The organism is Bradyrhizobium sp. (assembly GCF_030646015.1).
Classification (GTDB): domain Bacteria; phylum Pseudomonadota; class Alphaproteobacteria; order Rhizobiales; family Xanthobacteraceae; genus Bradyrhizobium.
This window is the reverse complement of record NZ_JAUSLT010000101.1, coordinates 1-115,034: the sequence shown is the minus strand read 5'-3', so window position 1 is coordinate 115,034 and position 115,034 is coordinate 1. Positions and strand designations below refer to the sequence as shown.

105 protein-coding genes, 1 tRNA gene, 2 pseudogenes and 1 CRISPR repeat array (1 of these 109 running past the window's edge) are annotated in these 115,034 nt (G+C 60.6%); of the genes and pseudogenes, 54 read left to right on the top strand and 54 right to left on the bottom strand.

Annotation, left to right across the window (positions count from 1 at the left end):
- Nucleotides 1-758, bottom strand: partial view of an ABC transporter ATP-binding protein gene (locus Q7T45_RS16645; protein ID WP_304872039.1) — the 5' portion only. It extends 37 nt beyond the left edge of the window; the window shows 758 of its 795 coding nt (coding positions 1-758); it begins with the start codon at nt 756-758; its stop codon lies beyond the left edge, outside the window.
- A gap of 154 nt (nt 759-912) precedes the next feature.
- Between Q7T45_RS16645 and Q7T45_RS16640 the strand changes: the two genes are divergently transcribed.
- A complete protein-coding gene (locus Q7T45_RS16640) occupies nt 913-2,268 on the top strand; it encodes an ActS/PrrB/RegB family redox-sensitive histidine kinase (protein ID WP_304872038.1) in 1,356 nt (451 codons plus the stop codon).
- Between the two features lie 113 nt (nt 2,269-2,381).
- The gene (locus Q7T45_RS16635) at nt 2,382-2,936 is read left to right on the top strand and encodes an ActR/PrrA/RegA family redox response regulator transcription factor (RefSeq protein ID WP_304872037.1); all 555 of its coding nucleotides are present in this window, start codon (nt 2,382-2,384) and stop codon (nt 2,934-2,936) included.
- 58 nt (nt 2,937-2,994) lie between these two features.
- On the opposite strand, the gene Q7T45_RS16630 is transcribed toward Q7T45_RS16635, so the two are convergent.
- Nucleotides 2,995-3,123: a hypothetical protein gene (locus tag Q7T45_RS16630; RefSeq protein WP_304872036.1), complete on the bottom strand. Its 129-nt coding sequence runs from the start codon at nt 3,121-3,123 to the stop codon at nt 2,995-2,997.
- An 88-nt stretch (nt 3,124-3,211) separates the two neighbouring features.
- Here Q7T45_RS16630 and Q7T45_RS16625 point away from each other — a divergent pair, with 88 nt between their 5' ends.
- The 4 genes from Q7T45_RS16625 (at nt 3,212) to Q7T45_RS16610 (ending at nt 5,874) form a co-directional block, all read left to right on the top strand.
- Nucleotides 3,212-3,571, top strand: coding sequence for a hypothetical protein (locus Q7T45_RS16625; RefSeq protein WP_304872035.1), 360 nt, complete (start codon nt 3,212-3,214; stop codon nt 3,569-3,571).
- A gap of 97 nt (nt 3,572-3,668) precedes the next feature.
- Nucleotides 3,669-3,944 carry a hypothetical protein gene (locus Q7T45_RS16620; protein ID WP_304872034.1) on the top strand — a complete coding sequence of 92 codons (276 nt, stop codon included), beginning with the start codon at nt 3,669-3,671 and terminating at the stop codon, nt 3,942-3,944.
- Between the two features lie 26 nt (nt 3,945-3,970).
- Entirely contained in the window at nt 3,971-5,104 is a 1,134-nt protein-coding gene (locus Q7T45_RS16615; protein ID WP_304872033.1) for an ABC transporter permease, read from the top strand.
- Nucleotides 5,101-5,874, top strand: coding sequence for an ABC transporter ATP-binding protein (locus Q7T45_RS16610; RefSeq protein ID WP_304872032.1), 774 nt, complete (start codon nt 5,101-5,103; stop codon nt 5,872-5,874). Before Q7T45_RS16615 ends, Q7T45_RS16610 begins: the two co-directional genes overlap by 4 nt.
- 390 nt (nt 5,875-6,264) lie before the next feature.
- On the opposite strand, the gene Q7T45_RS16605 is transcribed toward Q7T45_RS16610, so the two are convergent.
- The 3 genes from Q7T45_RS16605 to Q7T45_RS16595 all read right to left on the bottom strand — a co-directional run bounded on the left by Q7T45_RS16605 (nt 6,265) and on the right by Q7T45_RS16595 (nt 9,078).
- The gene (locus tag Q7T45_RS16605; RefSeq protein ID WP_304872031.1) at nt 6,265-7,302 is read right to left on the bottom strand and encodes a sensor histidine kinase; all 1,038 of its coding nucleotides are present in this window, start codon (nt 7,300-7,302) and stop codon (nt 6,265-6,267) included.
- Nucleotides 7,303-7,444: 142 nt separating this feature from the next.
- A complete protein-coding gene (locus tag Q7T45_RS16600) occupies nt 7,445-7,882 on the bottom strand; it encodes a hypothetical protein (protein ID WP_304872030.1) in 438 nt (145 codons plus the stop codon).
- A gap of 341 nt (nt 7,883-8,223) precedes the next feature.
- Nucleotides 8,224-9,078 carry a L,D-transpeptidase gene (locus Q7T45_RS16595; protein ID WP_304872029.1) on the bottom strand — a complete coding sequence of 285 codons (855 nt, stop codon included), beginning with the start codon at nt 9,076-9,078 and terminating at the stop codon, nt 8,224-8,226.
- A gap of 307 nt (nt 9,079-9,385) precedes the next feature.
- On the opposite strand from Q7T45_RS16595, the gene Q7T45_RS16590 reads away from it, so the two are divergent.
- Nucleotides 9,386-9,829, top strand: a complete 444-nt coding sequence (locus Q7T45_RS16590; protein WP_304872028.1) for a CBS domain-containing protein — start codon at nt 9,386-9,388, stop codon at nt 9,827-9,829.
- A 289-nt stretch (nt 9,830-10,118) separates the two neighbouring features.
- On the opposite strand, the gene Q7T45_RS16585 is transcribed toward Q7T45_RS16590, so the two are convergent.
- Complete coding sequence (locus Q7T45_RS16585; RefSeq protein ID WP_304872027.1) at nt 10,119-10,562, bottom strand: TspO/MBR family protein; 444 nt, start codon at nt 10,560-10,562, stop codon at nt 10,119-10,121.
- Between the two features lie 17 nt (nt 10,563-10,579).
- Nucleotides 10,580-10,759: a hypothetical protein gene (locus tag Q7T45_RS16580; RefSeq protein WP_304872026.1), complete on the bottom strand. Its 180-nt coding sequence runs from the start codon at nt 10,757-10,759 to the stop codon at nt 10,580-10,582.
- A gap of 256 nt (nt 10,760-11,015) precedes the next feature.
- On the opposite strand from Q7T45_RS16580, the gene Q7T45_RS16575 reads away from it, so the two are divergent.
- Nucleotides 11,016-11,480, top strand: a complete 465-nt coding sequence (locus tag Q7T45_RS16575) for a fasciclin domain-containing protein (protein ID WP_304872057.1) — start codon at nt 11,016-11,018, stop codon at nt 11,478-11,480.
- 207 nt (nt 11,481-11,687) lie between these two features.
- Here Q7T45_RS16575 and Q7T45_RS16570 read toward each other — a convergent pair whose 3' ends face one another.
- Together Q7T45_RS16570 and Q7T45_RS16565 are read right to left on the bottom strand one after the other, a co-directional pair.
- Complete coding sequence (locus Q7T45_RS16570; RefSeq protein ID WP_304872025.1) at nt 11,688-12,884, bottom strand: MFS transporter; 1,197 nt, start codon at nt 12,882-12,884, stop codon at nt 11,688-11,690.
- Between the two features lie 89 nt (nt 12,885-12,973).
- A complete protein-coding gene (locus tag Q7T45_RS16565) occupies nt 12,974-13,234 on the bottom strand; it encodes a DUF2934 domain-containing protein (protein WP_304872024.1) in 261 nt (86 codons plus the stop codon).
- 267 nt (nt 13,235-13,501) lie between these two features.
- Here Q7T45_RS16565 and Q7T45_RS16560 point away from each other — a divergent pair, with 267 nt between their 5' ends.
- A complete protein-coding gene (locus Q7T45_RS16560; protein WP_304872023.1) occupies nt 13,502-13,693 on the top strand; it encodes a hypothetical protein in 192 nt (63 codons plus the stop codon).
- Nucleotides 13,694-14,296: 603 nt separating this feature from the next.
- Here Q7T45_RS16560 and Q7T45_RS16555 read toward each other — a convergent pair.
- On the bottom strand, nt 14,297-14,779 hold the full coding sequence (locus tag Q7T45_RS16555; protein ID WP_304872022.1) for a hypothetical protein: 483 nt from the start codon (nt 14,777-14,779) through the stop codon (nt 14,297-14,299).
- A gap of 383 nt (nt 14,780-15,162) precedes the next feature.
- On the opposite strand from Q7T45_RS16555, the gene Q7T45_RS16550 reads away from it, so the two are divergent.
- Both Q7T45_RS16550 and Q7T45_RS16545 read left to right on the top strand, forming a co-directional pair.
- Nucleotides 15,163-15,840: a nitroreductase gene (locus tag Q7T45_RS16550; RefSeq protein WP_304872021.1), complete on the top strand. Its 678-nt coding sequence runs from the start codon at nt 15,163-15,165 to the stop codon at nt 15,838-15,840.
- A gap of 451 nt (nt 15,841-16,291) precedes the next feature.
- On the top strand, nt 16,292-17,275 hold the full coding sequence (locus Q7T45_RS16545; protein WP_304872020.1) for a tripartite tricarboxylate transporter substrate binding protein: 984 nt from the start codon (nt 16,292-16,294) through the stop codon (nt 17,273-17,275).
- A gap of 178 nt (nt 17,276-17,453) precedes the next feature.
- On the opposite strand, the gene Q7T45_RS16540 is transcribed toward Q7T45_RS16545, so the two are convergent.
- Together Q7T45_RS16540 and Q7T45_RS16535 are read right to left on the bottom strand one after the other, a co-directional pair.
- On the bottom strand, nt 17,454-18,356 hold the full coding sequence (locus tag Q7T45_RS16540) for an NAD(P)-dependent oxidoreductase (RefSeq protein WP_304872019.1): 903 nt from the start codon (nt 18,354-18,356) through the stop codon (nt 17,454-17,456).
- Between the two features lie 153 nt (nt 18,357-18,509).
- Nucleotides 18,510-18,995, bottom strand: a complete 486-nt coding sequence (locus Q7T45_RS16535; RefSeq protein ID WP_304872018.1) for an MmcB family DNA repair protein — start codon at nt 18,993-18,995, stop codon at nt 18,510-18,512.
- Nucleotides 18,996-19,154: 159 nt separating this feature from the next.
- Here Q7T45_RS16535 and Q7T45_RS16530 point away from each other — a divergent pair, with 159 nt between their 5' ends.
- The 3 genes from Q7T45_RS16530 (at nt 19,155) to Q7T45_RS16520 (ending at nt 22,510) form a co-directional block, all read left to right on the top strand.
- Nucleotides 19,155-20,273: a vWA domain-containing protein gene (locus tag Q7T45_RS16530; protein ID WP_304872017.1), complete on the top strand. Its 1,119-nt coding sequence runs from the start codon at nt 19,155-19,157 to the stop codon at nt 20,271-20,273.
- A 235-nt stretch (nt 20,274-20,508) separates the two neighbouring features.
- The gene (gene lpxD, locus Q7T45_RS16525; RefSeq protein WP_304872016.1) at nt 20,509-21,576 is read left to right on the top strand and encodes a UDP-3-O-(3-hydroxymyristoyl)glucosamine N-acyltransferase; all 1,068 of its coding nucleotides are present in this window, start codon (nt 20,509-20,511) and stop codon (nt 21,574-21,576) included.
- Nucleotides 21,577-21,823: 247 nt separating this feature from the next.
- Nucleotides 21,824-22,510 carry an MBL fold metallo-hydrolase gene (locus Q7T45_RS16520; RefSeq protein WP_304872015.1) on the top strand — a complete coding sequence of 229 codons (687 nt, stop codon included), beginning with the start codon at nt 21,824-21,826 and terminating at the stop codon, nt 22,508-22,510.
- Between the two features lie 12 nt (nt 22,511-22,522).
- Here Q7T45_RS16520 and Q7T45_RS16515 read toward each other — a convergent pair whose 3' ends face one another.
- The 5 genes from Q7T45_RS16515 to Q7T45_RS16495 all read right to left on the bottom strand — a co-directional run bounded on the left by Q7T45_RS16515 (nt 22,523) and on the right by Q7T45_RS16495 (nt 29,001).
- Complete coding sequence (locus tag Q7T45_RS16515) at nt 22,523-23,797, bottom strand: caspase family protein (RefSeq protein WP_304872013.1); 1,275 nt, start codon at nt 23,795-23,797, stop codon at nt 22,523-22,525.
- Between the two features lie 116 nt (nt 23,798-23,913).
- Nucleotides 23,914-26,403: a PAS domain-containing protein gene (locus Q7T45_RS16510; protein ID WP_304872012.1), complete on the bottom strand. Its 2,490-nt coding sequence runs from the start codon at nt 26,401-26,403 to the stop codon at nt 23,914-23,916.
- A 166-nt stretch (nt 26,404-26,569) separates the two neighbouring features.
- Nucleotides 26,570-27,790, bottom strand: a complete 1,221-nt coding sequence (locus Q7T45_RS16505; protein WP_304872011.1) for a PHB depolymerase family esterase — start codon at nt 27,788-27,790, stop codon at nt 26,570-26,572.
- Between the two features lie 159 nt (nt 27,791-27,949).
- Entirely contained in the window at nt 27,950-28,132 is a 183-nt protein-coding gene (locus tag Q7T45_RS16500) for a transporter substrate-binding domain-containing protein (protein WP_304872009.1), read from the bottom strand.
- 167 nt (nt 28,133-28,299) lie between these two features.
- Nucleotides 28,300-29,001 carry a VOC family protein gene (locus Q7T45_RS16495; RefSeq protein WP_304872008.1) on the bottom strand — a complete coding sequence of 234 codons (702 nt, stop codon included), beginning with the start codon at nt 28,999-29,001 and terminating at the stop codon, nt 28,300-28,302.
- A gap of 171 nt (nt 29,002-29,172) precedes the next feature.
- Between Q7T45_RS16495 and Q7T45_RS16490 the strand changes: the two genes are divergently transcribed.
- Together Q7T45_RS16490 and Q7T45_RS16485 are read left to right on the top strand one after the other, a co-directional pair.
- Nucleotides 29,173-30,414 carry an LLM class flavin-dependent oxidoreductase gene (locus Q7T45_RS16490; RefSeq protein ID WP_304872007.1) on the top strand — a complete coding sequence of 414 codons (1,242 nt, stop codon included), beginning with the start codon at nt 29,173-29,175 and terminating at the stop codon, nt 30,412-30,414.
- 113 nt (nt 30,415-30,527) lie between these two features.
- Complete coding sequence (locus tag Q7T45_RS16485; protein ID WP_304872006.1) at nt 30,528-31,901, top strand: cytochrome P450; 1,374 nt, start codon at nt 30,528-30,530, stop codon at nt 31,899-31,901.
- Between the two features lie 135 nt (nt 31,902-32,036).
- Here Q7T45_RS16485 and Q7T45_RS16480 read toward each other — a convergent pair whose 3' ends face one another.
- The 3 genes from Q7T45_RS16480 to Q7T45_RS16470 all read right to left on the bottom strand — a co-directional run bounded on the left by Q7T45_RS16480 (nt 32,037) and on the right by Q7T45_RS16470 (nt 34,587).
- Nucleotides 32,037-33,062, bottom strand: coding sequence for an adenylate/guanylate cyclase domain-containing protein (locus tag Q7T45_RS16480; protein WP_304872005.1), 1,026 nt, complete (start codon nt 33,060-33,062; stop codon nt 32,037-32,039).
- Between the two features lie 65 nt (nt 33,063-33,127).
- Entirely contained in the window at nt 33,128-33,631 is a 504-nt protein-coding gene (locus tag Q7T45_RS16475; protein WP_304872004.1) for a cupin domain-containing protein, read from the bottom strand.
- Nucleotides 33,632-33,741: 110 nt separating this feature from the next.
- Nucleotides 33,742-34,587 carry an SDR family NAD(P)-dependent oxidoreductase gene (locus Q7T45_RS16470; RefSeq protein ID WP_304872003.1) on the bottom strand — a complete coding sequence of 282 codons (846 nt, stop codon included), beginning with the start codon at nt 34,585-34,587 and terminating at the stop codon, nt 33,742-33,744.
- Between the two features lie 188 nt (nt 34,588-34,775).
- On the opposite strand from Q7T45_RS16470, the gene Q7T45_RS16465 reads away from it, so the two are divergent.
- From Q7T45_RS16465 to Q7T45_RS16420, 10 genes are all read left to right on the top strand, one after another.
- Entirely contained in the window at nt 34,776-35,738 is a 963-nt protein-coding gene (locus tag Q7T45_RS16465) for an HWE histidine kinase domain-containing protein (RefSeq protein ID WP_304872002.1), read from the top strand.
- Nucleotides 35,739-36,025: 287 nt separating this feature from the next.
- On the top strand, nt 36,026-37,708 hold the full coding sequence (locus Q7T45_RS16460) for a bifunctional diguanylate cyclase/phosphodiesterase (protein ID WP_304872001.1): 1,683 nt from the start codon (nt 36,026-36,028) through the stop codon (nt 37,706-37,708).
- Between the two features lie 175 nt (nt 37,709-37,883).
- A complete protein-coding gene (locus Q7T45_RS16455) occupies nt 37,884-39,932 on the top strand; it encodes an acyl CoA:acetate/3-ketoacid CoA transferase (RefSeq protein WP_304872000.1) in 2,049 nt (682 codons plus the stop codon).
- A 114-nt stretch (nt 39,933-40,046) separates the two neighbouring features.
- Nucleotides 40,047-41,231 carry a substrate-binding domain-containing protein gene (locus tag Q7T45_RS16450; RefSeq protein WP_304871999.1) on the top strand — a complete coding sequence of 395 codons (1,185 nt, stop codon included), beginning with the start codon at nt 40,047-40,049 and terminating at the stop codon, nt 41,229-41,231.
- A gap of 170 nt (nt 41,232-41,401) precedes the next feature.
- Nucleotides 41,402-42,166: an ABC transporter ATP-binding protein gene (locus Q7T45_RS16445; protein ID WP_304871998.1), complete on the top strand. Its 765-nt coding sequence runs from the start codon at nt 41,402-41,404 to the stop codon at nt 42,164-42,166.
- Entirely contained in the window at nt 42,163-42,885 is a 723-nt protein-coding gene (locus Q7T45_RS16440; RefSeq protein ID WP_304871997.1) for an ABC transporter ATP-binding protein, read from the top strand. Before Q7T45_RS16445 ends, Q7T45_RS16440 begins: the two co-directional genes overlap by 4 nt.
- Entirely contained in the window at nt 42,882-43,892 is a 1,011-nt protein-coding gene (locus Q7T45_RS16435; RefSeq protein ID WP_304871996.1) for a branched-chain amino acid ABC transporter permease, read from the top strand. The genes Q7T45_RS16440 and Q7T45_RS16435 overlap by 4 nt, the downstream gene beginning before the upstream one ends.
- On the top strand, nt 43,889-44,959 hold the full coding sequence (locus tag Q7T45_RS16430) for a branched-chain amino acid ABC transporter permease (RefSeq protein ID WP_304871995.1): 1,071 nt from the start codon (nt 43,889-43,891) through the stop codon (nt 44,957-44,959). The genes Q7T45_RS16435 and Q7T45_RS16430 overlap by 4 nt, the downstream gene beginning before the upstream one ends.
- A gap of 119 nt (nt 44,960-45,078) precedes the next feature.
- A complete protein-coding gene (locus Q7T45_RS16425; protein ID WP_370691294.1) occupies nt 45,079-48,195 on the top strand; it encodes an EAL domain-containing protein in 3,117 nt (1,038 codons plus the stop codon).
- 96 nt (nt 48,196-48,291) lie between these two features.
- The gene (locus Q7T45_RS16420; protein ID WP_304871994.1) at nt 48,292-49,329 is read left to right on the top strand and encodes a diguanylate cyclase; all 1,038 of its coding nucleotides are present in this window, start codon (nt 48,292-48,294) and stop codon (nt 49,327-49,329) included.
- Nucleotides 49,330-49,384: 55 nt separating this feature from the next.
- Here Q7T45_RS16420 and Q7T45_RS16415 read toward each other — a convergent pair whose 3' ends face one another.
- From Q7T45_RS16415 to Q7T45_RS16405, 3 genes are all read right to left on the bottom strand, one after another.
- Nucleotides 49,385-49,948, bottom strand: coding sequence for a cytochrome b/b6 domain-containing protein (locus tag Q7T45_RS16415; protein WP_304871993.1), 564 nt, complete (start codon nt 49,946-49,948; stop codon nt 49,385-49,387).
- A gap of 10 nt (nt 49,949-49,958) precedes the next feature.
- Nucleotides 49,959-50,231: a PepSY domain-containing protein gene (locus Q7T45_RS16410; protein ID WP_304871992.1), complete on the bottom strand. Its 273-nt coding sequence runs from the start codon at nt 50,229-50,231 to the stop codon at nt 49,959-49,961.
- Nucleotides 50,232-50,370: 139 nt separating this feature from the next.
- Nucleotides 50,371-50,643, bottom strand: a complete 273-nt coding sequence (locus tag Q7T45_RS16405; RefSeq protein WP_304871991.1) for a hypothetical protein — start codon at nt 50,641-50,643, stop codon at nt 50,371-50,373.
- Nucleotides 50,644-50,814: 171 nt separating this feature from the next.
- Here Q7T45_RS16405 and Q7T45_RS16400 point away from each other — a divergent pair, with 171 nt between their 5' ends.
- Genes Q7T45_RS16400 through Q7T45_RS16390 form a run of 3 tightly spaced genes read left to right on the top strand, consistent with a single transcriptional unit; the run spans nt 50,815 to nt 53,134 of the window.
- Nucleotides 50,815-51,108, top strand: a complete 294-nt coding sequence (locus Q7T45_RS16400) for a PepSY domain-containing protein (protein WP_370691293.1) — start codon at nt 50,815-50,817, stop codon at nt 51,106-51,108.
- The gene (locus Q7T45_RS16395; RefSeq protein WP_304743781.1) at nt 51,108-51,773 is read left to right on the top strand and encodes a response regulator transcription factor; all 666 of its coding nucleotides are present in this window, start codon (nt 51,108-51,110) and stop codon (nt 51,771-51,773) included. The genes Q7T45_RS16400 and Q7T45_RS16395 overlap by 1 nt, the downstream gene beginning before the upstream one ends.
- Nucleotides 51,770-53,134 (top strand): HAMP domain-containing sensor histidine kinase, encoded by a 1,365-nt coding sequence (locus Q7T45_RS16390; RefSeq protein WP_304871990.1) that lies wholly within the window; start codon nt 51,770-51,772, stop codon nt 53,132-53,134. The genes Q7T45_RS16395 and Q7T45_RS16390 overlap by 4 nt, the downstream gene beginning before the upstream one ends.
- A gap of 38 nt (nt 53,135-53,172) precedes the next feature.
- On the opposite strand, the gene Q7T45_RS16385 is transcribed toward Q7T45_RS16390, so the two are convergent.
- A complete protein-coding gene (locus tag Q7T45_RS16385; protein ID WP_304871989.1) occupies nt 53,173-53,538 on the bottom strand; it encodes a hypothetical protein in 366 nt (121 codons plus the stop codon).
- Between the two features lie 169 nt (nt 53,539-53,707).
- Here Q7T45_RS16385 and Q7T45_RS16380 point away from each other — a divergent pair, with 169 nt between their 5' ends.
- Nucleotides 53,708-54,193 (top strand): RidA family protein, encoded by a 486-nt coding sequence (locus Q7T45_RS16380; protein WP_304871988.1) that lies wholly within the window; start codon nt 53,708-53,710, stop codon nt 54,191-54,193.
- Between the two features lie 77 nt (nt 54,194-54,270).
- Nucleotides 54,271-54,675 (top strand): YccF domain-containing protein, encoded by a 405-nt coding sequence (locus Q7T45_RS16375; RefSeq protein WP_304871987.1) that lies wholly within the window; start codon nt 54,271-54,273, stop codon nt 54,673-54,675.
- Here the strand turns inward: Q7T45_RS16375 and Q7T45_RS16370 are convergent.
- The 7 genes from Q7T45_RS16370 to Q7T45_RS16345 all read right to left on the bottom strand — a co-directional run bounded on the left by Q7T45_RS16370 (nt 54,672) and on the right by Q7T45_RS16345 (nt 60,501).
- The gene (locus Q7T45_RS16370) at nt 54,672-54,959 is read right to left on the bottom strand and encodes a hypothetical protein (RefSeq protein ID WP_304871986.1); all 288 of its coding nucleotides are present in this window, start codon (nt 54,957-54,959) and stop codon (nt 54,672-54,674) included. The two genes, Q7T45_RS16375 and Q7T45_RS16370, sit on opposite strands and share 4 nt — an antisense overlap.
- Before the next feature lie 136 nt (nt 54,960-55,095).
- Nucleotides 55,096-56,175 carry an LLM class flavin-dependent oxidoreductase gene (locus tag Q7T45_RS16365; RefSeq protein WP_304871985.1) on the bottom strand — a complete coding sequence of 360 codons (1,080 nt, stop codon included), beginning with the start codon at nt 56,173-56,175 and terminating at the stop codon, nt 55,096-55,098.
- A 126-nt stretch (nt 56,176-56,301) separates the two neighbouring features.
- Entirely contained in the window at nt 56,302-57,213 is a 912-nt protein-coding gene (locus Q7T45_RS16360; protein ID WP_370691292.1) for a YeeE/YedE family protein, read from the bottom strand.
- Between the two features lie 6 nt (nt 57,214-57,219).
- Nucleotides 57,220-57,390 (bottom strand): hypothetical protein, encoded by a 171-nt coding sequence (locus Q7T45_RS29045; protein WP_370691291.1) that lies wholly within the window; start codon nt 57,388-57,390, stop codon nt 57,220-57,222.
- Nucleotides 57,391-57,531: 141 nt separating this feature from the next.
- Nucleotides 57,532-58,842, bottom strand: a complete 1,311-nt coding sequence (locus tag Q7T45_RS16355; RefSeq protein WP_304872054.1) for a TRAP transporter large permease — start codon at nt 58,840-58,842, stop codon at nt 57,532-57,534.
- A gap of 26 nt (nt 58,843-58,868) precedes the next feature.
- A complete protein-coding gene (locus Q7T45_RS16350; RefSeq protein WP_304871984.1) occupies nt 58,869-59,417 on the bottom strand; it encodes a TRAP transporter small permease in 549 nt (182 codons plus the stop codon).
- 76 nt (nt 59,418-59,493) lie between these two features.
- Complete coding sequence (locus Q7T45_RS16345) at nt 59,494-60,501, bottom strand: TRAP transporter substrate-binding protein (protein WP_304871983.1); 1,008 nt, start codon at nt 60,499-60,501, stop codon at nt 59,494-59,496.
- A 221-nt stretch (nt 60,502-60,722) separates the two neighbouring features.
- On the opposite strand from Q7T45_RS16345, the gene Q7T45_RS16340 reads away from it, so the two are divergent.
- Nucleotides 60,723-61,406: a GntR family transcriptional regulator gene (locus tag Q7T45_RS16340; RefSeq protein WP_304871981.1), complete on the top strand. Its 684-nt coding sequence runs from the start codon at nt 60,723-60,725 to the stop codon at nt 61,404-61,406.
- A gap of 21 nt (nt 61,407-61,427) precedes the next feature.
- Here Q7T45_RS16340 and Q7T45_RS16335 read toward each other — a convergent pair whose 3' ends face one another.
- Nucleotides 61,428-63,287 carry a patatin-like phospholipase family protein gene (locus Q7T45_RS16335; protein ID WP_304871980.1) on the bottom strand — a complete coding sequence of 620 codons (1,860 nt, stop codon included), beginning with the start codon at nt 63,285-63,287 and terminating at the stop codon, nt 61,428-61,430.
- A gap of 253 nt (nt 63,288-63,540) precedes the next feature.
- Nucleotides 63,541-64,014 (bottom strand): universal stress protein, encoded by a 474-nt coding sequence (locus tag Q7T45_RS16330; RefSeq protein WP_304871978.1) that lies wholly within the window; start codon nt 64,012-64,014, stop codon nt 63,541-63,543.
- A 712-nt stretch (nt 64,015-64,726) separates the two neighbouring features.
- Between Q7T45_RS16330 and Q7T45_RS16325 the strand changes: the two genes are divergently transcribed.
- Nucleotides 64,727-65,119, top strand: coding sequence for a hypothetical protein (locus Q7T45_RS16325; protein WP_304871976.1), 393 nt, complete (start codon nt 64,727-64,729; stop codon nt 65,117-65,119).
- A gap of 139 nt (nt 65,120-65,258) precedes the next feature.
- Entirely contained in the window at nt 65,259-66,182 is a 924-nt protein-coding gene (locus Q7T45_RS16320; protein WP_304871974.1) for an HNH endonuclease, read from the top strand.
- 51 nt (nt 66,183-66,233) lie between these two features.
- Here Q7T45_RS16320 and Q7T45_RS16315 read toward each other — a convergent pair whose 3' ends face one another.
- On the bottom strand, nt 66,234-66,557 hold the full coding sequence (locus tag Q7T45_RS16315; RefSeq protein WP_304871972.1) for a hypothetical protein: 324 nt from the start codon (nt 66,555-66,557) through the stop codon (nt 66,234-66,236).
- 97 nt (nt 66,558-66,654) lie between these two features.
- Here Q7T45_RS16315 and Q7T45_RS16310 point away from each other — a divergent pair, with 97 nt between their 5' ends.
- The 4 genes from Q7T45_RS16310 (at nt 66,655) to Q7T45_RS16295 (ending at nt 71,182) form a co-directional block, all read left to right on the top strand.
- The gene (locus Q7T45_RS16310; RefSeq protein ID WP_370691290.1) at nt 66,655-68,262 is read left to right on the top strand and encodes a recombinase family protein; all 1,608 of its coding nucleotides are present in this window, start codon (nt 66,655-66,657) and stop codon (nt 68,260-68,262) included.
- Complete coding sequence (locus Q7T45_RS16305) at nt 68,259-69,176, top strand: plasmid partitioning protein RepB C-terminal domain-containing protein (protein WP_304871971.1); 918 nt, start codon at nt 68,259-68,261, stop codon at nt 69,174-69,176. Before Q7T45_RS16310 ends, Q7T45_RS16305 begins: the two co-directional genes overlap by 4 nt.
- Entirely contained in the window at nt 69,173-70,081 is a 909-nt protein-coding gene (locus tag Q7T45_RS16300; protein WP_304871970.1) for a plasmid partitioning protein RepB C-terminal domain-containing protein, read from the top strand. The genes Q7T45_RS16305 and Q7T45_RS16300 overlap by 4 nt, the downstream gene beginning before the upstream one ends.
- A 339-nt stretch (nt 70,082-70,420) precedes the next feature.
- The gene (locus Q7T45_RS16295; protein WP_304871969.1) at nt 70,421-71,182 is read left to right on the top strand and encodes an exonuclease domain-containing protein; all 762 of its coding nucleotides are present in this window, start codon (nt 70,421-70,423) and stop codon (nt 71,180-71,182) included.
- 609 nt (nt 71,183-71,791) lie between these two features.
- Here Q7T45_RS16295 and Q7T45_RS16290 read toward each other — a convergent pair.
- Nucleotides 71,792-72,106: a hypothetical protein gene (locus Q7T45_RS16290; RefSeq protein WP_304872052.1), complete on the bottom strand. Its 315-nt coding sequence runs from the start codon at nt 72,104-72,106 to the stop codon at nt 71,792-71,794.
- Nucleotides 72,107-72,340: 234 nt separating this feature from the next.
- On the opposite strand from Q7T45_RS16290, the gene Q7T45_RS16285 reads away from it, so the two are divergent.
- Together Q7T45_RS16285 and Q7T45_RS16280 are read left to right on the top strand one after the other, a co-directional pair.
- Nucleotides 72,341-75,049 (top strand): EAL domain-containing protein, encoded by a 2,709-nt coding sequence (locus Q7T45_RS16285; protein ID WP_304871968.1) that lies wholly within the window; start codon nt 72,341-72,343, stop codon nt 75,047-75,049.
- 453 nt (nt 75,050-75,502) lie between these two features.
- The gene (locus tag Q7T45_RS16280) at nt 75,503-76,801 is read left to right on the top strand and encodes an adenylate/guanylate cyclase domain-containing protein (RefSeq protein WP_304871967.1); all 1,299 of its coding nucleotides are present in this window, start codon (nt 75,503-75,505) and stop codon (nt 76,799-76,801) included.
- Between the two features lie 318 nt (nt 76,802-77,119).
- Here the strand turns inward: Q7T45_RS16280 and Q7T45_RS29040 are convergent, their stop codons facing one another.
- Complete coding sequence (locus Q7T45_RS29040) at nt 77,120-77,662, bottom strand: restriction endonuclease (protein WP_370691289.1); 543 nt, start codon at nt 77,660-77,662, stop codon at nt 77,120-77,122.
- Nucleotides 77,663-77,811: 149 nt separating this feature from the next.
- Complete coding sequence (locus tag Q7T45_RS16275) at nt 77,812-79,896, bottom strand: AAA family ATPase (protein ID WP_304871966.1); 2,085 nt, start codon at nt 79,894-79,896, stop codon at nt 77,812-77,814.
- A gap of 265 nt (nt 79,897-80,161) precedes the next feature.
- Between Q7T45_RS16275 and Q7T45_RS16270 the strand changes: the two genes are divergently transcribed.
- The gene (locus tag Q7T45_RS16270; RefSeq protein WP_304871965.1) at nt 80,162-81,154 is read left to right on the top strand and encodes a site-specific integrase; all 993 of its coding nucleotides are present in this window, start codon (nt 80,162-80,164) and stop codon (nt 81,152-81,154) included.
- Nucleotides 81,155-81,559: 405 nt separating this feature from the next.
- A complete protein-coding gene (locus tag Q7T45_RS16265) occupies nt 81,560-82,882 on the top strand; it encodes a hypothetical protein (protein ID WP_304871964.1) in 1,323 nt (440 codons plus the stop codon).
- Between the two features lie 1,619 nt (nt 82,883-84,501).
- On the opposite strand, the gene Q7T45_RS16260 is transcribed toward Q7T45_RS16265, so the two are convergent.
- Nucleotides 84,502-85,419: a glutathione S-transferase family protein gene (locus Q7T45_RS16260; protein ID WP_304871963.1), complete on the bottom strand. Its 918-nt coding sequence runs from the start codon at nt 85,417-85,419 to the stop codon at nt 84,502-84,504.
- Between the two features lie 276 nt (nt 85,420-85,695).
- On the opposite strand from Q7T45_RS16260, the gene Q7T45_RS16255 reads away from it, so the two are divergent.
- From Q7T45_RS16255 to Q7T45_RS16240, 4 genes are all read left to right on the top strand, one after another.
- Nucleotides 85,696-86,658: an HNH endonuclease gene (locus tag Q7T45_RS16255; protein ID WP_304871962.1), complete on the top strand. Its 963-nt coding sequence runs from the start codon at nt 85,696-85,698 to the stop codon at nt 86,656-86,658.
- Between the two features lie 69 nt (nt 86,659-86,727).
- Nucleotides 86,728-87,681: a DUF5655 domain-containing protein gene (locus tag Q7T45_RS16250; protein WP_304871961.1), complete on the top strand. Its 954-nt coding sequence runs from the start codon at nt 86,728-86,730 to the stop codon at nt 87,679-87,681.
- A gap of 598 nt (nt 87,682-88,279) precedes the next feature.
- Nucleotides 88,280-89,266: a GGDEF domain-containing protein gene (locus tag Q7T45_RS16245; RefSeq protein WP_304872051.1), complete on the top strand. Its 987-nt coding sequence runs from the start codon at nt 88,280-88,282 to the stop codon at nt 89,264-89,266.
- Between the two features lie 1,250 nt (nt 89,267-90,516).
- Nucleotides 90,517-90,879 (top strand): hypothetical protein, encoded by a 363-nt coding sequence (locus Q7T45_RS16240; protein WP_304871960.1) that lies wholly within the window; start codon nt 90,517-90,519, stop codon nt 90,877-90,879.
- A gap of 603 nt (nt 90,880-91,482) precedes the next feature.
- Here the strand turns inward: Q7T45_RS16240 and Q7T45_RS16235 are convergent.
- Both Q7T45_RS16235 and Q7T45_RS16230 read right to left on the bottom strand, forming a co-directional pair.
- Entirely contained in the window at nt 91,483-92,823 is a 1,341-nt protein-coding gene (locus Q7T45_RS16235) for a caspase family protein (RefSeq protein ID WP_304871959.1), read from the bottom strand.
- A gap of 847 nt (nt 92,824-93,670) precedes the next feature.
- Nucleotides 93,671-93,931, bottom strand: a complete 261-nt coding sequence (locus tag Q7T45_RS16230; RefSeq protein WP_304871958.1) for a hypothetical protein — start codon at nt 93,929-93,931, stop codon at nt 93,671-93,673.
- A gap of 1,019 nt (nt 93,932-94,950) precedes the next feature.
- On the opposite strand from Q7T45_RS16230, the gene Q7T45_RS16220 reads away from it, so the two are divergent.
- The 3 genes from Q7T45_RS16220 to Q7T45_RS16210 all read left to right on the top strand — a co-directional run bounded on the left by Q7T45_RS16220 (nt 94,951) and on the right by Q7T45_RS16210 (nt 98,733).
- Nucleotides 94,951-96,195, top strand: coding sequence for a trans-acting enoyl reductase family protein (locus tag Q7T45_RS16220; RefSeq protein WP_304871956.1), 1,245 nt, complete (start codon nt 94,951-94,953; stop codon nt 96,193-96,195).
- Between the two features lie 744 nt (nt 96,196-96,939).
- Nucleotides 96,940-98,376 carry a caspase family protein gene (locus tag Q7T45_RS16215; RefSeq protein ID WP_304871955.1) on the top strand — a complete coding sequence of 479 codons (1,437 nt, stop codon included), beginning with the start codon at nt 96,940-96,942 and terminating at the stop codon, nt 98,374-98,376.
- A 280-nt stretch (nt 98,377-98,656) separates the two neighbouring features.
- A tRNA-Arg gene (locus Q7T45_RS16210) sits at nt 98,657-98,733 on the top strand.
- A 165-nt stretch (nt 98,734-98,898) separates the two neighbouring features.
- Nucleotides 98,899-99,523: direct repeats of the CRISPR family, unit length 32 nt; unit sequence GTTTCGATCCACGCCCCCGTGAAGGAGGCGAC.
- A gap of 184 nt (nt 99,524-99,707) precedes the next feature.
- Here the strand turns inward: Q7T45_RS16210 and cas2 are convergent.
- From cas2 to Q7T45_RS16165, 9 genes are all read right to left on the bottom strand, one after another.
- Nucleotides 99,708-99,998, bottom strand: coding sequence for a CRISPR-associated endonuclease Cas2 (cas2, locus tag Q7T45_RS16205; protein ID WP_304872050.1), 291 nt, complete (start codon nt 99,996-99,998; stop codon nt 99,708-99,710).
- 33 nt (nt 99,999-100,031) lie between these two features.
- Nucleotides 100,032-101,066 (bottom strand): type I-C CRISPR-associated endonuclease Cas1c, encoded by a 1,035-nt coding sequence (gene cas1c / locus Q7T45_RS16200; protein WP_304871954.1) that lies wholly within the window; start codon nt 101,064-101,066, stop codon nt 100,032-100,034.
- Complete coding sequence (gene cas4, locus Q7T45_RS16195; RefSeq protein WP_304871953.1) at nt 101,063-101,707, bottom strand: CRISPR-associated protein Cas4; 645 nt, start codon at nt 101,705-101,707, stop codon at nt 101,063-101,065. The genes cas1c and cas4 overlap by 4 nt, the downstream gene beginning before the upstream one ends.
- A 15-nt stretch (nt 101,708-101,722) precedes the next feature.
- The gene (gene cas7c / locus Q7T45_RS16190; RefSeq protein WP_304871952.1) at nt 101,723-102,676 is read right to left on the bottom strand and encodes a type I-C CRISPR-associated protein Cas7/Csd2; all 954 of its coding nucleotides are present in this window, start codon (nt 102,674-102,676) and stop codon (nt 101,723-101,725) included.
- Nucleotides 102,676-104,430 carry a type I-C CRISPR-associated protein Cas8c/Csd1 gene (cas8c, locus tag Q7T45_RS16185; protein WP_304871951.1) on the bottom strand — a complete coding sequence of 585 codons (1,755 nt, stop codon included), beginning with the start codon at nt 104,428-104,430 and terminating at the stop codon, nt 102,676-102,678. Before cas8c ends, cas7c begins: the two co-directional genes overlap by 1 nt.
- Entirely contained in the window at nt 104,427-105,092 is a 666-nt protein-coding gene (gene cas5c, locus Q7T45_RS16180; protein ID WP_304871950.1) for a type I-C CRISPR-associated protein Cas5c, read from the bottom strand. The genes cas8c and cas5c overlap by 4 nt, the downstream gene beginning before the upstream one ends.
- A 138-nt stretch (nt 105,093-105,230) precedes the next feature.
- Complete coding sequence (cas3, locus tag Q7T45_RS16175) at nt 105,231-107,486, bottom strand: CRISPR-associated helicase Cas3' (RefSeq protein ID WP_304871949.1); 2,256 nt, start codon at nt 107,484-107,486, stop codon at nt 105,231-105,233.
- A 107-nt stretch (nt 107,487-107,593) separates the two neighbouring features.
- A complete protein-coding gene (locus Q7T45_RS16170) occupies nt 107,594-107,731 on the bottom strand; it encodes a helix-turn-helix domain-containing protein (RefSeq protein WP_304871948.1) in 138 nt (45 codons plus the stop codon).
- Complete coding sequence (locus Q7T45_RS16165) at nt 107,728-107,823, bottom strand: recombinase family protein (protein WP_304872049.1); 96 nt, start codon at nt 107,821-107,823, stop codon at nt 107,728-107,730. Before Q7T45_RS16165 ends, Q7T45_RS16170 begins: the two co-directional genes overlap by 4 nt.
- A gap of 508 nt (nt 107,824-108,331) precedes the next feature.
- On the opposite strand from Q7T45_RS16165, the pseudogene Q7T45_RS16160 reads away from it, so the two are divergent.
- The 5 genes and pseudogenes from Q7T45_RS16160 to Q7T45_RS16140 all read left to right on the top strand — a co-directional run.
- A pseudogene (locus tag Q7T45_RS16160) lies at nt 108,332-109,069 on the top strand (transposase); the annotation flags it as partial.
- A 198-nt stretch (nt 109,070-109,267) separates the two neighbouring features.
- Nucleotides 109,268-109,681, top strand: a complete 414-nt coding sequence (locus Q7T45_RS16155) for a hypothetical protein (protein WP_304871947.1) — start codon at nt 109,268-109,270, stop codon at nt 109,679-109,681.
- Entirely contained in the window at nt 109,678-109,947 is a 270-nt protein-coding gene (locus Q7T45_RS16150; protein WP_304871946.1) for a TIGR02391 family protein, read from the top strand. Before Q7T45_RS16155 ends, Q7T45_RS16150 begins: the two co-directional genes overlap by 4 nt.
- Nucleotides 109,948-109,953: 6 nt before the next feature.
- Nucleotides 109,954-110,617: pseudogene (locus Q7T45_RS16145) on the top strand (SOS response-associated peptidase).
- A 26-nt stretch (nt 110,618-110,643) separates the two neighbouring features.
- Entirely contained in the window at nt 110,644-110,985 is a 342-nt protein-coding gene (locus Q7T45_RS16140) for a hypothetical protein (RefSeq protein ID WP_304871945.1), read from the top strand.
- 20 nt (nt 110,986-111,005) lie between these two features.
- Here the strand turns inward: Q7T45_RS16140 and Q7T45_RS16135 are convergent, their stop codons facing one another.
- The 5 genes from Q7T45_RS16135 to Q7T45_RS16115 all read right to left on the bottom strand — a co-directional run bounded on the left by Q7T45_RS16135 (nt 111,006) and on the right by Q7T45_RS16115 (nt 114,767).
- Nucleotides 111,006-111,758, bottom strand: coding sequence for a DUF5131 family protein (locus tag Q7T45_RS16135; protein WP_304872048.1), 753 nt, complete (start codon nt 111,756-111,758; stop codon nt 111,006-111,008).
- A complete protein-coding gene (gene tcmP / locus Q7T45_RS16130; protein WP_304871944.1) occupies nt 111,758-112,591 on the bottom strand; it encodes a three-Cys-motif partner protein TcmP in 834 nt (277 codons plus the stop codon). The genes Q7T45_RS16135 and tcmP overlap by 1 nt, the downstream gene beginning before the upstream one ends.
- A gap of 185 nt (nt 112,592-112,776) precedes the next feature.
- Nucleotides 112,777-113,157: a hypothetical protein gene (locus Q7T45_RS16125; RefSeq protein WP_304871943.1), complete on the bottom strand. Its 381-nt coding sequence runs from the start codon at nt 113,155-113,157 to the stop codon at nt 112,777-112,779.
- Nucleotides 113,158-113,529: 372 nt separating this feature from the next.
- Nucleotides 113,530-114,228 (bottom strand): Crp/Fnr family transcriptional regulator, encoded by a 699-nt coding sequence (locus tag Q7T45_RS16120; RefSeq protein WP_304871942.1) that lies wholly within the window; start codon nt 114,226-114,228, stop codon nt 113,530-113,532.
- Between the two features lie 383 nt (nt 114,229-114,611).
- Nucleotides 114,612-114,767: a hypothetical protein gene (locus Q7T45_RS16115; RefSeq protein ID WP_304871941.1), complete on the bottom strand. Its 156-nt coding sequence runs from the start codon at nt 114,765-114,767 to the stop codon at nt 114,612-114,614.
- Nucleotides 114,768-115,034 lie beyond the last annotated feature (267 nt).

Here is a 115,034-nt window from a genome sequence, read left to right as displayed (position 1 = left end):
TCGAGAAACACTTCCTCCAGCGTGGTGCGGTTGTAGCGGGTCATGATGTTGTCGGGGCTGTCGTCGTCCTCGATGCGGCCCTGCTTCATGATGATGACGCGGTCGCACAAGCGTTCGACCTCCAGCATGTTGTGCGAGGCCAGCAGGATGGTCGCGCCATGGGTCTTTCGGTAGGTCAGCAAATGCTGCCGGATCCAGTCGGCGGTGTCGGGGTCGAGCGACGCCGTCGGCTCGTCCAGCAGCAACAGCTCGGGCTGGTTGATAAGCGCCTTCGCCAGCGCCACGCGGGTCTTCTGACCGGCGGAGAGCTTGCCGTTGGCGCGATCGAGGAAATCGCCGAGATCGAGATCGGCGGCGAGCTCATCGATGCGCTGGCGCAAATTCTCGACGGCATAGAGCCGGCCGAAGATGGTGAGGTTCTGCCGCACCGTGAGCCGCATCGGCATGTCGACATAGGGGCTTTCGAAATTCATCCGCCCCAGCACCTCGGCGCTTTGCTCGGGCATCGCACAGCCCAGCACCTGGATCTTTCCTGAGGTCGGCAGCACCAGCCCCATGATCATGGCGATGGTGGTGGTCTTGCCGGCGCCGTTGCCGCCGAGCAGTCCGGTAATGCTGCCGCGCGCAATGGCAAACGAGACGCCGTCGACGGCGCGGGTGGTCTTGTAGACCTTTACCAGCTGCGCGACCTCGATCGCCGCGGATCCGGCTGGATCGGTCGCGGGCAATGAAGGCGTGAGGGGGCCGTTACTGACCATGCGGAGCGTTCTCTGGGCCATTGCCGGGACAAGCGCAAGACGGCCGCAACGCCCCAAAAACCAAAAAGGTCGAAAACAACCCCATGCGCAGAAAGGAACCCGTTGGACTGACTGGCGATTTGTGGTCGGGCTTTGGCGCGGCTAAGGTCTTGGGATGACCGACGTCGCAGCCTCCGATTTTCGCCATCCGCGCGACTATGTCCGTCTGGACACCATCCTGCGGCTGCGCTGGCTCGCCGTGCTGGGCCAGCTCGCCGCCATTTTCATCGTGGCGCAGGGGCTCGAATTCGACCTCCCGGTGATTCCCTGCCTCACGGTCGTCGGCCTGTCCGCGCTGCTCAATCTGGTGCTGCAGATCGCCTTCAACCCGATGCAGCGGCTGCAGCCGGTCTATGCCGCCGGATTGCTGGCGCTCAATATCGTGGAACTGGCGGCGTTGCTGTTCCTGACCGGCGGCCTGCAGAACCCGTTTTCGTTTCTGTTCCTGGCCCCGGTGCTGATCTCGGCGACCGCGCTGCCGATCCGGCTGACCATCGCGCTCGGCGCCCTCGCGGTGGCCTGCGCCTCGGCGCTGGTGTTCTTCCATCTGCCGCTGCCGTGGGAGGGCGAAGAGCCCATGGAGCTGCCGCAGATCTATCTGTTCGGGGTCTGGCTCTCGATCCTGCTCGCGATCGGCGTCACCAGCCTGTATGCGATCCAGGTCACCGAGGACACAAGAAAACTTTCCGACGCGCTGGCCGCCACCGAACTGGTGCTGACGAGGGAGCAGCATCTGACCCAGCTCGACGGCCTCGCCGCCGCCGCCGCGCACGAGCTCGGCACGCCGCTGGCGACCATCTTCCTGATCTCGCGCGAGCTGGAGAAGACCGTCGCCAGCGATAGTCCGATCGCCTCGGACCTGAAAACCCTGCGCGAGCAGACCCAGCGCTGCCGCGACATCCTGGGCAAGATCACGCAGCTGTCGTCGACAGGCGCACCGTTCGACCGCATGCCGCTGTCGACGCTGATCGAGGAGGTGGTGGCGCCACATCGCGATTTCGGCGTCGCCATCAAGGTCCGGATCGCGGTGGCCGGCGCCCGCGAGCCGGTCGGCACCCGCAACCCGGCGATCCTCTACGGGGTCGGCAACATCCTGGAAAACGCCGTCGACTTCGCGCGTAAAACAGTGGAGGTGAACGCGTGGTGGAACAACGAGACGGTCGAGATCGTGATTTCCGACGACGGACCGGGGTTCGCGCCCGAGATCCTGAAGCGGATCGGCGAACCCTATCTGTCGCGCCGGCGCGGCACCGAAGATCCCCAGGCCGGACGCCGGGGCCTCGGACTCGGGGTATTCATCGCCCGCACGCTGCTGGAACGCACCGGCGCCAGGGTCTCGTTCCGCAACCGGACCTTTCCGGATCATGGCGCGGTGGTCCAGATCGCCTGGCCCCGCAGCCGCTTCGAGGAAACCCAAAACCAATTATCAGACGAACTGTCAGACGAAATATCAGATGAACCAGCGACTTAGGGCCGCACCGCAGCAATGCGATGGCCTGTTAAATCGATCTGAAGCGGCCTTGGCAGCGTTGGGTTGCCGCGCCATATGATGGTAGTGTTCGCCACAACGGGGATAACAGCACCTTGAACGCCACCGCCGAATTGACTGACCAGGCCGACCGCTCGCTCCTGATCGTGGAAGACGACAAGCCGTTCCTGGAGCGGCTGTCGCGCGCCATGGAAACCCGCGGCTTCACCGTGACCTCCTGTGACAGTGTAGCGGAGGGCCTCGCGCAGATCGGCAAGGCCGCCCCCGCCTTCGCGGTGGTGGATCTGCGGCTCGGCGACGGCAACGGCCTGGACGTGGTGTCGGCGCTGAAGCGCAAGCGCCCGGACGCCCGCGCCATCGTGCTGACCGGCTACGGCAACATCGCCACCGCCGTCACCGCGGTGAAGATGGGCGCGGTGGATTATCTGTCGAAACCCGCCGACGCCGACGACGTCGTCGCGGCGCTGCTGGCAAGCGGCACCGAGAAATCCGAGCTGCCGCACAATCCGATGTCGGCCGACCGCGTGCGCTGGGAACACATCCAGCGCATCTACGAGATGTGCAACCGCAACGTCTCGGAGACCGCGCGCCGGCTGAATATGCATCGGCGGACGCTGCAGCGGATTCTGGCGAAGCGCGCGCCGCGGTAGCGCGCGGTCTCTCTTTTATTTTCAAACATCGCTCGTCAGCAAGATGAAAAGGGCCGCCTTAGTTGGCGGTCTCGCCCACGCCCAGCGTCAGGGACGGCGCGATATCGAACCGCGTGTCGTTGACGGTGTGAACGGAGCCTGCCTCACGAAAGCCGACATCGGCATCCGATGACGCTGTGGCGGACAAACTTGATTTGTATCAACCCTCCCGAAACGAAACCGCGCGAAAAGGCAGTCGCGCTTCGTCGTTGACGACTGTCCTCAATGGAACTGTCATGAAAAAATATCTCGTCGCGATCCTGGCAGGTCTTGTTTGCGTGCTGTTGGCGGTCGATGCCGAGGCTCGCTCGTTTGACGGCCAGTGGAACATTACGTTTGTTACGCAAAGCGGAGATTGCAATCCGACTTATAACTTCTCCCTCAGCATCGAGAACGGCATGATAACGTCGCCTAACGCGGAAACCTTCAGGGGCAATGTCACGAGTTCGGGAGCAGTTCGCGCGTCCGTTGCCGTGCAGGAAAAACGCGCATCCGGGTCCGGCAAGCTGACCGGCGTTGTCGGCCGAGGGACCTGGTCTGGCTGGTCCGGAGAGCAACGCTGCGCGGGATCCTGGACAGCGCAGCGGAGTTGGTAGTCAACCTGGTCGGCCCGTGCCGCGCCCGCGGGGCACTGCTTGCACGCGGGCATGGTCTGCGGGCACCAGATGAAGAGCAATCCGGGAAGGAACAACGATGAAACCCGCAGCGTTGCAGCGCGTTCAGTGGATCATCATTCTGGCTTCAATCGGTGCCGTGACATTGCCGGCATCGGGTAATGCCTATACCGAGGAACAGCAGCGACTTTGCAATGACGATGCGATGCGGCTGTGCGGCGAGTTCGTTCCGGATGTTGACCGGATTACGGCGTGCATGCACAGGCAACGAGCGTTGCTGAGCAAAGAATGTAAATCGGTATTTGGACGGCGCCATTTCCCGGTCCAGCGCGGACCGGACAGGCGTCAACAATAGAACTCACGCAACCCTGGCTCCTAAATATGTCGCTCGTTCTTACGCTGGCCATGCGAAATCTTTTCCAGGACCGGCTTCGCTTTGTCGCCTCGCTCATGGGCATCGTGTTCTCGGTGGTGCTGGTGATGGTGCAGATGGGCCTTTACTTCGGCTTCAGCGCCATGATCACGACCGTGATCGATCATACCAAGACCGATCTATGGATCGTTTCGAAGGGAACGAAATACTTCGAAGATCTCTCGCTTCTCAACACCGGGACGAAAGAGCGCCTCCTGAAGATCGAAGGAGTGTCCGAAGTCGCTGCAGGGGTGGCTGGATTTTCCGCCTGGCGCCTGCCGGATGGAGTCATGACTTCGGTATTCATCATCGGAACGGACCTGGCCTCCGGCGGATTGTCTCCCTGGAATGTCGTGGAAGGGACGGCCCAGAGTCTGATTACTCCCCGAACAGTGGTGATCGATCGGTCCTATTACGATCGGCTCGGTGCGTCCGGCGTCGGCACAACCGCTCAAATTCGCGGCCTGCCGGTAACGGTAGGTGCGGTCACGGACGGCATTCGTTCTTTCACGACGACGCCCTATGTATTCTCCGGTCTTCGCGATGCCTGGGCCTTCACCGGATTGCCGACGAATTTTGCCAGCCATTTCTTGGTCCGGCTGAAGCCGGAAGCCAATATCGAGCGGACCCGTCAGAGTATTCTTTCGAGCATTTCGGGCATTCAGGCGCTTACTCCGGATCAGTTCAGCGAACAAAGCCGGTCGTTCTGGCTTTTCCGGACGGGAGCCGGCGCAGCACTCGTCGCAGGCGCACTGCTCGGGGTTATAGTCGGAACTGTCATCGTCGCACAAACGCTCTATTCCAGCACGAAAGACCACCTCTACGAGTTCGCCACGTTGCGCGCGATGGGCGCCTCGAACAGCTATATCTATCAGGTCATTATCTGTCAGGCGCTGGTCAATGCCGTCATCGGATTCGGCATTGCCGCGCTGATCGGAAGCGGCGTCGTTCATTTCACGGCGAAGAGCGCGCTTCAGGTGGTGATTACGCCTGTTTTGATAGTCGAGTTGTTCGTTCTCACGATCGTCATGTGCATCGTTTCGGCGATGACCGCGATTTATCGCGTCGTCCGCGTCGATCCCGCGATTGTGCTGACCCGATGACCGAGTCCGTCATAGAGGCTGCGAATGTCGGCAAGAGCTTTGGCGACGGCCCGGCATCGGTGCAGGCGCTGAAGGATGTCAACCTGACACTCAACGGCGGTGAACTGACGGTGTTGATGGGGCCGTCCGGCAGCGGCAAGACGACCCTGCTGTCGATTCTTGGCTGCATGCTTGCGCCTACCGTCGGCACCGTCCGGATTTGCGGCACCACCACCAGCGGGGCGCGGCCCGAGCAACTCGCGAAGATCCGGCGGCAGCATATCGGTTTCGTGTTCCAATCCTATCATCTGTTCTCCACGTTGACGTCCGCCGAAAATGTTCTGTTGGCCCTCGACGTGCGCGGCGAGCGCGGGCCCAAGGCAATGGCAAAGACCAGGGACGTGCTGGCGAGCGTCGGGCTGGCATCCAAACTGGAGTCTTTCCCCCGCCAACTCAGCGGCGGCGAGCAACAGCGGGTCGCGATCGCGCGAGCCATCGTGGCGGAGCCTTCCGCCATCCTCGCCGATGAGCCGACTGCCGCGCTGGACGCCGCCAACGGGCAGGCGACGATGGCGATCCTCTCTGCGATCGCCAAGGAGCGAGGCCGGGCCGTTCTGGTGGTGACTCACGATCCGCGGCTTTTCGGATTTGCCGACCGAATTGTCTACATCGAGGACGGCGCGCTCAGGCGTGAAGCGTCCACGAGTTTAGGCCCAGCCGATACGCAGCGGGGTGACCCATCCCAATGGAATGCTTCCTCAAAAGCGATTTCGAGTTCGAGTAGCCAATAGCTCGCACTACTACGAGGGCGAGCTTCCGCTTCTGGGGCACTTCTCGGACATCACCCGCTGCCGCATGGGCGGCAAAGTATCCGCGCGGATGTGAGCTGGTTCATGAAATTGGCGGGATTACGCTTCGCTAATCCGCCTACGGCCCTGCGAATGTCGCGTCGCCTTGACAATCAAGTCGAGTGACGCCGTTCGCGCGCTCGTGATGTCCGACGATGCCAGCTGACCGGACATCGATTGGCATGCCAAAAGCGACGCGAATGACCCAAAGCTGACATCAGCCAATTTTTGGCAAGTTTTGCCGCCAAGTCGCACACCATCAGACGAGAACCTGTTCAACGCGACGCTGTGCATTGTTTTCGGTGAGTCACAATACGAATACTTGTGCCACATCTACTCCAGCGTTCGGAACACGAATGAATATGTGAGCCCGTTGCGGGTGACCACGCGGACTCGAGCCCCAATTTGTTTGGCCAGCGACCTAATAAGTGTTGTGCCGATGCCTCGCGATTTAACGGGTTCTGCGAGGCCTCGACCATTATCTGAAATGGTAAGTATGCCTTGGTCGCCACGCCTGCGGAACCGGATCACAATCCGCCCCGCTTCACCGGGCAAAAATGCATACTTGGCTGCGTTCGTCACAACCTCATTGACGATGAGGCCGAGCGGGACTGCCAGGTCGATGTGCAACTCGGCTGCCTGTAGCTCACGGACTATGGCAATTTTTCTTTCAGCAAGGAGGGACAGTTCAAGACTGGCGCAGATATCTTCGAGGTAGGATTCTATGTTGATCCGATCGAACACATCCTTGCGGTACAAGTGCTCATGCAGGAACGCGATGGTGTGTACGCGCTCGATGGCACGCTCAAAATCCTGCTTGGCACCCGGGTCTTTCTGCCGCGCTCCCTTCAGCCTCAGCAGCGAAATGATCATGCTTAAATGATTTTTCGTACGGTGGCTCAGTTCTCTGAGAAGCAAAGTCTGTTTCTCAAGTAGTTTGTCGCGCTCTTCCTCGATACGACGCCGATCGGTTACGTCAAGGCAAGCGCCAAGCATGTAGGCAGGATTCCCCTCTGCATCTCGAATGAGAGCGCTTCTGTCATAAATCCAGCACACGGAATTTCCGACCACGGCACGAAACTGGTAGTCGGCGTCTGTGCCCTTCTCGATGCAAGCACTGATTGCCGCCCAAACTGCAGCGCGATCGTCGGGGTGCACAAGAGCAAGAAATTCTTCGGAATTCGTGGGGGCATCTCTTCGCTTAATGCCGTACACATCGCACAGGGCGTCGTCCCATTCTACGATGTTGGTGGCTACGTTCCAACGCCAGGTGCCCGCTCGGGAAGCCTTCAGTGCAGCGACGAGCCGTTCGTGTTCGGCTTCCGCAAAATCAACCGAGTCGGGAGGCGGGAATTGTAAAGGCTCGCGCAAGATCGGCTTTCTTGACGGGGAATCCCCCGGATGACACCCAAACTTGCGTGAATATTGACGCTTTTTCTACCTTCCTGCAAGATCGACGAGGTGCGAACCGCTGCCAAATGCTCACCCGCTGTCTGCCACCGATGTCTATGCGTCATGCCCGCACTGCACTGAGAATTGCGTCGGCATTATCGTTGGAAATACCAGCAAAATCGCCACGGAGAGCTTTGAGTGCTTGCCGCTCTTGCTCTATCTCAGAGGCCGTTCGGAAGCCCATACGTCGAAGGATAGGCACCGGCGGACACCATCCTTGGATAGCGTGTTGGAATAGAAATGCCGTCACCATCGCTGGCAGAAGGAGCCACCTCTTATCGCCTGTGGCTCCCAGGACGACGCCTGTGAAGGCGAGCGCAGAGGCATTGCACTCGATGGCCCTCTCAATGTCCCATTCTTCATCAAGCTGGCGGAGCCGAGAACGGATATCGTTCTTATGCTGTTGATAATATCGGACTCGCGCATCTGTTTCGTCGCGGATTTTCTTGTTGATTTCGGCGTCGGTATTGGCGGGTACGCGATTTCGGGTGTCCTGCATCGGATTTGCCTCCAAATTGCAAAACGACCAACAAGGCGGTTGGTTCCCGGCTCTTTTTGGGTGTCGCCCGATGCAATTAGAATCGACGCCCGCGCGAGTAGAGGTCGCCTAGGGCTCATTTCCGTGTTTGGCACTTTTCGGACGTCGCGCCATCTGCCGCGCATGTCCGAGCTTAGCCGACAAGCGGACATCGTTACTTGTCGCCAGCCCGCGTATCCGCATCGCCAAGGTCGAGCGCGTAGGGCGGGTTAGCGCAGCGTAACCCGCCGATGCACGAAGACTGGATGGCGGATTACGCTTCGCTAATCCGCCCTACAGCCCTAAAGCCCTACGGCCCTGAGTTACTTGACCTCGGCGATCTTCGGTCCAGGTGAAAGCATCTGTGCGTTAGTTGCCGAGGGCCGGTTCGACGGCAATGCCGGGTCCGGCGATCGGAAAGCGGCGTCGGGCGGTGCTCCCTGGGATGGTCGACGGGCAGCGGGTGCCGGAAGCACGATCACTTTGGCTCCGACTTTCACCCGTTCATAGAGGTCCGCGACGTCGTCATTGGTCAGCCGGATACAGCCGGAGGAAACCCGCTTCCCGATCGTATCCGGCTTGTTGGTGCCGTGAATTCTATACTCGGTTTCGCCCAGATACATCGCGCGCGCGCCGAGCGGATTGCCGGGACCGCCTGCCATGAACCGCGGCAGATAAGGCTGACGCGAGACCATCTCCGCAGGCGGATGCCAATCCGGCCATTCTGCCTTGCGGGCCACGGTCTGCTCACCGGACCATGTGAAACCTTCGCGGCCGACACCGATGCCGTAGCGCATCGCCTGCCTGTCGTTCAGAACGAAATAAAGGAATGTGTTGCCGGTATCGATGATCAGGGTGCCCGGAGTCTGGCGGCTGGCATAGTCAACCACCTGCCGCACAAGGGCTCCGGGACCCTCAGCGGCCTTTGGCGGTTCGACCAGAGGCGCCGGGGCCGGAATCGGAGCCGGGGCCGATGCATGAACCGGAGGCGCCACATAAACCGGGGTTGACGACGCCCGGGCCTGGGGCGCGGACGGCTTCCGTACCGGTTGCACGCTCCCCGGGCGAGACAACAAACCGTATCCCAATGCGGCGACGGCGATGACGCCAACTGCAACTCTCGCGGCCATGGGCAGCGCGAAGGCCTCCGCCTTTCCACGTTTGGCCCGCTTACTCATGTCTTTCCCCAGGTCACCATGCCCAGAAGAAGTAACCAGCAAAATTTAAGAAACTTCGTGCCCGGACTGGAACTGTTAGCGGTGGTTAACGCCGAACCCTTGTTCGGCAACATGGCGGATTACGCGTCGCTCATCCGCCCTGCGGTCCTGAGCAAGGCTACGCCGTCGAGCGGTGAAAATCCCGCTGTCGGGATCGGTGGCAGGCTTCGCCGGCGACATCGGCGCCGTGCTGACAAGGCAGAATATTTGGACTAACCTCAATGCGGGCCATCAAGACGAGGCAGGACAGGTCCACGAGAGAGGATCGATGAGCACAGTCAAGAGCGCTCTCGCCCAGAAGAGTGGCGACCTGATCCATGTTCGTTCCGGCGACATGGTCGTCGAAGCCCTGCGCCAGATGCGCGACAACCGGGTCCGGGCGGTGCTGGTCATCGACGACGACGTGCTGGTCGGTATCGTGACCCAGGGTGACTGCGCCATCAAGGTGCTGCTGCCCGGGCTCGATGCGAAGCAGACGCCGGTAAGGCAGGTGATGACGGGCAACCCGGTGACGGTCACGCCGGACGATCGGCTGGAAGGCTGCATGGCAATGATGGCTGCGCGCGGTTTTCGTCATCTGCCAGTGCTGGACGCGGGCAAGGTCGTGGGCGTGATCTCGATCGGAGACGTCGTCAAGGACATCATCCGGGACTTGGAGCACAATTTGGGCGACCTGACGGGCTACATCATGAGGGACGGCCCCGGGGGCTGACAGACGAGGCGCGGTGCGGTCGCCCCGTCCGCGATCCTGCGGCGCCCCTTGTTCTCATACAATTGAAAAACGCTCGCCGCGATCGCCGCTTCACCGTCGTCCGATGCCACCGCCTGGCCAAGTGACCTTCTGCGAAATGACCGCTTGTGGCAGATTGCGTCAGCACGTAGGGCGGGTTAGCGCAGCGTAACCCGCCAATGCACGAAGACCGGATGGCGGATTACGCTTCGCTAATCCGCCCTACGGCCTGAACCACGACGATGTGGTCGTTCGCGCGGGCATGGAACGTTCAATTCAGCTTCACGATCGCCAGATTGAGCATCGAGGCGAAGCCGATCCAGGCGGCGTAAGGAAGGAATAGAGCCGATGAAATCCCGTCTCTTTTCCATTGCCACGCGATGAACGCGAGAATCGCCGCGAACAGCAACAGGATGGTCGCGAGAGCGGCGCCGGGCCAATGCGCCGAAAAGAACGTCGGCGGCCAAAGGAAGTTGAGTCCCATCTGAACGAACCACAATCGCATGGCCGTTCCGCGGCGATCGAAATTCCACGTCCGCCACCCGGCGATCGCGATCAGCACGTAGATCACCGCCCAGACCGGCGCAAAGATCCAGTTCGGCGGATTGAACCATGGCTTGTTGAGGCCGGCGTACCATGCATCGGGCATGTTCAAATAGCCGAGCGTGAAGCCGGTTCCGACCACACCAACGACGAAGACGGCCAGCCCGGTCATTCCAGAAGTCGTTGGCTTCATGATGTGCCTACCAAATGGTCCACCCCGATATGGCCGCCGTAGCCGCAACACGCGGCGAGTACAGAATCCCGGAGCGCGTCTGTCGCCGTCTGCCAGTCATACCGCAATGAATCGCGTGTGTCGGTTCGATCGAGCGTGCCGTTGGCAGCAGCTTCGAGTTCAATGCTCGCCATCATCGGTTCTTCCAACCTCGATCCGTAAAACTCCAGAAGTGAAACGTCATTCGCGGCGCGGTGGATCACCGTTCGAGAGAGTTATCAAAAAAATCGTGTCGGTGTGATCCGGTTCGTATCGGGCGTCGTTTCCTGAGCGATGACGGTTGGCCAGGCTCTCCTGCTCGAGGGGGCGACCCAGCCGTAGCACCTGCAAATATGATATGAAATGGAGAACATGATGAATTCCGCAATTCGTTCCACCGCTGCCGGCTTCGCGATGCTCACGGCGTTGCTCGCTCCGACCCTGGCCAAGGCGGCTGACATCGTCGATACAGCTGTTGCGGCAGGCTCGTTCAATACGTTGGTCGCGGCAGTAAAGGCCGCAGGCCTGGTGGCCACGCTCAAGAGCAAGGGCCCGTATACCGTTTTTGCGCCGAATGACGCCGCCTTCGCCAAGCTTCCGCCCGGCACGGTCGAATCCCTGCTCAAGAACAAGGCCAAGCTCGCAACGATCCTGAAATACCACGTGGTGCCGGGCCGGGTGAAAGCCGCTGACATCGCCGGCAAGTCGCTGAAGGTCAAGACCGCGGCCGGGCTGCCGGTGAATGTCGACGGTACAATGGGCGTGAAGGTCAACAACGCCAACGTCATTCAGCCCGACATCGAGGCATCGAACGGTGTCATTCACGTCATTGACACGGTGCTGCTGCCTCCGACGCGAGCCAGCAAGGGCCATCATTAAGGCTTGTGGGATTTGAAGGTGGCCCGGCCTGGTGGCCGGGCCCAAGACACGCACCCCTTGTCGTTCGTCGCTTTCGCCGGCATGCACGGCTTCACTAACAGCCCGTAGGGCGGGTTAGCGCAGCGTAACCCGCCGATGCACGAAGGTTGGATGGCGGATTACGCTGCGCTAATCCGCCCTACGGCACTGCGACCCGTCGCTTCACCGTCAAATCTCCTTCCACCAACGCCAGGTCGCCGCCAGCGCCAGCAGGCCGAGCGCGCCGGTCACGGCCACGGCATTGTGGGAGCCGATGCGGTCCGCGAGCCAGCCCAGCCACAGGAAGCCGATTGGGCCGGTGCCGATGCAGACGGTCAGGATTCCGAGGATGCGCGAGCGCATGTGCAGTGGCGCGGCAAGATAGACCAGCGTGGCCTGCATCGTCGCAAAGCCGGCACCGCCAAACCCCGTCACGATCAATGCCACGCCTGCCAGTACAGGACTTTGCACCAGCGCGAAAATCACCACCGTGATCAGGTAGCAGACGACGCCGCCGAGATAGGCCCGGCCGTACCATTTCGGGGTCAGCCACAACCCCACCAGCAGCGCGCCCACGAAGGCGCCGATTCCATCCATGGCCGCCAGGATGCCGACGCCTTCCGGGCCCAGATGCAGACGGTCGCGCCCGATGACGGGAATCATGCTGGTAAAGGGCCACGCGAAGATATTGTAGATCACCGTCACGACCAGCACGCCGATGAGCCGCTTGTCGGTGCGGACCAGAGCGAGCCCCTCGGCGATCCGCGCCAGCACGGCCTCGGAGCCCGCGATGCGGGGAATGCGGGAGCTGATGGCCAGAATCGCCCATAGCGCGGTGCCGTACATCAGCACGCCCAGGATAAACGCGCCCTGGATGCCGGTCCCGGCGAGCAGGAATCCGCCGACGGCGGGGCCAACCATACGGCTTGCATTGCCGGCGCCGACATCCAGCGACATCGCGGCGCCCATCTGTTCGCGGCCCACCACCTCACCCATCATCACACGGCGCACCGGATTGTCGGTGCACCAGCCGCACCCGTTGATGAAACTCGCCAGCGCGAGATGCCAGATCTCGAGTTGTCCGGTCCCGGCCAGAACCGCGACGACCGCCGAGGTGCCGCCCATCATCAGCACGACGATGAGGAGCGTCCGGCCGCGATCGAAGCGTTCCGCAAGCGCGCCGAGAAACACGCCGAAGAGAGCCATGGGAAGCAGGCGCAGCATGGTCATCATCGAGACCAGGAACGCGGATTCTGTGCGCTGGTAGACGACAACCCCGACCGCGATGGTCTCCAGCCAGCGCACGGTGGAGACGATCAGGCCGACATACCACAACCGCCAGAAATCCGGTGCCCCGATCATCCGCCGGAACGGCGAGTTGCTCACGCGATCGTTTCCTCTCCGGGGACGGCTCACCCCTTATGCTTGCAGCATTGGCTGTATCGTAGAGGTGATTTGGCGGCCGGTATACCGCTTCAGGTACCGCGACGCGCTGACCGCTCTCGCGATTTTACCGCATCGCAATCGAGGTCAGGTAACGCAGTCTCACCAACAAGCTGGAGGCGACCATGAGACGGCGCAGGCCGGGTTGTCGTCGTCATTGCGGTTTCTGAAGCAACGTTCAATTCCCGCTCGGCCTGAAGGTAGAACTCTTCGTCCCTGTCTTTCGGCTCGCCCGCTTGCTGCCACAGTTCGTAGGCTCGCCGCGTGATCTTCATCTTCTGCGGATCCGACACTTTGATCACCTTCGATCTGGCTTTCGGGGACGACCAAAACACAAGGGTGCCTCCCAGGTACGCGATCAACCAGGGAGTCGTTCGCGCCGATCATATCGGCATTTGCGGCTTTCAGGCGCGCGCGAGGTGTCAGGAATTTCCTTACACGAGGAAGCGGCGCCGACTCACTACCGTGATGGCACGGACGACTTCGAAGGAAGCGCCTGCTTGACGCCTTGTCAGCTCCGAGGCCGGCCTGGCCTGCGGTGCCCAACAGGAGAGATGCCGATGAACGTGTACGCGGGGATATTGCTGCTGGCCGTTGCGCTCTTCCTGATCTGGGTCGGACGTCCCGACAAGGCGGGCGTCCATCGCAAGTTCCTGAGGTTCAATGCAGCCCTCGTTCTGTATCCCCCCTTGGTATTGTCGTGCTTCGCATTCGGTGTAGTGGCGATTATCTCAAGCTGGCCGGGGAAATAGGGCTCCAGGTATCGGCCGTGTTGCCCTGTTACATGCTGCCGAAGCGCGGTCGTCCCAATTCAGCGGGCATACTCAAGGCGCATGTCCCGATCGTCATCGAAGGCATGCCCGGCACAGGTTTACTTCTGACGATCTTCAGAATTGCGGTGACAGTGCACAATCTTCACCAATCAGGCGCGGGTCTTTCGGCGCGAGTGTTTAGTGCACTGTCACCGTAATTCCCGTAATTCCAGGATTCGTAGGGTGGGCAAAGGCGCCCTTGCGCCGTGCCCACCATCATTTGCGCGGGTGAAGGATGGTGGGCACGGCGCGAAGAGCGCGCCTTTGCCCACCCTACGCTGCGCCCATCCTACGAGCTGGAAGCTATCAATCAGCCTATGAATGGAAACCAGATGCCTGAGATACGGTCATTCCAGCCAATGCTGTCCAGTTCCGCCTTGTCGTCGGAGAAGCTGAGAGAGGAGCCCTGCTCATTGATGTCCTCCCAAACCTGACACCAACACCTGCCCATATCGATGGAAGAAATTTTGTCGTTCCAATCTCCACCGAACGGCCCGAGGCCGGCATCAAACTCCGTTAAATCGGGCACATAACCATTGGGTTCTAAAAATGGTCCACACAGATCCGGCCGCCGAGCTCAATCCCTCGGGCGATCGTCGAAGAGGGCTGCAGACCGCCTGCCAACAAGGCCTTTTCAACATCCAGGTTGATCGCCCGGAGAGCCCCCTGGAACTGCCGCAAACGATGGTTCTTCATGATGAACCGATCAGAAAAAATCACGAGTGCCTGCTCGCCGCCCTTCAATGTGGTGGACACGTAATCCAAAGGCTGGCCGTTGAGGCGAGCGATTGCATTGTACTCGACTCGTTTGCCATCCAGAACAAGCGCGACCGAGGAGGCCGGCGGCCCGATCGTCGATTTGAATGTCGGGTCCGGAGGCGCCGATCGCGCCAATATGTCCTGCAAAGCCTTCTCGGAGTCGATGCGTTGCGGCTTTCGCATCCGCGCCTTCCTTTCGGCGAGTTGCTCAAGCGTGGTAATGCCGCGCGCAGTCAACTCCTGAAGGGCCGCTTTAGGATCAGTCATCTCGATTTCTCCCGTTACAGGTTAAACCGACAACAGCGAAAATAACGCTGTTGCATTTTTAATGCGTTCTGACCGCCAGCCCGCGGGAATACTATCAGACTTCAATCCAAACGCGAAGACTATTTCAGCGTGCTTCCATCTTCGACTGCAACCTACCCGGATGGCAGCGCAAAGGGCGGGTCGGCGCAGCGTAGCCCGCCGGTGCACGAACGTTGGATGGCGGATTACGCTTCGCTCATACGCGCTGCGGCCCCGGTTTTTGAGGGAGTATGCGGAGGCGGGCATGTCGGGCTTGTCCGAACTCTCCGTCCGGCTTGCACGAAGGCCAGGAAACCTGCGAAAATCCACAGCAGTTCACACATCATTCCAGGAATCCCAACCACATGCAGTTCGATGACGTCATCCTCGGTCGCCGGAGTATCCGCGGCTACAAGCCCGATCCGGTGCCGAAGGAGTTGATTGCGGAAATCATCGGTCTGGCGATGCGCGCGCCATCGTCGATGAACACCCAGCCGTGGAATTTCTACGTCATCACCGGCGAACCGCTGGACCGGATCCGCGCCGGCAACACCGAGCGGATGGTGGCGGGCGTCCCGCAGTCGCGCGAGTTTCGCACCGGCCAGGCCTTTGCGGGTCCGCACCGCGACAGGCAGGTCGGCGTCGCCAAGCAACTGTTCTCCGCCATGGGGATCGCGCGCGACGACAAGGACAAACGCCAGGACTGGGTGCTGCGCGGCTTCCGTCAATTCGACGCGCCGGTCTGCGTGATCGTGACCTATGACCGCGTGCTGGACGGCAGCGACGATACGCCGTTCGATTGCGGCGCCGTGGCGACCGCGCTGGTGAATGCCGCCTGGTCCCGCGGGCTGGGCGCCGTGATCAACAGCCAGGGCATCATGCAATCGCCCGTGGTGCGCGAGCACGCCGGAATAGCCGACGACCAGGTCATCATGAAAAGTATTGCGCTGGGCTGGCCGGATGACAATTTCCCGGCCAATGCGGTGGTATCCGAACGACGATCCGTGGAGGAAGCCACGGTGTTCGTCGGTTTCGGGGATTAGGCGCAAATCTGCGCGCCGCCTCGGCATTCATCGCCGCACCTTGCAGCGCATTTGGTGAAGCGCGCGTCGCGGAGAAGCGTCGCGATCTTACCCTCCCCTGGAGGGGGAGGGTCGACGCGAATGAAATGAGCGGCGGGGTGGGGTGACGGTCTCTCATTTCGAACGGTGCCCGCGTTGATGGACTGTCACCCCACCCCGTCTCACATTCCGCTGCGCTTCATGTGAGCCGACCCTCCCCCTCCAGGGGAGGTGAAGAGCGATCCTTCCGCCTCTATTGCTCGCTGCCTAACCTCGAACAATCTCGCTAGCTCACGCCTGCCTCGCGTATCGGATCAGCGCAGCGTAGAAGCTGGTCGACGGATTACGCTTCGCTATTCCGCCATTCGGCCTTATTCTGACTCCCAATCGGTCCTTGAGGCCGTACGATCAACAAGAAACGACAGGCAGGAAAATGAAAAAATTGACACGGCGAACGTTCGTGACGGGTTCGGCGGTGGTGTTGTGCGCCCCGTCCGTGAAGACCGGGGCGCAACCCGCATGGCCCGCACGCCCCATTCGCATCATCGTGCCGTATCCGGCGGGCGGGCAGACGGACGGCATCGCGCGGGCGTTCAGCGACTATCTGGCGCGGCAGCTGGGCAAGACGGTCATCGTCGAAAACAAGGCCGGCGCCGGTGGCGTCATCGGCGTGACCGAAGCGAAACGCGCCGAACCTGACGGCACCACCATCCTGTGCACGATTTCCTCGTCGCTGATCCAGAACCGTCTGACGGTGAAGGACCTGCCCTACGATCCCGAGAAGGATTTTGTCTATCTGACGATGGTCAGCGGCGCCGGGGGTCCGGTGGTGGCGGCGAAGAAGACGGGCGCCACCAATCTTCGCGAGTTCATCGAATATGGAAAGAAAGTCGGCAGCCTGAACTGGGGATCGTACGGCGTGGGTTCGACGCCGCACGTCCTGATCGCGACCATGGCGAAGCAATACGGCATTCAGTTCCAGGTCATCCAGTACCGCGGCGAGGCGCCGATGTGGACCGACATCGCGGGGCAGACGCTGGATGGCGCCGCGGGAAGCTATGCGGCAGCCGCGCCCGTGATCCAGGCGGGGACCGGAAACCTGATCGGCGTGGTCGGCAGCCGCCTGCCGCCCTATCCGGACACGCCGACCATGACCGAACAGGGCGCCGTCGGCGACTTCTACGACCTGCGCGCCTTCACCACCTTCGCCGTGCCGACCGGCACGCCAAGGGACATCGTCGATCGGCTCGCGATGCTGTTGATCCAGGCCGGATCCGACGCCAAGGTTCAGCAGATGCTGAACAACTTCATTCTGAGTTCCCCGGCCGATCTTGAAACGACGGCTCGCATCTTCAAGCGCGACAGTGATGTGATGCTCCGTATCCTGCGCGATCTCGGCGTCAGGCCGCCGGAGTAATTACCGACGGTCACCCTCCCCTGGAGGGGGAGGGTCGACGCGAATGAAATGAGCGGCGGGGTGGGGTGACGGCCTATCAGCCCGAACAGGTGCGCGAATTGATAGACCGTCACCCCACCCCGTCTCGCATCTGCGATGCGAGCCGACCCTCCCCCTCCAGGGGAGGGTAAGAAAGCTGCTACTTCTTCGGCAGCCTCGGCTTCTCGATTCCGGCGAGGTCGCACAGCGCGTCGACCATCGCCGAAAAATCCTTATCCCCGAAGCCGCGGGCGCGGGCGGTGCTGAAGGCTTCGCGGGCAGCGGCCGCCATCGGCATCGGGACCTTTGCCGCATTGGCGGCATCGATGATCAGCGTCAGGTCCTTGTGGGCGAGATCGATCGTGAACCCCGGCTCGATATCGCCGGCCAAAACCTTGGCCGGCCATGCGATCTTGAGCTGGCCGTTGACCGCGGTGGTGCCATAGAGCACGTCGAGGGTGCGTTCGAGGTCGAGACCGAAGCGCTGCGACAGCGCGAGCGCCTCGGCATTCATCTGGCAGGACGACACCGCCAGGAAATTGTTGACCAGCTTTGTCCTGGTGCCGCTGCCGACCTCGCCGCAGTGATAGATCGTGCTGCCCATCGCCTCGAGCAGCGGTTTGACGCGCTCGAAATCCTTCACCGTACCGCCCACCATGAACAGCGATTCGCCGCGATCGGCGTGGCTGGCGAGCCGGCCGACCGGCGCGTCGACGAAAGCGATGCCCTTTGCGGCGGCGGCCCTGGCCAGCCGGTCGGTGGTATCAGGGTCGATGGTGCTCATGTCGAGGATCAGCGAGCCGGGCTTCGCGCTGGCAATGATGCCGTCGGCGCGCGACACGACGTCGTCGACCACGGCTGAATTCGGCAGCATGGTGACGATGATGTCCGACTTCTGCGCCACTTCCGCGACGGTGGCGGCGCTGACGGCCTGCAGCAGCTCGAGTTCGGCGACGGCCTCCGGGTTGATGTCGTTGACTGTCAGCCGAAAACCCTTGCGGCAGAGATTGGACGCCATCGGCCGCCCCATCCGTCCCAATCCAATGAACCCGACCTTTTCCATGCGTTTCTCCATTTTGTTGTTGAGGGCATGCGCCACGCCCCGGCATCGATGTCAGGCGACGTATAGCTTTTTTGCGATGGTGTAAAATGCCGGGCGATCTATCGCTCCCCTCCCACCACGCGGCGAAGAGCCGCGCGGGGGGAGGGGAGAAGATCAGAACTCGCTGTGCCCCTGCGGATCGACCAGCCGGTTGATGCGCTGGGCCGCGGCCAGCGCGAAGCGGACCGTCATCAGCTTGCGGGTCGGCGCCGGCAAGCGGTGTTCCGGCGCCTCGCACTGCAGATGCGCGCCATAGGCGTCGGCCACGATCAGGCCGGTTTCCGCCGGGAAAATCTCGCAGGGCAGATCCTGGGTGAAGGCGAAGAACAGCCGGTCGCAATGGGCGCGGTAGTTCTGCCATTTCTGGTCGGCGCGCAGATCCTCCACCGAGGATTTGATCTCGACGATCCAGATCTCGCCGCGCTCGTTCAGCGCCACCAGATCGGCGCGCCGTCCCGACGGCAGCGGCAGTTCGCTGATGCAGGAAAAACCCAGCGAGCGCAGCAGCCGCGCGGTGCCGCGCGCGATCGCCAGCGCCGTCTCCGACTGGCGACGGTCCGGCGGCGGCACGGGGCTGACCTGACGGGCGGGCGATTCCATTGACGCAGCCTAACCGATTTTGCGCCTGCCGCCATTAACCGGTTGCACCAACTCAGCCGCAATTCCGTACCGCCCCGGCCTTGATTCGGACCTCAGCGGACCGTGAAGCCGGGGAACTCTCGGTTCCAGGGGACGAAACACCGGAGGAGAAAGAACAACATGTCAGTCATCACCGTACGTGCGCTCGCTTTCGCGCTCACAATCTTGCCGCTGTCGGCCGGCCTGTCGGCGGCGAAGGCAAAACCCACCGTCGAGGTCGCGTTCGTGCTGGACACCACGGGCTCGATGGGCGGCCTGCTCGAGGGCGCCAAGCGCAAGATCTGGTCGATCGCGACCGCGATCGTGGACTCAAATCCCGATGCTGATATCCGCATGGGCCTCGTCGCCTATCGCGACGTCGGCGACGATTACGTCACCCGGACGTTCGACCTCACCACCGACATCCAGGACCTCTATGCCAATCTCCTGGAGATGAAGGCGCGCGGCGGCGGCGACTGGCCCGAAAGCGTCAACGAAGCGCTCGACGTCGCCGTCAACAAACTGCGCTGGACGCTGTCCGGCGACACCAGGCGGATCGTGTTCCTGGTCGGCGACGCGCCGCCGCATATGGACTACGCGCAGGACACCAAATATCCGACCACGCTGGCAGTAGCAAAGCAGAAGGACATCCTCGTCAACGCGGTGCTGGCCGGCAGCGCGCGCGACACCGAGCGGGTGTGGCGCGACATCGCGCAGAACGGCAACGGCCGCTTCATTCCGATCCCGCAGGACGGCGGCCAGGTCGTCATCATCGAGACACCCTATGACGAGGACATCATCATCCTGCAGCGCGAAATCAACGGCACCGTGATCCCCTACGGTTCGCGGGCGCTGCAGAAGCGCACCGAGGACAAGACAAGGCAGCTATCGCAGGTTGCGGCCGCAGCACCCGCGCAGGCGTCCGAAATGGCGAGCTATCTCAACAAGCGCGCCAAGGCATCGTCGGAAGCCGTCACCGGCGACGGCGACCTGGTCAGCGACGTCAAGGCGGGCCGCACCAGCTTCTCCGCCATCAAGGAGGATGATCTGCCGGAGAATCTCCGCGCCATGAAGCCGGAGCAGCGCATGGATGAAGTCAACAAGCAGATGAACCAGCGCAAGGCATTGAACGAGAAGCTCGGCGCGCTGGTGGCCAAGCGCGACAAATTCGTCGCCGAAGCGCAAGCCAAGGCGCCGGCGAAGGCATCGTCGTTCGACCGCGTGGTCGAGGATACGCTGAAGGCGCAGATCAAGCGGTAGATCTGCATCATCACAAACGGTGTCGTCCCGGCCTCCGAGCCGGGACCCATACGCCGCGGCGGTAGTCGCGTGCAAGACGTCTGATAGAGCGCTCGAACGATAGATCACGCGGTATGGGTCCCTGCGCCCCGTGCGCAATTGCGCACTAGGCAGGGACGACGAGGGAACCTGCCGGATAGGGCTTGGGGATAGCGCCCTCTCGGGTTATGTAGTTCCGCCTGAGGGGGCGGGGATTGTGACCGAGTTCAGTTTTTTTGCGCGCGCCGCGGATTTGAGCGTCGCCGAGATTGCCGCATTGACCGGGGCCGAGCCGTGCGAGGGAGCCGACCTCTCCCGCCGCGTGAGCGGTATTGCGCCGGTCGATCAGGCCACGGCGACCGATCTCACCTTCGTTTCCGAAACCAAATTCGTCGCTTCGCTGCAATCGACGAAGGCCGGGGTCCTGCTGACCAGCGAGCGTTTCGTCCGCCATGCCCCTGAAGGCGTCGCGGTGTTGCGCGTGCGCAAACCGTATGACGCCTTTGTCGCGGTCGCGCGCCAGATCTACAGCGGCGCGCTGCGTCCGGCTTCGATGTTCGACACCGTGGGTGTCTCGCCGGGGGCGATGGTACATCCGACGGCGCAGCTGGGAGCGGGCGTCACGGTCGATCCGTTCGCGGTGATCGGGCCGTCCGCCACCATCGGCGCCGGCACGCTGATCGGCGCGCATGCCGTGATCGGCCCGGGCGTGCGGATCGGAAGCGATTGCGCGATCGGGGCCAACTGCACGGTGACCCACAGCCATCTCGGCGACCGCGTCGTCATCCACCCCGGATGCGATATCGGCCAGGACGGTTTCGGCTATCTGCTGAGCGCCGAGGGCCATACCAAGGTGCCGCAGGTCGGCAGCGTGGTGATCCATGACGACGTCGAGATCGGCTCGGGCACGCGGATCGATCGCGGCGGCATTCGCGACACCGTGATCGGCGAGGGAACCAAGATCGATAATCTCTGCCAGATCGGTCACAACTGCATCGTCGGCCGCCATTGTATCATCGTCGCCCAGTCCGGCCTCAGCGGCAGCGTGACGCTGGAGGATTTCGTCGTGCTCGGGCCGCGCACCGGTATCATCCCGCATATCACCGTCGGCAAGGGGGCGATCACGGCATCCAGATCCACCATTTACGAGAACGTTCCCGCGGGCCAGTTCTGGGGCGGCTTTCCGGCTAAGCCGAAAAAACAATGGTTGCGCGAAGTGGTTGCGCTGGAGCGACTCGCGGCGCAGGCCCGCAAGAAGTCGGACGACGGTCCGCCGGAAGCATAGAACCTTCGCGAGGCGTGATTTTCTTCTCCCCTCCTCCCACGCGCCCTTGCGCGTGGTGGGGAGGGGTCGGGGGTGGGGGGTGTTTCGGCGCATTCCTCTGAAAGCGAATTTGCGGAAGCACCCCCCACCCCCGGCCCCTCCCCACCGCTTCGCCCGCCTTCGCCGAACGGCTTCGGCGGACACAGCGGGGGGAGAGGAGAAGAAATCTTTTTCTTGGCGAGCCGCCAAAAATCGGCATTGTGCGGCTATGACCCAGCAAACAGAAGCCAACGAGCAATCAGACGCGACGGCGAAGGCCGGCGCCCTCATCATTCCGGTAACGCTGTTCGAACAGAACTGCATGCTGCTGTGGTGCGAAGCCACCAAAAAGGCCGTGGTGATCGACCCCGGCGGCGACGTCGACAAGATTCTGGCCGCGATCAAGCAGGCCAATGTGTCGGTGGAAAAGATCTGGCTGACCCATGGCCATATCGACCATGTCGGCGGCGCCGCCGACCTGCGCGACGCGCTGAAGGTCGAGATCATCGGCCCCCATATCGACGACAAGTTCCTGACCGACAATGTGGTGATGAGCGGCTTGCGTTTCGGCATGGCCGGCGTGCGCGATTTCGTACCCGACCGCTGGCTCGAGGAAGGCGATCAGGTCTCGGTCGGCAAGCTCGTCTTCGATGTCCTGCATTGCCCCGGCCATTCGCCGGGCAGCGTCGTCTTCTTCAACAAGGAGATGCGGTTCGCCCATGTCGGCGACGTGCTGTTCAGCGGCTCGGTCGGACGCAGCGACATTCCCGGCGGCGACCACGACACGCTGATCAGGTCGATCACCGAAAAGCTGCTGCCGCTCGGCGACGATGTCGGCTTCATTTGCGGCCACGGCCCCGGCTCCAGCATCGGCCAGGAGCGGATGACCAATCCGTTTCTCACCGGCGAGATGTAAGGGACGGCGAACCTAGCAATTCGCCGCGATGCCCTTGATAAATGTCCGGCCTTTCCGGAACACCGTATTGACCCTGGCGTCGCCGGCACATGCGCTGCCGCTCGGCCGCACAAAACTGTACTTGACGCCGACATGATCGGCGTCGATCCGCTCGACGCTCAGGATCCTGAGCGGCTCGCGCAGGCTTGAATAGAATTTGCTGATGTTGGCATCGACGTAGGGTCCGGCACCGCGCTTTTCCGGCACCACCCATGCCACCGCCGAACGGCCGTTGGCTTCCGACAGCGCCGTGTAAAAGGCCGTTACGGCGCCGACCGGGTCGTAGGCGCCGACGGCCGGCGGCAAGGCTGCAGGTGCGGCCGTAACCGGCGAACTCATCCGCGCCGGCGGCGCCAGCGCGCTCTGTGGCTCATCTTTCGTCCTCAGCCGCTCTTCAAGGCTTTTCAGGCGCTGCTCCAGCGCGGACACCTCGTCCGACTTTGCCGTCGCCGGTGAAGCGGCGGACGACCGGCCTTTCAGATAGAACTCGCCGATCAGCGACAGCGACAGCTCGGGAAGCTGCGTCCGCCGGGTGGCATCGTAAACGTCGGCGCTGATCCGGCGAAACACCGTGCCGATTTCTTCCGGCGTCTCGATGTTCCTGAGGAACGCCGCCGTATACGGGCTGTTACGGCCGGAGCCGTCTTCGGCGGTACGGCCGGCCTGCGTGGCGTAAGCGACGATCATGCCCTTCGGACTGTCCATCTTGGCAAGACCGTTGCCAAGGGTGGCGCCCCTGGTGCGCCCGACCGAACGCTTCAACGCTTCGGCGAACGGATTGTCGCGGCAGGCATCGAGCACCAGGATGCGGAGATTCTTCGCCTGCTGCAGGTCGGCGACCACGTCATCGACCCGCGCCATCAGCCGTAGATCGGCCTCATCGGTCAGTCTGGCGTCGACCGGCATCAGGTAATTGACGCCGGCAAACTGCAAGGCGTGGCCGCTATAGTAGAACACAGCAACATCTGCATCCCGCGCGGCGCGGTTAAAGGCGACGGCGACCTTGTCCATGCTGGCGCGATCGAGATCGACGCCGACAATGGTCTCGAATCCGGTGCGGGTCAGTGCCGCGGCGACGTCCTGCGCGTCGTTGCGCGGGTTCGGCAGAGGGGTGGCATTCCGGTAGGCGCCGTTGCCGATCACGAGCGCGACGCGCTTCTCGGCCAACGCCGGAGCGGCGTGCAACGCCAGACAAGGCAGCAGGATAGCCGCCACCAGGGCAGACCGGACCGGCCACGAAATCCGCATGACTCAAAGCCCCTCACGCAACCACGCGATCATCGGCCACTTTGTCCGGGGCTTCAATAGGGTGAGCGTCCGCGCCGATACCATGCGTCATGCCGACCCCGGCAATGGACCGATCGCTATCCCGAAACCATGCTGCGAATCCGCCGCGACAGGTTGTCGAGGTCGAACGGCTTGGTGATCATTTCCATGCCGGGCTGCAGAAAACCGTCCGCGATCACGACGCTCTCGGCGTAGCCGGTGATGAACAGAATTTTCAGATCGGGGCGGGTTTCGCGGGCCTGGTCGGCGAGCTGGCGGCCGTTCATGCCGGGCAGGCCGACATCGGTGACCAGCAGATCGATCCGCGCGCCGCTGCGCAGGATTTTCAGGCCCGACGGTCCATCGACCGCCTCCAGCGTGCGGTAGCCCTGCTCGCCCAGCATCTCCAGAATGACGCCGCGCACCACCGGCTCGTCCTCGACCACCAGCACGGTTTCGCCGGTCGCGGCATGTTCGGCCGCTCGGACCGCCGACGCCTGCCCGGGATCGATGTCGCCATGGTGACGCGGCAGATAGAGTTTCACCGACGTCCCCTGCCCCGGCCGGCTGTCGATCGTCACATGGCCGTTCGACTGCCGCGCGAAGCCGTAGATCATCGACAGCCCGAGACCGGTGCCTTGCCCGATCGGCTTGGTGGTGAAGAACGGATCGAAGGCGCGCGCCGCCACCTCCGCGCTCATGCCGACGCCGGTATCGGTGACACTGATGCAGATATATTCGCCTGATGACAGCGCCGGCGTATTCGCGCTCGCGCTGTCGAGCCGCGCATTGGATGTGGCGATGACGAGCCTGCCGCCATCCGGCATGGCGTCGCGCGCGTTGATGGCGAGATTGAGCAGCGCGCTTTCCAGCTGGTTGGGGTCGCACAGCGTGCCCCACAGATCCTCCGCCGCTGATATCTCGAGATCGATGGTCTCGCCGATGGTCCGGCGCAGCAGATCCTCCAGCGACACCACCAGCGCATTGGAATCGACGCTCTTGGGAATCAGCGGCTGCCGCCGCGCGAACGCCAGCAGGCGGTGGGTGAGCGCCGCGGCGCGGTTCGCCGATGTCATCGCCGCATTGATGTAGCGCGCGACGTTGTCGGTCCGCCCCTGGTTGAGACGGGTCTGCATCAGGTCCAGCGATCCGACGATACCGGTCAACAGGTTGTTGAAGTCGTGGGCGATGCCGCCGGTCAGCTGCCCCACCGCTTCCATCTTCTGCGCCTGCAGCAGCGCTTCCTCGGTGTCCTTCAGCCGTTCGGCCGCGACCTTGTCCGCGGTGACGTCGCGGGCCACGGCGTAATTGTGGTCCTTGTCGGACACCCCGGTCCACGACAGCCAGCGGTACGAGCCATCCTTGTGGCGGAAACGGCTCTCGAACCTGACGGTGGTTTCGCGCTCGCTGAGCTTCTTGAACTGCTTCCGCGTCGTGCCGCCGTCATCCGGATGTTCCAGCCATTCCGAAGTGCGGTCGAGCAGTTCGGCCTCGCTCCAGCCGAGCGTTCGGGTCCAGGCCGGATTGACCGTTCGCCAGACGCCGTCGCGATCGGAAACCAGCAACAGATCCTGCGACACGTTCCAGATCCGGTCGCGCTCCCGGGTCTTTTCCTCGACGCGCTGGGCCAGCGTCGCATTCAGTTCCGCCAGCTGGTCCGCAAGCTTGCGATATCGCTCCTCGCTTTGCCGGAGTGCCTGGTCCGCCACCACCTGCTCGGTGACATCGCTGTGCGCGCCGACCAGCCGGGTGGCCGTTCCGTTCCCGTCGCGCTCGATGGTGGATTTGACCGAAATCCACCTGACCTCGCCGTCGCTCGGCCGGATGATCCGGTATTGCACACTGTACTCGCGCACGTCGCTGGCGATGGCATCGCGAAATTTCTGTTCGGCGGCTTCGCGGTCCTCGGGGTGGACGCGCTGCACCCACTCATCATGGGTCTCGTTGGCGGCATCCGGCGGCAGCCCGTGAATCAGCAGATATTCCGGCGACCGGCGGTTGCGGAAGCCGGTGCGAAGGTCGACCTCGAGCCCGCCGATCCGGCCGATCTGCTGCACCCGGGCCAGTTCGGCCTCGCGCTCCCGCAAGGCCTCGGCGGCGACGACATCCCTGGTGACGTCCTGGCAGACCACCAGCACGCCGCCAATACCGTCATCCTCGTCGATCGGGCTGTAGCTGTAGGTCCAGTAGACCTGCTCGAGCTTGCCGTAACGCGTGACGGGCACCAGCTGCTTTTCATGCCAGGTGGCGCCACCACCGCTCATCACCTGTTCGATCTGGGGGCCGATAACGGGCCAGATTTCGGCCCAACAGTCCCGGCCGCGCTGGCCGAGCGCGCTCGGATGGCGCTCGGGTCCCATGGTCTGGCGATAGGCGTCGTTGTAAAATTGAATGAGTTCGGGGCCCCACCAGATGAACATCGGGTGGTTGGTATTGAGCACAATCCGCACCGCGGTGCGCAAGCTCTGCGGCCAGCTCCCGGGCTCGCCGAGCGGACTCGCCGACCAGTCATGGGCGCGCGTCAATGCGCCCATTTCCCCGCCGCCGGAGAGAAAATCCGCAGAACCCGGTTTACTGACCTTCAACATTCAACACGATCGGTGGCTGGTTCAGCCCAAACGAGCAGCCGGAACGTAACCGCCGGTCACAGCCCCAAACGCGCAAGACGGCCTTTGGTTCCAAATAAATCCGGTATCGATGGAACAAAATAGCCCGTGCCGGCCGGGCAGATGCCGGCGCGGCCCGGCATGGCCGCTATTTCATCAGGCCGGCGGCCGTGAGCGCGCGGGTGATGACGGCGCTGACATCGATGCCGGGGCGCTTTTGAGGCGCGGCCGGAGCCGGCTCGGGACGGCGACTGAGCGTGGTCATCGGCCAGAGCACCCGTGTCAGATCCGGTGCGCCCTCGGCGGCCGCAATTGTCTTCACGGCTGGCTTTTCCGTTTCCTTCGCAGTTTCCTTCGCCGTCTCCCTGGCAGCCAGATGAATCCATTCGGTGAGGCCGAAGAAATTCGCGATGTGATAGGACGATGAAATGCCCGCTTCGATCAGGAACGCCCCCTGCGCGCCATAGCGCTCGTCATTGTCACCGATCCCGAGCGGCGTGCCGTGCGCCATGTTGGTGATGGTGTAGGATTCGACGATGGTGTCGCCATCCGCGTTCCACCAGACCTGGCGGGGGTAGCCGTCGACATCGGCCTCGGACATCGGCGCCGACGGCAGCTGATGCACATCGAGCCACTGCTTGACGATCTCGTCGGCATTGGCGGGGTTGACGGTGCGGTCGGCGCTGCCGTGCCAGACCGACAGTTTTGGCCAGGGGCCCTTGTGGCTCGAGGCGTTGCGCACCAGATCGCCCAATTCGGCGGCGGGGCGGGACGGCGACTGGTACATGCCGCTCAGCGCTTCCCGCATGTTGGTGGCGACGCCGAACGGCAGTCCGGCGATGATGGCGCCGCCGGCGAAAATTTCCGGATAGGTCGCCAGCATCACCGAGGTCATGGCGCCGCCGGCGGAAAGCCCGGTGACGAAGACGCGTCGCGCGTCGATGCCGACATCGAGCTCCATCCGCGCGATCATCTGCCGGATCGAGCAGGCCTCGCCGCTGTCGCGCGCGGTATCCTCCGGATTGAACCAGTTGAAACAGCCATTGCCGTTGTTCGCCGATTGCTGCTGCGGCATCAGCAAGGCAAAACCGTAATGCTTCGCCAGCATCGACCAGCCGGCGCCGAGATCGTAGCCGGCCGCAGTCTGTCCGCAGCCGTGCAGGACGACGACCAGCGCCGGCACCGCCTGGCGATGATCGGGCACGAACGAAAACATCCGGAGTGCGCCCGGATTGGACCCAAAATCAGCGGTTTCCACCAGCGGACTGTCCACGGGTGGCCGCAGATTCCGCCCGATACCCCCCAAGCCATTGAAACCGTTCAGCTTAGGCAGGCGTCGCAGGAATTCGATATTATCGGCGAGGGACAACGGCGGCTCCTTCGTGAGAGGCTTATTAACCCCATCAGGACCAGATAGTTGCTGCACTGCAAAATAAAAAGACCGTGTGCTGTCAGTCCCCGCTATTAACAGGATGTTGCTTAACGGCGCGCCGCATCGGCGGCTGGAATATGGCGAGCGTCCTGCGCCTCACCGCGGGGGCCGCAGTTCGATGCCGTAGCGGGCGTAGATTTGCGCGATCGTGCCATCCGCCAGCAGCGCCCCGATCGCCGCGTCGACACGGAGTCGAAGTCTGTCGTCGGGGCGAAACAGCCCGGCCCCGATGTTCCAGCTGAAATCCGGATCGTTGTCGAACGCCGGAAGGCCGCCCAACCGGACCCGAATTGAGTGCAGAGAGGCCAGCCGGAGCTGCAACGGGGGGAAAGATTTGAGATGAAGGTCCCGGTTCGACCGCCACAGAAGGACCGGGACCTTCGCGTTCTGTTCTGGAATGCGTGAAGACGATTAGATCATGTTCATTAAGTTTGTATGCATCGGATCTACGCGCTTGCCGGCTCCAGCGATCCCGTGAGCGAGGCGCGCTGCGACAGTTCGATCCAGTTGCCGTCGGGGTCACGCACCATCGAGATCCGCGCCGTGGTCCCCAGCGTCACCGGCGCGCGCGCCTCGCGGCCGCCATGGGCCAGCACGTGAGCGTGCTCGCGGTCGACCTCGAACACCTGGAACGTGATGTAGCGCCACCCCTTGCCCTCGGACGCCGCATCATGCGGCGCCCCGGGGTCGGGCTCCACGATCAGCACGGTATCGCCAGCGAGATAGGTCTCCCCGGAGCCATTGGCGTTGCCCTGCGGCAGTCCGAGCGCCTCCATATAGAAACGTCGATGCGCCTCGACGTCGCGGACGCCGAGGCGGATTCCGATACGCTCGATCCCGAGCATGCCCCTCGGCACCAGCGAGACGCGGTTGCCGTCGGGGTCGACCAGCGGCAGCGGCGCCGCGATGCCGTCGCGCGCGATCAGCAGTTCGCGGTAGCCCGCCGGCGGGGCGTCGGGGAGCGGATCGTAGACCTGGTTGATCTTCAGGATCGAACCGCAGAGATCGTGCCGGTGCTGCTTGAAGCCGCGGCGGATCGGCTGGGTGTAGTCGAACGGCAGGCCGATCTGGTTCTGCCAGAATGCCAGCGCGGCCGGCGCATCATTGGTCGCAAAACCGATATCGATGCGGGGTTTTGCCAGTTTCATGGGCGAAGGCCGTTCAGGGCTGTACGTTTCGAAAGGAAGGCGGACGCTACGTCACCCTGCGCTGCACGACAACCATGCAGCATTGGCGGCCGTGCGCGATTGCCTTGCGGCGCGGCGCCCCGTAGTTTGGGCCCAAGCATCCAAGAACAACAAAGTCCGGAGAGAAACCCAATGGCGCGCCTCAAATTCGGAGCCTTCCTCGCCCCGCATCACCCGATCGGCGAGCATCCGATGCTGCAATTCCGCAGGGATCTCGACCTGGTCGAACAGCTCGACGCGCTCGGCTATGACGAATTCTGGTGCGGCGAGCATCATTCCTCGGGCTGGGAAACCATCGCCTCGCCGGAGATGTTCCTGGCCGCCGCCGGCGAGCGCACCAAGCGCATCATGCTCGGCACCGGCGTGGTCTCGCTGCCCTATCACCATCCCTACAACGTCGCGCAGCGCATGGTGCAGCTCGACCATATGACGGGCGGCCGCGCCATCTTCGGTTCCGGACCGGGCGCGCTCGCCTCCGATGCGCACACGCTCGGCATCGATCCGATGACGCAGCGCGACCGCCAGGACGAGGCGATCGCGATCATCCGCCGGCTGTTCAACGGCGAGCGCGTCACCGCCAAGACCGACTGGTTCACCATGAACGACGCCGCGCTGCAGATCCTGCCGCTGCAGGAGGAGATGCCGTTCGTGGTGGCCTCGCAGATCTCACCGTCGGGCATGACGCTGGCCGGCAAATACGGCATCGGCATCATTTCGCTGGGCTCGATGTCGACCCAGGGCCTGATGGCGCTGCCGACGCAATGGGGCTTTGCCGAGGACGCCGCCAAAAAGGCCGGCACCACCGTGAGCCGCGCCAACTGGCGCGTGCTGCTGTCGTGGCACATCGCCGAGACCCGCGAGCAGGCCCAGCGCGAGGCCGGACCGGGCCTGATGCGCTGGCACAATGAATATAATGTCCGCACCCTGCAGCGCCCGGGCCTGCAGCCGTTCACATCGCCCGAAGACGCCGTGGAGAAGACCGCCGGCGGCGAGGGAGCGGCCTCCACCATCGGCACCCCCGACGATCTGGTCAAAACCATCAAGAGCCTGATGGAGGTCTCCGGCGGCGTCGGCACCATCGTCGGCTTCGTGCACGACTGGGCCAATCCCGAAAATACCCGGCGCAGCTGGGACATGGTAGCGCGCTATGTGGTGCCGGAGATCAACGGCTACATCGCGTCGTTGCGCAAATCGCAGCAATTCGTGATCGACAACCGCGCGGTGTTCGAGCGCGCCGGCCAGGCTGTCATGGCCAAGATCATGGAGAACGACAAGGCCGCGGCCGCGCTCCAGCACACCGGCCCCGGCCGCGTCGCGATCCCGACCATCAACGCGCCGGACCTGCAGAAGGAAGCCGCCAAGCAGAAGGCGTAACACGACGCGGCGCGACCGTCATTCGCGCCGCGTCACTCGATCACCCTTGCAGGACCCGGACAAAGGGGTATTTTCCTGACTGAAACGGTCTGGGACCATCAGGAGCAATTGCCATGTCGATGCAAAGTGTGGCCCCCGCGCTTACCTTCACCCCGCCGAAGCGCAATTCGCTGACGCATATTCCCGGCAATGAGGGCTGGCCGCTGATCGGCCGGACCCTCGAGGCACTCGCCGACCCGAAAGAATATGTCGAGAGGTCGGCGGCGAAATACGGGCTGGTCTATCGAACCCATTTGTTTGGCGAAACCAGTCTCACGCTGCTGGGACCCGAGGCCAACGAGCTGGTGCTGTTCGACCAGGCCAAGCTGTTCTCCTCGACGCATGGCTGGGGCCCGATTCTCGGGCGGCTGTTTCCGCGCGGATTGATGCTGCTCGATTTCGAGGAGCACCGCCTGCACCGCCGCGCGTTGTCGGTCGCCTTCAAGGCCGGGCCGATGAAATCCTATCTTGGCGAACTGGACACCGGCATCGCAGCGCGGGTCGCGCAATGGAAGGCGAAACCCGGGCCAATGCTGCTTTATCCCGCCATGAAGCAGCTGACGCTCGATCTCGCCGCGACCTCGTTCCTCGGCGCCGAGATCGGGCCTGAAGTCGACGACATCACCAACGCCTTCGTCGACATGGTGGCGGCCTCGGTCGCCGTGATCCGCAAGCCGCTGCCCGGCACCGCGATGGCGCGCGGCGTCAACGGCCGCAAGCGCATCGTCGCCTATTTCTCCGAACAGATTCCGATCCGCCGCGCCAAAGGCAGTGGCGAAGATCTGTTCTCGCAGCTGTGCCACGCCACCCACGAGGACGGCGCGTTGCTGTCGACGCAGGACATCGTCGACCACATGAGCTTTCTGATGATGGCCGCGCATGACACGCTGACCTCGTCGCTGACGTCATTCGTCGGCGAGCTGGCTGCCCATCCGGAGTGGCAGGACAAATTGCGAAATGAAGTGAACGCGCTCGGCGTGGGGCCCGGGGAGCCCACCAGCTTCGACAATCTCGAAGCCATGCAGCTGACCGAGATGGCCTTGAAGGAGGCGCTGCGGTTGAAGCCGCCGGTGCCTTCGATGCCGCGGCGCGCGGTCCGCGACTTCACCTTCAAGGGTTACGCGATTCCGGCCGGCACCGGGGTCGGCGTCAATACGCTGTTCACCCATCACATGCCCGAGATCTGGCCCGATCCCGACACGTTCGATCCCATGCGCTTCACCGAGGAGGCGCAGCGCGGCCGCCATCGCTTCGCCTGGGTGCCATTCGGCGGCGGCGCGCATATGTGCATCGGGCTGCACTTCGCCTACATGCAGGCGAAATGCTTCGCACGGCACTTCCTGCAGAATCTCGAGGTCTCGCTGGAGCCCGGCTATGCCCCGGACTGGCAGATGTGGCCGATCCCGAAGCCGCGCGACGGATTGCGGGTGACGCTGAAGCCGGTGTGAGATACATCGCGTAGGGTGGGCAAAGGCGCCACTGGGCGCCGTGCCCACCATCTATCATCGCGCAAGCTGCGCAATGGTGGGGCACGACGCAAGGGCGCCTTTGCCCACCCTACGATTCTCTGAAGCAGGTCAAGATCACGCCGGTGTCGGCGTGCCGATGCCGACCACGTCGATGCCATCGACGCGTCCGCGAATCGGCAGGCGCCCGAGATCGCGAACCGGGAACGGCGGCGGCGAGTCGAACCGATCCATCGCCGCGCGCGACGCCAGAAAGCCGCCATCGACATTGCGGCTGAGCTCCTCCAGCCGCGCTGCGGTATTCATGACGTCGCCGTTGAAAACGATGGCGCGCTTGACGTCGCCGATCTCTCCGATAATCACCGGCCCGAAATGCAAGGCACCGCGAATCCGCGGCACCGCGCCGAATTCGCGTTCCAGCTGATCCGATGCGCGCGCCAGTTCATCGCGCATCGCCGCGAAACAGCGGAGCGGACGACACTCGATAGCTCCTCCGTCTTCCCGCCAGGTCACGATCACTTCATCGCCGACATAGTTGAGGACCTCGCCGCGACAGTCGACGACGGCAAGGGTGAGAAGGCGAAACGTCCGGTCGAGCAGGCGATGGATGCCCACGCCGCCGAGCCGCTCGGCCAGCCCCGTCGATCCCGCAATGTCGACGAAAAGCACGAAGCGGTTTTCCTCGATCGGGGCGTGGTATCGACCGCTGACGAAATTCAGCAACGCACGCGGGCCGATAATGTTGGCGATGCCGACGATGAGATTGGCCAGGATCACGCACACAACGGAAAAGACGACGGCTATCCAAAGGCCTTTATGAGTTGGATCGACAGGAACCCCGGCGATGACGCTGCCCAGTTGAAAGTACAGTATGGGGAGGATGATGGCCGCGAAGATCGCACTCCGCACCATCAGGCTGGCGGTAAACGAAAGGCCGCCGAGCCACGGCCGCATCGGGCCTTGCAGGACGAACAGGGAGATGCCCGCGATCGGGGCACTGAGGAGTATGCCGTACGAGACGCCCACCGCTATTCCCGCAAGGGAATTAAAGCCCTGCGCGAGGGAAAATGCGGCGGAGGCGACGGCGCTGACAACGACAATGATGGCAAACAGCCGCAGTCTTCGTTCAAGCCTTGCGTCCATACCGCCCGCACTCCGCGTTGCCTGGACGAGACCATACACGGCCGGTCAGGCGCCTGCGGTAAATTCTATTCAATGAACGTCGTGAGCTGCGCGCCTTCGTCCGCCACGAACACCGCGATCAATTCGGCGGGCTCGGTGTTGCTGGCGTTGGCCGAAACCAGATGGGTCGCACCCGGCGGCTCGAAGAACGATTGCCCGACCTTGAAGGTCTCGACCGGACCGCCGCCGAGTTGCGAGCGGATCTCGCCCCTGGTGACGTAGGCGGTGACCGAGCCCGCATGGCGATGCGCGCGGGTAAATCCACCGGGGCCGTAGAACACCCGCACGATCGTGACGCGCTTGCCCGGTACGTTCGGCAGCGCATACGAGCCGATCGGCTCGACGGTGTCGAGCGAGGAGCCCATGGGCTCGCTGCTGGCACACAGCGGCGCGATGACTGCCGAGATGGCGTCCATCGTCGATGGCAGGGCCTTGCCGATCACGAAGGCGCAAGCGAGGCCGGCGATGACGGCCAGATGGAGCGGGCGGATTGGGGTTTGACCGAGCGACGTATTGAATGTTGCGGACATTGATGTCTCTCCCGACTGGCTCCAGTCATTCCGGGATGGTGCGCCAGCACCAGACCCGGAATCTCGAGATTCCGGGTTCGCCTCTTCGAGGCGCCCCGGAATGACGGCGACTATCCTCCCGTTGCCTTCTCAAATTTCTCGCGCAAGCCGACGTAGCCCTGCTGCTGCACCGTCCAGTTCTTTCCGCCGGTGATCGCGCCATCGATCACGAGATCATGGCCGTTGATAAAGCTGGACTCGTCGCTGGCGAGAAACACCGCGGCGTGAGCGATATCCTCAGGGAGTCCGGCGCGCGGAATCGGCTGCGCCGATTTGTAGACCCCGTGCATCAGCTCGGGCGTCTTCTCCGCCGCCTCCACCGACAGGCCCAGCGCCTTGCCGAAGATGCCGGTGGCGATCACGCCCGGCGAAATCGAGTTGACGCGAATGCCGGCTTCGCCAAGCTCCATCGCCACGCATTTGGTGAGGTGGATGACGGCGGCCTTGGCCGCGCCATAGACCAGCGAGGTGGAATAGCCGGCAAGCCGTCCGGCGATGCTGCCATTGTTGATGATGCTGCCGGAACCCTGCTTTCGCATATGGGGCGCGGCGTATTTCATGCCGAGCATCACGCTGCGCACCAAGGTCACCATCGCGGCGTCGAAGCGGGCGGCATCGAGACCCTCGATGCCGCCGGTCTGCGCCGGGCCGCCGGCATTGTTGAACAGGCAGTCGATGCGGCCGAATTTCTCGACCGACAGCTCGATCAGCGCGCGTATCTGCTCGTCGACCATGACGTCGGTCTGGCGAAAAATGCAGTTGGCGCCGAGTTTTTTCGCCAGCGCCTCGCCCTCCGGCACGCGGCGCCCGGCGATGACGACTTTGGCGCCTTCCGCGACGAATATCTCGGCGGTTCGCAGTCCGATGCCGCTTGTCGCGCCTGTGATCACCGCGACCTTGCCGTCCAGCCGTCCCATGTCGTTCTCCCATCTGATCGCTCTTGCTCTGGATTTATCTCCGGCCTGCCGGAACTACGCAAGCCATGCTTTGTTGCGTGGCAGCGTCCTCGAGGAGGGGTACGGCTGACGCCGTTTCTGGCCGCACTGGCGGGATTTTGCTCTATGCTCGGCCTTATTTTGGATTCTCTGATCGGCTGATGTCAGTCATGGGGAAATTGATCGACGAATTTCGACTGACCTGGCGGGGAATATCCCCGCCATCGCCGCTTCTCGGCATCGGATTTGCGGCCGGCTGCCTCGCGCTGTCGACCGCGACGCGGTGGGGCCTTGCCCAGATCCGGCCGGATGTATTCTTCACCCCGTATTTTCCGGCCGTGGTGTTTGCCACCGCTTTTGGCGGCTTCCGGCTCGGAATCGGGACGGCGCTGGCCGGTGGCGTGCTCGGAATGGCGCTCAATTTCGGCGAAACAACCGCCGATTTCGCCAGGCTGGCGCTGCTGGCGGCTTATCTGATCGCCTGCGGCCTCACGATATGGGGCGTCGAGCACTACCGGTCGATCGCCTCGCAGCAGCGGGAGATTTCGAAGCGGCTGATCCGGGAAGAGGAGTATCGCAAACTCATTGTCGGCGAACTGCAGCACCGGCTGAAGAACAAATTGTCGACCATTCACGCCGTTCTGCACCAGGTGCTGCACGATCGGCCGGAGGTCTGGGCCGGCGTCGATCAGCGGCTGCGGGCGCTGGTCAGGACGGATGATTTGATAGCACGGGTCGACGGCCTCGGCTGCGACATCAAGGATCTGCTAGTCTCCGAGCTCGGACCTTACGGACATGTGCGGTTCAACCTGAACGGAGATCCGCTGTTCCTTCCCGACAAGCTTGCGGTGAGCCTCGCCCTGATATTCCACGAGCTCGCCACCAATGCCGGCAAGTATGGCGCGTTTTCCTCCCCGCGCGGCCTCTTGCAGGTGTCGTGGCTGGTGACTGACGGCCGTCTCAACATCACCTGGGACGAAACCGAAGGTCCCCCGGTCGAAAGCGTCGGGGCGGCCGGCTTTGGCACCAAGCTGTTGAAATCGGCGCTCACCTCGTTCGACGGCAAGACCGAAATCGCGTTCCTGAAGACCGGGGTTCACTGCACCATGCAGTGTCGCATCCCCGCGAGTTGAAGCGCCTCCTTTTAGTGCATCGAGCGCCCGGATTCGCCGGCCAGCGGGCATTGCGAAATCGCGTTAGAGTTCTGTTAATGACGATCGAGGCGGAGCCTGTTCAAATCGTAGACTCGCACAACTGGAGCCGACTTTTTGAGTTCCACTTAACCAAAACTACAAGAGCTTCCGCCAAAGTCGGCGGCATGCAAAGCCGGACCCAATACGAGCAGCGGATCGCCGCGACCGAAGGCGATAGCGAGTACGCTCTCGCTAACGAATTGAGAATTCTGAGGGATGTCTTCAGGATGCTCCCGACCGGCGTGACGGTTCAGGACGAGCAGGGCCGCTTCCTGCTGGTGAACGACGCCGCCGCGGCTCAGCTCGGGATGGCCGGCAGCGAAATGGAGGCGCCGGCCTCCAGGGAGCTGGACCATCGCCGCAAGACCGGCATGGAGCTGCTGCGCACCGGCAGCCACGCGGTTGCGGAGGAATGCGTCAACACCGACCAGGCCAGACAGGTCTTTCTCACCACCCACCGGCCGGTTCGTATCGCGGACCGCAACCTGTTGCTGTCGAGCTCCGCCGACATCAGCGAGCAAAAGGCCCTCGAGGATCACCTGTTCCGGTCGGCTTATTACGACGAGCTGACCGGCCTGCCCAACCGCGGCGTGATCGAACACCGCGTCAACAGCCTTCTGAAGCGCGACGAGCCGCATGGCAGCTTCGCGCTGGCATTTCTCGACATCGATAACTTCAAGCATATCAACGACTATTACGGTCATCCGATCGGGGATGCGCTGCTGATCGAAGTCGCCAAGCGGCTTGGAATGGACTTGCGCGAATCCGACATGCTGTCGCGGATCAGCGGCGATGAATTCCTGCTGCTGCTCAATCCGATCCAGAGCGAGCAGGAGGTGGCGGAATACATCCGGTTTACGCTGGAACGGCTGAGGGCTCCCTACTTCATCGACGGATCGGAAATCTTCGCTTCGACCTCGATCGGGATCAGCCTTTATCCCGAGCACGGCCGCAGCTACGATCTGCTGCGTCAGAACGCCGATATCGCGATGTATCGCGTCAAGAACGACGGCAAGGGCTCCGCGGCCTTCTTCGACTCCAGCATGGAGCGCGAGGCGCTGGCGCGAATGAAGGTCGAGCAGTCGCTGCGGCTCGCCATCCTGGAGAAGCGCTTTTGCTGCGCCTTCCAGACCAAGGTCGACATCCGGACCCAGGACATCAAGGGCATCGAGGCATTGGTGCGGCTGCGCGACGATGAAGGTGTCATTCAGGCCCCCGGCACCTTCGTCAATCTTGCCGTCGAGCTTGGACTGATCGACGAGCTCACACATCTGGTGCTGACCGAAATCGTCAAGTCGATCGACCTGATCAACGAGACGTTTGGTCCCGACGCCTCCATCAGCATCAACGTCGCGGCCAAGCAGGCCTGCAACCCGGAATTCATGCGGACGTTTGCGCTGGCGCTGGAAGCCACCGGCTATCCCGAGCGCTTCATGATCGAGGTGACGGAGGACGCCTTCGTCACCAAGACCCATTTCCAGGACGAGATCCTGCCGATTTTCCGGAAACTGGGAGTGAAGATATCGATCGACGATTTCGGCACCGGCTATTCGTCCTTGTCGGCGCTGGCCGACATCACCGCCGACGAAATCAAGATCGACCGCTCCTTCATCACCGACATTCACAAGCGCCCGCGCAGCCAGGGCATCCTGCGGGCGATCGAATCGCTGAGCGAGGCGCTCGGCATGACCGTGATCGCCGAGGGCCTCGAAACCTTCGAGGAACTCGCCTACCTGCAGGCCGCCACCAAGATCCGCTATGCGCAGGGATACTACTTCTCGCGGCCGATCTTTCTCGAAGAACTGCGGCCGGCGATACCCATAGCCAGCGAAGCGCGTTCCAGCCTGGCGAGCCGTCCGCCGCAGGAAAGCCGTCCGGCCCTTGCGCGCGGCGAGCGCTATCGCCGCTGACCGCACGCGCGCTGCCCCTCCCTCCCGGCCCGCCATCCGCCGGTCTTTTGATTTGAAGCAAACCGGCTTCCGGTCCAGACTCCTATGATCGATGCGCCAGGGCGCAGAACGTCGAGCAGCCGCCAGCAATCGGGAATCCGACACGCGGCTTGAAACCATCCCGGGGAGGAACGCCGTGAGCCAGCATCCAGCCTTGCCCTATCTGCGCAACGCGGAGAAGGGCAAGATCGTCACGGCGGCGGAAGCCGTGCGCCTCATTCGCGATGGCGATACCGTCGCCACCGGCGGCTTCGTCGGCATCGGGTTTGCCGAGGAAATCGCGCTGGCGCTGGAGCAGCTCTATCTCGCCAGCGAGGGCGACGCGCCCTATGCGCAGGGCAAGCCGCACAATCTGACGCTGGTCTATGCCGCCGGACAAGGCGACGGCAAGGATCGCGGCCTCAATCACTTCGCGCATGCGGGGCTGGTCAAGCGCGTGATCGGCGGCCACTGGGGCCTCGCGCCGAAACTGCAGGCGCTCGCGATATCCAATCAGATCGAGGCCTACAATCTGCCGCAGGGCGTCATCACCCACATGTTTCGCGACATCGCGGCCCACCGTCCCGGACATATCTCGCGTGTCGGCATGGGGACCTTCGTCGATCCGCGCAACGGCGGCGGCAAGCTCAACGCCCGCACCACCGAGGACATGGTCGAGCTGGTCACGCTGGGCGGGCAGGAATGCCTGTTCTACAAGATCTTTCCGATCAACGTCGGCATCATCCGCGCCACCACGGGCGACCCCGACGGCAATCTCACCATGGAGAAGGAAGCGCTGACGCTGGAGGCGCTGGCGATCGCGATGGCGGCGCATAATTCCGGCGGCGTCGTGATCGCGCAGGTCGAGCGGGTGGCCGAAAGCGGCAGCCTCAATCCGCGCCAGGTCAAGATCCCCGGCATCCTGGTCGACTGCGTCGTGGTCGCCAGGCCGGAAAATCACTGGCAGACCTTCGGCACGCAATACAACCCCGCTTTCAGCAGCGAGATCAGGGTGCGCGCCGGCTCGCTGCCGCCGATGCCGATGAGCGAGCGCAAGATCATCGCGCGCCGCGCCGCGTTCGAGCTGAAGCCCAACAGCGTCGTCAATCTCGGCATCGGCATGCCCGACGGCATCGCCGCGGTCGCCAACGAGGAGGGCATCATCGACCTCATCACGCTGACGGCGGAGCCGGGGACGATCGGCGGCATTCCCGCCAGCGGCATCGATTTCGGCGCCGCGATCAACACCCAGGCGGTGATCGACCAGCCCTATCAGTTCGATTTCTATGACGGCGGAGGTCTCGACGCGGCATTTCTCGGCCTCGCCCAGGTCGACCGATCAGGCAATCTCAACGTCAGCAAATTCGGTCCCAAGCTCGCCGGCGCCGGCGGCTTCATCAATATCAGCCAGAATGCCAAGAAAGTGATCTTCGTCGGCACCTTCGGCGCCGGACGCCTGCGCATCGCGCTGTCCGACGGCAAGCTCGCCATCCTGGAGGAAGCCAGGGCGCGCAAATTCGTCGAAGCCGTGGAGCATGTGACGTTCAGCGGCGCCTACGCAACCGCGCGCGGGCAGAGCGTCCTCTACGTCACCGAGCGCTGCGTCTTCGCCCTCCGGCCCGATGGACTCGAGCTCATTGAAGTCGCCCCCGGCATCGATATCGAGCGGGATATCCTCGCGCTGATGGATTTCAAGCCGCTGATACCGCGCGACCCGATCGGCATGGACGCGCGGATCTTCCGACAGGGCCCGATGGATCTGCGCGAGGACATGCTCACCATTCCGCTCGATCAGCGCTTCACGCTCGACGAGCGGCAGAACCTGTTCTTCGTCAATCTGGAGCGTTTTGCATTGCGCAGCCGCGCCGATATCGACGCGATCGCCAAATCCGTCGAAGCCCGGCTCGGCGGGCTGGGCCGGCGGGTCTACGCCATCGTGAACTACGACAATTTCTCGATCGTGCCGGAGCTGCTCGACGACTATTCGGCCATGGTGCGGGGTCTCGCCGACCGCTTCTATTCGGGCGTCTCGCGCTACACTACCTCGGGCTTTCTGCGCATCAAGCTCGGCGAAGCCCTGGAACGACGCGGCGTCGCCGCGCATATTTTCGAAAGCGCGGAGGAAGCGCAGTCGGACTGGCGAAACGTCGCGGGGATCGGCGGCACATCCGGTGAGCAACGCCCAGTTCGTGGGCAGGCCGACTAGACATCTGAACACGCTCGCGCCGAAGTCGCCCGCGGCCGAAACATCGAATTGCAATGTTCGTCCGGCTGTGCAAATCGCTATGGTAACATCCATTCTGCAACAGGAGGGACCGCCGTGCGTTACCCACTCATTCTCGCAACCGCCGCACTCGGCTTGATCGGGAGCGCCGCGGCGCAGGCCCAGGATCTGAAGATCGGCCTGATCTACGGCAAGACCGGACCGCTGGAAGCCTACGCGAAACAGACCGAAACCGGCCTGCGCATGGGACTGGAGTATGCCACCAAGGGCACCATGACGCTCGACGGGCGCAAGATCGTGATCATCACCAAGGATGACCAGAGCAAGCCGGATCTGTCCAAGTCAGCGCTGGCGGAAGCCTACCAGGACGACAAGGTCGATATCGCGATCGGCACGACCTCGTCCGCCGCGGCCCTTGCGGACCTGCCGGTTGCCGAGGAGAACAAGAAGATCCTGATCGTCGAACCCGCGGTCGCGGACCAGATTACCGGGGAGAAATGGAACCGGTACATCTTCCGCACCGGCCGCAACTCCTCGCAGGATGCGATCTCGAACGCGATCGCCATCGGCAAGCCGGGCGTCACCATCGCGACGCTGGCACAGGACTATGCCTTCGGCCGTGACGGCGTCGCCGCTTTCAAGGAAGCGCTGGCCAAGACCGGCGCGACGCTGGCGGCCGAAGAATACGCCCCGACCACCACGACGGACTTCACCGCGGCCGGTCAGCGTCTGTTCGACGCGCTGAAGGACAAGCCCGGCCGCAAGATCATCTGGGTGATCTGGGCCGGCGCCGGCAATCCCCTGAGCAAACTGCAGGATATGGACCCGAAGCGTTACGGCATCGAATTGTCGACGGGCGGTAACATCCTGCCGGCGCTGGCGGCCTACAAGAGCCTGCCCGGCATGGAGGGTGCTACCTATTACTACTACGATATTCCGAAGAATCCGGTGAACGACTGGCTGGTCGCCGAGCACCAGAAGCGCTTCAACGCACCGCCGGATTTCTTCACGGCGGGCGGCTTTGCCGCGGCGATGGCCGTGGTCACCGCGGTCACCAAGGCGAAATCCACCGATACCGAAAAACTGATCAGCGCCATGGAAGGCATGGAGTTCGATACGCCCAAGGGCAAGATGATCTTCCGCAAGGAAGACCACCAGGCACTGCAGAGCATGTATCACTTCAAGGTCAAGGTGGACCCGAACCTGGCGTGGGCGGTGAACGAGCCGGTCCGCGAGATCAAGATCGAGGACATGAACGTTCCGATCCGCAACAAGCGGTAGTTTCTCTTCCCCCTCGCCCCGCTCTTCGCGGGGAGAGGGTTGGGGTGAGGGGCTGTCTCGACACGCTCGACTCGCTGAGAGTCCCCCTCACCCGATCGCTGCGCGATCGACCTCTCCCCGCACGCGGGGAGAGGTGAAGTATCACCAATCGCGTATCACCCGAGTTTCCGATGACCTTGCTCGAAACCCGCGACCTGACCATTCGCTTCGGCGGACACGTTGCGGTCAACAGCGTCAGCTGCACCTTTCGGCCGGGTGAATTGACCGCGATCGTCGGCCCCAACGGGGCCGGCAAGACCACCTACTTCAACCTGATCTCCGGACAGCTGCGCCCCTCGGGCGGCAGCATCCTGTTCGACGGCACCGATATCACCCAGTTGTCCGCGCCGCTGCGCACCCGCGCCGGCCTCGGCCGCGCGTTCCAGCTCACCAATCTGTTTCCCAATCTGAGCGTGGCCGAGAATGTCCGCCTCGCCGTGCAGTCGGCCAGCGGCGTGCATTACGACATGCTGCGGCCCTGGATCACGCGCAAGGACCTGATCGCCCGCGCCGACGCCATTCTCGATCAGGTGGCGCTTGGCAGCCGGCGTAACGTGGCGGCGACCGCGCTATCCCACGGCGATCAGCGCAAGCTCGAAGTCGCGCTGATGATGGCGCTCGAGCCGAAAGTCTTCATGTTCGACGAACCGACCGCCGGCATGAGCATCGACGAGGTGCCCGTGGTGCTCAACCTGATCGCGCAGCTCAAGCAGGATGCCAGCAAGATCATCCTGCTGGTCGAGCACAAGATGGACGTGGTGCGCTCGCTGGCCGACCGCATCATCGTGCTGCACAACGGCCAGTTGGTCGCCGACGGCAAGCCGGCCGAGGTGATCGCCTCGCCGATCGTGCAGGAGGCCTATCTCGGCATCGCGCCCGGAAAGAGCGCGGCATGACCGACCTGCTCACCCTCGCCGGCGTGCACACCCATGTCGGGCGCTATCACATTCTGCACGGCGTCGATTTCAGCGTGCCCGAGGGCCAGACCACCATGCTGCTCGGCCGCAATGGCGCCGGCAAGACCTCGACGCTGCGCACCATCATGGGCCTGTGGCAGGCCTCCGCCGGCCAGATCTCGCTCGACGGGCAGCGCATCGAAGCCAGCGCGACGCCCGATATTGCGCGGCTCGGCGTCGGTTACGTCCCGGAGAGCATGGCGGTGTTCTCCGACCTGACGGTGAAGGAAAACCTGATCCTCGCGGCGCGCGACGGGCCGCTCGACGATGCCAGGCTGGAGTGGATCTTTGGATTTTTCCCGGCGCTGAAGCGATTCTGGCTGTCGCGCGCCGGCGCGTTGTCCGGCGGACAGAAGCAGATGTTGTCGATCGCGCGCGCGATCGTCGAACCGCGCAAGCTTTTGCTGATCGATGAGCCGACCAAGGGTCTGGCGCCGGCGATCGTGGTGGCGCTGATCGAATGTTTTGCGGAAATCAAGCGCCGGGGCGCCACCATCCTGCTGGTCGAACAGAATTTCCATGCCGCGCAGGCGATCGGCGATACCGTGCTGGTGATGGACAATGGCCGGATCGTCCACCGCGGCGAGATGGCGGCGCTGGCGGGCGACGTCGCGCTGCAGGAAAAATTGCTAGGGCTTAGTCTGGAGACGCATCAGTGACCGACCTTGCCGCGACCGACGCGTTGCCCAGGCCGAAGCGGGATCTGCTGCCGGTGCTGTTGCCGGCGATTCTCGCACTGGCGATGCTGCCGCTGATCGGATCGGGCAGTTCATGGGTGACGCTGACGGTGGCGAGCCTCGCCATGGGCATGATGATTTTCATCATGGCCTCCGGTCTGACCCTGGTGTTCGGCCTGATGGACGTGCTCAATTTCGGTCACGGCGCCTTCATCGCGGTCGGCGCCTATGTCGCAACGCTGGTGCTGCTGCCGCTGGCGCCTTACGTGCAGGCCGACTCGCTGCTGACGAATCTGGCGGTGCTGGCGCCCGCCGCGCTTGCCGCGATGGCGGTCTCCGGCGCGCTCGGACTTGTGGTCGAGCGCGTGCTGATCCTCCCGGTCTATGGCCAGCACCTCAAGCAGATCCTGATGACGACGGGCGGGCTGATCGTCGCCGAACAGGCGCTGTACGCGCTGTGGGGACCGCAGATCATCCCGCTGCCGCTGCCGACGTCGCTGCGCGGCTCGTTCATCATCGGTGACGTCGCGATTGCGAAATACCGCCTGCTGGCAATGCTGGTCGGGCTGGTGGTGTTCTGCGGCATTCAACTGGTGCTGAACCGCACCAAGATTGGTCTTCTGATCCGCGCCGGCGTGGAAAACCGCGAGATGGTGGAAGCGCTCGGCTATCGCATCAGGCGGCTGTTCCTCGGGGTGTTCATGGTCGGCTCCGGCCTCGCCGGGCTCGGCGGCGTGATGTGGGCGCTGTACCGCGAACAGGTGCACGCCTCGATGGGCGACGACCTCACGGTGCTGGTGTTCATCGTGGTGATCATCGGCGGTCTCGGCTCGATCGGCGGCTGTTTCATTGGCGCGCTGCTGGTCGCCATGGTCGCTAATTATGGCGGCTTTCTGGTGCCGAAACTGGCGCTTGTCTCCAACATCCTGCTGATGGTCGCGATCCTGATGTGGCGGCCACGCGGACTCTATGCGGTGACGAGTCGATGATGATTCTCTCGGGCGATCCGCCGCGCAGCCGCGTTCTCTCCATTCTGCTCGTCGTCATCATTGCGGCGCTGGCGGTGACGCCCCTGCTGTTTCCCGGCGCCAAGGCGATGAACGTCGCCACCAAGATCTGCATCTTTGCCGCCCTGGTGGCGTCCTATGATCTGCTGCTCGGCTACACCGGAACCGTATCGTTCGCGCACACGATGTTTTACGGGATCGGCAGCTATTCGATCGCGATCGCGCTTTATTCCATGGGCCCGAACTGGGCGGCGGTGGCGGTCGGCGTCGCTGCCGGCCTGCCGCTGGCGATGCTGCTGGCGCTCGCGATCGGCCTGTTCTCGTTGCGGGTCGAGGCGATCTTCTTTGCCATGATCACGCTGGCGGTCGCTTCCGCTTTCCTGGTGCTGGCATCGCAACTGTCATGGCTGACCGGCGGCGAGGACGGCCGCAGCTTTCAGCTGCCGGAATTGTTGCGGCCGGGCACTATCCTTATTCCGAAGGACTGGTTCGGCTTCGCCGTCAATGGCCGCGTGCTGACCTATTATCTCATCTTCATCGCCTGCGCCGCGATGATCCTGGCGCTGCTGCGTGTGGTGAATTCGCCGTTCGGCCGCGTGCTGCAGGCGATCCGCGACAACCGTTTTCGCGCGGAAGCTTTGGGTTTCCGCACCGTGTTTCATCTGACCTACGCCAACTGCCTTGCCGCCCTGGTCGCCGCCAGCGCCGGCATGCTCAATGCGTTGTGGCTGCGTTATGCCGGGCCGGATACCTCGCTGAGTTTTGCCATCATGCTGGACATTCTGCTGATGGTCGTGATCGGCGGCATGGGCACGATCTACGGCGCGATCGTCGGAGCCGTGATCTTCATTCTGGCCCAGAACTATCTGCAGGCGCTGATGGGGGCCGCCTCCAACGCCGCCGCCGACGCAGGACTGCCGCTGCTGCCGGGACTGCTGCATCCGGATCGCTGGCTGCTGTGGCTTGGTCTTTTGTTCATCGCCAGCGTTTACTTTTTCCCGACCGGCGTGGTGGGACGGTTACGGAATCCTTCTCGCAAACCGGCATGACGCCCGCCGCCGCCCCCCGTATTTCTACGGCCGGCGCGCGCCGTTAAGCCTTAAGTAACCGGATTTCCTAACCGGTATGCCATTTCTGCATTGTATTCATGTTCCCCGGGAGACGGGGAATGCGAAGACTGCTTGTCAATGTCCGTGGCGCGCTTGGATCGCTTCGAAAAGCCGCCACCGGCTCGCAGCACATTGCCATGCCGATTCGCCGAGGGCCGATCCTCTCGCTGATCCTGTGCGGCGGCCTCATCGTCGCGGCGATCAGCGTCGGCACCATGATGATGGTCGGCGAATTCCGCGAGCGTGCCCTCAGCAACAACGAGCGCGAACTCGAAAACACCGTGCTGCTGCTCACCCGGCACTTCGAACAGCAGTTCGAGGACTCCGAGATTGTTGCCAACGACGTGATCTCCAGAATGCAGTTTTCGGAGATCGACTCGCCGGAAACGTTCAGGACATGGATGTCGAGCCACGACGCTCACCTGATCCTGAAGTCCAAGGTCAACGTGCTGTCCTACATCGGCGATGTCGGCATCTTTGATGCGGACGGCAAGCTGATCAACGCGTCGGCAATCTGGCCGCTGCCAGCCATCAGCATCGCCGACCGGAGCTATTTCAAGAATTTCAGGTCGGACGCCGCACTGAAAACCGCAGTGGCCGAGCCGGCCCGCAGCCAGATGACCGGCGACCGGAGCACCGTCATCGCTCATCGGCTGAGCGGCCGTAACGGGGTTTTTCTCGGAGTAATGGCGCGCAGGATCAATTCCTCCCATTTTGAAAAATTCTTCGCATCCGTCGCGCTCGGCAACGGCGCCGCGATTTCGATGTTTCATCGCGATGGAACGATGCTGGCTCGCTACCCTCATGCCAATTCGACCGTCGGAAAATATTTCAAGGATGCCCTCCTTGTGAACAAGGTGCTGACCGACGGAGGCCGCCAGACCTTGCGCGTACAAAGTCCCGTCGATGGCACGGACCGGCTCGGCTCGGCGGCGCCCCTGCGCCGTCTTCCGATTGTCGTGGTCGCGACCACGACCGTCTCGGCCGCGCTGGCGGACTGGCAGGCGCAAACCAGGTTCATGGTTGCCGCCGCCGTGCTGTCCGCGCTGGTGATCGCTTTCGTGCTGTTCCTGATCATTCGGCAGGTGACCCAGCAAAACCAGGAATCGCAGCAGCGGCTCGGTCTGCAAAAACAGCAGCTCGACACCGCCCTGAACAATATGACACAGGGCCTCGTGCTGTATGACGCATCGGCGCGCATCATCCTCTGCAACCAGCGCTATCTCGATATGTACGGGCTGTCGACCGACATCGTCAAACCGGGTTGCCACTTTCGCGACCTGATCCAGCATCGTCAGGACACGGGATCCTTTGACGGCGACGTCGACGAATTCTGTTCAGCCATCATGCGCAACGTGGCGCAGGGCAAGCTCACCCACATGAACATGGAAAGCGCGGGGCGTTCCTATCTGATCGTCAACAAGCCGCTGGCACAGGGCGGATGGGTCGCCACAATCGAAGACACCACGGAGCGCCAGAACCTGCAGCAGGAGCGCGACCGCAATTATGCGTTCCTGCGCCAGATCATCGATCACATCCCGACGCAGATTACCGTCAAGGACCTGCGCGATGGCCGCTACGTTCTGGCCAATCGGGTGGCCGAGGCCCAATTCGGGCTGCCGTGCGAGGAAATCGTCGGCAGGACCGCATTCGATCTGTTTCCCGAAAAGGTGGCCGCCAACGTCACTGCGGACGATGAAAAGGCCCTGAGCCGTCCCGATGGCCTGTTCCTGGACGTGTTCCCGTCGCAAATCGAGAGCAAGCGCTTCATCACGTCAAAGCGTATCGGAATTCCGGACCAGACCGGCGAAATCCGGTATCTGATCAACGTCGTCGACGACGTGACCGAGCGCCGGCGCGCCGACGAGAAGATCGCGCACCTCGCGCATTACGACGCGCTGACCGACCTGCCGAACCGGGTGCTGTTCCGCGAACAGATCGAACGCGAATTGCAGCGAACCAGGGCGGGCGAGCAGTTCGCCCTGCTCTATATCGATATCGACGAGTTCAAGGGCATCAACGATTCGCTTGGGCACCATGTCGGCGATGAACTGCTGAAGGCGGTGGCTGGCCGCATCCGGGGCTGCCTCCGCGAGGCCGACCTGATCGCGCGGCTCGGCGGCGACGAGTTTGCGGTGATCCAGACCGGCGTCAGGAACGTCGGCGATGTCGTGGAATTCGTCACCCGGATTCACGAATTGATCCGGCAGCCCTATCAATGCCTCGGTCACCAGCTCTCGACCGACGCCAGTATCGGCATCGCATTGGCGCCACAGGACGGCACCGACCTGGATCAGCTGATCAAGAACGCCGACCTCGCAATGTATGGCGCCAAGGCCGGGGGACGCCGAACCCATCGCTTCTTTGAACCCGCCATGGATGCCAGCGCCAAGGCGCGGCTTGCCATGGAGCAGGACCTGCGCCAGGCACTGGTCGATGGCGGCTTCGAAATCCACTACCAGCCGCTGGTCGACCTGCACCGCGACGAGGTGACCGGTTGCGAGGCCCTGCTGCGCTGGCGCCATCCCGAACGCGGCATGATCTCGCCCGCCGAATTCATCCCCGTGGCGGAGGATACCGGCCTGATCGTTGAACTCGGCGAATGGGTGTTGAAAACCGCCTGCGCCGAGGCGGCTAGCTGGCCGGATCATATCCGTGTCGCGGTCAACGTCTCGCCCGTTCAATTGAAGTGCCCGACGCTGGCGCTGAAGATCGCGAGCGCGCTGGCCACGTCCGGCCTGCGGGCGAGCCGGCTGGAAATCGAAATCACCGAGGCGGTGCTGATCCGCGACGACGAGACCGCGCTCGCCATCCTGCATCAGCTGCGCGACATCGGCGTGCGCATCGCGCTGGACGATTTCGGCACCGGCTATTCCTCGCTGAGCTATCTGAAGCGCTTCCCGTTCGACAAGATCAAGATCGACCGCTGCTTCATCAGCGACATCACGGAAATCGACGGCTCGTCGGCGATCGTGCAGGCGGTGGTGAACATCGCGGCCTCCCGCAACATGACGACGACAGCCGAGGGCGTCGAGACGCTGGAACAGAAGCAACGGCTTCGCGCGCTCGGTTGCACCGAAATGCAGGGTTATTTATTCAGCGCCGCGAAGCCCGGCCCGGAAGTGAGGCCGTTGTTCGGCCCCCGCCCGGTGACGGTGACCGCCGTGGCTCGATGACCAAACGATTTTGCGGCTGCCCGACGATGGTTCGGGCCGCTGCACAAGGGCCGCCGCAATCGATTTAACAATGGCGGCATGAGGGAAGGATACGAGATGGCTCCCGCAAGAGGCGTGGAGGTCGCACATGCCTATGCTGTGCAACTGATGCAGCATCTGGTCGTCCCGACCTTCGTCATCGATCCGCAGCGACGAGTTGTGATCTGGAACCGGGCCTGCGAGCGGCTGACCGGCGTCGCCGCCTCCGAAGTCCTGGGGACGTCGCTGCACTGGCGTGCCTTTTATGAGAAGCGCCGCTATTGCCTGGCCGATCTGGTGGCACTCGGGCGGCAGGACCAGGTAGGCAACCTCTACCCCGAACATACCGCGCCGGAGGACAACCGCCTCGGCTCCAGCGCCGAGAACTGGTGCGTGATGCCGAGGCTGGGCAACCATTTATATCTGGCGATTGACGCCGGCCCGATCCATGACGAGGCCGGCAATCTGATCGCGGTGGTCGAAACCTTGCGCGACATGACCGATCAGAAGCGCGCGGAAATGGCCCTGAAGACGCTGGCGACCAGGGACGGACTGACCGGCCTCGCCAATCGGCGCGCCTTCGATGAAGCACTGCAAATGGAATGGTCGCGCGCCCGGGGCAGCGGGAAGCCGCTGGCCTTGCTGTTTGTCGATGTGGACCATTTCAAGCTGTTCAATGATCAGCACGGCCATCAGAGCGGCGATGAGTGTCTGCGTGCGGTGGCAGCCGTCATCCGGGAGAACGCCCTTCGGCCTCTCGATCTGGCCGCGCGCTATGGCGGCGAAGAGTTTGCCATCATCATGCCCGGGACCGGACTGGAGGGTGCCTGCAGGGTTGCCGAGCGGCTCCGCGAAGCCGTCATCGACCTGCGCATCAAGCATGGCGCCGACGGCGCGGGTCCGTGGGTCACGCTCAGCGTCGGCGTGGCGACGCTGGTCGCCGGCAGCGATGTTGGGCCCGACGGGTTTCTCGGGCAGGCCGATCAGGCCCTTTATGCCGCCAAGCACCTGGGCCGAAACCGCGTGATCTCCGCCGACACCATGCTGGCCGATTTCGCCAAGCTGCGCCGCAGCAACGACGGCCCGCAGAAACCGGTTCGCGTCGTCAAGCGGTAGCGCCGGCGCGCAGACGAGGGGCGGGCGCTGTGGCGGCGCCACCTCGCCTCTTCGCTCACAATGACCGCTTGCGCCCGGTCCACATCGCCTTCACCAGATTCTCCTTGTGCAGCAGGCTCGAGGCCACGACGCCCAGCACATGCAGCCCGGCAAGCACCAGCGTGCCATGCGCGAGCGCCTCGTGCAGTTTCTCGACCCATTTGGCTCCCCAATACGCGTCCGTCGTCATCATGTAGCCGGTGACGGCCGTGCCGATCAGCGCGGCCATCAACGCGACGATCATCACGCCACCGGCGGGATTGTGGCCGAGATAGCGTGGCGCCTTGAAGCTCGCGACGTCCCGCAAATAGCTCAGCACCTGCCGCGGCCGCCGCACAAAGCTGGAAAACCGTGCGTGGCGAGGGCCGATCGCGCCCCAGACGAGACGCAGCGCCAGCAGAATCGCGATGCCATAGCCGGCCGCGATATGCACGCCTTCATTCTCGTCGCCACTGACGAAGGCGGTGACGAACAGCGCCAACAGCGTCCAGTGGAAGACCCGCACGAACGGGTCCCACACCTTGACCGTTGCCGGCGGCGTGGCGCCGCCGGCTTCGATCGCCTGATCTGTGAATGCCATGGCCGGTCCGTTACAGCTGGCCGACGATGGCGGCAGAGGTCGGATCGACGAACAGTTCAACGCGGCTGCCGTTCTTGTCGATGGTATAGAGTTCACCGCAGGCGGCCTTCAGCTTCGCCTTCTGAACCCTGTAGCCGAGCGCCTCGACCTTGGCCTGGATGGCATCGAGGGAGAGCCACTGGCTCTGCGGCGCGGAGGTACAGGGGCGCCCGAGGCTGCCGGCGCTGGCGAAGGTCGCCGTGGCGAGCAGGATGGCGGTGGTGAACGTTGCAGTCTTGATCATGGGAAGTCTCCGTAATGGCCGCCTGCCCTTGCGGAGCATGGCGCCGGTGTGAAATTCGGGTGATCGATCCCGCCGGGACGCCTTTGATCCATGTCATCGACCGGCCAGCGTCCCATCGGTAATGGTGGCTTGATGATGGTCAGTTGTGGCGACGACCGTGTTCACGCCGCTCATCGTGGCGTTCGTGAGCTTCGTCGTGACGTTCGCGATGGCCACGACGGGCCTCGCGGTGTTCCCCGCGGGATTCGAGGCGGCGCTCATGCGCGTGTTCCTCGCCACGCATGGCGGGCGCCGCCGGCTGGCTCACCTCGATGGAGTTCTTCTGCTCCGTCGCGGTGTCATCACTGGCCTGCGCCAGCGCGCCGGTCCCGAGCAGGGCGATAAGGGTGCCGAACATGATGGTCTTGCGCATGGGGTATCTCCTGGCTTGCGTCCCGGCCGCCTATCCGGCCAGCGACGGGACGCACTATCGGCCGGCACCGCTGACAGCCGGCTGTTGACCGATGTCAGCGAATTGTCAGCCGGTTCGTGCTCAGTGAGGCCGAAAGGAAACGGGTCGGTCATGCGGTTGAATGCGAAAGCAATGGCAATTGCGCTGCTGTCGGCGCTGATGGTGTTCGCAGCGGCGGCGCGGGCTGACGACGATCGCGACCATGACGTGGCGCGGCGCGCCGTCGAGCGCGGGGAGATCAAGTCGCTCGCCGAGATATTGCAGGCGGTACGCGACAAGCTGCCCGGCGAGGTCACAAGCGTAAAGCTCGAACGCGAGCGCGGACGGCTGGTCTACGAATTCCGGGTCGTCGGCGCCCGAGGACGCCTTCTCGAAGTCTATGTCGATGCGGCTACAGGCGAGATCGGCCGCACCCGGGAGAAATGATGCGCGTTCTGCTGGTCGAAGATGATCGAAAGATTGCCGCCGATGTCGGCCGCGCGTTGTTGGCTGCGGGCTATGTGGTCGACCGGGAAAGCCAGGGAGAGGAAGCATGGTTCCGCGGCGATACCGAAGACTATGCCGCAATCATTCTGGACCTGGGATTACCCGGCATGGACGGTCTGGCCATCCTCAAGCGTTGGCGGGCGGCCGGGCGCACCACGCCGGTCTTGATCCTGACGGCGCGCGGAAGCTGGAGCGAGCGCGTCGACGGCATCGATGCCGGCGCCGACGACTATCTGCCAAAGCCGTTTCAAATGGAAGAATTGCTGGCGCGGCTGCGCTCCGTCGTGCGACGCTCGGCCGGCCGCGCTTCCTCGGTGGTGACGATTGGCGACCTCGCCATCGACGAGCGACAAATGAAAGTCAGCGTGCGCGGCGTCCCGATCAACCTGTCGGCGCTGGAATATCGCGTCGTCGCCTATTTGATCCATCAACGCGGCCGTGTCGTATCGCAGCTCGAGCTCAGCGAAAACATCCATGGCACCGACGACGCCAATGATTCCAACGCCATCGAGGTTCTGGTCGGCCGGCTGCGCCGCAAGCTCGGCGTCGATCTGATCGAGACCCGGCGCGGTTTCGGCTATCTGATTCCAGAGTCGGTCGGATGAACCGGAACTCGCTGCGGCTGCGCCTCGTCGCCGGCGGTATCGCCGCGATCATCCTGGCCCTGGCGCTGGCCGGACTCGGTCTGACGCTGCTGTTCGAGCGCCATGTCGGCCGCACCGTTTCCCAGGATCTCGACGTCCATCTGAAGAAACTGCTGGCCGGCCTCGAGGTCGACGCCGACGGGCACATCGTCGTCACCGGTGGCCCCGTCGATCCCCGGTTTTCCGAACCGCTATCGGGGCTCTATTGGCAGGTCGCCGACGACCGCGGCCAGACGCTGCGGTCGCGCTCGCTGTGGGATTCATCGTTGCTGCTGCCCAACGACGAGCCGGCCGCCGAAGAAGTGCATCGCCACGAAGCGGTCGGCCCGGCCAATGGGCGGGTGCTGATCGCCGAACGCCGGGTCCGGCTCGATATCAAGGGACGCGAAACCCCTGTCACGGTCGCGGTCGCGATCGATGCCGCGCATGTAACGGCGGCAACGACCGCTTTCGCCACCGACCTTGCGACGGCACTCGGCCTGCTCGGGATCGCACTGGCGGCGGCGACCGCGATACAGGTCGGCCTCGGACTGCGGCCACTCGACCTGCTGCGGCGCGGCGTTGCCGATATTCGTGCCGGCCGCGAACTGCGGCTCGCCGCCGGCGTGCCCGACGAAGTGCGGCCGCTGGTCGATGAAGTCAATGCGCTGTTGGCGGCCCGCGCCGAGGAAGTCGAGCGCTCCCGCCACCGCGCCGCCGATCTCGCGCATGGCCTCAGGACGCCGCTGGCCGCGCTTGCGGCCGATGCCGGCCGCCTGCGCGAGGCGGGGCAATCGGTCGTGGCCGACGGAATTGACGAGGTGATCGGGACCATGCGCCGCCATATCGACCGCGAGCTCGCGCGGGCCCGGCTGCAGGGCGCCATGCGGTCCCAGCCGGGCGCATCGACAGCACTTGCACCGCTGGTTCGCTCGCTGATCGCGACTTTGGCGCGAACACCGGAAGGTGCCCGGATCGCTTACGAAATCGCGATGACGGAACACGTGACGGTGCCGTTCGATCGCTCCGATCTGGCCGAGGCGCTGGGCAATCTGCTCGAGAACGCGACGCGCCACGCCCGCAACCAGGTCCGGATCGCGGCCGGAGCTGACGGCCTTGGCGTTGCCGTCGAGGACGACGGTAGCGGCATTGCCGAAGCAATCCGTCCAACGGTCCTCGCGCGCGGCGGGCGGCTCGACCAGCGAGGCGGCGCCGGGCTCGGGCTTGCGATCGTGCAAGACGTCGTCGAGGCCTATGGCTGGACCCTGCGGCTCGATACGTCGGATCTCGGCGGACTGCGTGCCACGATCCAGCCGGATGCCTCGACAGGCCTGGCCGGCTAGCACGCCCTCATTGGACGGGACTGGCGGACGTCAGCGATTCAAACCAGCGCTTGCAGGAACTTGCCGGAAGGCAGCCGGCTGATGGTTTCCTTGCAGCGACGCCATTCCCTCAAGGGCGCATCGGCCGACCCCTGGCGCGACACCGCGAGGTACTCGCTACGCAGGATGATGTTCACGACTTCGCCTGAACCACTTTCGCCTGCCGGAACGACGTAATCAAAAGCGTGGCGGCTGTAATTGCCGTCGATTTGCTTGCCGCCCGGCGTGGTGACCTTCTCGGCGTGGATCGACATCCGCATTCCGTCGGTGCTGCACCAGTCGCCGTCGATGGCGTCAGCGCGGCTGACGCCGGTCTGCAGCAGCACACCCACTGCGGAAAGCAGGATCAACAAACGCGCGGCCATCGGCGCCTCCCTCGCAAAGGGGATCATGTGCCGGCATTTTGCCACAGACAGGATACGCCTGCATCAGGGCATTTTGCGTTAGGATGAGGCAATTGCGCGACGCCCGGCTCTTGCGCTGCCCGCTACGGCGGACAGATTCTTCCACGCTTCCACGAAAACGAGTCCATCCATGGCCAACATCGAATCCCGCCTCACCGCGCTCGGCTTGGTCCTGCCGCCGGCCTTTAGCCCGCCGCCCGGCATGGTCCTGCCTTTCGTCCATGTTCGCCGGATCGGAAACCGCGCGGTGATCGCCGGGCACGGACCGCAGAGCCCGGAAGGACCGCTCGCCAAGCCGTTCGGCAAGGTCGGAGCCGAGCTGAGCCTCGAACAGGGCTATGTCGCCGCAAGGCTCACGGCGCTGTCAATGCTGGGCTCGCTCAAGCGCGCGGTCGGCGAGCTCGACCGTATTTCGCACTGGGTGCGGATTTTCGGCATGGTCAACTCGGCGCCCGGCTTCGTCCAGCAACCCGCCGTCATCAACGGCTTCTCCGACCTCATTCTCGAGCTGTGGGGGCCTGAGGCCGGCGCCCACGCCCGCAGCGCGGTGGGCATGGCCGAGTTGCCGTTCGGGATGCCGGTCGAAATCGAGGGCGAGGTCCAGATCGCGGATTAGCCGCAAATTCATATGATTGTCGGGCAGATCGTCATAGGATCGGCAAACGCCCGTCCCTCCAGCTTCGAAGCAACCGCATGCAACCCGTTTCCATCCTACTGAACATCTTCTGGATCTTGCTCGGCGGCGCGTGGATGGCTGCGGGCTGGATCATCGCCGCCGTCGTCATGGCCATCACCATCATCGGCATTCCCTGGGCCAGGGCCGCGTTCAATATCGCGGTCTATACCCTGCTGCCGTTCGGCTCCCGGGCGGTTCGGCGCGACGAGGTCACGGGACAGTCCGATATCGGCACCGGGCCGCTCGGCATGATCGGCAATTTGATCTGGCTGGTGCTGGCGGGCTGGTGGCTGGCGCTCGGACACCTCGTCACCGCGGTCATTCTGGCCGTGACGATCATCGGCATTCCCTTCGCGTGGGCGCATATCAAGCTCGCCGGCATCGCGCTCTGGCCGATCGGCAAGGTGATCGTGCCGGCCTAGACTCTGGCTTCGGGCGCCTCGATCATCGACAGCTCGTGGGCCCAGCATGGCCTCACCAGAACCTTCAGACCGGCCTCGAACGGAAGAACACCGACCGGGCGCGAATCCTGGGTAATCCTGACTGCCCAGTTTCTGGGAACGGCCCGATGCTCCTGGAAAAGCCGTTGAATGATGCCGGCGGCAAACAGCGTGGCATCGATATCGTCGCCCAATGCCGCCCCGTCGTGGCCATGGCCATCGATGGGGGTGATCGGATCGCAGACCTGAAATCTGTAAAACGGCATGAGATATCGTTACCCCAAACGTTGCGCTGCTGCTTTGACGTCGATCAAACCTTTCCGGTTCACGCGGCGGGGCCATTCCCGGAAGAAATAATCCGGAATCAATGTCGAGGCGACCAGGCCTTGCGCCCTGTTCGTTCTACGCCGCCAGCCGGCCGCGGTTGTTCTCGGCCAGAATGGGGCGGATCAGCCGGCCGAACCGTTCGGCTTCCTCGTCGTGCAGATAGCCCGACAGGCAGAATGAATGGCAGCCGGCGTCGATGAATTGCTGGAATGTCTCGGCGCATTGCCGGGGATTGCCGACCACCGCGATGCCGGCGCCGGGCCGCACCTTGGTGATGCCGGTCCACAAATGCGGCATCAGGAGATCGCCATGCTCGCGGGCCAGTTCCTGCACGCGCCGGTTGGCTTCCGACTTGTTGTAGAGCGTCTTCATCTCCTGCTTCTGCCGCTCGGTGGCATTGCGCACCAGCGCGTCGGCGGCTTCCCACGCATCCGCCTCGTCTTCGCGGCAGATCACCTGCAGCCGCATGCCGAAGCCGATGGTTTTTTCCCGGCCATGCGCCCGCGCCAATTCCCTGATCTCCGCGATATTGGCGGCGATGCGCTCCGGCAGGTCGCCCCAGAACAGATGCACGTCGGAATGCTTCGCCGACATTTCCCAGGCCGGCCGTGAGCCGCCGCCGAGATAGAATTTTGGAAATGGCTGCTGCAGCGGGCGCGGCCTGATATGCGCGCCGGACAAAGTGTGGAATTTGCCCTCGAAATGCACCGGGCCGCGGGTGGTCCACAGCGCCTTCAGGATAGAAACTTCCTCCTCCATCAGCGCGTAGCGCTCCTCCTTGGCGTAGCGCACGCCCTCGCCCTCGACTTCGCTTTCGTTCTGGCCGGCGATCAGGTTGATGCAGATGCGCCCGCCGGACATCTGGTCGAAGGTCGAGATCATCTTGGCCAGCAGCACCGGATTGATGTAGCCGGGCCGCGCCGCGATCAGCGGCTTGATCTTGGACGACCGCGCCGCCATGAAGGCGCCGGTGATCCAGGCCTCCCAGCACACCGAGCCGACCGGGATCAGCAGATATTCAAAGCCCGCGGCCTCGGCGGCCTGCACCACGCGGTCGCACAATTCGGGCGATCCCGGCACCTGGGCCTCCGGCACGCCATAGGCCGTGGTGTCGCCGTGCGTGGGCAGGTACCAGCCGAATTCGAGCGGACGCATGCAATTTTCTCCCTGAAGGCGGCTTCGCCGCGCTGTTTTCTCAGGGAGCAGTTTACAGGCTGGCTCCCGCGGAACAATCGGGTATCGCCTTCACGGACCATGGCCGATCGATCGGTCCGAAATCCATCAGGAGACGCTGACCGTCCGGCGCGGATCGGCCCAACGGACACGCCGTTCATCCACCAGATAGTTCGTCAGCAGGGCGCCGCCCCACATGGCGGTGAGCGCGACCCAGGATGTCAGGGCAAAGATCGCCCCGCCCGTGACTCCCGCGCCGACGGCACAGCCGCCGGCCAGCATGCCGCCAAAACCCATCAGCGCCGCGCCGAACAAATAGCGGCCCATGCTCGGCCCGTCCTGAAAGCCCTGGATCTTCCATTCGCCCGCCAACAGCGCGGCAAACAGCGAACCGGCGAACACGCCGGGAACGAGGCCGATATCAAATCCCAGCTGTAGGGATGGAGAATTGATCAGCCCCATCAGCGTATCGGCCGACGGCCCGATGAAACTGATGCTCTTGACCTGAACGAGATTGAACGAGGATTGTGAGACACGGAAGGTAAACAGCCAGCCGGCGGCCACCGCAACGCCGACACCGATCGCGGTGGCGCCAGCAAGAAGGCCGACGCGGGCACGCCGCGCCAGCCACAGCGCGCCGCCGAGCCCGAGCATGCCGAGCAACATGCCCGTCACGGCGCCGGCGTCCACGAATGCGAGCAGGTTGCGCGACGGGCCGCCCTGCACGGTCCATAATTCGGACAGCGCCTCCCGGACCGGCGCCAGCACCCCTCGCAGCGAGGCCTGGCCGACGATGGTGAGAACGAGCCCGGAAATCAGCGCTCGAAGATTCCCGGTCGCCGACAGAACCAGGAGCCGGCTGGCGCAACCGCGCGCCAGGATCATTCCGGCGCCGAACATCAAGCCGCCGATCAGGCTGCCGGAAAGGCTGCCTCGCGCGGCGAGCTGGCGGGAGCCGCTGACGTCAAGCCAGCCGAAGGCGATGAGCGCGTTGGTGGCGGCAACGGCGGCAGAAAACACCAGCAGTCAGATCGCGAATTTCGAGCCGGGCAGCGCATGGGAGAACTCGATCACGGCGGATCGCAGGCAGAATTTGCTCGACTGCGCGCATGCGCCGAACAGCATTCCGATCAGCAGCCCGCCTGCGGCAAGAACCACTGCATCGCCAGCCAGATCGATCAGCCATTGCAGATACACGCCGTTCGAGCCTTTCGTCGACCGGTGACCATTCCGCGATGAGATAAAATGCCGGCAAAACAGCCGCCGGGCATTGATATGGCGCAACGAAACGCCTCGTTCAGCCCTTTGCAGGACCGCTGCCGGCTCGCCCTGCCGGTTTCAGGGGCAGATATAGCCGGTGCCGCTCGGATTCTTGAAGCAGCCGACCGATTCCGGCAGCAGGTGCTTGGGCAGCCACAGCACCACTTCGGGAAAGAAGATGCAGAACGCGATCGCGCCCAGGAACACGAAGTAGATCGGCAGCGACGCGAACATCGCCTTGCCGAAGCGCACCCCGACGAATTTCGAGGCCATCAGCAGTGCCAGCCCGTAAGGCGGTGTGATCAGCCCGAACGCCAGCGTGACGATGATGACGACGCCCATGTGTACCGGATTGATATCGGTGCTCTGGGTGAGGTCGGTGATGATCGGCATGAAGATGATGATGGCGGGTATCGCGTCGATGAAGTCGCCGACGATGACGAAAAGCACGACCAGCAGCAGCATGATCATGAAGGGATCGCCGCCGGCCGCCGACGATATCCAGCCCGACACCACCGCCGGCCCGCGCAGATAGGCCAGCATCCAGCCGAACACCGATGCGGCGCCGATGGTGATCAGCGGAATGGAATAGAGCAGCCCGGTCAGCGCCATGTCGCGCGGCAAATACCTGATATGGCCGGGATTGAGCAGCGGGATCGCCACGAACAGGATGTAGGCCACGGCGATGATGCCGGCCTCGGTCGGGGTGAACTGGCCGGTGAGGATGCCGCCCATGATGATCAGCGGGATCATCAGCGGTATCGCCGCTTCCTTGGTGGCGGTTGCGAACCTGCCGAACGTCGCCCGCTTGTGCCTGAGGCCGACCGGCCCGAAGAAATGGCTGTAGATCATCAGCCCGATGCCGACAAACACGCCCGGCACGACGCCGCCGAGGAACAGTCCGCCGATCGAGACGTTGCCGGTCGCGCCGTACACCACCGCCATGATGCTGGGCGGAATCAGGTTGGCCATGGTGGAGGCGGAAGCGATCAGCGCCGCCGTGAAGGCGAGGTCATAGCCTTCCCGCTTCATCTCCGGCGCCAGCGTGCGCGACAGGATGGCGACATCGGCGGCGGACGAACCGGAAATGCCGGCGAAGAACATGCTGAAGATCGTCACCACCTGGGCCAGGCCGCCGCGAAAATGCCCGACCATGGTTTGCGACAGCGTGATCATGCGGCTGGTGACGTTGGCCGAGGTCATGAGATCGCCGACCAGCAGGAAGAACGGCACCGCCAGCAGGGCTTCGGTGTCCATGCCGTTGAAGAGCTGCGCCATCATCGAGGCGAGGCTGACCGGGGTGAGCGCCGTCACCACCAGCACGGACGCGATCAGCGCAAATGCCACCGGCACGCCCATATAGCCGAGGAACAGGAACAGAAATCCCATCAGGAAGATGAGCCCGCCATTGGCCGTCACAGCGCTTTCCTCTTCTCGTCGGCGTGCGTGGTGCCGACGAAGCCGTGTTTCCAGCCGTTGACCATCTGCTCGATAATGAAAATGGAGACCAGCACGCCGCAGAGCGGAATGGCCGCATACAGGCTCGACAGCGGCGTCATCGACGGCATGCGCAGGCTCTTGAAGCCGTCGAGAAAATTGAGATAGCCGAAATAGATCATGCAGAAGGCGACGCCGAGCACGACCAGCCGGTTGAACATCTCGAAGAACAGCCGCTTGTTGCCGGTCAGCGATTCCGCCAGTACCGCGAGATAGAGGTGGTCGTTGCGCCGCGTCGCCGCGCCGACGCCGATGAAGATGCCGTAGATGAAGAAGGTCATGGTCGCCTCCTGGAGCCAGAGCCAGGGATGACCGATGGTGCGGGTGACGACGTCACACATCACCAGCACGGAAAACCCGGTGATGGCGACGCCACACAGAATCATCAGGACCTGTTCGAGCCAGTCGAGCGCGCGCCACTTCAGGTACCGCTGCTCCTCCAGGACGAGGCTATTGAACCCGCGCATGATCTCTTCTCAAATCCGGATTTCGGGGACAGCGAAGCAGGGAGCGACCTCGCTCCCTGCTTCGTCAACGCGCTGCCTATTTGACGTTGCGCACCAGCCCGAGGACCTTGACGGCGTTGGGACCGAGGTCGGACGCCAGCTTGTCCTGGATCGGCTTGCTGATCTGCGCGAAGCCTGACTTGTCGACGGTCTTGACGACCTTGACGCCGATCTTCTCGAGCTTGGCCTGCGCTTCGTGCTCGAGCTTGAAGGCCGCGGCCGGCTCGTTGCGGCTGACCTCGTCGGCGGCCGCCTGCACCCATTTCTTCTGCTCGTCGGTGAGGCTGCTCCACACCTTGTCGCTGACGAACAGCGCGGCATTGTTGGCTTCGTGTTCGGTGAGCGAGAGCACCGGCGCGGGTTCGTAATGCTTGTTGACGAGGTAGTTGTTGATGCCGTTTTCGGCCATGTCAACGACGCCGGTCTGCAGCGAGGTGTAGACCTCGCCGAACGGCATGTGCACGACCTGGGCGCCATAGGCCGGAAACAGCGTGTCCTCGGTGACGGTCGCCTGCACGCGAACCTTGACGCCCTTGATGTCGGCGACCTTCTCGACCGCCTTCTTGCCGTACATGTGCCGCAGGCCCTGCGATCCCAGCCCGAGCATGTGCGCGCCCTTCATCTTGGCCGCGTACAGCTCCTTCATCGCCGCGATCACGGCGGGATCGGCCAGCACCTTGATGGCGTGGGCTTCGTCGCGGAAGATGAAGTGAAGCGAGAATACGCCAGACTCCGGCTGCGCGGTCGAGGCGTTGGCGGTCGACAGCATCACGAAGTCGATGTCGCCGGTCTGCACCTTTTGCAGCGTCTGCGCCTCGGTGCCGAGCTGGGCGCCGGGATACTGGTTGATCGAAAGCGTGCCCTTGCTGAGTTCGCCCAGCTTCTTGTTGAACATTTCGGCGCCGATGCCGTAACCGCTGTTCTTCGGCTGGTCATAGGCGAACGAGAATTCGCGCTTCTGCGCGTGCGCGGCCGTCGAGGCCATCGCCAGCGCGGCGCCGAGCAGAATGCCGCGCGCGAGCGGCAGATACCGTGAAACGGACATTGAATTCCTCCCCTGCTGTCGCCGCTTTTGCGGACTGGTGGTTCGCCGGACACCTGCCCGGCGGCGGCAGTATCAACCGCCCTTCCGTTGTACACAAGATAGTTTTTTAGATTGTATACTATTTGGACTGATGGCAGATTGCGGCCATGGTGACCGCTCGTATTTCCAGCAAACCGGCGTCCCGCAGGGACGCGGCGAATTCCCCCGGCGTGTCACCCGCGGTGACCGAGCCCCAATCGCGCCAGCCGTCGATCGCCGACCTGATCGTCCGCAAGCTCGAGGAAGACATCGTGCTCGGCCGCCGGCACCCGCGCGAGCGGCTGGTCGAGCAGGACCTCTGCGCGGATTTCGATACCCACCGCGGCGACGTCCGGCTGGCGCTGTTCGAGCTGGAGAAAATGGGCATCGTCGAGCGGATCCCGAACCGCGGCGCGATCGTGCGCGACCTGAAGCCGCGGGAGGTCGAGGAGATTTACGACGTGCGCGAGGAACTCGAGGTCATGGCGGTGCGCATCCTGCCGTTTCCGGTGCCGGACGCGGATCTCGCCAGGCTGGAGGCGATCCAGCTCGAGCACGGCAAGGCCGTCGATGCCGGCGACCTGCTGGCGGTGTTCCACAGCAATGTCCGGTTCCACCGCGCGTTGTTCGGCCTGTGCGGCAACACCAGCCTGATCGAAACCATCGAATATCTGGCGCAGAAGGTCTCCGGCATCCGATCCTATGCGCATGCCAAGCCGGAGGCGCTGAACGACTCCCACCGCGATCATATCGCCATGATCAAGGCGCTGCGAAATTCGCGACGCGACGACCTGATCAAGCTGACGCGCCGCCACCTCAAGCCCGCGGTGCGGGCCTATATCGATGCCTACCGGCGACGCTTCGGTGACGGCGGCTCCGGAGCCTGAGCGCAGTATGCCAACCGGATGTCATCGCGCAGTTGGCGTATTGGCGGTGGCGAGGATGGCGGCGATCGCCGCATTGCCTTCCGCTTCCAGCACCGCGATGGCCTCGCGGGCCCAGAGATAGGACGCATCGTAAATCTCGGTGTGGCGCTCGAACTCGGTGACGCCGATCTCGGACGAAACCGGCGGCCGCATCACATGATCGTGCGGCGCGGTCGGCAGCGTATCGTAGCGCTGATGCGCCACCAGGCTTCGCCACAGCACATTGACCGCGCTCGGCGCCGCCGGCAGCAGCTTCTTGCGGAACGGCGTCAGCATCGCCAAGGCGAGTTCGAACCGGCCGGGCAGTTCGGCGTAGTCGACATCGAACATCTCGTCCGCGGGATCGCCGAAATGCACCACCAGGTTGGGGCCGCTCTTCAGCTGATGCATCTGCGCCAGCGGAACATTGTCGATCAGGCAGCCATCGACCAGCATCGCCCCCTCCGGCGTGTAGAACGGCGGCAACAACCCAGGGATCGCGCTGGAGGCGCGCACCGCGTGCCAGAGCAGCCCCGACCGGATCAATTCGAGATTATGGGTGGAGAGGTTGGTCGCGACCGCCGCGAACGGCCGCCAGCAATCCTCGATCCGGCACTGGCCGCCGTATTGATCGGCCAGCGCGCGATCGAACGCCTTGTGATCCAGCAGGGCATAACGCGGCCAGGTCGGCCGCCGGAAGCTGCGGCTTTTCACGAAGATCTCGTGGGTGCCGCGCTCGAGATGATCGGCCTCGTGATTCTTGGCGAAACCCGCCGCCATCGCCGAGCCGACGCTGGTGCCGACGAAGATATCGAACACGACGCCGCGCTCGCGGAAAGCCCGGTAGATACCGACATGTGCCGATCCGAAGGCGCCGCCGCCGGCCGCGACGAAGCCGAGCGCGCGTCCGGACATGAAGCGGATCAGGCTGTCGATATCGGCCTGATCCTCCAGCGCGACATGGTGGTTCATGAAGCACGGCAGGCGGGCGAGCCAGGCCGCGGTGCCGCTGACCTCGCCGCTGCGCCGCTCGTGAATGCGAACCAGGCGGCGCGCCGAAGCGGGATGAATCTTGCAGGCGAAAGTCTCGACCTCGGTCAGCACACCGGCGGCGGGCGCCTTGCCATGCGTGACGAACACCACCAGGTCGGCCTGGCGAATGGCCTTGCGGGTCCAGACTGAATCGTCGCGACCGCCGAGATAGACCACCAGCGGCGCGGTCTGCTCGATCTTGTTGAGCCAGTCGGTAACTTCAGGCGAATCCAGTGCCCGGCCGGGAAACATGGTCTCGAGGCGGACGGGATCGACGATCTCGGCATTGGTCGCCGCAAGGCCGATGCGCAGGCGGCGTTCGAAAGCTTCCGGAACAGGCTCATATCCGCCCTGGATCAGCGCCACCGTTCGCGCCGCCGGCGAAGCGCGCATCGGAGTGAGGCGCGCCGTCTCCCGGGCGAAGCGCAGCGCCAGTGCTGCGAGCACCGCTTCGACGATGGCCGGGGTGTGTTCGGCCAGCTCGTGATAGGCGGCGCGCGTCAGCACCAGCACGCTGGTGTCGCGGATCGCAATCACATCGGCGGTGCGCGGCACATTGGCGAAGAAGCCGATTTCACCCACCAGCTCGCCGGCGCGAAGCTCGGCGATGACAGCGGTATCGCCCGATTTGCGGACCGCGAGCGCGCCATGCAGCACGATGAACAGGGCATCCGAAGGCTCGCCCTGCGCCACCAGCAGCTGGCCGCGCACCAGATCCCGGCGCACCATCGCGCGAACAGCCTTCCGCCGCTGTTCGGAACTGAGCGTTCGAAACAGCGCGAAATTCTCGGATACGTTTCCCCACGCGAATGTCGAGTTCAGCCCATCCATTGGCCCTACCCGGTTCTGGTTGGCGGCCAATGTATCGCCGGCCCGCGGTTACGGCGAGCGATTTAGGATTTGCTGCGCAAGCGAACGCCGGCAGTTGGACGGCACTCTCGTGTCCCGGACGCGGTGCAGCGCTCTTGGCGCTGCTCCGCAGAGCCGGGACCCAAGCGGACGATAGGTATGGGCCCCGGCTCTGCGGTTCACCACGCCGCTGCGCGGCGTGCTGCACCGCGTCCGGGGCACGAGTTCGAGGCCTCTATGCCGGCGGTGTCGTCAGCAGCTGGGCAAACTGATCGTCGCCGATTTCGGTTTGGGCGATCAGAACACTGCAGCGAAGCTGATCGGTGAGATAGGTGCCGACCGACCCGAACCACCATCGCGCCAGCGGCCCGGTGGGGCGATGGCCGACCACGACCAGATTCGCACCGATCTCCTCGGCGACCGCGGCGATCTGCTGTGCGGGGGCGCCCATGCCCAGCCGTGCCGTCGGCGAGAATCCGATAGCCCTGAGCCGCTCCACGCCTTCGGCCAGGATCGCCTTGTAAGCCGAGATCTGTTCGTCCATCGAGATCCCGACGCCGCCCTCCAGGGTCGCAAGCGCGGGGGCATTTTCCACGACCGCCAGCAGGAAGACTTCCGCGCCACAAATTTGCGCGAGCTTGGCACCCTCCCGCAACGCGCGCCGTCCTTCGATCGAGCCGTCATAGGCGAGAAGAACTTTCTTGTACATGAGGCGTCCCCGTCGATTCTCATGAAGTCGAGCCCGCGAAGGCTAGCACTAATCGACCGGTTCGGAAGCCGACTTTGGTCCGGGAGGAGCCGCTTTCCTCCCCAAAAGCCTCCGGCTCGGCCGTTGCCCCTGCCCCGCCAATCGGCTAAATGGACCGTCACGCACCCGTAGCTCAACTGGATAGAGCGTTGCCCTCCGAAGCTGGACCGGACCGTGCTGAATTCCTTTAAAATTACGCTTTTTGTCGCTCCTGCAGGCAGTTTTTTAGCGATCTACCTGTCAGCGGCACGCCCGGGCCACGATTGTTGCATCGCTAGCTGGCTTCTGGCGCTCGCTCCGTCTGCACGTCCTGTGACCAAGAAGCGCTACGTTTCGAACTGATCAAACTCTTCGGAACTGAATACTCGGCCGTCCGGGCAGTAGATCTTCACGTCCCAACACCCATCATAAAGAAGCTCGCGCGCCTTCTTCAGGGCGGCCGCCGCCGTGTCCCGGCTTAGGTTTATCCGGCCTGCGGTGTCGGTGGCTGAAACGAGGAAATTCACAAGCTCCGCATATCATGGTTTCGTCTATCGCACTGCAAAAGGAAAACAGAACAATCTGTTGCTAGCCCGACACATCGGAGAAATCACTCAACAAACGGCTAGACGGCGGAAAATAAGCGAAGCATGCTCAAGCCATATTAGTAGTCGTTTTGTTGCGAAAGTGTGCCGTGAGTTTTCAGATTACGGTGTTGAAAGTCTTAGCAGGCCATCCGGACGGGCACGCATCGGTCGCCGACCTTACCCATTATGTCAGCATTCTGATGTCCAGCGGGTCAGACTGGACAGATCGAATGAAGCGGCTCGCAGCCAGCGCTCCCCGGCTCGACATCTTCAGTAGCGCGTTCGTCAACCGACAAATGGACGGTTGGCGCATTACCAATGCGGGCCGTCAGTTTCTGACCCAGCTCGAGGCACCGGTTCGAGTAACGTCAGACAGCGAACCACCTTTGCGCGACGACATAGGCTTGGCTCCGCTGAAACCGGTTCCGAAGCTTCGGCTTGTTGTGGACAATACGCGGGCTGTGGCTAACTCAGTAGATCCAGACAAGCTATCAGCCTAATCGCAGTCTCGTCGGGGCGACCGAGCGCGCGATCTACGCGCACCGCCAATAGGTATCTGCAAGGTAATCTCCGGCTGAACGTGACTTGCCATCCGCTGGACGCCGCGTTGAGATAGTTGCGCAGCCTGGATTTAGCCTGATGGACACCCCAGACCTTGACACTCTTATGCGACTGGCCGCCTTTGACCGCGTCCGGGGGTTGAATGAAATTCATGACCATCTGACAGTTATGGAGCTAAAGCCCGGATTTCTTTTTCGGGGGGAACGCATTCCTCTGGTCAACCCCCAGCGCGGCATTTTCAAACCACACCAAATGCGATTCTTACTCTCGATTAAGACGGTCTTTCCGAAGCCAGGTGGCAAAGTCTGGTATGACGATCAAAGGGACGTTCATCGCCAGATATTTCACGGTGATGAGTCAGTGGATTACGCCTTTATGGGCAAAAACCCCGATGCTGCCGATAACCGGTGGTTGAGGGAGGCATACGAGAACCAAATGCCGATAATCTATTTCCTTGGGATAGCACCGGGCCGCTACCAAGCTCTCCTCCCGACCTTTATCTCCGGCTGGGACGGTCAAGAATTAAAGACCCGCGTAACGTTCGGGCCTGATTCAGAGACCCTGGTTCCTCCGACTGACAGCGCGGAGCGACGATATGCGCTGCGCACCGTCAAGCAGCGGCTACATCAGGCCACCTTCAGAGAGGCTGTAATTGCAGCATACGACGGCCGCTGTGCGCTTTCTGGCCTTCCCGAACCTCTACTGCTCGACGCTGCACACATCATCGCCGATGGAAATGAGCGGCTTGGTCAGCCCGTGGTCACAAACGGAATTCCACTTTCGAAGATCCACCACGCTGCTTTCGATGCGCATCTGATCGGAATCGATCCCGACTTTCGCATGCATGTGTCAGATCGACTTCTCGGACAGAATGATGGTCCGATGCTGGAAGCACTGAAGCAGCTAAACGGTCGGAGCATTCGTCTGCCAAGCCGCGCAAAGGACCACCCCGATCGAGATCGATTGGCCATGCGCTTCGAACGATTTAGATCGGTGACATGACTGGGAAGCAACCGCCCTTCCCAACAATGCTGCCCTCTGAGTCAACTGGCACTACTCATCTTTAAATTTCAAACGTTCCATAAGAACAGCTAGCCTTTCGATGCGCTGCTCTATTTCATCGAATTCGAGCGCTATGAGCAAGTCTTGCCGGTCCATTATCGCCAGCATCGTCTTGAAGACCTCGTGGCTATGTCGCGCCAAGACCAGCAAATGCTCGCCGCTAGGACCGAATTGACCTGAAAACCAGTTTTTGACAGTTCGCTCATTCGCACCCGTCCATCCGGCAACAGTCTTAATCTGCAGACCGCTTTCGGCCGCTGCTCGTTGAAGGGCTGCAGCTATTTCAGTTGCAAATCGATTCGCTCGGTTCTCCACGAAGCGCCTCACTGCCGGAAAGAACTTGCCCCTATTTGGAAACGACTTTCCGTAGCTTCACTACTTAAGATGTTGGCGGCGAGGACATGGCCCCAAGGTGCTATCGATCGTCGTTAGTAAAAGGTGTCCGCAATTGATTAGGCGAATCAGTCGCCCAGCTTCGAACAAAGATTCCATCGATAGGCCCGCTCACGCAGCTGCCTACGTAAGAATGTCCACGGACTTACAAAAATACTCAACAGAGAATCAACTCGAAGCAATTCGGCGCTACGCAGACAAGCGTGGTCTGGAAATCTGTCGGATTTACGAAGACTCGGGCCGCAGTGGATTGACCGTGGGTGGCCGGGATGGGTTGCAGCAATTGATGAAGGACGTGCAGTCGAGCGCCGGCGATTTCGATGCGATCCTTGTCTACGATGTGAGCCGCTGGGGACGCTTCCAAAACGCCGATGAAGCGGCTTATTACGAGCATCTTTGTTCCCGGGCAGGAATTCGGGTGCACTATTGCGAGGAGCAGTTCGACAATGACGGCAGCATCGGTTCAATTTTGCTGAAAAATGTGAAGCGAGTCATGGCTGGAGAATACAGCCGCGAACTCTCGGTCAAGGTATTTGCTGGTCAATGTCGCTTGGTAGAACTCGGCTTTAGACAAGGCGGAGCGCCCGGCTATGGCCTACGGCGAGAGCTGATCGATGAAAACCACGTATCGAAAGGAGAACTCCATCGAGGCGACCGGAAAAGCCTGCAAACAGATCGGGTAGTGCTCACCCTTGGCCCGCAGGATGAAGTCGATCAAGTCCGCAGAATATATTCTCTGTTCGTCGACGCTGGTCTTTCCGAACAACAGATCGCTTCCGACTTAAATAGCCGTGGAATACTTACTGACTTGGCCAAACCGTGGACCCGATCAACGGTGCATCAAGTCCTCACGAACGAAAAATATATTGGAAACAACGTCTTCAATCGCATCTCATTCAAATTGAAGCAACGGCGGATAGTCAACAATCGTGAGACCTGGGTTCGTGCGGAGGGCGTCTATCCATCCGTCGTATCGCAGGCTCTCTTTGAGAGAGCTCGATCCATAATTGACGCGCGAAGCAATCATTATTCGGACGAGCAGCTTCTATCGATGCTTCAGACAGTTTTAGAGGAAGAGGGGTCTTTATCAGGCATCGTTATCGACGAACGAGACGACATGCCCTCCTCGAGCGCGTATCGATACCGCTTTGGCAGCCTTATTCGTGCCTACAATTTGATTGGCTACGTTCCTGAACGCGACTACCGATACATCGAAGCTAATCGCCACATTCGTGAAATCTATCCACTTGTTCTGAGTAAAATAGTCTCAGGTTTTCAACGTGCCGGCGGCGAAGTCGCCCTCGATGAACAAAGCCAACTCTTAACTATCAATGGTGGCTTCACCGTAGCGGTTGTCCTTGCTCGCGCTCTAACAACTACGAGCGGCTCTCTTCGTTGGCGTATCCGTCTTGACACCGGTCTGTTGCCAGACATGACCATCGCCGTGCGGTTAGAAGCTACCAACTTGGGCCCACTTGACTATTACCTTTTTCCCAGCATCGACATGAATTTTTCACACTTAAAGCTATCGGAGAGCAATGCTCTGTCCTTGGATGCGTATCGATTTGAATCGTTAGATTTTCTCTATTCACTGGCACGCCAATGCTCGTTTGGAGAAGCAGCATGAGTATCCCTAACCGGACGCCCCTCGAAACACGAAAGCTAAAGAGCATCCAAATAGAGAAGATACGCATACTAAATCCACGAGCGAGAAATCAGCGAAACTTCGCCGAAATCGTCAAAAGCATCGCGCAGGTCGGCCTCAAACGTCCAATCACAGTCAGTCCTCGAACGTCAGAGGCAGATTCTTTCGAATACGACTTAGTTTGTGGACAGGGACGTATCGAAGCCTTCGTTCAACTCGGCCAGTCAGAGATTCCCGCACTTATAATCGAGGCGGAGGAAAGCGACTGCCTCGTTATGAGCTTGGTGGAAAATTGTGCGCGCCGTCAGCATCGTGCCATCGACTTGTTGGGGGACATCGCTACGCTTCGGAAGCGGGGATACAACGATCGAGACATCGCCGAGAAGATAGGAGTCAGCCAGGATTACATCCGGATGATCAGCACTTTGCTGAACAAGGGCGAGGAGAGATTGGTAAACGCCGTAGAAATTGGCATTTTACCTCTGAATATGGCGATAGAGATTGCAAAGTCTGACGATGATGAGGTGCAGCACGCACTCACTCAAGCCTACGCGGAGAAGAAGCTCAGGGGACGAAAGCTAGTTGCCGTCCGGCGCTTGATTGATCAACGCAGGCGTCGCGGCAAGCATCTTCATGGACTGATCTATGGGCGGCGCGACAGCGCCAAAAGACCTCTGACGAGCGAGTCTATGATCAGGGTCTACCGGCAAGAGGCCGATCGCCAGCGCCTTCTTGTCAAGAAAGCGGAGGTCACCCAAAACCGACTTCTATTCGTGGTGGAGGCCATTCGAGCCTTGCGAGGCGATAGTGAGTTTGCGCGCCTGCTTCAGGCGGAAGAGCTTGGCCTAATGCCGGCATTTTTACAGCAACAACTCGAAGCAAGGCCGGCAAAATGAACCGCTTCGTCAAACCGGATGCGTTAGAAGAGGTGATTCAGGCCTTTAGCTCTGACACCCTCGTTATCTCGCTCGATGCGATTCTGCCAGTTCGCGCCATTGGTAAAACCGTGAAGTCGAGCCATAAGTATCGGCAGATCGCAACCTCTATCGCCGAGATCGGCCTTGTTGAACCACCCGTTGTCTGCCCAGACAAGCAGGGATCCTACCTGCTATTGGACGGCCACCTCAGGCTAGAGGTGCTCAAGGATTTAGGTCATACAGACGTCGAGTGTTTGCTTTCGACCGACGACGAAGCATTTACATACAACAAGCGCATAAGCCGACTATCTGCAATCCAAGAGCAGCGAATGATCGCAAAGGCGATCGAACGGAATGTGCCGAAAGAGAAGATCGCAAAAGCACTCGACATAAACGTGCGCAGCCTTGTGCGCAAAGCCAACCTGATAGACGGCATTTGCGAAGAGACCGTCGGCTTGCTCAAGGATAAGATCTGCCCAATGGCCGTTTTCGACGTCTTGCGGAAGATGAGTCCAATCCGTCAGATTGAGGCCGCGGAACTTCTTATAAACGCCAACAACTATTCCGTCAGCTATGCGACCGCAATTCTTGCGGGAACACCACAAGCGCAGTTGGTCGATCCTGCTACACCAAAGCGATTGAAGGGCATGACGGCGGAGGCCTTGGCGCGGATGGAGGGCGAATTGTCGCGACTTCAGCAAGCCATAACCTCTATCCAAGATACGTATGGTCAGGATCACCTTCACTTGACGGTCGTCAAAGGATACCTCGCCAAACTCATCGGCAATCCCAAAGTGGCAAAGTATCTTGAAAAGCGCCAACCGGAGTTCCTAAGCGAATTTCGAAATATCGTGCAGATGTCTTCAACGCTTCCGGCTGATTGACGCTGTTCGATGGGGACCCGGACCCAAAAGCGCGGGGACCACGGGAGAAGCCGCACATTGGGGCGGATCAATCGTGGTGGTGGGGAAGGCGGCGAACCCGTTCCGAGCCCACCAGGCCGGTGAGCTTTCACTGGCTAGCACCGATGGTTTCATCGGCAGGAGATTAGGCGTGCTTACGGCAACCTCCAGGCACGCCGCTCCTTGCTCAAGTCTCGATGGACCGTGGCCCCGGCAAGGCACCGCTCTAAGCAAGCTGAACCTCTTGATATTAAAGCAAGAATTCGACCCCCTTCGTGATATAATCGCTGATAGGCACGATTTAGGCACGGAGCTTGCGAATTGCTGTTCAGAATTATTGATATTGAGACGACGGGCCTCACGCCTCCTGCTGAAATCATCGAGGTTGGCTGCGTAGACGTCCTCGTTGAAGCAGATAGCGTCATTATAGATGCGCCACGCTCGCGGCTATTCCGACCTGTCAACGGCATTCCACCGGAGACGATGGCGATTCACCACATCACCGAGGCAGACTTCGACGTCGCGACCATCAATTGCTCTGATGCCGCGATTTATTCAGAGATTTTTCAAGATCCGATGCCCGATGCGTTCGTCGCCCACAACTGCGAGTTCGAACAGCGTTTCATTCCTGATCGCATTACGGGAGCAGTCCCATGGATCTGCACCCACAAGCTTGCTTTACGTGTTTGGCCTGACGCGCCCCGTCACTCCAACCAAGTCCTTCGATATTGGCGGGGATTAACGCTTGACCCTACGTTCGCGATGCCCCCGCACCGAGCAGCTCCCGATGCGTGGGTAACCGCGCATCTCTTTTCAGAACTCGTTAAAGCCGCTTCATTCGACGAGTTGGTCGACTGGACATTAAAGCCGAAAATGATGCCAACAATAGCGTTTGGAAAGCATCGGGGCGCGAGATGGTCCGATATTCCGCCAGACTATTTATCTTGGATGACGCGCCAAGCCGACATGGATCGTGATGCTGTCTTCTGCGCAAAGGAAGAGCTTGCTCGTCGAGCCGCCGATGATCCCGCCCATCTCACCGCGGTTGTAGACGCATTAAGCTTTTTTGACAGACAAACATAGGGCGTCTTGAGCCCGTCGAGCTGCTTGACATTTGGGTCTCTGAAGCTTCGGATTTCACGCCGTAGCTTGCCCGCGAGGACAACTTAGAGGACAACTTAAAGGTCTTATAAGACACTCTCGGTATTGAACTAGAGTGCGAGGCCCAAGAACGCCCAGTCGGTCCTTTCCGCGCGGACATACTCCCCCGATCTGACGCCTCCAGCGTGCCAGACTTCAATCCTTCTCAAGGACATAGATCTCACGAAGTTGTCTTTGAATGAGCTCGATGCGCCTGGCACACTCAGGCCTTGCTCGGTCGCGCTTGCTTGTCACCGCCGTCCAACCGCTGCTAGTAGGCACAACCGCGATTGCGGTCGATGGTGAACAGCCGTCGAACGACGATAGTTTTTCACGAAAGATCCAGACAAGGTCCGTGCTGGAAATCTTAGTCTTGGACAAAGCAGCTACTCCCCAATCAAGGAGCCAAGACCTTGAAGAGAGATTGCCAACGATACAACTGAGATCACGATTTAACCTAACTGGTCAACCTTACCGTTGGACGCTCGCCGATCCTCGTCTTTTGGGTCCGATCTGCTTAAATGGGGAGAATAACCAGCCACGTTCTCTGACTTACTTTTCTTTTGTCAGCGCGCGATACAATTGAGTGACCGCCTCGGTGAGCTGATCGCGATGAAGGATGTCGTCCTCTGGAATTTGGCCGACAGTCGCGGCAAGCTCGCAGAGAATGCCGGCGAGCAGCCCGAAGGCAATGTGCATGTGTATCGATTTGCGCACATCTTCGGCGCCGGGTCGTTCCAGCACCAGCGCGAAGCCGGTTGGATCGAGGTGGGCTTCGAACCGGGACGACTTCTCAAAAGTCCCGACGTAGAATTTGTCAGGATACTCCAGCGCGATCTCGGCCTTGTCAGGAACGGATTTGGTCATCGTTGTCCTTGGTTTGCGATGGAGCAGCATCCTAGGCCCCCATTCTGAACATCGCTTTGCGCTAGATCAGAAGGGTAAAGCTTCCCCGCCGCTATACGCGATGGACCACGAGCCTGGATGGCGACCCTTTCCGAAGCCGGGCGGTCGGGCTCTCGGCATTAACGCTCCGGTAACCCCGATTCCCAAGGGTTCCTCCATTCATGCATGTTAATTACGCCTCTCCAAGGGGGGGCGATGTCGGAAATTCTTCCGGTAAGGAACAACAGCAAGCCTGCGGGCAAAGCGGCCATTGCTCGCCGCAACCCACTGAACTGGTTGATTCTCGGTGGCGCTCTGCTTATTGCATTCATCGTAGTCGGCACTGCAATCGCCGTTATAAGCTTTCGACAACGCGCTCTGGAAGATCGCGAGCGCGAGTTGCACAATACCGTCTTACTGCTCACTCGTCATTTTGATCGAGAACTCCAGAATTTCGAAGCCGTTCAAGCAGACTTGGTTCGGAGAATTGAGCGCTTTGGTCTAGGTTCGCCTGAGGCGTTCAGGCGTCAAATATCAACCGAGGGCTTTCATAAAAATTTGGAAGCTGTGGTCGGTGCATTATCTGACACCGCAGGAATCAATATTTTTGACGCTACCGGACAGCTTATCAACTCGTCTAGATCTTGGCCGGTTCCTGACATCAGCATAGCGGATCGCAGCTATTTCGAGAGTTTTGCTGCGGACAGCCGCTCGCCGACAGTATCGATCGCACTAGTTAATGGCCGATTTTCGGGCGGGTGGACGACAGTCCTTGCGCGTAAAATAGCCAGCCCTTCTGGCGAGTTTTTGGGTGTCGTTACGCGAGGTTTATCGCCGGCCAACTTGGAAAGCTTTTTTGAATCGCTGGAACTGGGAAAAGGCTCTGCGATTACAGTGTTGCATCGTGACGGGACGCTACTCGCGCGCTTTCCGCACATCGAAAGGATGATTGGTCAAAACTTCAAGACTGCTCCGGTCTCGAAAATCTTGTCCGAAGCGGGCCACGGAACGATGCGCTTGATCAGTCCAGTCGACGGCGAAGACCGTCTGGCGGCCGTCCGTGCCCTTAGCAAGTTTCCCATTTCAATTATCGCAACTAGCACCGTCGCAACGGCTTTGACTGACTGGCGGGCCCAGACCCGATTCCTAGTTGCGGCGGCCGGCCTAGCCGCCCTTGTGATCGCTTTTACCTTGTTCTTCATCGTTCGAAACCTGTCTAAGCAACACAACGACTCGGAGCGCACGCTTGCGCTCCAAAAAGAGCGTCTTGATACCGCCATCAACAATATGACGCAGGGCTTGTTGTTGTATGACTCGGATGCCCGGATCGTTTTGTGCAATCAGCGCTATCTGGAAATGTATAATCTGGATTCGGATGTAATAAAGCCGGGCTCTCATCTTCGGGATATTATTGGGTATCGAAAGCAGACAGGGTCATTTCATGGCGATCCGGACGAATTTTGCTCCGCGATTCTGCGCAACGTTGCTGAAAAGCGGATGACTCATAACGTCGTGCAAACGCCGGGCGATCGGTCGATTTTGATCGTGAATAAGCCGCTGGCAAATGGTGGCTGGGTTACCACGCTGGAAGACATTACCGAGCGGCGCCGCGCTGATGAGAGGATCGCGCACCTCGCGCATTACGACGCGCTGACCGGCCTGCCGAACCGGGTGCTGTTCCGCGAGCAGATCGAACGCGAATTGCAGCGAACCGGCCAGGGCGAGCAGTTCGCCCTGCTCTATATCGACATCGACGAATTCAAGGGCATCAACGACTCCCTCGGGCACCATGTCGGCGATGAGCTGCTGAAAGCAGTGGCTGACCGCATCCGCGGTTGCATCGGCGAGTCCGATCTGATCGCGCGGCTTGGTGGTGATGAGTTTGCGGTGATCCAGACCGGCGTCAGAAACGTCCGCGATGCCGTGGAATTCGTCACCCGCATTCACGAGTCGATCCGGCAGCCCTATCAATGCCTCGGTCACCAACTCTCTACCGATGCCAGCATCGGTATTGCACTGGCGCCGCAGGACGGCACCGACCTGGATCAGCTGATCAAAAATGCCGACCTTGCGATGTATGGCGCCAAAGCCGGAGGGCGCCGAACCCATCGCTTCTTTGAGCCGGCGATGGATGCCAACGCGAAGGCACGGCTTACGCTTGAGCAGGACCTGCGGCAGGCGCTGGTGGACGGCGACTTCGAGATCCACTACCAACCACTAGTCAACCTTCGCCACGACGAAGTGACCGGGTGCGAGGCCCTACTGCGCTGGCGCCATTCCGAACGCGGCATGATCTCTCCGGCCGAATTTATCCCCGTGGCGGAAGATACCGGCCTGATTGTCGAACTCGGCGATTGGGTGCTGAGGACAGCCTGCGCCGAGGCAGCCAGCTGGCCGGATCATATCCGTATCGCCGTCAACGTCTCACCCGTTCAACTGAAATGTCCAACACTGGCGTTAAATATCGCGAGCGCGCTTGCGAACTCCGGCCTTCAGGCCGGTCGGCTGGAGATCGAGATCACCGAGACGGTGCTAATTCACGATGACGAGACGGCTCTTTCGATTCTGCATCAGCTGCGCGACATCGGCGTGCGCATCGCGCTGGACGATTTCGGCACCGGCTACTCCTCGCTGAGCTATCTGAAGCGTTTTCCATTCGACAAGATCAAGATCGACCGCTCCTTCGTAAGCGACATTGCCGAGATCGACGGCTCGGCCGCGATCGTGCAGGCGGTAATAAACATCGCTGTCTCCCGCAACATGACGACGACGGCGGAAGGCGTTGAAACATTAGAGCAGAAGGAACGCCTCCGGGCTCTGGGCTGCACTGAGATGCAGGGCTATCTGTTCAGCGCTGCCAAACCCGGTCCGGAAGTCAGGCAGCTGTTCGGTCCGCGCGACCAAACGGCGGCGGCCGTGGCTTAGCGACAGCCGACATGGACATCTCTCGGCATTCCGGCGATAATTTCCGCGTCACAGGCACATCCGGGCCACTTGGCGGCGCTTGCCACGATCGCCCGATCCGACAAAAGACTGACCGGTAAGACCCAAGTCACCCGTAAGGGTGCACTCCAGATCGCCGCGAACTATGGCAGGTTCGAGACTTCAATTGCCAGCGAGCCTCGCGAAAAGACCGGATAGACAGCAAACTTCGAAACACCAGGCTGCCCTCAGCCATGGGAGGCGACTGAAAGTGACACGAGGGTATTCAGGCAAACTCGGACCGCATGACCGATCGCTCGTTTTCCAGATGCCAATGTGCTATTTTGAGGCTTTAGTGGCGGAGCGCATGTTCGATTTACGATAGGCAGACGCAGTATGGCCTCCAGCCATACGATCTGCGACTTGATTGATTGACCCGGCTAACGAGAGTTTGTCATGGACCAAACGATGCCGGCCAACGAGCTTGGACGCCTTGAAGCGCTCAACAATTACGCAATCGTTGACACTCTTCCGGAAGCTGGCTTCGACGAAATCGCCGAATTGGCGGCTCAGATTTGCGACTGCCCCGCCGGCTTGGTAAGCTTCGTTGACGCATCGCGGCAATGGATCAAAGCAAAATTTGGTCCTCTTCCAGCAGAGCTTTCCGAATGCCCGCGAGAAATTTCTGTTTGCAGGGCCACAGTCTGTATCGACGACATCCTCTACGTCCCAGACCTTTCAGAAGATCAAAGATTCAATACCAGTCCACTGGTGACAACCGGTTTGCGCTTACGCTTCTACTGCGGCGTTCCACTCATCACGCAAGACGGTCACGCTTTGGGCTCACTGTGCGTCATCGACTTCAAACCGCGCGAACTTACCTTCGAACAGCGGGAGGCATTGCGGCGGCTGTCACGACAAACGATGGTTCACCTTGAATTACGCCGGAAGTTGCTTGAGCGAAATGAGATGCTGCAAGACTTAAAGCGCGCGCGCGACCGTGCAGTAGCAGAGAAAGATGTATCGGACCGACTGCTCCTCAATATACTACCACAATCTATCGCAGAAGAGCTTAAGACAAGAGATCGCGTTGAGCCGCGCTTCTTTGACTCTGCGACCGTGATCTTTATCGATTTCAGCGGTTTCACTCGCTTGGTCGAAACAATGGAGCCGGCCAGCGTCATTGATCAGCTTGACCAACACTTTACCAAGTTCGACGACATCATGGCCGCCCATCGTCTTGAAAAACTTAAGACGATCGGGGACGCCTATCTCGCTGTCGGCGGCGTGCCGGAATTCAATCGCTCGCACGCAACTGATGCTTGCTTGTGCGCACTGCGCATAATTGATCACTTGGCCAAGCTCAATCGACAACGGGAGAAGCTACACCTGCCCGCGTGGCAGGTAAGGATCGGAATTAATACCGGACCAGTCATCGCTGGCGTAGTCGGAAAACACAAATTTACCTACGATATCTGGGGAAATACCGTGAATACCGCCCAGCGCGTTGAAGCCGCCGGAGTTCCGGGCCGCGTCAGTATCGCTGAATCGACTTGGCAGCACATCAATAAACGCTTCGAGACCGAAGCCCGCGGCGCCGTCGAAGTGAAGCACCAAGGCTTGGTCAGTATGTATTACCTCAATCGTATTAAGCCGGAATTTGCCTCCGATTCAGCAGGGACATTGCCGAACGACCGATTCTGGAAGCAGGATGAGCGCGTTGTTGGAACGCCGCCCGCTTCCGATAGAAATTAGAAACGCAACGGCACCGATGCATTTCATCGGGTGAGTTGTTGCTCTTGATGGACCGCGGCCCTGGCAGAGCAACGCTCTCGGCTTTCCAAAAGCAAATGGTGGCAGCGTTAAAAGTCGCCTAAATTCGCTCAGATTCGCAAATCGGCACGATTGTGGCGCAGGAAGTTGTGGCGCGTGAGATTCACGGCAGCCAACTCCGATGCATCCTGCGAGTGGTCGAGAATACAAAAGCACCAGCTGCTGTAGAACATTCGAACCTATGGCTCTAAGGTGTTATTGCAAGTCCCCTCAACCAATCCTGAAGCTGCACTCCATTCATCAGTTCAAGCCTGTATGGAATTGCCTTCGCGAGGCCCGGATCGGCGAGGAACTGCGGCGCGAAGTTAGACGTGGTCGCATAATACCTTTAGTGGCGCCAAGATCAGTGCCCACGACGCCGAACATTTCATGGACATGCGCTCGCGTTACGAGATTGTCAGGCGCATAGCGTTTCATTGACCCCAGAATACGCATACTTCCCACACCATCCCTCACGGCGATAACATCGCGCCCCCGATCACCTGACGATGGAGTCAGAGTTACTTGGTAGCCTTCCTTCGCGAACGCGCCCGCGAGCATCTCTTCCCATTCGCGTGATGAGAGTTGAAATGCTTTCGACCAATCCGTGCCTAGCTGCCGTGCGATTTCGAGCCACAAAGCTCCATAGGATTTCACGAGAATGCCCTCTGCATCCTGCCTCTCAGGAATGATCAGACCGGAAACGACCACCGTGGCGACGTTGCTGCCGTTACGGATCTGCTCAACGAATCTGTTCGGGAGTGCCCCGAGCGGAGCCTCACCGACCGCCCCAAATCCTAGCATTGGATGCCCTTATGCGAGTTGAACGTAAGGTAATCTAACTACTGCGCCGGTATTAGAAAGGTTGAGGCACGCGAACCTCCACTGAGAAACCGATCTGCCACAGTTGGCACTCGCGCGCCGGAGCTCGTGTTGCGCCTTGCTTGAACGCGTTACGCTGGAGGCAAGAAGATATCCTCCAACAACTCGAAGGCCGCAACAAGCTTCTTATACTCGGGTTCGGAGATTTCCTTTGCATGGGCATCGGCGCGCTTCTTGTTGACTTCGTCCATAGCGCTCGCCACTTCGCTTTGAGACGCAGCTCCCGTTGAGAACTCGCCGCTTAGTTGAACCAGCTTAAGGATTTCCATGAAATAGAGCGGGCTGTTATTTCTGGAGAATGCCTCACGTCGACCAATCGAGCTAAGCTCAGTTCTGCGTTTGGCCGACAAGCTAGAGTCCAATGCAGCCGCCCATTCCTCTGAACTAAGCCTCGATGACCACCGGTATAAAGCCGTTCTAATCTCCTCTTCGAGGCGGTTCCGGCGACTACCAATTTGTCGCCAGCGTTCGTCGAGGTCAGATGCTGGGGGCTTGATGAAGTTCGCTTTTACAGACACAGCAATCGCGTCGAACCCAAATTCGTAGTCGTCCCCTCGCCTAACAACTAGCCCATAACCGATCAGATGCTCGACGTAAGCTGGGTTGTAACGATATAGATCGGTAAAGGTAGCAACATCGCTCTTTGCCAAATACTCCAACATCGAATGTTCATCGGGATAGAACTTTTTCAGTGTGCTGAGAATTTCGTTCAAATAACCATGAATATCGGCGCCCGCGTCGCGTTCCGCTTCCTTACACGCCGCCAAGGATACGCCTCGCGGTCTGTTTAGTGACGTCTTCTTGTGTATCTGGCTACACAACTGTCGTATGAAAAACGGGTGACCGCCGAATCTTTGATGGATGTATGACACCACACTCGCTTCGAAATCCAATCCCATAAAGTAACCGAGGCGAGTCACCAACTCACTCGTCTCCGCCGGAGACAACATCGGAATAAAAGTCTTCGGAGCAAAAAGATAAACCGGGTTATCGATTTCGTGCAGCTTCGTCATCTCAATTAAGTGAGGATTCGTTCCAACGAAACAGAACGAGAGCTTGTGTTTGCGTGGGCTCTGAAAGAAAGATCTAACAGTCTGCCAGAACAACAATGCGTCATCGCTTTCGCGCCAATGAGCGGACGCGGCAGTTTTGGGCGAGATATTCTCGATTTCATCGAAGATTATTAGGACATCCGTATCGGCGGTAGCCAACGCATCATTCATAAGCCTTCGGAAATTCTCAGAGATCTTGTCGGGGCTGCTGCCCAAATCAATATCCAATTTTCGAAGATTCAATTCTCGACGAACCTCGGTCACCAGATATTGAAGTAGAGGGCCGAAGCGTTTGGCGTGAATTGCGGGGTCCTGGCAATCAACTAATATAGTCCTGCAGCCGGTTGCCTTTGCCCGCCGCTGTATCGCATAAATTGTTGAGGTCTTTCCGCTCTTCCTCAAACCGAAAAGCCCGCTGTTCTGTCCGGACTTATGAAGGTCGATAACGTGCTCGACTAGTTTTTGGCGTCCGAAGAAAAAGTATTCATGCTTGAGGGGGGATTGATAACCGAATAGGTCTCGGATTAGGTAATTTCTTCGGACTGCATTGAAGATGAAATCTTCGTTCGAGGCATGAAAATCATCATAGTTGAACGGAATTACGATCGGATATTCGGGATCCTGTGAAAGGTAATGACGAATGCTAGATTCGATCTGTTTGTCTCGACTGATCAAGAACCGAAGAGATCGATCGACGCGAACATCATCAAATTGGTCACAGACCATATCTATCGCCCGAAGGGTGCGGGACTCAAAGGTTTCATAGTCGGAGAACAGAACAACAATCTCGCGCTCGACGTTAAGGACAGTTGAGACCGCCTCAGTCGGGCGCATAAGGAAGGCGCGGTAAGTGCTGTTTCCGATCGTAATGGTGTCTGCGGCACGCGTGATATAGAAATGTCGAGACAGCCTCATGATGGCTTGTCGTTCGGCAGGCGTAAAAGTGATCATTTGGAAATTTGAATTTACACCTGGGTTAGTCGCCATTGAAAATTTCTCGCGCAGTTGAAAAGCTGACGTGGCGTGAATAGTGGCGGCTAATCCACCATACCTTAACAGTTGCCGCAACTCTTGATTGCGGCTCAGGAGATTTCTCGGGCGCAAGGGAGAGGAAGTCTCATAATTGCTGGCCGCTAACTGAGGATAGAGCGTTGCCTGTTCATGGCAACGCGTTCCGGGTGCTCGCCAAGACGATGACCATCGGACCTCCCTGATCCCATAGGTCTTTCCGACTCCTCGCTCGGCCTGTGGCCCGAACGCGGCACATCAGCGGCACAATGGTTTAGTTGCGGGCCAACAGGGATAGTCCTTGGCACCGTCTGGCTGGCGTCCTTCACTCAGTAAGCAAGAGTGATTTGAGCAGCAGGCAATGGCGACCATCAGAAAACTTCGAGGTCGCTGGCAGGCACAGGTCCGTCGTCGGGGCGTCGCCCCGCGAGCCAAGTCATTCAACTCGAAAGCTGAGGCTCAACGCTGGGCGCAGGACCTCGAAGCAGAAGCTAACCGGTCTGGCTGGGTCGCTGACACACGACTTGCTGAGAAAACGACGCTCCGAGAGCTCCTGACGCGCTACTGTGCTGAGGTGACACCTGGCAAGCGTGGGGCAGTGTCCGAGGCGTCGCGGATCAACTCTATATTGCGCTGCCCCATCAGCCACCGGACGCTTGCCAAGCTGACCAGCGCTGATGTCGCGACTTATCGTGACGAACGATTGAAGAGTGTCGCCCCAGCCACAGTTGTCCGTGAGCTCAACACCGTGTCCCACTGCATTGAAATTGCGACCCGCGAGTGGGGGCTCTGGTTGCCCCGCAACCCAGTCAAGCTGGTTCGACGCCCCCAAGTCCCCCGAGGTCGCACCCGGCGCCTAAAGGCTGGCGAGGAAGCCCGACTGCTCGCGGCATGTGACAGTGGACGCACCCCCCTGATGAAGCCCCTGATCATCCTCGCCATCGAGACCGCCATGCGCCGAGGCGAGATGCTCGACTTGCAGTGGCAGCACGTCGACTTGGTTCGGTGCGTTGCACACTTACCCCTGACTAAAAACGGCGACTCCCGTGACATTCCACTGTCACGTCGGGCCGTGGCAATCCTCAAGGGCTTGATGGCTGAGAAGGATCGAGACGCCGATCGTGTTTTCCCGGTTTCGGGCAACTCGATTCGCCTCGCCTTCGAGCATCTTCGCGTCCGTGCTCAGATGGAAGATTTCCGTTTCCACGATCTCAGACACGAGGGCGTCAGCCGCCTGTTCGAAAAGGGTCTCAACATCGCAGAGGTTTCCGCGATCTCGGGACATAAAGAGCTACGTATGCTGATGCGATACACGCATCTGAAGGCGGTCGATCTTGTTGCTCGACTGGGGTAGCCGCTCGTCGTCTAAGCGTTGCTTAAAGCCGAGATGCCAAGTAGTGGAAGTCCTAGGAATTCTCGGGGTGCACCAATCCCTTGCCTTTTGGGGCCGCAGCAAAAGATTTCACTAGCCTTGGCCAATAGCCAAGCTGACCAGCTGTCTTCTGCTTCTGCTCCAGGCGCGAAACCTCAAAAGCAGTGGCTTGCTTCCGGCAACCTTTCTCGTTGATGGCAAAATAATGGCAGCAGCGAACACACTCGCGGCCGAATTACGACTTTTGTAAGTAACTGCGTCAAAAACGAGGCGGTGCCCGCCAACACTACAGATTCTACGGCATGTCCTACAGGCTGATCGCTATATTCATGCCGCGGTCTCAAGCCCGCGCTGAGACCGGTCCAGTAGAACCCTTTGGAAAAGTCAATGTCCGAACAGCCCGACCATGATGGCAACCCGAGCTGTGTTCCCAAGAGAATCGATGACGACGACGATTTTTCTTTTCTAAACAATCGGGTTCTCGACGCCCCTGGCGAAGCGACCAATGAGGAGATCATCGAAGCCCTCGGTGAGGACGATACGGCCGCAATGGTGGGATCCCATGGCGCAACGGCAGCCCCGGAGCCGACGCCCCGCTCAAAGAAACACGAAGGGCTACTGAATTTGCCCCCGACTGACCCACACCAAGCGCCGGCCGATGACGACCTTGACGATCTCTCCTTCATCATCGGCGAAGTGCCTGAATGCGAACTCAGCCAGGCGGACCGCGCTCTGTTGGCCTCGCTGGATGACGGTTCGGCTGAGGCGGCGGAACCGCAGCCCGCACCAGGTTTGCCTTACCGTCAAAATCCAGAACTTCCGGGACCAGAACCAAAGGACCTAGCCGCGTCCATAGTTGAGGACGCCGACCGGCGCCTGACCTCGGACGATCTCGACAACATTGCTAGCGAGCGAGACGACAATTCGCGTGATCAACGATCGGCGCTGCCTGCCGGCACCGACGAAACACCCGCAACGGCGCAAGCATCCAAAGCGCAGGCCGAACCACAGCCGGAACCAGATCTTAAAGCACTCCAGCAAGCGGACCTAGCCGCGTTCGTGCCGGATCATCCGACCGGGATCGACATACTGACGGATGACGATGTGAATGCTATTCTCGCGCTGGATGATCGGTATCGAAAGTCGGCAGTGGTCTACGTAGAGCCCACAACGACGTCAAAGTTTGATGGCTGCCCGACCGTCACCGACCCGGACAAATTGGCCTCCCTACACAAGCAGGCCGAAATGCTTCGCGACTACGCGGCCAAGCGCGAACTCCGCCGCAAGGAGCAACTTGCCAAGTGGTGCAATCTCCTCGACCAAGCTAGAGCGCGTTTTGATGCGCGCAAACGGGAAGCAAAGGAGTTGGCGCGGCGTGAACGGGACGTGGTCCGCAAGCGCAAGGAGCGCGCCAGCCAGGCAACAGACCGGCTGACCACGGCGCTGGAACGGGCGACCGCAAACCATGGCGGAGACCGCTTCCTGCTCAAGCTGGTTAATCGAGAGCGCGAGTTGGCGAAGTTCCGGGAAGAAGTCCTTTCCGTCGCTCTGGACCAGCATGGTCCCAAGGCTTCACTAACCGAGATTGCCACAATCTGGTCAGTCGTGGCGGGGACCACGAAGTCAAAACAGCAAGCAGGTCGTCTGCGCGACATCGTCAGAAAGCTAGAAGCTAAGGGCGCCCCCTGGTATCGCTGGCGCACGTCATGATCGCTGTCTTGTCCCGGACGATTCGACCGGGTTTGTCCCGGACGAAAGTTGCACGTCCCGGACGGTCGTGACCGGCAAATCTGTGGAATTTCGTCCGGGACGGCAAACTGCATAAGCCCTTGTTATTGAAGCAAGACAGTCAAAAACCCACCGATCCAACCTGACCGTGTTTTTCGCCAATGTATAATACTACTTAGACTCTTGGAGGTTACTTTAAGTGCGAGAAGGACTCGGACACGTTTGACGCCCAAACTCGCGGTCTCCCTCGCTACGCTCGGTCGCTTCGCTCCAAGCAAGAGCCTCGCGCAAGAGCGCTCGGCCGGTCGCTGCGCTCCCGGCTTCGAAGATTTCTTCCCGGAGATAGGAATCCAATCGATTGAAGGATTGATGCCCTCCAGTCGATCGCCGGCTCCGCCGGCTCACGCCCCGGTGACGAGTAGGAAGGATGCCTGCGGGATGCTCGCGCCTGCGGCGCTCGATCCCGAGAAGGTAACCCTTTCGGCCATGCGCGCCGCCGGCGCAGAGGCCGCTGCCACCCGCTCCGATTTTTCGCGCCGCGCGCCGCGCCTGTGCGCCACTCTACTTTACCGCTTCAAGCACTGCACGGATCCACAGCGCGAGTCACCTGTGCGCGATTCAAACCCGTCCGCTACCATAGAGCAGGCGGCCCGTCCGAGGCACCAGCGGCCTTCTGGTGGCTTCACTGTTCATGAACGTTACAAATTTGAAAATTCGTCCGCCGGAGTTCGGCAAACGCTATAGTTACCCCATGCGGCGAGCCGATTTCGGCCATTAGCATGTGCGAGGTTGGCCGCACCTGGACCCGCGGTGCTCTCCTGCACCCCACACAATCTTAAGATGAGTCACTCGATTTCACACACGCACCTTCCGATTTCATTTTTGACAAGTTCCGCAGCCAAAACAGAAACAACGGAACGGGATTCGATTGAGGTTATGAAATCGAAATCTCTGTTTAAAATCTATTGCAATAGGAATTAAGTTTCATGTTTGTTTCATAATAGCGCCCCGGAAAAATTTTCGGATAGAAACTAAAGCAGCTGGGGCCCGAGCAGAAGACCTGAGAAAGCAGCCCGAAAACGCACAACCTCCGGACGATAACTCCCAAACCAGGGTGACCGTTAAGGGCACCACGACGACTATTCCGAAGAGAGACCGGCCGAGAGAGCCAGAATTCCAAAAACTCAACAGCGGCTGCATCCGATATGTATCCGCACGGCTCGCTGAGACGCCCAAAACGACAAAACCGAGACTCCTACCGCTGACCGAAAAGAGCCAAATAGCTACCGATTTGTCGAGACGCCCGGCGCAGAGCGGGCGAGAACACGTTTAGTGGGAAATCGTTTGGTCCCTGTCTGGACGATCGTTTGCGACGTTCGTCTTCGCAGTGGGCGTCCAGATCGGTCTTCCGATCCTTGGCGCAGCGCAATCCGTCTCCGGACGGGGCGCATTCTTTCAGTGACGCCGAACTCGATCCGAGCAACAATCGCATCAGTCGCGGTTGATTCTTGAATCAATTGTGCGTCTCGGATGTCCTTCTTGAATCAAAGTTGCTTGCTGCCCTCGATCGTTCAGGCGGCAATGTCGCGCTCGGGCCGCCGTCACATCTGCCGCAAATCGTAACCGAGGCGCGGAAAGTGCACGACGATGTCGCCGAGCCTCGGATCGCTCCGGCGCAAGGCGATTTCGTCGGCGTCGACCAGGACCAGCTCACCCTCGACAGGGTCTCGGCCATAGTCATCGGCCCGGATGCGCACGTGGCGACTAAGCGGCGGATCCTCGTCGAACGGGTTTGATGCCCGTGGTGTTTGCGGTTGCGCTGAGGCGGCGACGTCCAAGGCTTCCTCGGCGCTCATCGGAGACGAGGTCCCATGACCAAAGGCGCGCATGCGCTCCATCCAGTCGGCAATGCGCGGGTAAGGGGCAAGCTCGTGGGCCAGGCGTTGGCTGCGCGCCGTCATAAACCAGAGCGGGTGGTATACGGCGAAATCGGCCACAGTGACTTGCGGCCCGGCGATCCAGGCATGGCCTCCGGAGAGAAGCGCCTCGATAAATGGAAGCTGCGCCCGGACAAACGGCGCATTTCGCGTGGCCGCGCGCTGCACGGTCTTAGCACTCGGAAGCGGCAGGTCGCGCATGCGAGAGCGATCGGCCTGGAGGTCCGGAGGGAGCAGGTCCAAGTTGACGCCAGAGACGTAAAGCGACATTGGACGGAAGAACTGATGCTCGGCCCAATAGGCGATCATGTCGGCGAGTGCGGTCGAGCCGGCCGGGTAAAGCGAGGGCTGAGGCTTTCGCCGCTCAAGTTCGCGCAAAATCAGCCGCGTGTCGCAGAAAATGTCGGCGCCAATCTGTAGGACCGGTGTCCGGCGATAGCCGCCGGTCAAAGGCGTCAGGTCGGGCTTCGGAGCGACCGGCGGGATGATGACGCCGCGCCAGGCAAGACCCTTGTATCCCAAAGCGAGCCGCGCCTTCTCGGCATAGTTCGAGAAATCGTAGTGGTGCAGGATCAGTTCCATCGGTGACGATGCGCCTTACTGAGACAGGGGATGACCGCTTGTTGCTATGCTCTTCCGACTCTTCGCGAATAACAGGTAGAATGCGACAGTCAACTCGAACCGCTCGAATTCCATTGCTTGCGACGGCCTGACGACCATAGAGTGAGCCTCGATCGTGTCGACCACACGAAGCACTTTGAACGGCCTGGGCAGCGGGATGGCACGCCGGCGCGCAAAAACAGCAAATAGCCTCATTAAGGCACGTGACTACGTCCCTTGTTGCTCGAAGGGCGCTCGTTGCCTATCACCGCTGTTCATCCGCAAGAAGGCGGTGGGTTGACTATGGGTGTCAATCTCGTGGTCGCCGTCACCGATGGAGACTGGTTCGAGAGACTGCGCACCCAGCCTAACCTGAGCGAAGTCAATTTCTGGGCACCGTCGGCGGCGAATTTCCGCGCACTCCGGCCCGGCGAGATGTTCCTGTTCAAGCTGCACGCACCACGCAATGTGATCGTGGGAGGGGGAATTTTCGCCTATGCCAACTCTTTGCCGTGCTCTCTTGCATGGGAGGCATTCAGAGATGCAAACGGGGCGGGTTCATCGAAGGAAATGCGAGCTCGGATTGCCCGCTATCGCAGAGCCGATCCGAACGATCGGAGCGACTTCGAGATTGGTTGCCGCATTCTTACACAGCCATTCTTTCTTCAGGAGCGCGATTGGATATCCGTTCCGTCGAGTTGGTCTCCTAACATCGTATCATTCAAAACATACAATACCAGTGATGCTGACGGTCTGGCCCTGTGGGATGCAGTCAATAGCCGCCTAGAGCGGTTGCGGCTCTTTGGTATGAGTGAAGGCGAAGCCCGATTTGGAGAGCCCCACCTGATCATGCCACGTTTAGGACAGGGTGCGTTTCGAGTCTTGGTCACGGACGTATATCAGCGCCGCTGCGTCATAACGCACGAACGAACGCTTCCGGCGCTCGAGGCAGCCCACATTCGCCCTTATGGCGATGGCGGCGGTCACGAAGCGAGCAATGGCCTTCTGTTAAGGCGTGACATTCACAGCCTGTTTGATGCCGGCTACGTCACGGTAACACCCGACCTGCGCTTTGAGGTCAGCAATCGTATACGCGAGGAATTCGAAAACGGCCGCCATTACTACGAGCTTCATGGTAGCAAGATCGTGCCTCCAACTCACGCCGTCCATCATCCCGATCCCGACGCCCTTGCCTGGCACAACGAACACTGTTTCAGATAAGCTGAGCACAAGAAGTTGCGCACGCTCGACGGGATCAATCGAGTGACGTAGACAAGTGAGAGTGCCTCCATGAGTGACGTCAAGCTCTTCAAAATCGATAGCAATCAGGTTCGCGAGCTTCCCGGTGATGCGTTGCAGGTCGAGAGGTCTCTGCAGCTCCTGTTTGAGGCTAATCTTGAACCCTTGCTCGGAATACGTTTCTTGGCGAGCGAGCATTCAACTGGGCCGGTGCACGGTGGCCGAATCGATACGCTCGGGCTCGACGAAGACGACTGCCCGGTTATTCTCGAATTCAAGCGAGCCGTGAATGAGAACGTGATCAATCAAGGCCTGTTCTATCTCGACTGGCTGCTGGATCATCGCAAGGAATTTCAGTGGCTAGTCATGGAGAAGTTGGGAGCTGAGATAGCAGGTAACGTCGACTGGAGCGCACCACGATTGATTTGCATCGCCGGTGATTTCACACGGTATGACCAACATGCTGTAAAGCAGATCGCCCGCAACATCGAATTGATACGGTATCGGCGCTTTGACAGCGAACTTTTGATGCTCGAACTTGTCCATGCGCCGAAGCAATCTTCCCGTCCCACGACCACCACTTCATCACCATCGGAACCTGCGCCAAGATCACCGCCGGCCGAAGAAGGGCATGACGATCCCTATCTAAGTTCTCGAATTGACTATAAATTGGCGCGTGCTGATGCCGAACTCCGCGACCTATTTGAGGCTGTCAGGCAATACTTGATCGGATTGGGAGATGACGTTCAGGTCAAGCAGCTCAAGAATTACATCGCATTTAAGCGGCTGAAGAATTTCACCTGCGCGGAAATCTATCCCCAAGTGAGGGTCGTCACACTCTATTTGCGCCTTGATCCGACCTCCATCGAGCTTGAAGAGGGCTTCTCCCGCGATGTCACCCGAATAGGGCATTTCGGCACTGGTAATCTTGAACTTTCGCTCAAAAACATGGACGACTTTGCTAGGGCCCAACCCCTGTTACGAAGGGCTTATGAAGGCTCGTAAGTTCGCCCCAAATGCCCCCGGCGGAAGAACTGACCCGCCACAGCCCTGGCACTCCCGGCGCACGTCTTTCCGGCGCACCCGACACGATACGAACGTGTGACCTTCGTCTGAGAGAGAGGTCACCAACTTAGGCGGATTACACAACCTCGATTTGATCATCTTCACCCGAAGACTGAGAGACCGCGTTGGCGAGAGCGTGCCATTCAATCGCTAGCGCCTCCCATTCCGCTTTGATGATCGGACCGGACGCGAAAGAGGCTCGCTGCTCGTTCTCGATAGCTCGTAATCGGAATGTATGGCTCAGAGTGTTCATGTGCCCATTATACACACGAACAGATTGTGAGATAGATATAAATCAATCTGTGGGAAATGTTATCCATAGCACTGCCAAGGACTCCCAAAGTTCCCCCGACGCCGGGGGCTTAGGTCGTGACCCAGACGTTAATGAAAGATCAATTCTGGCATGTCAAAATATAGCTATCAGAGTTGAATATTCCTCAGCTTACAAAATCGCTGGATCGAGATCATGGCTGACTTCGTCATCGGCGACATGGACATGGAATATGCAACGACAGTCGCCGACCGCGCCATCCGATTGATGTCACAACAGTCGGTCCCGGCTACTCCGAGTAATTTCTCGGTGTGGTTCGAATATGCCATGGGCACCTCACCGGCGCTTAGAAAAACCATCGACATTTTAATCGGTAACAAACGGAAATTTGACGCAGCGATCAATTACGAACTCTATGTGACCTACGTCAATCCGCAATACGGTCTTGCTGTTAAAGGCGACTTCCCCGAACGACTGCGCGGCGTGATAACCAACGCCACGCAATTCCTTACGACAGCAATTGCCGACAATCGCACGCAGATCGAGGCGCTCGGCGAAGTCTCGTCAGAGGCTCAGGCGAGCGGCGATCCACAGGCTATTATTGAAAGGCTGGTGACCGAACTGTCCAACGCGACGGCACGGGCAACCGCCTTGGAATTAAACTTTGAAGCATCGACGCAGGAACTCGACAGGATCCGCAACTCGCTCAAAGAGGCCGAACAGCGGTCCAACACCGATGCGCTTACGGGACTAGCCAACCGCCGCTCGTTGGATGAGTTTCTTCGTTCAGCGCAAATCGTTGCGATGGAGAAGGGAGAGCCGCTCAGCGTTCTGTTGATCGACATCGATCATTTCAAGGACTTTAACGACACCTTCGGGCATCAGGTGGGAGATCAGGTGCTTCGGTTGGTGGCCAAGGTTCTGCAAGAGAATGTTCGCGATCAGGATCTTGCGGCTCGCTATGGCGGCGAAGAATTGTTTGCTGTGCTCCCTGGTGCCGATTTGGACGTTTGCGCAGGAGTTGCCGAGCGCATTCGCGGGCGCATCTCTGACGCACGACTGACCCGACGCACGACTGGCCTGGAGATATCAAGCGTCACCGTCTCAATCGGAGTCGCGCAATTCAAGCTGGCCGAGTCCGCGGAGGCCATGATTGAGCGTTGCGATCGCGCGCTGTATCGAGCTAAACGATCCGGCCGCAATAAAACGGTCACAGAAAACGACATTGAAGGCGAAGTGGTCGCGGCGGCCTAGTCTTGACGCAGCGGCTTTCCAGCAACAAGCAGAGGCCGATCGCACTTTTCACTAGCGGCTCCCCCGTGGGGGACTTTCATGTCCCATTTTGCCAGCTTCCTGGCCTACTCCGACGGGCCGTTTACGGCCGAATGCGGTGTCGCGCGCGACGTCCGGTGACCGTCCGCAACCGAAACGCTTCCGTAACCCACTCCTGTTAACATTCGACCATGGATCCCCAGGAAGCCGCGAGAGTTTTTAGACAGAGAGCGGACGTTTATCTGAGAATGACTGCTTACGCTCGCGACGAGCGGGAACGCCGAACTTTGCATGAGCTTTTCGAGAAGACCGAAGCTCAAGCCGAGCTTCTTGAAGGAGATCTCTTCGATTTACGAGGGCTTCAGAATATTTCTTGCATTCGGCCCAGATTGAGCTGAAGCGCAAATCCCTTTCGGTTTTATTCACCCGCCGGTTAGCCCTGGACTCCACATCCTCTCACGAGAGAGTGGCTGGAACAGATGATTGAGGAGCTGGAGTTTCAACTCCAGGACCAGCGTAAGTCCTGCGCGCAACAAACCGTGGTTTTGCGCAGTCCGGGCCTGCGCCACAGTCCCGGCACCCTCGGCACATGCTTTTCTGGCGCACCCGACTGATCCGAACGTTTGACCTTTGCCTGAGGGCCCTCCCCCGCCCCCAAAAGCTCCTTGCTGGGCCGTTGCCCCTGCCCGGCCAATTCATCAATGCTTCTCTTGATGTCCTAGACAATAGGACCCCGGACCTGTCCCTTGCCGCCTGTGTCGCCGAAGGAATTCCGGTCTAGCCTTGGAACTAATCATCGTGCTGTAATCGATGCGGCGGACAACGGATTTTGAGGGCTTCTTGACCGGTGAACGCGGGCAGCGGCGTCTTGCGGCTATCCTTGCGGCAGACGTCGCCTGGTATACGGGAAGCGTCCGACGACATCCTATTTGCGTATCTGGTTGAGCTGGAAGGAATTGGGACTAACAAATGACGAGGCGAAGGCGGCGTTATTACCTAAATCCCGGCTTCCAAATTGACGGTTCTTCGATCGAGTCCGCGATGCCTGCGGACACTTCGAAAACAGCGGCGGAACTGCTGCCACCACCGGCTGCGGACGTGCCCCTCCTTTTTACCACCAGCGAACTGAGGGACCGAAAAACTAAAAGGCGACTGCCGCAGCAACTCGATCTGCCCCGCCCCTTGGAGCCGACTCGCCGCCTTGTTGAATTAGGGCTGAAGGCGAAGACTAAATGAGCCCGTCCGTTCAGATCTGGTTGAAATTTGCTGCTTGGCTCGCGATCACAGCAATTGCAATTGTTACGGTCCTCCCGATAGGACTTCGGCCGACGACTCCTTATTCGCCAAACACCGAACGATTTTTCGTCATGGCAATTGTGGGCGGCTTGTTTGTTTTGGCCTACCCTGCACGGCTTTGGGCCGTCATATTTGCCCTTGCTTGCGGCGCGGCCGTGTTTGAACCGTTGCAGTTTTTTGCACTGGGGCGGCATCCGAGCCTTCGAGATGTGGTGGTCAAATCGGCCGGCGCTGCCGCCGGAGCAATCACCGGCTATCTGCTGAGCCGGGTGGGCGGGCTGAAGGCGAAGAGCAAATAATGCCCGGGCGTCCAAGTCATATTCCTGTTTACCGCGAGCGTAGTGCCCTCCAATCTTTGGTCGAGCAAGGCTGGCTGCCAGCCGCGAAACTTTATCCAGCTGGGCCATCGACGATTTCCGGAATGCTCTCGAAAGGCTGGCTGCAACGAAAACGGGACACTACATTTGGCTGGACGTATCGCATCACCACAACTGGCGAGGCTGCGTTAAAAGCGTTGATTCCGTCTAAGCCACGCAGATCAGCCCGGGGGCTGCATGGGTTGAGCGTGAAGGGAAAATGAGCGTATCGCCCAAAAAGTCCTCATTCATGGGAAGTTGCAGCAGCGGGAAGCCCAGACCATCGCGCTACGGCTTACTCTCCGGCACGCCCCCCGCTTCCGATGCTCGTTTGGGTCTAGCCTTCGCAATAAGGGCTGGGCCCGCCACAGTCCCGGCATCCCCGGCAGGTGCTTTTTTGGCGCACCCGACACGATTCGAACGTGTGACCTTTGCCTTCGGGACGCAAGTCAGGCCTCGTTGCTGCCACTAGCTGATCGCACATTTTCGGCGCACGGCGCATCCGCGTGTTTCAGAACGAGCGATCCGTGGTCTGCGTCACTCGTCCTATCGCTTGGCGAAGCTCACATTGCACGGCCGTTTTTCATTCCGCTTTCCGGTGCCCGACGATTCATCAAACAGCGCAGTGACCGTATAACCGTAGGGTGAACCAGCCTTGGCGTTACCAAGAGTAGCCGCAGGGTTTCCCGTAAGACCCTTCGCAACCAAGGTGGCCTTACCATCCGCTCCGATCTTTCCGTCAATAGCGAGCCAGCCGGGTGTTCCGCGTGTTGAGTCCTCAGCGTGAAACATGCTGCCCTTGACGGCAGCCGTCATGTATTTTGAGTAGGGGCCGACATTCCCCGTCTCTGGGCAGAGGATTCTCACATCCCACTCTCCATCAAATTTGCCTGTTGCGGTCTTTGAGCCGGATGGCACGGGGGTTGCGAGTGCTGCTTTCTGCTTCAAGCCGTCGATCCGCGCCCTGGCGAGGTTACCGAACGCGCATGTGGGGAATCTTGCGACGTGGTCTTCATAGGCCATGGCCGTGCCGATGACGTCGGCGGCTTTCCAATGCGTCTCAGCCGCCGAGCAGAGGTCCGTTGGTGCGGATTGGGCCGGAGGCGTCACGGTGATTGAAACCGGTCCGTTCAGGTAAAACTTTCCAATGATCGATAGCGACAGTTCGGGAAGCTGCGATCTGCCGCTGGTTTGATAAACGTCGGCGCTGATGTCGCGAAACACTTCGCCAATTTCCTTCGGTTCCTCGATGCGCCTGACGAAGGCCGCAGTGTATGGGCTGTTGCGGCCGGTTCCATCGTCAGCTGTTTGTCCTGCTTGGGTCGAAAATGACACGATCGTGCCAAGAGGAGCGTCAATCTTTGACAGCCCATGCCGAACTGAGGCGCCTCTGGTAGACCCAAGCGACCGCTTCAAGGCTTCCGGGAATGGATTGTCGCGACAAGAATCCAAGACCAATATCCGCAGGTTTTTGGCCTGCTGCAAATCATTCATAATATCGTCTACTCGGATAAAACGCTTTAAGTCCGCCTCATCATCCAGCTTGGCGTTGATTGGCATCAAGTAGTTGACGCCGCCAAATTGCATCGCATGGCCGCTGTAATAAAAGAGAGCCACGTCAGCATTTTTTGCCGCGCGCGAGAAACGGATCGCCGCGTCTTGCATTTCCAATTGGCCAAGATTAGTCGCTAAGATAACTTCGAAATCGGTTCGTTTGAGCGCCGCCGCTACATCCGCGGCGTCGTTCTCTGGATTGGTCAATCGCGCCTTGTGGGCGTAAGCGCCGTTGCCGATGACCAGGGCCACCCGCCTTTCGGCTGATGCCGGGCCGCAGCCAAGCGAGTAGGCGACGAGCAACAGCAAGCAACCCTTCCAAAATGTCTCCATTTCGACCCCCTCATCGCAATCCGAGCAGAGTATTTAAGAATGCTAGAATCGCAAGATTTCTCAGTGAGGGTGGTCACAATGAGTGCCGCATTTTGGCACTTTTCCGGTCGACTTGAGTCGGTAATGCCCACCAAGGCCAGACCTCGGCTAAACGATTTATGGATCGCAACCTAGAATTGGGTTCATTTGCGCGCCGGAGCCACCCGGCGAGCGAATTGAACCATCCGCCGCACCGGCCCATTCGAGTAAATCGACCCGCCACAGTCCCGGCACCTCCCGCACGTGCTTTTCTGGCGCACCCGACACGATTCGAACGTGTGACCTTGGCCCTTCGGGCCTTGCTCCACCCAAAACAGCCCCCAAAAGCTCCTTGCTGGGCCGTTGCCCCTGCCCCTTGGTCCGGGCTTCAAAGGAGGCCCGAAGCGATCTCGTGGACCCAGGCCCTTGGAAAGCCCTCGACTCTCCTAGTGGCAGGAATAGATTAAAGACATTGCGAATAATTATTCTGGGAGGTGGCCATGCAATCCCGGCGGTTCTTTAATTGGTGGTTCAGAATATTGACCTCGGGTCGGTTCTACGGGAATTTTCTTGATTGGCGACAGTCGCGAAAAATGTCGAAATTGCCATGAGCGACTGCTGGGTCTGGTGACGTGCAGCCAGATCGGTGATTCCGATTGTCTGACAGAATCTTGGCGTTGATAAGTGAGGTGGCTGCCGGGTTTCGACCGCCTAGCTCACTTCCCCTTTGCGATCTGAAAGAAGCAATAGCCGTGGATACCAATGTCCCTCGGCGCATCAGAATGAAGCGGGGAGCCTGCCAAGCGAAGCGTTACGACCTCTGCTCAGTTCATTCGTTAGATTTTGTTGCCGAACGGTAGCGCTTCCAATTGGCAATTATCGCTTCGTATCTGACAGACTTCTTGGTCGCATGGCGCGCGCTTTCAGGTCCCTGAGTTTGGAGCCCGTTTTCATCAGCCGTGAGAACCTTCAATGACGCAACCCCAGGGATAGCGCGGTCGGTCGAGGGCGACCTCATCGTGGCAACGCTGGCGGCGGCAGCCAGCAGAGCGACAGCCACGAACCCGGTGATCGTTCGATGCTTCGTCATGGGAACCTCCGGTCCCCCAAGCCCATTGGTATGGGTCACGGGGATTTCGCGAAAGTTCAACAGGGGCCGGGGTAAATGTGGGCAGCACTCGGATTGCGAAGAAAAGCTGCTTCTTACAACCTGCTGTGGCTGTAGTGGTGATCCGAGCGCGGCCAATCGGTAAGAAGGAGTCCGCCACAGTCCCGGCACTGGCTTACCTGGCGCACCCGACACGATCCGAATGGGTGACTTTTGCCTTCGGATCCCTGCCACCAACAGCCCCCCCAAAAAAGCCCTTTGGCTCCGCAGCGCAAAGCCGGGGTCCGGGGCTTCAAAGCAGAACCTTCGTTCAATTAGCGAAGTTCAACTTTTCCAGTAGCGCCGGGAAATTCATTCTGTAAGTTACCCTTTTCGAGTTCTGTTTCGAGTGGTGCATTATGAATGACAATTATTTTAAGGAGTAAGCAGCCCGTGTCGGACAGATCGCCAACTTCGCCGATCCCTTCACCAAGAAGCGATTACTGGATCTAGCGGAGAGGTATGACGGCAAAACGCCGGTTCTGCGGAAAACGCCTCTACCCGCGGCGGCGGCTGAGCAGCCTTAAGGAAAAGAGCGCGGGCACGTAGACCGCTGAGCGCCAATGGTCAATTCCAATGAGAGTATTTTCAATCATGATATTTCGTGCCGTATTGATTTCCCTTTTCCTCGCTACAACTGTGCACGCACAGAGGTTAGTCGACCCGAGCAAAGTCGCTCCAGAGTTTCGAGAAGCAGCCGAAAAGCGCAGAGCTGAACAACTCAAGCAACAAGCCTGCGCGAAGAAGGCTGACGCTGAAAAAATCCTCCCGAGAGATCGCCTAACTTTTCTGAATAGCTGCTTGGAAATTAGCGCTGACAAGTAGTTAGAGATTTGGTGCGCGAGCACCGGCAGGCTGATTCGTTTGCTCAAATGTAGGGCGACCCGACGCCGAAATCGGACCGGACGTTTAAGCGAAGTCCATTTCTGCACTAAAGCGGATCGTCGATTAAGGACACCATCTTGGCCAATACCAAACAAACGCTCCCGCGCGCCTACGACATCATCGTCTATGGCGCGACCGGCTTTACCGGCCGACTGGTGGCCGAACATCTGCTCGGGACGTATGGCGCGACGGGCGAAATCAGGTGGGCGATGGCCGGGCGTAGCCTTGGGAAACTCGCTGAGGTCCGCGAACTTATCGGGGGACCGTCGAATTTCCCGCTGATCGCGGCCGACGCGTCCGATCCAGCTTCGCTGAAAACCATGGCGGAAAGCGTCAAGGTGATCATTTCGACGGTCGGGCCCTATCAGCTTTACGGCGAGGGCCTCGTTGCTGCCTGTGTCGCGGCCGGGACCGACTATGTGGACCTGTGCGGGGAACCCGCCTGGATGGCGGCGATGATCCGTAAATACGGTGACGCTGCGCAAGCATCCGGCGCGCGCATCGTGTTTTCGTGTGGCTTCGACTCCATTCCTTTCGATCTGGGAGTCTTCTTTCTCGAGCAGGAAGCGCGGGCAAGGTTCGGGGAGCCCGCGACGCGGGTGCGTGGGCGGGTGCGGAAAATGAAAGGCACATTTTCCGGCGGCACTGCGGCAAGCCTGCTCGCGACCGTCGAAGCCGCCGCACGTGACCCTGCGATGCGCAAGACCCTGTCCGATCCCTTCGCATTAACACCGGGATTTGTCGGAGCGACCCAGCCGAGCGGAAACGAGGTCGTCGAGGACATCACCGCGGGCTCGTGGGTTGCACCCTTCATGATGGCGATGATCAACACCAAGGCGGTGCATCGTTCGAACCAGTTGCTGAACTATGCCTATGGCCCGGATTTTGTGTATGACGAGATGATGATGACGGGCTCCGGCCCGGCTGGCGAGAAGCGCGCCAAAGCGCTGGCGCGCCGCGAGTCGGTCCAGAACGCGTTGATCGGCTTTGCGCCGACCCGCGCCTTGATCCGTCGTTTTGTCCTGCCGAAGCCCGGGCAGGGTCCGTCTAAGGCGGCCCGCGACGGCGGATTCTACGACATCCTGCTTATCGGCCAGACCAGCGATGGCCGCAGCCTGAGGGTCTCGGTCAAGGGTGACAAGGACCCCGGCTACGGCTCGACGTCCAAGATGATCGCAGAGAGCGGCATCTGTCTGGCCCGCGAGGTGTCGCATGAGGCGGTTGGCGGAGGATTCTGGACCACGGCCTCGGCGATGGGAGAGACGCTCATCAGCCGGCTGCAAGCCAAGGCCGGTCTCACCTTCGCGCTGGAGAATGGTTAGTTCCGGTTGGAAGCTGTCGCGCCGAATGTCGCTACCGGGTCAATTTCGCAAGTTGCCCCTCCCAGTCGCAAGGTCCGCCTTGCCCCGATGAACCGACATCGCCTGCCCGGCCTGTCAGGTCTGAAGGGTGTCATCATAGACACGCCGATGCATCTGCGCAGTGGGTCGAAGTCCTAGGGAAACGCCATCCAATCCATCCCTTTGCCTGCATTTGCCAGAAGCAATTTGAATTTCCTCCTTGGAACGACGGTTTGCCCGGCACGTCGCTGCGCTCCTGGAGCTTTCGATGAACACCCGCCCACGGTAATCGGACAGATGGCCCCGGGCTTCGCTGGCTCTGAAAGGCCGCACCTAACCAACCTCCCGGCCCTACATTTGGTGGGTCGCCGACGGGGTGGCTATGGGTAAAAGGAAGCCGAAGGCCGGTTGTCGTTTGGTTGACTCTGGTTGAAAAATTCAACCAAGATTCAACCAACGGCTGGGCGTTGAAAATCCAAGCCCAACACAGTTGTCGGTCCAAAGCAGACTCCCTGCACCGGTAGAGCGCTGCTATTCTCAACGGTCAGTAAATCCCTTCGACGCTATTCCGTCGGGCGACCAATGAGACATTACGATTTGGCGCTGTGCGATCGTGCAAATCGTGCTGTTTGGGCGCCCTGATGTCCGAGTCGGATCATTTTAATCTGGATCAAGGCGTCAAGGCAGAAAGCGGGCTTGTCTTTTGACGATAGGGGTCACAGGACCATGCATTTCAACTCGAAATTTTGCTCCGCCGTCGCTTTCTGGATCACGTTGACGGTCGCGCAACCCGCTGTCGCCGAGCGCAGAGTTGCGCTCGTTGTCGGCAATTCGAACTACACGAACGTGTCGCGCCTCCTCAATCCGCGCAATGACGCCGGCGATATGATCTCACGCCTCAAGGCCATGGAATTCGACGTCATTCCAGGGCTCGATCTCGATCGCAACGAATTCCTGAACACGCTTGCCGCCTTCGGTCGCGCCGCGGAAGGCGCGGACGTCGCCCTGTTCTTTTACGCCGGGCACGGCCTGCAGGTGAACGGTCAGAACTATCTGGTGCCGACCGACGCCAAGGTGGAATACGAAGCAGAGCTCGATATCGCGCTGATCCCGGTTCCGCTGGTCATGCAGCAGCTTGCCCGCGGCAGCCGCGTCAACATCGTTCTGCTTGACGCCTGCCGCGACAATCCGTTTGCCAAGGATCTGTCGCGAACGCTCGGCACGCGATCGTCTTCGGCGCTGGGGCGGGGCTTGGGCCGCATTCAAACTGCGTCCGGCACGTTCATCGCCTTCGCAACACAGCCCGATAACGTGGCGCTGGACGGCGTCGGCCGGAACAGCCCGTTCACGCAGGCATTTCTGGCCAACATGGAAAAACCCGGCTTGTCGCTCTCGGATCTGATGATCGAGGTTCGCAATGACGTCATGCGACAGACGAACGGCAAGCAGGTGCCTTGGGACTCTTCATCGCTGACGGGTCGATTCTCGTTTAAGATCGAAGGCACAGTGACAATTGTCCCGGTGACAAGCCCATCCCAGCAATCTGCTCCGGCATCTGACACACGCACGGTCGAACTCGGCGTCTGGAATGCAATTCGCGAATCTAACGGCGCGGCGGTGTTCCATCGTTTTCTGAGAGATTATCCGGAAAGCGTGTTCGCGCCGTTGGCACGCGACCGTATCGCGACACTAACGGGAGAAAAAAAGCCGGCACCGGCAATATCTGAATCTCCTGTGGAGCGCACCACAGACATCCAGCCGATCCTGTTGCCGGCGAGTTCGGTTAATCTGAAACGAAGCCGCGACATTGAGGTCGGCGGCGGTCTTGCCAGCCAGTATGGTGAGAACGTTTTACACAACGCGTCACCATACGGCATAAGACCAAACGCAGCCGAATGGGTTTTTTCGGCGCCAACCGCCGGGCGCTATCGACTCGACATCGAATTTGCGGCGCTGGAAGCGCGCCCTGTCAAGATCGTCATCAACGGCAAAGTCGTCCGCGCCGACGCACTCAACGAGTCGACGGGCGGCTGGTCGGAAACGAATCAGAGCTTTCGCACGCAAGGGTTCTACGATCTCAGGGCTGGCGAGAACCGCATTCGGTTGGAGCGTTCAAATGTTTTTCCGCATATCCGAGCCCTGCGTTTCGTGCCCTCGACATGATCAAGAAGGCGCGAGGCTGGCGTCGAGCCTGGGTGCCCTGGGTCGATGTGAGGCAAGCGGCCAAGCAATTAGTCCTTCTCAACCCCAGCGAGCTACCCGACCCCCCTGCCGGCAAGGAAATCGACCCGCCACAGTCCCGGCACGCCCGGCACATGCTAAATCTGGCGCACCCGACACGATTCGAACCTGTGAACTGTGCCCTTCGAGCCTTGCTCCTCCCCAAAAGCCCCCGCCAGGGCCGGTTGCCCCTGCCCCGCCAATCGGCTAAATGAGCTCTCACGCACCCGTAGCTCAGCTGGATAGAGCGTTGCCCTCCGAAGGCAAAGGTCACACGTTCGAATCGTGTCGGGTGCGCCAATAAAATCAGACCCATCCGGGATTCTGGGAAAAGCCAGTTTTGTCTGGGTAAGCACCGGGTAAGCAGCCGCGGCGGTTTCGGCGCCCGTGGTGGGCAAGACAGTCGCTCGCACGGAAGAATTACTCAATGACTGTTCAGGGAACATTGCATCGGCAGTGACCGATGTTTTGATCCACACTCCCGTGAAGGAGGCGACCGGCGGTCCAAGTGACGGACGGCAGTGGTTCATTGTTTCGATCCACGCTCCCGTGAAGGAGGCGACGGGGCACGAGTTCACGCCGGAAAACACGTTCATGTTTCGATCCACGCCCCCGTGAAGGAGGCGACGCGACACCGGTGCCACCCGCAACAGATCCACCACGTTTCGATCCACGCCCCCGTGAAGGAGGCGACGTTACACCGAGTTTGACATCAACCGTCCCTGGGTGTTTCGATCCACGCCCCCGTGAAGGAGGCGACCGTCGAGCAAAAGCTGCTCGGCCAGCGCGAGACGGTTTCGATCCACGCCCCCGTGAAGGAGGCGACACGTCATGCGATTCGTATATTGGGCTTGGCAGATGTTTCGATCCACGCCCCCGTGAAGGAGGCGACGTCGCCACAACCGGACTTGCGTCAGGTGACGATGGTTTCGATCCACGCCCCCGTGAAGGAGGCGACTTGTTGTTGCTGGCGCCTGGGGCTTGCTTCCGATGTTTCGATCCACGCCCCCGTGAAGGAGGCGACGCCCGCGCTGACGTTGTGGCGGCCGGGATTTGCTGTTTCGATCCACGCCCCCGTGAAGGAGGCGACCCCTTACCAATAACGCATTCTGTTTCGAAAGAAATCTAGTCTGTCCGCGCGGCATCATTGGTCCGTTCGATTATCAAAGTCATGCATTGCGAACGATTTTCGGATATCGAATGATTTTAATCACTTAGACGGAGCGCGAACGTGCCAGGAAAAATGGGCAGGCTTTAGGTTAGCGCTCCTTATGTCAAACGATCAGAGTCCCCCCAAGATCAACCGCCGGCTTAGCTCCGACATGCTCAACGCGCCGCTGCCAATTGGCACCGAGAAAGTAGTAGCGAAGGCTGTCGTGCTCGGATTCGATCAGATTTTCGAGCCTGGCTCTCAGCCTGGTCCATTGTGCCGGGTCAACCTCGATCTCGAATACGGAGTATTGCACACGCTGGCCATGATCGCGGCAGGCCTTGGCCACCCGTCGGAGGCGAGCGGCTCCTCCGAGTTCGCTGGTTCGGACATCGTAGGTCACAAGAACCATCATGGCGATCCCTCCTTCGATGGCTTCCACCGCGGCTCACTTCCAAATCCAGGGCGGATAGGCGTCAAGGTCACCTCGCAAGTGTCGCGCGAGAAGCTGTGCCTGCAAATGAGGGATGAGACCGAACGGCGCAGTTTCATCTAGAAAGGGATGGCGTCGCTCTTCCTTTTTGCGCTCCTGCCACGCCGTCAGGACCGTGCGGCGGCCATCGTCGGAGAGCAGCACCGCGCCGCCGTCGCGGGTATCGAAGTCGCGCGCCCTCAATTGGCGGCGGTTGAGCATCGAAAGCGCCAGCCTGTCCGCAAGGACGGGACGCAATTCCTCCATCAAGTCGAGCGCCAGGCTTGGCCGTCCCGGCCGGTCCCGATGCAGGAAGCCGACAGCGGGATCCAGGCCCACCCCCTCAGCGGCGCTTCGGCAATCATGTGTCAGCAGCGTGTAGAGAAACGAGAGGAGCGCATTTACCGGATCGAGCGGCGGCCGCCGGCTGCGGCCTGAAAACCGAATCTCGGGGTCGGGCGACCGGATCAGCTCACCAAAAATGGAGAAATATTTCTGCGCGGCCTCACCCTCGGCGCCGCGCAGTACGTCCACGCCCTCGCTTGTAAAGGCGACACGGCGCAGGATCTGCGCGAGTCGGTTCACCACAGCGTCGATTTTACCGCGCTGGTTCGCTGCCATTTCCTCCCCATAGTCGCGCAGCGCCCGTTGCAGCACCGCGCGCTGGTTGGCGATCTTGGCCGATACGATGCTGCGGACGATCTCGTCCGGTTTCTCGGAGACACGATACTGCGCTCGACGCAGCAGCACGTTGCCGCTGACTGGGCCTTCAATCCGGGCCTGAAACCTGCCTGCGCGATCGAGCAGCACGATGGTGATACCAAGTGATGCGAGCGCCTGCATCAGCGGCGGCGAGACGAAAATCGCGCCGAAGACAACTAGGGAACTCATCATATGAAATGGCACGCGGGCGCGTTCGGCGCCGTTAACTTCCGCCACGAAATTCTCGCCGTCCTTGCGCAGCGACGCGCCCTCGGTCGTGACGTACACGGTGTTGAGCAGCTTTTTCACGAAGTCTTGTCGCCGAGCGCGGCATCGATTTCGCGTGCGCGAAAGGCCAGCGCCGACTTTGATCCGGCCTTGGGCCTGCACACCTCGATCAGCGAACAGGCCCGGCAGCGATCCGCGCGGTAAACAGCAGGCGGAGTGTGGCGAGCCGCGATTAACGCGCCAAACTCCCACGCTGTCTCTTCCGTGACCCGCCGCAATTCAGCATCGAAGGGCACAGCGAGACGGCGCCTCGTCTCGGCATAGAACAGCGCGCCCTCCGGTACCGCCCTGCCGGTCATTTCTTCCAGGCAAAGCCCCTGGGCACAGAGCTGTACTTCATCGGCGCGATGCAGCTTGGCCTTGCCGCGCTTGTACTCGACAGGATAAGCGGTCTCGCCATCCGCGCCCGCGCGGAACTCGACGAGATCGGCTACGCCCGCGAGATTGAGCCGCCGGCAAGCCAGCGGTAGAGCCATCACCCGGCGGGTGCTGCCACGTTTGCGGTCGGCAGGGTCATGGGCGACATCGTGCAGTACCTTGCCCTCGGCCGTAAAGCGGTTCTCTTCCCACTGCCGCTCGATATGGATCAGCGCAGCCTGACGCATACAGAAGACCGCATGTTGCAACGCCGAGAGCGGGATCGGATCGTCGAGTTCCTGCATCCCGACTTCCTCCGCTCAAAACAACTCAACCACCTCGACCGATTCCGGAAGACCCTCACGGTTCACCGTCACTTCATAGTCTGAGAACCGCCTCGCGGGTGGGTAGTTGCTGAGGCGGTCGCTGCCAGCTTCGAAAAGCTCGTCACCGATCTTACGATGCACCTGGACGCGCTCGAACAAGGCATGGGCATGGGCATTACCTAGCGCCGAGGCATGCTTGAATGCGATGCCGCGCCGTGAGGACATCTCCCCCCGCGCCGCCGAACGGTCGTGCTCGAACATCGACCCCAGACTTTCGAACAGGTGGGCGAGATCGGTCTCGCCGAACCCGGTCCGCTCAGCCAACTTGGCGTTGACGAAGATGTGGGCGCGGTAGAGGCCATAGGGCACAATGTGCTTACGGCCCATAGTGCGGTTCTCGGTCCGCTGATCTCCGTCGTCGCCTTGCTGGCGTTCAGCCTTTTCCTTCTCATTGGCCACGGCCATGCGTGTGATCGATATCTCAAGCGGCAGAATCGTCTCAATCGAACTTGCGAAAGTGACCTGCACCGGACCTCGCACCTGACCTGCATTGATACCTAGGCCCATTACCGCGCCAAAGGCGCGGACATCAAAGAAGTTGTCGCACATGAATTTGGTTAGCGCCCTGGACTCATCATCTGTCTGGGGATTCAATTTGCTGTCCTTTTTAACCTTCTCTGTATCGCCACGGACGGCTTTGTAGGCCTCGCGATGCTTCTCGTTCAGGATCGACCCCTCCTGCACATAGATGCGGTAGCCCGGCTGGTCGCCTTTCGTCAGTTCGGTGTAGTTCCGGATCTTGCGCTTGAGCGAGACGTCGCTGACCAGGCCCTTGTTGGTCTCGGGGTCTATGCGCGGCATGTTGCCGGCATCGGGATCGCCATTCGGATTGCCGTTGGTGACGTCAAACAGGAAGACGATATCGTAGCGGTTGGCGAGCGCGGTCATCAGGCGGCCTCCTCGGAAGCGGATTTATCGGTTTTCTTGAAGAACTTGTTGCGCTGGTGGTAATAGCCGAGCCCGAAAAGGGCCTGACTCTTGTCGGGGAGACTGGCCGGGAATGGATCGCGCTCCGGGGACATCGCCTCCATGATCGCGCCGACGGCTTTTTCAAAACTGATCCTGAGCCCCGGATTTTGCTTGCCAATTTTTGAAAGATGGTTGGCTGAACCGGCTTCCAGCATCCGAAACACCTTGCGAGGCATCGCTGACGCCGCGCCGTAGAATTTATCCTTGATGGTCGCATTGACATTGCGGCCGAGCGCCGCCGTCTGGATTTGCTCATAGACGGCGAATAACCGACCCAGCAGATAGCCGGGCTCCTTGCACTCCGGATCGAGCGACACCGGCACCTCCATGTTGAAATTCTTGAGGAGAATAGACTTGAGAATGGCCACCCGCAGCGCATTAACGTCATGATCCGCCCGCAGCCGCATGATAAGCGTAGCGAGCAATGTGAGCGGATACGGCGTATCCGTCAGGATCGCCCGCATCCATTCGCCGGCCAGGTTGGGTTGGATATTCTCGGATTTTCCCCGAACCGCGGTCTGGATCAGCATTCGCCACATCGAGGGGGCTTCCTCTTTCGGCGGCGGATCGATTCGCAATCGATCGAGATGGCGCAAATATCGTTCGGCGATGACGCCGAAATCATCCTCAATATAGAAGCGCACAGAGAGCCGCGCTGCATTCGGCGCCAACGCCAGAACAAAAAAGCGAACGCCTTGCGGAAGATCGGGTTTGAAATCCTCGATGGGGCGACCGGCGCGAAGCTTTGCGAGAACGCTTTCGATCTTTTTTGTCTCGACGGCTTCTGTCGCCTTCTCATCAACAAAGCCGAGAAACATGCTCTCCGCTTCCAAGGCGGCCTGCGCGTTCGAGGAATCGGCCCAGAATACGGTCGAGGCGTCGCCGATCTGGATGCGATGGCCGCTGTTGCGCTCAAGAAAGCGGTTTAGCGCGGACGTATAGGCAAACGCAGCGGCTTCCGAGACGGGCGCGTTGTCCCCTTGTTCGTGGCCATAGGAGGTGAAGGCGTCCAGATTGAACGAGACGATCGAGGCGCCGGACGATTGCGCGCGCCAGACGCCTTTAATCGCCGGATGCAGTCTCGCCACCGGCGCGCTGTCTCCAGTGATGAGGCAAGCCGTGGTATCCTTCTCATCCGCCGCGATCAACCGCGCCCAAAGCTTGCGCGCGGCAGGACGATTGTGGATCATGACGTTTGCAAGCCGCTCGCTTTCGAGCGCGAAAACAATATTCTGGTCTTTCATGTCATCGGGCCAACCGAGCCCGGCAAACTGATCTGGAGTCCATGTATCCAGGAAACGCCACAAGGCTTGCAATGCCTCGTCCGGCGACGAAACCAAACATTCGCGGTGCCGGGCGACAAATGCCTCATGCTCGCGGGATGTGCGCTTGCCCTCACCGGCGGTCACTCCAAGAACGTAAGCGCTCTTGTCCCAGAGAAAGTTGGGCTCGATACCAAAAGTTCTTTTCGTTGGTTGCGGTACGGCCACAAGCCGTGCCACTTTCTTCTTTCCTTCTGCTTCTCGTAGGTCGATCGGCGCATGCGCGACACTTCCATCCAGATTGAGCGGAATGAGAAAGCCGATCTTTTCCTGCGAATAGCCGTAAGGAGGCACTTCACCGCGCTCTGCCATCCGATCATAGGCGCGAACCAGGGAGGCCAGCGCGCTCATCGGCGAATCTCCGGCGAGTCGGGAGGTGGCACCCGCATCACACCCTTGTCGAGCCCGGCTCGGAAGAACAGCGTACCACGGTCGCCGGCATGGTCGATATCGTAAAGCATGAAGCCGAGATCGCGGGTCTCGTCGATCGCCTCGGGCAAGGATGCGCCTGGTTCGATCAGTTCGAACCGCGCCGGAAATTCGCGGGTGCCAAGGCAAGGCTGATGAAAGCACTGGCCCTTGCGGGCACGGCGATTGAATGTGTCGAGATGCTTGCCCTCATTGTCGTCGGCGCCAGCCTTTGGCGTTAGCGCAAAACGCGCGCAGATCACATAGACCACATCGGTCAGCACGGTCGAGGCGCGCTGCTGGCGGTTATCCTCGACGATGAGGGTGAGATTGCCAATGTCTCCCGTTTTCATCGCAGCGCCAATGGCGCGCGTGGAGACCTTCGCGCCGACTTCGTTGCGTCGGATCGACTGGAACCTGATCGGTTTGAGGACGTGAATTTCCTCGACGATCCACCTGATCGCGGGCTTCCAGTGAATTGCTTCCAGGATGCCCCGCGCGGCCGATGGCGTCATCACGTCATAGGAGACCCGCTCAACCTTCATCTCCGGGCGCGTGAACAGCGCCCATTTCCCCGAAACGAGGAGCCGGATTCCGTATGACATTTCCGAACCTAATAAGATTGTTAGGTTTCGCAATTCTTCGGCAGCAATCGCAATCGAGCGTTGCATAGCATTCGGAACGGATCAAGAACCGCCAATTGGATACTTTGGAGTTCTCCAAGGCTTTTCTTCAAGGAGGAATTATATAATGCCGTCAAAGCCGAGTTCGTCGGCCTTCTCCCAAATCAATCCAATCTCTCTCGAATACAGATCTGCGGTCATAAGTACGGCGAACTGGTCGCCAAACCCATCGACAAATTGTACGTGCCCGTTCTCGATCAGCTTTCCACGATCTTTCGGCGGAACTTGAACGAGATGATTTTGCAGCTTGCGGGCACCAAGGCCTGGCGGCATCCCTCCCCTGAGCGCCCGCAAGATGCCCTGCGGCTCTTCGTCGGTCGCCACGATCACTGGCTCCATGCCGGTCTCGATCAGACGGAAGCGTTCCGCGACACTGCGATAGGCGAAGTCGGTTCCGGTGGCTGCAATCCGAAATTGTTTCATGACCGCCTGCTTGTCCAGCCCTTGTTCGCTTTTCCGCCAGTAGACCTCGCTGAAATAGGCCTCGATGGCTTGCGGAGAGAACAGATCGCCGCGATGTTGGCCTAGAATGCGCAGCATGTCGCCAATCAGCCCTTTGATCTCGGCGGGCGGCCTCGCCTCAGCCGGCTTGAAGAAGGTGACGACGCTTTCTTCGACCGGCCGACGGCCTTCGCGATTACAACGGCCCGCGGCCTGGGTCAGCTGGTCGAGGCCCGCCTCGGCCCGCCAGACCCGTGGAAAGTCGACGTCGACCCCGGCTTCGACGAGCGACGTCGCGATGACGAGGCAAGGCTGCCGATGATTCAGCCGTTCGCGCACGTCGTGCAGAATGCTTCGCCGATCGAAAGCGGTCTGCCGGGTGGTCAAATGAATCAATCCGTCGAGGCCGGTCGATTTCGCCAGCTGATAAAGCTCAAGAGCATGGCGACGGCTGTTGACGATCGTCAGACCCTGATCGACGCCGGACATCTCGGCGACAAGATCGTCGTCGGTCAGGACACCGGCGATTCGCTCAGTCGTACGCCTGAGTTCGCGATGCAGCATTGCTGGATCAGGCGCAAGTTCGCGTTCTGGGCCTATCTCAAATCCTCCGGGGAATCGCGGTTCTTGCAGCGCGGGCTGGGTCGCCGTGCACAAGACGATGGTGCAGCCGTAGTTGCGTGCCAGTTCGTCAAGCGCGGCGACGCAGGGTCTCAGGACATGAAGGGGGATGGTTTGGGCTTCGTCGAGAATGATAACGGCGTTGGCAAGGTTGTGCAGCTTGCGGCAGCGCGAAGTCCGATTGGCGAACAGGCTTTCGAACAATTGCACATTGGTGGTGACGATTAGCGGTGCCTGCCAGTTCTCCGTCGCCAACCGCAGTTTGGCGTCGGATTGCTGCTCCCGAAGCAGTTCTTCTTTCCGGGCAGTCTCCGGCTCGATCGACGAATGATGTTCCAGAATGGACTCGTCGCCCAAGATTTCACGAAAGATCGAGGCCGTCTGCTCGATGATCGAAGTAAAGGGAATTGCGTAGATAATCCGCTCCAGCTTCCAGTGGCTGGCATGATCGAGCGCGAAGGCGAGCGAGGCCAATGTCTTGCCGCCGCCCGTCGGCACATTCAGGGTAAAGACCCCGCGCGGCAGCCCGGCCTTTTGCCGGACATGACTCATGATCTCGCCGCGTAACCGGTTCAGCGGCGAATCCAAGCTCGTACGACGCTTTTCTACCATATGAGCATTCAAGCTGGCGATCATCCGCTCGATCTCGTCTGCCAGCACGGGCCATGTACGGTCGATTTGGCGGCCATCCACCGCGGCGTAGAATGCTTCAGTATCGAGGAAATCGGCATCGACTAGGCAGGAGAAAATCATGCGTCCAAGAAACGCGATTTGGAATGCGCCCATGTTAGGTACTGGTTTGATTCCAGCTGGAAAAAGTCCCGACAGATCAGCCTCGATCTCGCTTTGCCATACCGGATCGAGCGCAGGGATGGACTTTTTAAGACGGTCCGCGAGCGCGCTGACTTCGCCGTCAGCGCCGGTCATATCAGGCAGACCGGCGTGATGGCCGGCGATCGCGTATGCGATCAATTCAGCGATGCCCTGATCACGACCTTTGAGGCTGAGCTTCATTATCTGCTGCGCGCCGGCGGTTGAATGATCGACACCGCCAGGACCGCGGCCGGCGATATAGGCCTGATAAGCCTGAGAATATTTGCCGAGGTCGTGCAGCCAGCCGGCCAGCGCAGCGGCCTTCGCCGCGCCGAACTTGCCGCCGAATGACCGGGCTCTCAGCGCGGTCTGCCGGAGATGGCCCTGCAATGGCTGCCAATTGGAACCGCCGGCTGTTGCCGTCGAATGCGCGTAGTGCAAAAGACCTCCCAAATACTTCACACCTTACATTTTTCAGCGCATTTCCGCTGGAAACGGGCATCCAACATTTCATGCAGGAATCGACGATTGAAGATGTTTCCAGATTGTTAGCTTAGACGACTGATTGTCGAGTGGCTCACGTTATAGGAACGGGCAATGTCAGTAAGCTCCTCTCCTGCCTCTCGGCGGGCAATGGCCTCTCGCCGCTGATAACCAGTCAGCTTCGGCTTGCGACCGAGGGTCACCCCCTAGCCTTCGCACGCTCGCGCCCCTCGCCGGTTCGCGTTCGAATCAGCTCTCGCTCGAACTCGGCCAGTCCACCTAACACGGTGAGCATCAAGCGACCGTGGGCCGTCAGCGTGAGAAATTCAAGAAGTCGCCGCCCAAAAGGCGGCTTGCGGTTTGTTTCGCTTGCACAAGCCAAGACTTTCATCTCGGAATATTTCGGGCTCCCTGTGGTAAATTGCAACCCCGGAGAGTTTCCGGACCAGATGACTCAGATGTTCGCGGGATAATGAACTTTTTCGGTTGGTGTCATGAAGCCTCTTCACGGTGGTCGCCATCCGTATATCGCCATGCCCACGGATCGTCGGTAGTCACCCTCAAAGAGATAGCCCTTATATCACCAAACTTCCGAAGATCGAGCAAATGGCTGCATGGTGACGTACAAGGGCGGTAAGGCCAGCGTTCATAAAGCCAAGGACGTCCCCGAAAATCAGTGGTCGCTGGGCGCGCTAGCGGCCAAGAGAAACAACCCGAACGTCGACGAGGCCTTCTTGCGAGTGGAGCACGGTACTTCGTCGTTTGTAGTTGCGGGAGTGTATTGTATGATGAAGGTTAGTTTTCGCCACATGTTCGAGCGAGTGGTCGAGGCGGGCATTGCGGCCGGTCTGCTTGGCGGCGAAGGCTTGCGGTCGATGCGAGCCTGATCCAGGCGGATGCCAACAAGCAACGTTCGATCGCGGGTCAGCATTGGCGCAGGGATCGTGATCCGGCGAGGTCCAGCCGCGCGGTGAAGGAGTATCTGGCGACTCTCGACGATACGGCGTGGGGCGCCGCCAGCGACGTTGTGCCAAAGTTCGTCTCGCCATCCGACCCCGCGGCCCGGTGGACCGGCGCTCACAAGGGACCGGCATTCTTCGCTTACTCCGACAACTATCTCATCGATGTGAAGTTCGGCGTCATCATTGATGTCGAAGCCTCCCTTTCCATTCGGCAGGCCGCGGTCGGCGCGGTAAAGACCATGATCGAGCGAACAGAGGGAGCGCTTCGGCCTTAAGCCGGAGCGGCTTGTTGGAGATACCGTTTACGGGGCAGCTCCGATGCTGAACTGGCTGGTCGAGGAGAAAGGCATCGCGCTACATATTCCCGTGTTCGACACCGAGGGCTTCGAGCAGTCGCGCCGTGAGCGCAAGAAGATCGAGATGCGGTTCGCACACCTGAAGCGCATCTGAAACTCGGTCGGCTTCGACTTCGTGGTCCACGAGGCGCCTAGCTAGGAGTTTGTTCTGGCCGCCATTGCTCAGAACCTAGGGCGGCTCGCAACGCTGGTCGCGCGACCGCCACCCGCTCGGACTATGTGAAGGCGCTTGCGGCGGGACCAGCGATGTAGCGCGGTACGGGCCGAAGTCAACGGCTTCCATGAGGCTATGGGGTTTGCTCGGATAGGGCTTGTTCGGAGCCGCCGGGCGGTGCTGGTCGCTCCGGTTGTGCCCGACGCGGTATCCACCGCAATCGGTAGCGGCTTGTCCTTCGGTCGTCGCCGGAGGCATCCTCTCGCTATGGGCACCAAATCACGAGAGACCATCTACGGCTCATCGGTCCGGGCTGCGGCAGAGCGGGCGAAGGAAGCGCGCAGGGAAGCCGACCGGGTCGCCGTCGAGGCGTGGAACAAGCGCATGCTCGGCTTTCAGGGTCCGGCGCAGCCATCGCCGACGCTGGGCGACGCTCTCAATGCCGGGTACCGCTACCTCGAAGTCCGGTGCCTCGGCTGCGACACTCATCAGACCGTCGCCCTCGACATCGTGCGGCGACCGAAAGCGACGCCAGTTCACGAACTTGAACGCTACATGCGCTGCAAGGACTGCTCAGAGGTCCAGCGATATCCGTTTAAGCGCAGCCATCTGGTCGCGCTGCGCGTCGGTAAGATCACGGCGAGTGATCCGCCGTCTACGTGGTGGCCGGGGGAACGATGACATCATTGCCGGAGTTGATGCCTGACGTTGATTTTCTTCTTGCAATGGAAGCGGAAGAACTCGCTGCGACGTTGCTGCCGATCTTGGCAAAGGGCGAGCGTCAGGCTCGTTCTGATTTCTTCGCAGGTGCCATCGGCTCCTACAAAAATTCGCACTCTCATCGCGATGTCGATCTCGACAACCCGGACGAAGCTCATGAGCTGGTGATGCTGGCCAACCACCTGCTCCGAATTGTCGATCAACGCCGGTCGCCCGGACCGAAGTAGACCGGCATGTGCAACCACTACAGCATCACGACGAACCAAGAAGCGATCTCGCGGTTGTTCCGCGTCGTCAATCGCTATGAGGGCAACCTCGCGCCGATGCCGGGCGTCTTCCCCGACTATCCGGCTCCGGTGATCCGCAACAATGAGACCGGGCGCGAACTGGCCATGATGCGCTGGGGCATGCCGCCACCGCCGCGCACGGGCGGGCCGCCGGTCACCAACGTCCGCAACACATCGTCGCCGCACTGGCGCGGCTGGCTCAAGCCGGAGAACCGCTGCCTTGTCCCGGCCAACAGCTTTGCAGAGTACGCGTCGGAGCTGAACCCGGAGACCAAAAAGAAGGATGTGGCCTGGTTCGCGCTCAGTGAGGACCGCCCGCTATTCGCCTTCGCGGGCATCTGGGCGACGTTCAACGGTGATCGCGGCACGAAGTCGAAGCCGGTGCCGGGACCGCATCAGGTGTTACGGCTTCCTGACGACGGCACCGAATGCCATCGTCGAGCCGATCCATCCGAAGGCTATGCCGGTGATCCTGACTACCGATGAGGAGCGTGACGTGTGGATGCGCGCGCCGTGGGATGAAGCGAAGGCGCTGCAACGCCCGCTGCCGGATGATGAGCTCAGGGTCGTCATGCGTGGCGCGGACAAGGAAGACAAGGCAGCGGCTTAATTTCTTGGGTTCACGGGAAAGGAACGATGACGATGAGATGGTGCATTGCCTTAGTATTATTGTCGTTTGGCGCAACATCACCGCACGCAGCCGAACCTTGGCCCGCGACCGTTTGCAAGGTACTGGCCGATTGGGAAAGCCAAAAAACTGAAGAGTGGAAAGAGCTTCCGTTGCTGCAAGCCATTTCTAGAGATGCGCTTCTCTCGATGCAGCGAGCGCATTGTGGCGTCGATAACTGGGAAAAGCAGCGCGCAGGCTTGGGGCTGGTCGCCAACAGGTTAGAACAGCTAATTAAGAATCCGCAGCGTTCGACGAACTGCACCATCATCCAACTTGGGAACGGGTTATCGACGATGAGCTGCCCGTAACTGACAACGGGCCTCAGGGATCAGGACATCGCGACGCCGCGCGGCATTTCATCAAACGTGCGTCCGCGATAGTGCCGCCCGGTGTCCTTCTTCCGAACACCGCCCCATTGTTTGAAGAAAAACGCCGTCGTCGCCTTGCGGCATGCCGCCTCAATCTCCGCGACCCACTCCTCAGCCATTGGGCGCGAACGCGGGCCGCTCTCACCGCCGATGATGGCCCAATGTATCCCGGTCAGATTGGCGCGAGCCACGGACCCGATCAAGGGCTCGAACGAGACGAACCTGACGGCAGCATCGGCCTTGCGCAGATCGTCAATGCGCCCAAGATAGTCCTCGCTCTCGACGCTGGTGCCGAGCCACACGTTCGGCAGCACCGGCAGTGAAGCGGTGACATCCGCCATCCGGTCAGGTCGCTTCGTCAGAATTTGATAGGTGTGCTGCGGCGTTGCCTGCATCGCGCGCCAGACGTCGGCAACGAACTCGGCTGGCACAGCTTCGTGAAACAGGTCCGACATCGAGTTAACGAAAATCCGGCGCGGCTTCTTCCAGCCTGCCGGGATGCCGAGCGCGTCGTGGTCAAGCCTGACCCTGCCAGTCCAGACCGCGCGCTTGCCGCTCTTGCGGGTGAGCCCACGATATTTCTTCATACCCATCGCATCGAGCCGCGCCGCCATCCGCATCGCGTAGCAGTTCGTGCAGCCGGGCGAGATGACCGTGCAGCCTGCGACCGGGTTCCATGTCGCGTCGGTCCATTCGATTGAAGTGTCAGCCATCACAAATCCATCGCTGTTTGCTTCATGGGGTCGCGGATCGCTTCCCACAGTTTTCGCCCAAGGCCGTGCGCACTGACAAACACAAGCCAGTAGAGCCGCTGCCCCTTGGAGCCGACGATAAGCTCCACGCCTTTTGCTGGCATCGTGCCGAGCTTCCGAATCTCGGTCATCCAGTATTTCATCAGGGCCGCCCTGAAGGAATTTATTGCTTGGTTCCGGTCAACGTGAGCACTCCATCCGGGCGCAAACGTATCGAAGACCCCACCCGGCCTGCTGTAGTCGTCGAGGTTACGCTGCAGGTCCTGCACGCTGACGTGGATGAGCATATCGACCTTCAGTTTCGAGAGCTTCCTGATAATGTCGAACGACAGTCCTTCGAGGTTGTACGGGTCCAAAAAGGCAAAATGCAGCCCGCTCGGATTCAGCGCCGAGACGATCTTGTCGACGGCCACATCGGCTGGATCACTGTAGCAGGTGGGAACGCCGCCTAGCGCGCGGATGCGCATTTCTACTGCAGACGAATTTGATGCATCAACATCGTTGAGGTGCATTTCCGTGAATGGAACGCTGGCTTGCGCGGCCTTGAAGGCAACGAGCGGACTTCCATCAATGATGCGCTTGGTGTTCCTGATCAGGGAGCGACCGGGACCGGAGAAAAGTTCAATGTAGGCCGCTCCCGCGTGCCATGCGGGCGGCGGCACGTACTTCCTTCGCGTGTCACTCGCAATCTCAATATACCGCTGCACGCGGGCATGCTTTTCAGATGCCCACGTGCCAACCTCGCTGACGATCATGCCGTCGCCGGGATCGAATATCGTTGGCTTCTTGACCATTGGAGTAGTCCCCCGAAAAGGACATACCACACCGCCGTAGGTTGAGGGGTTAACGCGAGCCCGCTATCCTCTGGCCATGGTCCAGCAGCGGCGGCGTCCCTCCGGCTTCATCTAACCTTACCAGCCGTCGAAAGTGGCGGCCACCGTCCGGCCCATTGTGGGTCCACAAGATCAAGCACGACGGTTTATTCGGCCCGCACCGTCAGCAGCTTCTGTATTGCCTCGTCCGGTAATCCCAGAGCCTTCGAACACTCAATCAGAGCCAAGTCCAGTTCCTCGTCTGTCATCCGCGAAAATTCTCCGGGATCGCCAACCTCGTGGCGATGGACCAGCATTCCCTTGATTTTGGCGGCCAACGTCAGGCACTTTACCGCGGTTGGCCCGTCGGGCTTGGTGCTCTCCCCTGTGGGCACGCCGTTGTTCTTGATCGGACGCCCCTGAAGTGAGACGTCCGTCAGATATTTCAGCCGCTTGAGAATCCAAGCCTCGTCGAGGCCAGCCTCGTTAGCAGCGATCTCGCGGGTCTTGCGTTCGTCGTGGTAGCGATCCGCCGTGATTTCGTTCACGCGCGCTGCGACTGCGGGACTTGTACAGAGCCTGTGAGCGTTTGCTGGTTGATAAACATACCCACCCGCCTTGTAAGCATCTGCCTGACTCTTTCCCGCAGCTAGGGCTTGGGCGACGATTTCATGACCGGGTTTGCGAAGTGCTGGCATTGGGCGCTCGTGATTGGCTGTTTGTCCTAAGTTATCACGAAATTATCGGTTGAACTCGATAGCGAAGACATCGGGCCGCCCTCGCTCGGGACGTCCGTTATCCCCCTGGAAGCGGACTCAACCCGGACATGGCTTGACGGCAGCTTTGTGCCAATTTCTGCCGTAAGTAGGTGCAGCAAACAGAAGCCCTATTCGATCACCTCGTCGGCGCGCTGGCTCCCATTATTGGGGAGCATGTTCCCGGAGCGTCTCATAGCACTCACATGACAACGCTTTAAGCTTTTCAAGGTCCAGTATCTTGATGACGCCTCGGGAATAGCTGATGGCTCCATCCGCTTGAATTTTGCTCGCCACCTCCGTCACCGACGTGCGCCGAACACCGAGCATCTCTGAAAGGAACTCCTGTGTCAGTTGGATCGTATCGCTCTCGGCCCGGTCGCGGGTTTGCAGGAGCCACCGGCAGAACCGCGCCTCAATTTGATGAAGTGCATTGCAGGCGGCGGCGATACGGGCTTGATCAAGTAGCACCTCGTTATAGCGGATGCATATATCGGCAATCGTCTTGCTCGCCTCAGCGGCTTTTCTCAACTGAGGCGCTGCGATCCGGCTGGAAAAACTCGGCAGTTGTGCAATGGCTCGCACCCCAGAGATATGCAAGCCAAGCCCAGCCATCGCGCCGACAACGCCTTCGCGCCCAACCGTAGCTGTCTCAATCGCCTTGCCATTGTGCATGATCACGACGAGGGAAACCATTCCAGTTTGCGGGAAGTACACCTCGTCTACTTCGTCCCCTGCCTCGAATAGCACCGTGCCTTGGGCAAGTTGCACCGATATGAGATGTTTGGCGAGAAGCTCGAAATCCTTGCGCGGCAGTGCGTCCAGCAGCTTATTGCTGGCAGGCCCCGGATCAATTGCATGCACCGAATTATTCCTGCCCGGTCGGTCTGAGCCCTATCCTGCGGGGGTTGACGTGGCGTCCGAGAACCGCCGCCGCCGCGTCGCCAACTTTTGCAAAATGTCGATCACATTGTCGGTCCGAAATCCGACATTAGAGTTCAGCTACGCATACTTAGTCGGTTGCCCGGGAGCTTTCGCCTCCAAGCAATTTCCCAGTCGACTTATTGATAAAATGAATGCGCGTGCAGGCTGGACAGGTAACAGACTCATATGCTTGGGCCTGCTCAGTTGAGGCGGCATCAAGTACAAACGTCAGTGGGACGTTCATCCCAGTCCGATGACATCGATAATGACCTGCCATTCTTAACGCTATTAGCTTGGGTTACGGCAAGCAATGCTGATTTATATCAATTCGCGCTAGGGTTTGCTGATCCCCGTGCGGCAATTTTGGCCGCTTCTTGCTTGATAAGGTCCCGCAACGTCTGGCGCTGCTTTTCGTCGGCAGCCTCAGCCAAACGCTTTCGAAACAGCTTCAGGTTTTCATCATGGATGTAGTCTCCCATGACTTGCACTCCGGTGATGTCGTCAACTTGCACCAAACAGCGCGGTGATGGTGTGCAAAATGGGTCTAGAAGAGTGTTTTGTCGATCCGATCTCCTACTTATGCGCGGGCGACTATTTGTCGCTGATGGGTCATGTGTGGACGGCTCCGGGTTGGCAAGAGGTTTTTTCACGTTTTGCAGGATTGGTCGGTGCAGCCATGTGTTCGGCCTTTGAATGCGGTTCACATGACCGCTGGCCATAATGCCCTCCGCGGATCAGGTCCCGAT

Coding starts and splice junctions, on each gene's coding strand:
- Q7T45_RS16395 (WP_304743781.1), top strand. CDS start 51,108: ATGCGCGTTCTGCTGGTCGAAGATGATCGAAAGATTGCCGCCGATGTC.
- Q7T45_RS16410 (WP_304871992.1), bottom strand. CDS start 50,231: ATGATCAAGACTGCAACGTTCACCACCGCCATCCTGCTCGCCACGGCG.
- Q7T45_RS16480 (WP_304872005.1), bottom strand. CDS start 33,062: ATGGACGCAAGGCTTGAACGAAGACTGCGGCTGTTTGCCATCATTGTC.
- Q7T45_RS16475 (WP_304872004.1), bottom strand. CDS start 33,631: ATGTCCGCAACATTCAATACGTCGCTCGGTCAAACCCCAATCCGCCCG.
- Q7T45_RS16270 (WP_304871965.1), top strand. CDS start 80,162: ATGGCGACCATCAGAAAACTTCGAGGTCGCTGGCAGGCACAGGTCCGT.
- Q7T45_RS16640 (WP_304872038.1), top strand. CDS start 913: ATGACCGACGTCGCAGCCTCCGATTTTCGCCATCCGCGCGACTATGTC.
- Q7T45_RS16615 (WP_304872033.1), top strand. CDS start 3,971: ATGTCGCTCGTTCTTACGCTGGCCATGCGAAATCTTTTCCAGGACCGG.
- Q7T45_RS16115 (WP_304871941.1), bottom strand. CDS start 114,767: ATGGGAGACTACATCCATGATGAAAACCTGAAGCTGTTTCGAAAGCGT.
- Q7T45_RS16250 (WP_304871961.1), top strand. CDS start 86,728: ATGAGTGACGTCAAGCTCTTCAAAATCGATAGCAATCAGGTTCGCGAG.
- Q7T45_RS16460 (WP_304872001.1), top strand. CDS start 36,026: ATGCTCCCGACCGGCGTGACGGTTCAGGACGAGCAGGGCCGCTTCCTG.
- Q7T45_RS16355 (WP_304872054.1), bottom strand. CDS start 58,842: ATGGGATTTCTGTTCCTGTTCCTCGGCTATATGGGCGTGCCGGTGGCA.
- Q7T45_RS29040 (WP_370691289.1), bottom strand. CDS start 77,662: ATGCTAGGATTTGGGGCGGTCGGTGAGGCTCCGCTCGGGGCACTCCCG.
- Q7T45_RS16385 (WP_304871989.1), bottom strand. CDS start 53,538: ATGGCCGCGCGTTTGTTGATCCTGCTTTCCGCAGTGGGTGTGCTGCTG.
- Q7T45_RS16490 (WP_304872007.1), top strand. CDS start 29,173: ATGGCGCGCCTCAAATTCGGAGCCTTCCTCGCCCCGCATCACCCGATC.
- Q7T45_RS16585 (WP_304872027.1), bottom strand. CDS start 10,562: ATGACCGGGCTGGCCGTCTTCGTCGTTGGTGTGGTCGGAACCGGCTTC.
- Q7T45_RS16140 (WP_304871945.1), top strand. CDS start 110,644: ATGACGATGAGATGGTGCATTGCCTTAGTATTATTGTCGTTTGGCGCA.
- Q7T45_RS16560 (WP_304872023.1), top strand. CDS start 13,502: ATGAACGTGTACGCGGGGATATTGCTGCTGGCCGTTGCGCTCTTCCTG.
- Q7T45_RS16610 (WP_304872032.1), top strand. CDS start 5,101: ATGACCGAGTCCGTCATAGAGGCTGCGAATGTCGGCAAGAGCTTTGGC.
- Q7T45_RS16305 (WP_304871971.1), top strand. CDS start 68,259: ATGAGTATCCCTAACCGGACGCCCCTCGAAACACGAAAGCTAAAGAGC.
- Q7T45_RS16150 (WP_304871946.1), top strand. CDS start 109,678: ATGACATCATTGCCGGAGTTGATGCCTGACGTTGATTTTCTTCTTGCA.
- Q7T45_RS16600 (WP_304872030.1), bottom strand. CDS start 7,882: ATGCAGGACACCCGAAATCGCGTACCCGCCAATACCGACGCCGAAATC.
- cas4 (WP_304871953.1), bottom strand. CDS start 101,707: ATGCAGGAACTCGACGATCCGATCCCGCTCTCGGCGTTGCAACATGCG.
- Q7T45_RS16365 (WP_304871985.1), bottom strand. CDS start 56,175: ATGCGTCCGCTCGAATTCGGCTGGTACCTGCCCACGCACGGCGACACC.
- cas8c (WP_304871951.1), bottom strand. CDS start 104,430: ATGAGCGCGCTGGCCTCCCTGGTTCGCGCCTATGATCGGATGGCAGAG.
- Q7T45_RS16280 (WP_304871967.1), top strand. CDS start 75,503: ATGGACCAAACGATGCCGGCCAACGAGCTTGGACGCCTTGAAGCGCTC.
- Q7T45_RS16445 (WP_304871998.1), top strand. CDS start 41,402: ATGACCTTGCTCGAAACCCGCGACCTGACCATTCGCTTCGGCGGACAC.
- cas5c (WP_304871950.1), bottom strand. CDS start 105,092: ATGTCATACGGAATCCGGCTCCTCGTTTCGGGGAAATGGGCGCTGTTC.
- Q7T45_RS16580 (WP_304872026.1), bottom strand. CDS start 10,759: ATGATGGCGAGCATTGAACTCGAAGCTGCTGCCAACGGCACGCTCGAT.
- Q7T45_RS16520 (WP_304872015.1), top strand. CDS start 21,824: ATGACCCAGCAAACAGAAGCCAACGAGCAATCAGACGCGACGGCGAAG.
- Q7T45_RS16555 (WP_304872022.1), bottom strand. CDS start 14,779: ATGACTGATCCTAAAGCGGCCCTTCAGGAGTTGACTGCGCGCGGCATT.
- Q7T45_RS16415 (WP_304871993.1), bottom strand. CDS start 49,948: ATGGCATTCACAGATCAGGCGATCGAAGCCGGCGGCGCCACGCCGCCG.
- Q7T45_RS16430 (WP_304871995.1), top strand. CDS start 43,889: ATGATGATTCTCTCGGGCGATCCGCCGCGCAGCCGCGTTCTCTCCATT.
- Q7T45_RS16405 (WP_304871991.1), bottom strand. CDS start 50,643: ATGCGCAAGACCATCATGTTCGGCACCCTTATCGCCCTGCTCGGGACC.
- Q7T45_RS16235 (WP_304871959.1), bottom strand. CDS start 92,823: ATGGAGACATTTTGGAAGGGTTGCTTGCTGTTGCTCGTCGCCTACTCG.
- Q7T45_RS16230 (WP_304871958.1), bottom strand. CDS start 93,931: ATGACGAAGCATCGAACGATCACCGGGTTCGTGGCTGTCGCTCTGCTG.
- cas2 (WP_304872050.1), bottom strand. CDS start 99,998: ATGATGGTTCTTGTGACCTACGATGTCCGAACCAGCGAACTCGGAGGA.
- Q7T45_RS16260 (WP_304871963.1), bottom strand. CDS start 85,419: ATGGAACTGATCCTGCACCACTACGATTTCTCGAACTATGCCGAGAAG.
- Q7T45_RS16420 (WP_304871994.1), top strand. CDS start 48,292: ATGGCTCCCGCAAGAGGCGTGGAGGTCGCACATGCCTATGCTGTGCAA.
- Q7T45_RS16595 (WP_304872029.1), bottom strand. CDS start 9,078: ATGAGTAAGCGGGCCAAACGTGGAAAGGCGGAGGCCTTCGCGCTGCCC.
- Q7T45_RS16400 (WP_370691293.1), top strand. CDS start 50,815: ATGGCAATTGCGCTGCTGTCGGCGCTGATGGTGTTCGCAGCGGCGGCG.
- Q7T45_RS16575 (WP_304872057.1), top strand. CDS start 11,016: ATGCTCACGGCGTTGCTCGCTCCGACCCTGGCCAAGGCGGCTGACATC.
- Q7T45_RS16320 (WP_304871974.1), top strand. CDS start 65,259: ATGGACACCCCAGACCTTGACACTCTTATGCGACTGGCCGCCTTTGAC.
- Q7T45_RS16380 (WP_304871988.1), top strand. CDS start 53,708: ATGGCCAACATCGAATCCCGCCTCACCGCGCTCGGCTTGGTCCTGCCG.
- Q7T45_RS16535 (WP_304872018.1), bottom strand. CDS start 18,995: ATGGAATCGCCCGCCCGTCAGGTCAGCCCCGTGCCGCCGCCGGACCGT.
- Q7T45_RS16515 (WP_304872013.1), bottom strand. CDS start 23,797: ATGCGGATTTCGTGGCCGGTCCGGTCTGCCCTGGTGGCGGCTATCCTG.
- Q7T45_RS16540 (WP_304872019.1), bottom strand. CDS start 18,356: ATGGAAAAGGTCGGGTTCATTGGATTGGGACGGATGGGGCGGCCGATG.
- Q7T45_RS16300 (WP_304871970.1), top strand. CDS start 69,173: ATGAACCGCTTCGTCAAACCGGATGCGTTAGAAGAGGTGATTCAGGCC.
- Q7T45_RS16245 (WP_304872051.1), top strand. CDS start 88,280: ATGTCACAACAGTCGGTCCCGGCTACTCCGAGTAATTTCTCGGTGTGG.
- cas7c (WP_304871952.1), bottom strand. CDS start 102,676: ATGACCGCGCTCGCCAACCGCTACGATATCGTCTTCCTGTTTGACGTC.
- Q7T45_RS16135 (WP_304872048.1), bottom strand. CDS start 111,758: ATGGCTGACACTTCAATCGAATGGACCGACGCGACATGGAACCCGGTC.
- Q7T45_RS16390 (WP_304871990.1), top strand. CDS start 51,770: ATGAACCGGAACTCGCTGCGGCTGCGCCTCGTCGCCGGCGGTATCGCC.
- Q7T45_RS16465 (WP_304872002.1), top strand. CDS start 34,776: ATGGGGAAATTGATCGACGAATTTCGACTGACCTGGCGGGGAATATCC.
- Q7T45_RS16470 (WP_304872003.1), bottom strand. CDS start 34,587: ATGGGACGGCTGGACGGCAAGGTCGCGGTGATCACAGGCGCGACAAGC.
- Q7T45_RS16530 (WP_304872017.1), top strand. CDS start 19,155: ATGTCAGTCATCACCGTACGTGCGCTCGCTTTCGCGCTCACAATCTTG.
- Q7T45_RS16550 (WP_304872021.1), top strand. CDS start 15,163: ATGCAGTTCGATGACGTCATCCTCGGTCGCCGGAGTATCCGCGGCTAC.
- Q7T45_RS16545 (WP_304872020.1), top strand. CDS start 16,292: ATGAAAAAATTGACACGGCGAACGTTCGTGACGGGTTCGGCGGTGGTG.
- Q7T45_RS16590 (WP_304872028.1), top strand. CDS start 9,386: ATGAGCACAGTCAAGAGCGCTCTCGCCCAGAAGAGTGGCGACCTGATC.
- Q7T45_RS16345 (WP_304871983.1), bottom strand. CDS start 60,501: ATGTCCGTTTCACGGTATCTGCCGCTCGCGCGCGGCATTCTGCTCGGC.
- Q7T45_RS16350 (WP_304871984.1), bottom strand. CDS start 59,417: ATGCGCGGGTTCAATAGCCTCGTCCTGGAGGAGCAGCGGTACCTGAAG.
- Q7T45_RS16485 (WP_304872006.1), top strand. CDS start 30,528: ATGTCGATGCAAAGTGTGGCCCCCGCGCTTACCTTCACCCCGCCGAAG.
- Q7T45_RS16375 (WP_304871987.1), top strand. CDS start 54,271: ATGCAACCCGTTTCCATCCTACTGAACATCTTCTGGATCTTGCTCGGC.
- Q7T45_RS16425 (WP_370691294.1), top strand. CDS start 45,079: ATGCGAAGACTGCTTGTCAATGTCCGTGGCGCGCTTGGATCGCTTCGA.
- Q7T45_RS16215 (WP_304871955.1), top strand. CDS start 96,940: ATGCATTTCAACTCGAAATTTTGCTCCGCCGTCGCTTTCTGGATCACG.
- Q7T45_RS16510 (WP_304872012.1), bottom strand. CDS start 26,403: ATGTTGAAGGTCAGTAAACCGGGTTCTGCGGATTTTCTCTCCGGCGGC.
- Q7T45_RS16265 (WP_304871964.1), top strand. CDS start 81,560: ATGTCCGAACAGCCCGACCATGATGGCAACCCGAGCTGTGTTCCCAAG.
- Q7T45_RS16440 (WP_304871997.1), top strand. CDS start 42,163: ATGACCGACCTGCTCACCCTCGCCGGCGTGCACACCCATGTCGGGCGC.
- tcmP (WP_304871944.1), bottom strand. CDS start 112,591: ATGGTCAAGAAGCCAACGATATTCGATCCCGGCGACGGCATGATCGTC.
- Q7T45_RS16335 (WP_304871980.1), bottom strand. CDS start 63,287: ATGGATGGGCTGAACTCGACATTCGCGTGGGGAAACGTATCCGAGAAT.
- Q7T45_RS16370 (WP_304871986.1), bottom strand. CDS start 54,959: ATGCCGTTTTACAGATTTCAGGTCTGCGATCCGATCACCCCCATCGAT.
- Q7T45_RS16330 (WP_304871978.1), bottom strand. CDS start 64,014: ATGTACAAGAAAGTTCTTCTCGCCTATGACGGCTCGATCGAAGGACGG.
- Q7T45_RS16285 (WP_304871968.1), top strand. CDS start 72,341: ATGTCGGAAATTCTTCCGGTAAGGAACAACAGCAAGCCTGCGGGCAAA.
- Q7T45_RS16495 (WP_304872008.1), bottom strand. CDS start 29,001: ATGAAACTGGCAAAACCCCGCATCGATATCGGTTTTGCGACCAATGAT.
- Q7T45_RS16620 (WP_304872034.1), top strand. CDS start 3,669: ATGAAACCCGCAGCGTTGCAGCGCGTTCAGTGGATCATCATTCTGGCT.
- Q7T45_RS16290 (WP_304872052.1), bottom strand. CDS start 72,106: ATGACCAAATCCGTTCCTGACAAGGCCGAGATCGCGCTGGAGTATCCT.
- Q7T45_RS16155 (WP_304871947.1), top strand. CDS start 109,268: ATGGGCACCAAATCACGAGAGACCATCTACGGCTCATCGGTCCGGGCT.
- Q7T45_RS16625 (WP_304872035.1), top strand. CDS start 3,212: ATGAAAAAATATCTCGTCGCGATCCTGGCAGGTCTTGTTTGCGTGCTG.
- Q7T45_RS16240 (WP_304871960.1), top strand. CDS start 90,517: ATGAGCCCGTCCGTTCAGATCTGGTTGAAATTTGCTGCTTGGCTCGCG.
- Q7T45_RS16165 (WP_304872049.1), bottom strand. CDS start 107,823: ATGCTCACCGTGTTAGGTGGACTGGCCGAGTTCGAGCGAGAGCTGATT.